The sequence below is a fragment of the Burkholderia sp. 22PA0106 genome (assembly GCF_047497155.1).
In the GTDB taxonomy this organism is placed as follows: Bacteria; Pseudomonadota; Gammaproteobacteria; order Burkholderiales; family Burkholderiaceae; genus Burkholderia.
On sequence record NZ_CP163163.1, the window covers coordinates 2,859,648 to 2,971,905 of the forward strand.

At 65.2% G+C, this 112,258-nt stretch carries 109 protein-coding genes, 3 tRNA genes, 3 rRNA genes and 2 pseudogenes (2 of these 117 only partly in view); 46 read left to right on the forward strand and 71 right to left on the reverse strand.

Features of this window, described 5'->3' with window-relative positions:
* From AB4850_RS27545 to AB4850_RS27555, 3 genes are all read left to right on the forward strand, one after another.
* Positions 1 to 362, forward strand: partial view of an amino acid aminotransferase gene (locus AB4850_RS27545; protein WP_414442612.1) — the final stretch only. It extends 838 nt beyond the left edge of the window; only the last 362 of its 1,200 coding nucleotides appear in the window; the start codon falls outside the window, past its left edge; it ends in the stop codon at positions 360 to 362.
* Between the two features lie 332 nt (positions 363 to 694).
* The gene (locus tag AB4850_RS27550) at positions 695 to 1,666 is read left to right on the forward strand and encodes a potassium channel beta subunit family protein (protein ID WP_414445625.1); all 972 of its coding nucleotides are present in this window, start codon (positions 695 to 697) and stop codon (positions 1,664 to 1,666) included.
* 110 nt (positions 1,667 to 1,776) lie between these two features.
* Positions 1,777 to 2,622, forward strand: coding sequence for a 23S rRNA (adenine(2030)-N(6))-methyltransferase RlmJ (locus tag AB4850_RS27555; RefSeq protein WP_414445626.1), 846 nt, complete (start codon positions 1,777 to 1,779; stop codon positions 2,620 to 2,622).
* Between the two features lie 21 nt (positions 2,623 to 2,643).
* On the opposite strand, the gene AB4850_RS27560 is transcribed toward AB4850_RS27555, so the two are convergent.
* The 9 genes from AB4850_RS27560 to AB4850_RS27600 all read right to left on the reverse strand — a co-directional run bounded on the left by AB4850_RS27560 (position 2,644) and on the right by AB4850_RS27600 (position 9,632).
* Complete coding sequence (locus AB4850_RS27560) at positions 2,644 to 2,970, reverse strand: hypothetical protein (RefSeq protein ID WP_414442613.1); 327 nt, start codon at positions 2,968 to 2,970, stop codon at positions 2,644 to 2,646.
* Positions 2,971 to 3,126: 156 nt separating this feature from the next.
* A complete protein-coding gene (locus AB4850_RS27565) occupies positions 3,127 to 3,273 on the reverse strand; it encodes a DUF3563 family protein (RefSeq protein ID WP_206128603.1) in 147 nt (48 codons plus the stop codon).
* Positions 3,274 to 3,498: 225 nt separating this feature from the next.
* The gene (gene cueR / locus AB4850_RS27570; RefSeq protein ID WP_414442614.1) at positions 3,499 to 3,897 is read right to left on the reverse strand and encodes a Cu(I)-responsive transcriptional regulator; all 399 of its coding nucleotides are present in this window, start codon (positions 3,895 to 3,897) and stop codon (positions 3,499 to 3,501) included.
* A gap of 157 nt (positions 3,898 to 4,054) precedes the next feature.
* Positions 4,055 to 4,168, reverse strand: a 5S ribosomal RNA gene (gene rrf, locus AB4850_RS27575).
* Positions 4,169 to 4,360: 192 nt separating this feature from the next.
* Positions 4,361 to 7,240 (reverse strand): 23S ribosomal RNA (locus AB4850_RS27580).
* Positions 7,241 to 7,548: 308 nt separating this feature from the next.
* Positions 7,549 to 7,624: transfer RNA gene (locus AB4850_RS27585), tRNA-Ala, on the reverse strand.
* 36 nt (positions 7,625 to 7,660) lie between these two features.
* A tRNA-Ile gene (locus AB4850_RS27590) sits at positions 7,661 to 7,737 on the reverse strand.
* A 64-nt stretch (positions 7,738 to 7,801) separates the two neighbouring features.
* Positions 7,802 to 9,332 (reverse strand): 16S ribosomal RNA (locus AB4850_RS27595).
* Together the 16S, 23S and 5S rRNA genes with 2 tRNA genes alongside form the textbook arrangement of a ribosomal RNA operon.
* 147 nt (positions 9,333 to 9,479) lie before the next feature.
* Positions 9,480 to 9,632 (reverse strand): hypothetical protein, encoded by a 153-nt coding sequence (locus AB4850_RS27600; protein WP_414442615.1) that lies wholly within the window; start codon positions 9,630 to 9,632, stop codon positions 9,480 to 9,482.
* 309 nt (positions 9,633 to 9,941) lie between these two features.
* Here AB4850_RS27600 and AB4850_RS27605 point away from each other — a divergent pair, with 309 nt between their 5' ends.
* The 4 genes from AB4850_RS27605 (at position 9,942) to AB4850_RS27620 (ending at position 13,680) form a co-directional block, all read left to right on the forward strand.
* Positions 9,942 to 11,159 carry a DUF2863 family protein gene (locus AB4850_RS27605; RefSeq protein WP_414442616.1) on the forward strand — a complete coding sequence of 406 codons (1,218 nt, stop codon included), beginning with the start codon at positions 9,942 to 9,944 and terminating at the stop codon, positions 11,157 to 11,159.
* 180 nt (positions 11,160 to 11,339) lie between these two features.
* Positions 11,340 to 12,164, forward strand: a complete 825-nt coding sequence (locus tag AB4850_RS27610) for a LuxR C-terminal-related transcriptional regulator (protein ID WP_414442617.1) — start codon at positions 11,340 to 11,342, stop codon at positions 12,162 to 12,164.
* Positions 12,165 to 12,224: 60 nt separating this feature from the next.
* Entirely contained in the window at positions 12,225 to 12,899 is a 675-nt protein-coding gene (locus tag AB4850_RS27615) for an energy-coupling factor ABC transporter permease (RefSeq protein WP_414442618.1), read from the forward strand.
* 160 nt (positions 12,900 to 13,059) lie between these two features.
* Positions 13,060 to 13,680, forward strand: a complete 621-nt coding sequence (locus tag AB4850_RS27620) for a BspC domain-containing protein (protein WP_414442619.1) — start codon at positions 13,060 to 13,062, stop codon at positions 13,678 to 13,680.
* A gap of 97 nt (positions 13,681 to 13,777) precedes the next feature.
* Here AB4850_RS27620 and AB4850_RS27625 read toward each other — a convergent pair whose 3' ends face one another.
* Positions 13,778 to 14,929: a M14-type cytosolic carboxypeptidase gene (locus tag AB4850_RS27625; RefSeq protein WP_414442620.1), complete on the reverse strand. Its 1,152-nt coding sequence runs from the start codon at positions 14,927 to 14,929 to the stop codon at positions 13,778 to 13,780.
* 69 nt (positions 14,930 to 14,998) lie between these two features.
* The gene (yaaA, locus tag AB4850_RS27630; protein ID WP_414442621.1) at positions 14,999 to 15,781 is read right to left on the reverse strand and encodes a peroxide stress protein YaaA; all 783 of its coding nucleotides are present in this window, start codon (positions 15,779 to 15,781) and stop codon (positions 14,999 to 15,001) included.
* Positions 15,782 to 15,838: 57 nt separating this feature from the next.
* Between yaaA and AB4850_RS27635 the strand changes: the two genes are divergently transcribed.
* Positions 15,839 to 16,330, forward strand: coding sequence for a putative toxin-antitoxin system toxin component, PIN family (locus AB4850_RS27635; protein ID WP_414442622.1), 492 nt, complete (start codon positions 15,839 to 15,841; stop codon positions 16,328 to 16,330).
* 69 nt (positions 16,331 to 16,399) lie between these two features.
* Complete coding sequence (locus AB4850_RS27640) at positions 16,400 to 17,572, forward strand: pyridoxal phosphate-dependent aminotransferase (RefSeq protein ID WP_414442623.1); 1,173 nt, start codon at positions 16,400 to 16,402, stop codon at positions 17,570 to 17,572.
* A 9-nt stretch (positions 17,573 to 17,581) separates the two neighbouring features.
* Here AB4850_RS27640 and AB4850_RS27645 read toward each other — a convergent pair whose 3' ends face one another.
* Positions 17,582 to 18,235, reverse strand: a complete 654-nt coding sequence (locus AB4850_RS27645; RefSeq protein ID WP_414442624.1) for a glutathione S-transferase family protein — start codon at positions 18,233 to 18,235, stop codon at positions 17,582 to 17,584.
* A 183-nt stretch (positions 18,236 to 18,418) separates the two neighbouring features.
* Here AB4850_RS27645 and AB4850_RS27650 point away from each other — a divergent pair, with 183 nt between their 5' ends.
* The 4 genes from AB4850_RS27650 to AB4850_RS27665 all read left to right on the forward strand — a co-directional run bounded on the left by AB4850_RS27650 (position 18,419) and on the right by AB4850_RS27665 (position 22,387).
* A complete protein-coding gene (locus AB4850_RS27650) occupies positions 18,419 to 19,210 on the forward strand; it encodes an oxepin-CoA hydrolase, alternative type (RefSeq protein ID WP_414442625.1) in 792 nt (263 codons plus the stop codon).
* A 7-nt stretch (positions 19,211 to 19,217) separates the two neighbouring features.
* Complete coding sequence (locus tag AB4850_RS27655; RefSeq protein ID WP_414442626.1) at positions 19,218 to 19,937, forward strand: histidine phosphatase family protein; 720 nt, start codon at positions 19,218 to 19,220, stop codon at positions 19,935 to 19,937.
* 25 nt (positions 19,938 to 19,962) lie between these two features.
* A complete protein-coding gene (locus AB4850_RS27660; RefSeq protein ID WP_414442627.1) occupies positions 19,963 to 21,075 on the forward strand; it encodes a phosphotransferase in 1,113 nt (370 codons plus the stop codon).
* Positions 21,076 to 21,166: 91 nt separating this feature from the next.
* Positions 21,167 to 22,387 carry an acyl-CoA dehydrogenase family protein gene (locus AB4850_RS27665; protein ID WP_414442628.1) on the forward strand — a complete coding sequence of 407 codons (1,221 nt, stop codon included), beginning with the start codon at positions 21,167 to 21,169 and terminating at the stop codon, positions 22,385 to 22,387.
* A 63-nt stretch (positions 22,388 to 22,450) separates the two neighbouring features.
* Here AB4850_RS27665 and AB4850_RS27670 read toward each other — a convergent pair whose 3' ends face one another.
* The 25 genes from AB4850_RS27670 to rpsO form a co-directional block, all read right to left on the reverse strand.
* Positions 22,451 to 22,966: a MaoC family dehydratase gene (locus tag AB4850_RS27670; protein WP_414442629.1), complete on the reverse strand. Its 516-nt coding sequence runs from the start codon at positions 22,964 to 22,966 to the stop codon at positions 22,451 to 22,453.
* Complete coding sequence (locus tag AB4850_RS27675; protein WP_414442630.1) at positions 22,963 to 23,421, reverse strand: MaoC family dehydratase; 459 nt, start codon at positions 23,419 to 23,421, stop codon at positions 22,963 to 22,965. Before AB4850_RS27675 ends, AB4850_RS27670 begins: the two co-directional genes overlap by 4 nt.
* 269 nt (positions 23,422 to 23,690) lie before the next feature.
* Positions 23,691 to 24,119 (reverse strand): DUF1178 family protein, encoded by a 429-nt coding sequence (locus AB4850_RS27680; protein WP_414442631.1) that lies wholly within the window; start codon positions 24,117 to 24,119, stop codon positions 23,691 to 23,693.
* Positions 24,120 to 24,379: 260 nt separating this feature from the next.
* Positions 24,380 to 24,970, reverse strand: a complete 591-nt coding sequence (locus AB4850_RS27685) for an NUDIX domain-containing protein (protein ID WP_414442632.1) — start codon at positions 24,968 to 24,970, stop codon at positions 24,380 to 24,382.
* 36 nt (positions 24,971 to 25,006) lie between these two features.
* Positions 25,007 to 25,306 (reverse strand): DUF2818 family protein, encoded by a 300-nt coding sequence (locus AB4850_RS27690; RefSeq protein WP_414442633.1) that lies wholly within the window; start codon positions 25,304 to 25,306, stop codon positions 25,007 to 25,009.
* On the reverse strand, positions 25,307 to 26,779 hold the full coding sequence (gene nuoN, locus AB4850_RS27695; RefSeq protein ID WP_414442634.1) for an NADH-quinone oxidoreductase subunit NuoN: 1,473 nt from the start codon (positions 26,777 to 26,779) through the stop codon (positions 25,307 to 25,309).
* A gap of 24 nt (positions 26,780 to 26,803) precedes the next feature.
* Positions 26,804 to 28,297 carry an NADH-quinone oxidoreductase subunit M gene (locus tag AB4850_RS27700; RefSeq protein ID WP_414442635.1) on the reverse strand — a complete coding sequence of 498 codons (1,494 nt, stop codon included), beginning with the start codon at positions 28,295 to 28,297 and terminating at the stop codon, positions 26,804 to 26,806.
* Positions 28,298 to 28,318: 21 nt separating this feature from the next.
* Positions 28,319 to 30,361, reverse strand: a complete 2,043-nt coding sequence (gene nuoL / locus AB4850_RS27705) for an NADH-quinone oxidoreductase subunit L (RefSeq protein ID WP_414442636.1) — start codon at positions 30,359 to 30,361, stop codon at positions 28,319 to 28,321.
* Positions 30,362 to 30,378: 17 nt separating this feature from the next.
* Positions 30,379 to 30,690: an NADH-quinone oxidoreductase subunit NuoK gene (gene nuoK / locus AB4850_RS27710; RefSeq protein ID WP_206126132.1), complete on the reverse strand. Its 312-nt coding sequence runs from the start codon at positions 30,688 to 30,690 to the stop codon at positions 30,379 to 30,381.
* Positions 30,691 to 30,708: 18 nt separating this feature from the next.
* Positions 30,709 to 31,374: an NADH-quinone oxidoreductase subunit J gene (locus tag AB4850_RS27715; RefSeq protein WP_414442637.1), complete on the reverse strand. Its 666-nt coding sequence runs from the start codon at positions 31,372 to 31,374 to the stop codon at positions 30,709 to 30,711.
* Positions 31,375 to 31,487: 113 nt separating this feature from the next.
* The gene (gene nuoI, locus AB4850_RS27720; protein ID WP_414442638.1) at positions 31,488 to 31,976 is read right to left on the reverse strand and encodes an NADH-quinone oxidoreductase subunit NuoI; all 489 of its coding nucleotides are present in this window, start codon (positions 31,974 to 31,976) and stop codon (positions 31,488 to 31,490) included.
* A 16-nt stretch (positions 31,977 to 31,992) separates the two neighbouring features.
* A complete protein-coding gene (nuoH, locus tag AB4850_RS27725; protein WP_414442639.1) occupies positions 31,993 to 33,057 on the reverse strand; it encodes an NADH-quinone oxidoreductase subunit NuoH in 1,065 nt (354 codons plus the stop codon).
* Complete coding sequence (gene nuoG / locus AB4850_RS27730; RefSeq protein ID WP_414442640.1) at positions 33,057 to 35,387, reverse strand: NADH-quinone oxidoreductase subunit NuoG; 2,331 nt, start codon at positions 35,385 to 35,387, stop codon at positions 33,057 to 33,059. The genes nuoH and nuoG overlap by 1 nt, the downstream gene beginning before the upstream one ends.
* An 82-nt stretch (positions 35,388 to 35,469) precedes the next feature.
* Positions 35,470 to 36,789, reverse strand: coding sequence for an NADH-quinone oxidoreductase subunit NuoF (gene nuoF, locus AB4850_RS27735; RefSeq protein ID WP_414442641.1), 1,320 nt, complete (start codon positions 36,787 to 36,789; stop codon positions 35,470 to 35,472).
* Positions 36,786 to 37,271 carry an NADH-quinone oxidoreductase subunit NuoE gene (nuoE, locus tag AB4850_RS27740; protein ID WP_414445627.1) on the reverse strand — a complete coding sequence of 162 codons (486 nt, stop codon included), beginning with the start codon at positions 37,269 to 37,271 and terminating at the stop codon, positions 36,786 to 36,788. Before nuoE ends, nuoF begins: the two co-directional genes overlap by 4 nt.
* 165 nt (positions 37,272 to 37,436) lie before the next feature.
* Positions 37,437 to 38,690, reverse strand: a complete 1,254-nt coding sequence (locus tag AB4850_RS27745) for an NADH-quinone oxidoreductase subunit D (protein WP_206126139.1) — start codon at positions 38,688 to 38,690, stop codon at positions 37,437 to 37,439.
* Between the two features lie 9 nt (positions 38,691 to 38,699).
* Positions 38,700 to 39,302 (reverse strand): NADH-quinone oxidoreductase subunit C, encoded by a 603-nt coding sequence (locus tag AB4850_RS27750; protein WP_414442642.1) that lies wholly within the window; start codon positions 39,300 to 39,302, stop codon positions 38,700 to 38,702.
* Between the two features lie 19 nt (positions 39,303 to 39,321).
* Positions 39,322 to 39,801: a NuoB/complex I 20 kDa subunit family protein gene (locus tag AB4850_RS27755; RefSeq protein ID WP_004186402.1), complete on the reverse strand. Its 480-nt coding sequence runs from the start codon at positions 39,799 to 39,801 to the stop codon at positions 39,322 to 39,324.
* Between the two features lie 66 nt (positions 39,802 to 39,867).
* Positions 39,868 to 40,227 (reverse strand): NADH-quinone oxidoreductase subunit A, encoded by a 360-nt coding sequence (locus AB4850_RS27760; RefSeq protein WP_414445628.1) that lies wholly within the window; start codon positions 40,225 to 40,227, stop codon positions 39,868 to 39,870.
* Between the two features lie 154 nt (positions 40,228 to 40,381).
* Positions 40,382 to 40,466: transfer RNA gene (locus AB4850_RS27765), tRNA-Leu, on the reverse strand.
* 110 nt (positions 40,467 to 40,576) lie between these two features.
* A complete protein-coding gene (gene secG / locus AB4850_RS27770) occupies positions 40,577 to 40,975 on the reverse strand; it encodes a preprotein translocase subunit SecG (protein WP_414442643.1) in 399 nt (132 codons plus the stop codon).
* Between the two features lie 84 nt (positions 40,976 to 41,059).
* On the reverse strand, positions 41,060 to 41,815 hold the full coding sequence (gene tpiA / locus AB4850_RS27775; protein WP_414442644.1) for a triose-phosphate isomerase: 756 nt from the start codon (positions 41,813 to 41,815) through the stop codon (positions 41,060 to 41,062).
* A gap of 136 nt (positions 41,816 to 41,951) precedes the next feature.
* Positions 41,952 to 42,971 carry an NAD(P)H-quinone oxidoreductase gene (locus AB4850_RS27780; RefSeq protein WP_414442645.1) on the reverse strand — a complete coding sequence of 340 codons (1,020 nt, stop codon included), beginning with the start codon at positions 42,969 to 42,971 and terminating at the stop codon, positions 41,952 to 41,954.
* A 110-nt stretch (positions 42,972 to 43,081) separates the two neighbouring features.
* Complete coding sequence (gene pnp / locus AB4850_RS27785; protein ID WP_414442646.1) at positions 43,082 to 45,220, reverse strand: polyribonucleotide nucleotidyltransferase; 2,139 nt, start codon at positions 45,218 to 45,220, stop codon at positions 43,082 to 43,084.
* A gap of 320 nt (positions 45,221 to 45,540) precedes the next feature.
* The gene (rpsO, locus tag AB4850_RS27790; protein WP_414442647.1) at positions 45,541 to 45,810 is read right to left on the reverse strand and encodes a 30S ribosomal protein S15; all 270 of its coding nucleotides are present in this window, start codon (positions 45,808 to 45,810) and stop codon (positions 45,541 to 45,543) included.
* A gap of 214 nt (positions 45,811 to 46,024) precedes the next feature.
* Between rpsO and AB4850_RS27795 the strand changes: the two genes are divergently transcribed.
* The 4 genes from AB4850_RS27795 (at position 46,025) to AB4850_RS27810 (ending at position 49,473) form a co-directional block, all read left to right on the forward strand.
* On the forward strand, positions 46,025 to 46,273 hold the full coding sequence (locus tag AB4850_RS27795; protein WP_414442648.1) for a hypothetical protein: 249 nt from the start codon (positions 46,025 to 46,027) through the stop codon (positions 46,271 to 46,273).
* Between the two features lie 33 nt (positions 46,274 to 46,306).
* Complete coding sequence (locus AB4850_RS27800) at positions 46,307 to 46,807, forward strand: hypothetical protein (protein WP_414442649.1); 501 nt, start codon at positions 46,307 to 46,309, stop codon at positions 46,805 to 46,807.
* A gap of 403 nt (positions 46,808 to 47,210) precedes the next feature.
* Positions 47,211 to 47,870, forward strand: coding sequence for a carbonic anhydrase (locus tag AB4850_RS27805; protein WP_414442650.1), 660 nt, complete (start codon positions 47,211 to 47,213; stop codon positions 47,868 to 47,870).
* Positions 47,871 to 47,937: 67 nt separating this feature from the next.
* Entirely contained in the window at positions 47,938 to 49,473 is a 1,536-nt protein-coding gene (locus tag AB4850_RS27810) for a SulP family inorganic anion transporter (RefSeq protein WP_414445629.1), read from the forward strand.
* 123 nt (positions 49,474 to 49,596) lie between these two features.
* On the opposite strand, the gene AB4850_RS27815 is transcribed toward AB4850_RS27810, so the two are convergent.
* The 6 genes from AB4850_RS27815 to AB4850_RS27840 all read right to left on the reverse strand — a co-directional run bounded on the left by AB4850_RS27815 (position 49,597) and on the right by AB4850_RS27840 (position 56,589).
* Complete coding sequence (locus AB4850_RS27815; protein WP_414442651.1) at positions 49,597 to 51,138, reverse strand: 2-isopropylmalate synthase; 1,542 nt, start codon at positions 51,136 to 51,138, stop codon at positions 49,597 to 49,599.
* Positions 51,139 to 51,463: 325 nt separating this feature from the next.
* Positions 51,464 to 52,330, reverse strand: a complete 867-nt coding sequence (gene pssA, locus AB4850_RS27820; protein ID WP_414442652.1) for a CDP-diacylglycerol--serine O-phosphatidyltransferase — start codon at positions 52,328 to 52,330, stop codon at positions 51,464 to 51,466.
* 15 nt (positions 52,331 to 52,345) lie between these two features.
* Positions 52,346 to 52,990, reverse strand: coding sequence for a phosphatidylserine decarboxylase (locus AB4850_RS27825; RefSeq protein ID WP_414442653.1), 645 nt, complete (start codon positions 52,988 to 52,990; stop codon positions 52,346 to 52,348).
* 118 nt (positions 52,991 to 53,108) lie between these two features.
* Positions 53,109 to 54,125: a ketol-acid reductoisomerase gene (gene ilvC, locus AB4850_RS27830; protein ID WP_414442654.1), complete on the reverse strand. Its 1,017-nt coding sequence runs from the start codon at positions 54,123 to 54,125 to the stop codon at positions 53,109 to 53,111.
* A 90-nt stretch (positions 54,126 to 54,215) separates the two neighbouring features.
* A complete protein-coding gene (gene ilvN / locus AB4850_RS27835) occupies positions 54,216 to 54,707 on the reverse strand; it encodes an acetolactate synthase small subunit (RefSeq protein ID WP_013698880.1) in 492 nt (163 codons plus the stop codon).
* A 118-nt stretch (positions 54,708 to 54,825) separates the two neighbouring features.
* The gene (locus AB4850_RS27840) at positions 54,826 to 56,589 is read right to left on the reverse strand and encodes an acetolactate synthase 3 catalytic subunit (protein ID WP_414442655.1); all 1,764 of its coding nucleotides are present in this window, start codon (positions 56,587 to 56,589) and stop codon (positions 54,826 to 54,828) included.
* Between the two features lie 345 nt (positions 56,590 to 56,934).
* Between AB4850_RS27840 and AB4850_RS27845 the strand changes: the two genes are divergently transcribed.
* The 12 genes and pseudogenes from AB4850_RS27845 (at position 56,935) to AB4850_RS27900 (ending at position 66,717) form a co-directional block, all read left to right on the forward strand.
* Complete coding sequence (locus tag AB4850_RS27845; protein WP_414442656.1) at positions 56,935 to 57,498, forward strand: RNA polymerase sigma factor; 564 nt, start codon at positions 56,935 to 56,937, stop codon at positions 57,496 to 57,498.
* On the forward strand, positions 57,495 to 57,923 hold the full coding sequence (locus AB4850_RS27850; protein WP_414442657.1) for a DUF3619 family protein: 429 nt from the start codon (positions 57,495 to 57,497) through the stop codon (positions 57,921 to 57,923). The genes AB4850_RS27845 and AB4850_RS27850 overlap by 4 nt, the downstream gene beginning before the upstream one ends.
* Positions 57,924 to 57,952: 29 nt before the next feature.
* Positions 57,953 to 58,732, forward strand: coding sequence for a DUF3106 domain-containing protein (locus AB4850_RS27855; RefSeq protein WP_414442658.1), 780 nt, complete (start codon positions 57,953 to 57,955; stop codon positions 58,730 to 58,732).
* A gap of 23 nt (positions 58,733 to 58,755) precedes the next feature.
* Entirely contained in the window at positions 58,756 to 59,244 is a 489-nt protein-coding gene (locus AB4850_RS27860) for an RDD family protein (protein WP_414442659.1), read from the forward strand.
* A gap of 250 nt (positions 59,245 to 59,494) precedes the next feature.
* Positions 59,495 to 59,642, forward strand: a pseudogene (locus AB4850_RS27865) (UDP-2,3-diacylglucosamine diphosphatase); the annotation flags it as partial.
* Between the two features lie 62 nt (positions 59,643 to 59,704).
* Positions 59,705 to 60,481, forward strand: a pseudogene (locus tag AB4850_RS27870) (UDP-2,3-diacylglucosamine diphosphatase); the annotation flags it as partial.
* Between the two features lie 43 nt (positions 60,482 to 60,524).
* Complete coding sequence (locus AB4850_RS27875) at positions 60,525 to 61,559, forward strand: glycosyltransferase family 4 protein (RefSeq protein ID WP_414442660.1); 1,035 nt, start codon at positions 60,525 to 60,527, stop codon at positions 61,557 to 61,559.
* An 8-nt stretch (positions 61,560 to 61,567) separates the two neighbouring features.
* The gene (locus AB4850_RS27880; RefSeq protein ID WP_414442661.1) at positions 61,568 to 62,125 is read left to right on the forward strand and encodes a diacylglycerol kinase; all 558 of its coding nucleotides are present in this window, start codon (positions 61,568 to 61,570) and stop codon (positions 62,123 to 62,125) included.
* Positions 62,126 to 62,340: 215 nt separating this feature from the next.
* The gene (locus AB4850_RS27885; protein ID WP_414442662.1) at positions 62,341 to 63,054 is read left to right on the forward strand and encodes a TetR/AcrR family transcriptional regulator; all 714 of its coding nucleotides are present in this window, start codon (positions 62,341 to 62,343) and stop codon (positions 63,052 to 63,054) included.
* A complete protein-coding gene (locus tag AB4850_RS27890; RefSeq protein WP_414442663.1) occupies positions 63,051 to 63,635 on the forward strand; it encodes a TIGR00730 family Rossman fold protein in 585 nt (194 codons plus the stop codon). The genes AB4850_RS27885 and AB4850_RS27890 overlap by 4 nt, the downstream gene beginning before the upstream one ends.
* A gap of 142 nt (positions 63,636 to 63,777) precedes the next feature.
* On the forward strand, positions 63,778 to 64,536 hold the full coding sequence (locus tag AB4850_RS27895) for an SDR family oxidoreductase (protein WP_414442664.1): 759 nt from the start codon (positions 63,778 to 63,780) through the stop codon (positions 64,534 to 64,536).
* A 321-nt stretch (positions 64,537 to 64,857) separates the two neighbouring features.
* The gene (locus tag AB4850_RS27900; RefSeq protein ID WP_414442665.1) at positions 64,858 to 66,717 is read left to right on the forward strand and encodes an ArnT family glycosyltransferase; all 1,860 of its coding nucleotides are present in this window, start codon (positions 64,858 to 64,860) and stop codon (positions 66,715 to 66,717) included.
* An 84-nt stretch (positions 66,718 to 66,801) separates the two neighbouring features.
* On the opposite strand, the gene AB4850_RS27905 is transcribed toward AB4850_RS27900, so the two are convergent.
* The 11 genes from AB4850_RS27905 to AB4850_RS27955 form a co-directional block, all read right to left on the reverse strand.
* Positions 66,802 to 67,218 carry a group II truncated hemoglobin gene (locus AB4850_RS27905; protein ID WP_414442666.1) on the reverse strand — a complete coding sequence of 139 codons (417 nt, stop codon included), beginning with the start codon at positions 67,216 to 67,218 and terminating at the stop codon, positions 66,802 to 66,804.
* Between the two features lie 43 nt (positions 67,219 to 67,261).
* A complete protein-coding gene (locus AB4850_RS27910) occupies positions 67,262 to 69,787 on the reverse strand; it encodes an ABC transporter permease (protein WP_414445630.1) in 2,526 nt (841 codons plus the stop codon).
* Between the two features lie 41 nt (positions 69,788 to 69,828).
* On the reverse strand, positions 69,829 to 70,446 hold the full coding sequence (locus AB4850_RS27915) for a DUF4126 domain-containing protein (protein WP_414442667.1): 618 nt from the start codon (positions 70,444 to 70,446) through the stop codon (positions 69,829 to 69,831).
* 356 nt (positions 70,447 to 70,802) lie between these two features.
* Positions 70,803 to 71,123 (reverse strand): quaternary ammonium compound efflux SMR transporter SugE, encoded by a 321-nt coding sequence (gene sugE, locus AB4850_RS27920; protein WP_414442668.1) that lies wholly within the window; start codon positions 71,121 to 71,123, stop codon positions 70,803 to 70,805.
* A gap of 235 nt (positions 71,124 to 71,358) precedes the next feature.
* Complete coding sequence (gene kdpE / locus AB4850_RS27925; protein ID WP_206131301.1) at positions 71,359 to 72,057, reverse strand: two-component system response regulator KdpE; 699 nt, start codon at positions 72,055 to 72,057, stop codon at positions 71,359 to 71,361.
* Positions 72,050 to 74,983 (reverse strand): DUF4118 domain-containing protein, encoded by a 2,934-nt coding sequence (locus tag AB4850_RS27930; RefSeq protein WP_414442669.1) that lies wholly within the window; start codon positions 74,981 to 74,983, stop codon positions 72,050 to 72,052. The genes kdpE and AB4850_RS27930 overlap by 8 nt, the downstream gene beginning before the upstream one ends.
* Before the next feature lie 119 nt (positions 74,984 to 75,102).
* Entirely contained in the window at positions 75,103 to 75,684 is a 582-nt protein-coding gene (gene kdpC / locus AB4850_RS27935; RefSeq protein WP_414442670.1) for a potassium-transporting ATPase subunit KdpC, read from the reverse strand.
* A gap of 12 nt (positions 75,685 to 75,696) precedes the next feature.
* Positions 75,697 to 77,784, reverse strand: a complete 2,088-nt coding sequence (gene kdpB / locus AB4850_RS27940) for a potassium-transporting ATPase subunit KdpB (RefSeq protein ID WP_414442671.1) — start codon at positions 77,782 to 77,784, stop codon at positions 75,697 to 75,699.
* 123 nt (positions 77,785 to 77,907) lie between these two features.
* Positions 77,908 to 79,716, reverse strand: coding sequence for a potassium-transporting ATPase subunit KdpA (gene kdpA / locus AB4850_RS27945; protein ID WP_414442672.1), 1,809 nt, complete (start codon positions 79,714 to 79,716; stop codon positions 77,908 to 77,910).
* On the reverse strand, positions 79,713 to 79,805 hold the full coding sequence (gene kdpF / locus AB4850_RS27950; protein WP_206130663.1) for a K(+)-transporting ATPase subunit F: 93 nt from the start codon (positions 79,803 to 79,805) through the stop codon (positions 79,713 to 79,715). Before kdpF ends, kdpA begins: the two co-directional genes overlap by 4 nt.
* Positions 79,806 to 80,097: 292 nt before the next feature.
* The gene (locus tag AB4850_RS27955; RefSeq protein ID WP_414442673.1) at positions 80,098 to 81,075 is read right to left on the reverse strand and encodes a quinone oxidoreductase family protein; all 978 of its coding nucleotides are present in this window, start codon (positions 81,073 to 81,075) and stop codon (positions 80,098 to 80,100) included.
* Positions 81,076 to 81,337: 262 nt separating this feature from the next.
* Here AB4850_RS27955 and AB4850_RS27960 point away from each other — a divergent pair, with 262 nt between their 5' ends.
* Positions 81,338 to 81,739, forward strand: a complete 402-nt coding sequence (locus tag AB4850_RS27960) for a hypothetical protein (protein ID WP_414442674.1) — start codon at positions 81,338 to 81,340, stop codon at positions 81,737 to 81,739.
* 42 nt (positions 81,740 to 81,781) lie between these two features.
* On the opposite strand, the gene AB4850_RS27965 is transcribed toward AB4850_RS27960, so the two are convergent.
* Both AB4850_RS27965 and AB4850_RS27970 read right to left on the reverse strand, forming a co-directional pair.
* Positions 81,782 to 82,165, reverse strand: a complete 384-nt coding sequence (locus AB4850_RS27965) for a methylglyoxal synthase (RefSeq protein ID WP_414442675.1) — start codon at positions 82,163 to 82,165, stop codon at positions 81,782 to 81,784.
* Positions 82,166 to 82,216: 51 nt separating this feature from the next.
* A complete protein-coding gene (locus tag AB4850_RS27970) occupies positions 82,217 to 82,996 on the reverse strand; it encodes an SDR family oxidoreductase (protein ID WP_414442676.1) in 780 nt (259 codons plus the stop codon).
* Between the two features lie 242 nt (positions 82,997 to 83,238).
* On the opposite strand from AB4850_RS27970, the gene upp reads away from it, so the two are divergent.
* The 9 genes from upp to rng all read left to right on the forward strand — a co-directional run bounded on the left by upp (position 83,239) and on the right by rng (position 91,322).
* The gene (gene upp / locus AB4850_RS27975) at positions 83,239 to 83,889 is read left to right on the forward strand and encodes a uracil phosphoribosyltransferase (protein WP_414442677.1); all 651 of its coding nucleotides are present in this window, start codon (positions 83,239 to 83,241) and stop codon (positions 83,887 to 83,889) included.
* A gap of 362 nt (positions 83,890 to 84,251) precedes the next feature.
* The gene (locus AB4850_RS27980; protein ID WP_414442678.1) at positions 84,252 to 84,980 is read left to right on the forward strand and encodes a YebC/PmpR family DNA-binding transcriptional regulator; all 729 of its coding nucleotides are present in this window, start codon (positions 84,252 to 84,254) and stop codon (positions 84,978 to 84,980) included.
* Positions 84,981 to 85,087: 107 nt separating this feature from the next.
* Positions 85,088 to 86,365, forward strand: a complete 1,278-nt coding sequence (purD, locus tag AB4850_RS27985) for a phosphoribosylamine--glycine ligase (protein ID WP_414442679.1) — start codon at positions 85,088 to 85,090, stop codon at positions 86,363 to 86,365.
* A 149-nt stretch (positions 86,366 to 86,514) separates the two neighbouring features.
* On the forward strand, positions 86,515 to 87,441 hold the full coding sequence (gene hemF / locus AB4850_RS27990) for an oxygen-dependent coproporphyrinogen oxidase (protein ID WP_414442680.1): 927 nt from the start codon (positions 86,515 to 86,517) through the stop codon (positions 87,439 to 87,441).
* Between the two features lie 28 nt (positions 87,442 to 87,469).
* Entirely contained in the window at positions 87,470 to 88,195 is a 726-nt protein-coding gene (locus AB4850_RS27995) for a nicotinate-nucleotide adenylyltransferase (protein ID WP_414445631.1), read from the forward strand.
* A gap of 1 nt (position 88,196) precedes the next feature.
* A complete protein-coding gene (gene rsfS / locus AB4850_RS28000) occupies positions 88,197 to 88,646 on the forward strand; it encodes a ribosome silencing factor (RefSeq protein WP_414442681.1) in 450 nt (149 codons plus the stop codon).
* Positions 88,647 to 88,687: 41 nt separating this feature from the next.
* Positions 88,688 to 89,158, forward strand: a complete 471-nt coding sequence (rlmH, locus tag AB4850_RS28005) for a 23S rRNA (pseudouridine(1915)-N(3))-methyltransferase RlmH (protein WP_414442682.1) — start codon at positions 88,688 to 88,690, stop codon at positions 89,156 to 89,158.
* Between the two features lie 42 nt (positions 89,159 to 89,200).
* The gene (locus AB4850_RS28010) at positions 89,201 to 89,845 is read left to right on the forward strand and encodes a Maf family protein (RefSeq protein ID WP_414442683.1); all 645 of its coding nucleotides are present in this window, start codon (positions 89,201 to 89,203) and stop codon (positions 89,843 to 89,845) included.
* A gap of 7 nt (positions 89,846 to 89,852) precedes the next feature.
* Positions 89,853 to 91,322 (forward strand): ribonuclease G, encoded by a 1,470-nt coding sequence (gene rng, locus AB4850_RS28015; RefSeq protein ID WP_414442684.1) that lies wholly within the window; start codon positions 89,853 to 89,855, stop codon positions 91,320 to 91,322.
* 21 nt (positions 91,323 to 91,343) lie between these two features.
* Here the strand turns inward: rng and AB4850_RS28020 are convergent, their stop codons facing one another.
* From AB4850_RS28020 to AB4850_RS28075, 12 genes are all read right to left on the reverse strand, one after another.
* Entirely contained in the window at positions 91,344 to 91,703 is a 360-nt protein-coding gene (locus AB4850_RS28020; RefSeq protein WP_414442685.1) for a RidA family protein, read from the reverse strand.
* Positions 91,700 to 93,112: an FAD-dependent oxidoreductase gene (locus AB4850_RS28025; RefSeq protein ID WP_414442686.1), complete on the reverse strand. Its 1,413-nt coding sequence runs from the start codon at positions 93,110 to 93,112 to the stop codon at positions 91,700 to 91,702. The genes AB4850_RS28020 and AB4850_RS28025 overlap by 4 nt, the downstream gene beginning before the upstream one ends.
* Positions 93,102 to 93,413, reverse strand: coding sequence for a (2Fe-2S)-binding protein (locus AB4850_RS28030; protein ID WP_414442687.1), 312 nt, complete (start codon positions 93,411 to 93,413; stop codon positions 93,102 to 93,104). The genes AB4850_RS28025 and AB4850_RS28030 overlap by 11 nt, the downstream gene beginning before the upstream one ends.
* Positions 93,391 to 94,515: an NAD(P)/FAD-dependent oxidoreductase gene (locus tag AB4850_RS28035; protein WP_414442688.1), complete on the reverse strand. Its 1,125-nt coding sequence runs from the start codon at positions 94,513 to 94,515 to the stop codon at positions 93,391 to 93,393. Before AB4850_RS28035 ends, AB4850_RS28030 begins: the two co-directional genes overlap by 23 nt.
* Positions 94,512 to 95,306, reverse strand: coding sequence for an ABC transporter permease (locus AB4850_RS28040; RefSeq protein WP_414442689.1), 795 nt, complete (start codon positions 95,304 to 95,306; stop codon positions 94,512 to 94,514). Before AB4850_RS28040 ends, AB4850_RS28035 begins: the two co-directional genes overlap by 4 nt.
* Complete coding sequence (locus tag AB4850_RS28045) at positions 95,306 to 96,106, reverse strand: ABC transporter permease (protein ID WP_414442690.1); 801 nt, start codon at positions 96,104 to 96,106, stop codon at positions 95,306 to 95,308. Before AB4850_RS28045 ends, AB4850_RS28040 begins: the two co-directional genes overlap by 1 nt.
* Positions 96,107 to 96,162: 56 nt before the next feature.
* Complete coding sequence (locus AB4850_RS28050; protein ID WP_414445632.1) at positions 96,163 to 97,200, reverse strand: ABC transporter ATP-binding protein; 1,038 nt, start codon at positions 97,198 to 97,200, stop codon at positions 96,163 to 96,165.
* A gap of 251 nt (positions 97,201 to 97,451) precedes the next feature.
* Positions 97,452 to 98,852 (reverse strand): amidase, encoded by a 1,401-nt coding sequence (locus tag AB4850_RS28055; protein ID WP_414442691.1) that lies wholly within the window; start codon positions 98,850 to 98,852, stop codon positions 97,452 to 97,454.
* A complete protein-coding gene (locus AB4850_RS28060) occupies positions 98,849 to 99,067 on the reverse strand; it encodes a hypothetical protein (protein WP_414442692.1) in 219 nt (72 codons plus the stop codon). Before AB4850_RS28060 ends, AB4850_RS28055 begins: the two co-directional genes overlap by 4 nt.
* The gene (locus AB4850_RS28065) at positions 99,064 to 100,482 is read right to left on the reverse strand and encodes an MmgE/PrpD family protein (RefSeq protein ID WP_414442693.1); all 1,419 of its coding nucleotides are present in this window, start codon (positions 100,480 to 100,482) and stop codon (positions 99,064 to 99,066) included. The genes AB4850_RS28060 and AB4850_RS28065 overlap by 4 nt, the downstream gene beginning before the upstream one ends.
* Positions 100,479 to 101,507, reverse strand: a complete 1,029-nt coding sequence (locus AB4850_RS28070; RefSeq protein WP_414442694.1) for an ABC transporter substrate-binding protein — start codon at positions 101,505 to 101,507, stop codon at positions 100,479 to 100,481. The genes AB4850_RS28065 and AB4850_RS28070 overlap by 4 nt, the downstream gene beginning before the upstream one ends.
* Before the next feature lie 171 nt (positions 101,508 to 101,678).
* Positions 101,679 to 102,572, reverse strand: a complete 894-nt coding sequence (locus tag AB4850_RS28075; RefSeq protein WP_414442695.1) for a LysR substrate-binding domain-containing protein — start codon at positions 102,570 to 102,572, stop codon at positions 101,679 to 101,681.
* 354 nt (positions 102,573 to 102,926) lie between these two features.
* Here AB4850_RS28075 and AB4850_RS28080 point away from each other — a divergent pair, with 354 nt between their 5' ends.
* Positions 102,927 to 103,229: a hypothetical protein gene (locus tag AB4850_RS28080; RefSeq protein ID WP_414442696.1), complete on the forward strand. Its 303-nt coding sequence runs from the start codon at positions 102,927 to 102,929 to the stop codon at positions 103,227 to 103,229.
* A gap of 81 nt (positions 103,230 to 103,310) precedes the next feature.
* Here AB4850_RS28080 and AB4850_RS28085 read toward each other — a convergent pair whose 3' ends face one another.
* A complete protein-coding gene (locus AB4850_RS28085) occupies positions 103,311 to 104,540 on the reverse strand; it encodes an MFS transporter (RefSeq protein ID WP_414442697.1) in 1,230 nt (409 codons plus the stop codon).
* 98 nt (positions 104,541 to 104,638) lie between these two features.
* Between AB4850_RS28085 and AB4850_RS28090 the strand changes: the two genes are divergently transcribed.
* The 5 genes from AB4850_RS28090 to AB4850_RS28110 all read left to right on the forward strand — a co-directional run bounded on the left by AB4850_RS28090 (position 104,639) and on the right by AB4850_RS28110 (position 109,222).
* On the forward strand, positions 104,639 to 105,646 hold the full coding sequence (locus AB4850_RS28090) for a LysR family transcriptional regulator (RefSeq protein ID WP_414442698.1): 1,008 nt from the start codon (positions 104,639 to 104,641) through the stop codon (positions 105,644 to 105,646).
* Entirely contained in the window at positions 105,643 to 105,972 is a 330-nt protein-coding gene (locus AB4850_RS28095; protein WP_206128165.1) for a TfoX/Sxy family protein, read from the forward strand. Before AB4850_RS28090 ends, AB4850_RS28095 begins: the two co-directional genes overlap by 4 nt.
* A 316-nt stretch (positions 105,973 to 106,288) precedes the next feature.
* Positions 106,289 to 107,272, forward strand: coding sequence for a PRC-barrel domain-containing protein (locus AB4850_RS28100; RefSeq protein WP_414442699.1), 984 nt, complete (start codon positions 106,289 to 106,291; stop codon positions 107,270 to 107,272).
* Entirely contained in the window at positions 107,269 to 108,561 is a 1,293-nt protein-coding gene (locus tag AB4850_RS28105; RefSeq protein WP_414442700.1) for an MFS transporter, read from the forward strand. Before AB4850_RS28100 ends, AB4850_RS28105 begins: the two co-directional genes overlap by 4 nt.
* Positions 108,562 to 108,583: 22 nt before the next feature.
* Complete coding sequence (locus AB4850_RS28110) at positions 108,584 to 109,222, forward strand: FUSC family protein (protein ID WP_414442701.1); 639 nt, start codon at positions 108,584 to 108,586, stop codon at positions 109,220 to 109,222.
* A 90-nt stretch (positions 109,223 to 109,312) separates the two neighbouring features.
* On the opposite strand, the gene AB4850_RS28115 is transcribed toward AB4850_RS28110, so the two are convergent.
* On the reverse strand, positions 109,313 to 109,771 hold the full coding sequence (locus tag AB4850_RS28115) for an RcnB family protein (protein WP_414442702.1): 459 nt from the start codon (positions 109,769 to 109,771) through the stop codon (positions 109,313 to 109,315).
* Between the two features lie 92 nt (positions 109,772 to 109,863).
* Complete coding sequence (gene msbA, locus AB4850_RS28120; protein ID WP_414442703.1) at positions 109,864 to 111,648, reverse strand: lipid A export permease/ATP-binding protein MsbA; 1,785 nt, start codon at positions 111,646 to 111,648, stop codon at positions 109,864 to 109,866.
* Positions 111,649 to 111,835: 187 nt separating this feature from the next.
* On the opposite strand from msbA, the gene AB4850_RS28125 reads away from it, so the two are divergent.
* A protein-coding gene (locus AB4850_RS28125) for a glycosyltransferase family 2 protein (RefSeq protein ID WP_414442704.1) crosses the window boundary here: on the forward strand, positions 111,836 to 112,258 show its 5' portion. Its footprint extends 357 nt past the window's final position; 423 of the gene's 780 nt are visible here — the first part of the coding sequence; its start codon is at positions 111,836 to 111,838; its stop codon lies off the right edge, out of view.

The window sequence follows — 112,258 nt, forward strand, 5'->3', positions numbered from 1 at the left end:
TGATCCGCACGAACTACTCCAACCCGCCGACCCACGGCGGCGCACTGGTTGCGGCCGTGCTGAGCTCGCCGGACCTGTACGCTTCGTGGGTGCAGGAACTCGGCGAAATGCGCGACCGTATCCGCGCAATGCGCAATGGCCTGGTCGACCGCCTGAAGGCGAGCGGCGTGAACCGCGACTTCAGCTTTATCAATGCCCAGCGCGGCATGTTCTCTTACTCGGGCCTGACGTCGGCGCAAGTCGACCGTCTGCGTGAAGAGTTCGGCATCTACGCGGTGGGCACCGGCCGGATCTGCGTGGCTGCGCTCAACACGCGCAACATCGATGCCGTCGCCAACGCGATTGCAGCGGTGCTGAAGTAAGTCAGGCGACTGGCGCGAACGATTCGCGCCATATCGCTCTGCCGGAAACGCGCTCCACGGAGCGCGTTTTTTATTGGCGACGGAAAACGGTGGCAATAGCGCCGCGCAGCCTGTGAACACCACGGCAACGTTGCCGCACAGTTTCGAAGCCATGCCGACGTCTCATCAATCCAGTAGGTTCCAATGAAATCATGGTCGGGCATGGCAAAACAAGCTGGCCATTCGGATAGTTGTCGGCGCGCGTCCGGCGCCGCTATCGTGCACGAAGCGTCCTGCATGCCGTCCGCAAACGGGCTAAGCTAGCCGCTGTTCCGAACAGGAGGAAAGCCATGATGAATTACCGACGCCTGGGCCGATCCGGGCTGCAAGTCAGCGAATTGTCGATCGGTTCGTGGGTCACGTACGGCAATCAAGTCGATCAACGTGCCGCGCGCGAATCGCTGGCCGCGGCGCGCGATGCCGGCATCAATTTCTTCGACAACGCCGAGGTGTACGCGCGCGGGCAATCCGAGGAAATCATGGGCGAAGCGTTGAAGTCGCTCGGCTGGTCGCGCATCAGCTATGTGGTGTCGACGAAGTTTTTCTGGGGCCTGGCCGAAGCACCGAATCAATACCACACGCTGAACCGCAAGTATCTGATGGACGCGATCGACGGCTCCTTGCGCCGGCTGAAGCTCGACTACGTCGACCTCGTGTTCTGTCACCGCCCCGATCCGAATACGCCGATCGAGGAGACGGTCTGGGCGATGAGCGACATGATCGCGCGCGGCAAGGCGCTTTACTGGGGCACGTCGGAGTGGAGTGCGGATGAAATTCGCGCCGCTTACGACATCGCCGAGCGCCATCACCTGCACAAGCCGGTCATGGAACAGCCGCAGTACAACCTGCTGCACCGCCGCCGCGTCGAGCAGGAATACCATCGGCTCTACGAAGACATCGGCCTGGGCCTCACTACATGGAGCCCGCTCGCATCGGGCCTGCTGACCGGCAAGTATCGCGATGGGGTACCGGCCGACAGCCGAGCCGCCATTCAGGGCTACGACTGGCTGCGCGAACAATTGACGGATCCGGCGAAGAATCAGGCAGTCTCGAAGCTGGCCGGCGTCGCCGACGAGCTCGGCTGCACGCTGGCGCAGTTGGCCATCGCGTGGATTCTGAAGAACCCGAACGTCAGCACGGTCATCACCGGGGCCTCGCGCGTCGAACAGATCGGCGAAAACATGAAGGCGATCGAGGTGGCGGCCCGCTTGACGCCGGAGTTGAAGCAGCATATCGAGGAGATCGTCGGCGATCAGGCGCAGTAAGCGCTCTCGCGTACAATAGTCGGCCGCGCGAATTGCGAATGCAGGTGCCTGAGTGGCGCCTGCAAAGCGTTCGAGCGGCCGTTTTTGACTCTACTCGCCTCATCCCCGCCATGTTCAGTTACCGCCACGCGTTCCATGCCGGCAACCACGCCGATGTGCTCAAGCACGCCGTCGTCGTCCAGTTGCTTCACTACCTGAACAAGAAAGACAAATCGTATTGGTATATCGACACGCACGCGGGGGCGGGCGTGTATGCGCTGGACGAAGGCTTCGCGGCGAAGACGGCCGAATACGAAACCGGCATTGCCAAGCTGTGGAATGCCGACGACCTGCCCGCGGCACTCTCGGACTACGTCGACGAAATCCGCTCCTGCAACGAGTCTGCCGATCTACGCTACTACCCGGGCTCGCCATACCTCGCGTGGCGCATGCTGCGTGAGCAGGACCGCATCCGGCTGTTCGAGATGCACAGCACCGAAATCGATATCCTGCGTCACAACTTCCGCGACGCAGGCCGGCGCGCGATGATTTACGCAACAGATGGTTTCGAAGGGCTCAAGGCCCTGCTGCCGCCACCTCCGCGTCGCGCCCTGGTACTCATTGATCCTTCGTATGAAGACAAGCGCGATTACGCGCGCACGCTGGCTTGTGTCGAGGAAGGGTTGAAGCGCTTCGCGACCGGTTGCTATGCCGTGTGGTATCCGCAGGTCAAGCGCCCTGAATCGGAGCGCTTCCCCGACCAACTGAAGCGGCTGCAGACGACGAACTGGCTGCATCTCACGCTGACGGTCAGTCATGCTCCGGCAGATGGATTCGGGCTTTACGGGAGCGGCATGTTCATTCTGAACCCGCCCTATACGCTGGCTGAATCGATGCGGGAAGCCCTGCCCTATCTCGTAGAAACACTCGGCCAGGATGGCGGCGCCAAGTTCGGCCTCGAACTGCGCAGCGCCTGAGCAAGCAGCCGAGGCAGTTCGCTATTGCCGATAGCCCGGCGTAGCAGGCACGCGGATATACGGTGCGACGACAACAGGCACCTGGTTGCTTTGCTGCAATTCAGCGGGCTGCCGGATCTGCGCAGGCTCGACAATCGGCGCCGGATTCAACGGTGCAGTTTGCAGCACCGTACCGGAGCGCCCATCGTGGATACCGGTTTGCGTTTCGAGCACTACCGGCGGCCGCTCTTCTTGTCTGGCGGGCTGCTTTGCGTTCGCATTCGAGCCCCAACTGGCGATTGCTATCAGCAGCACCGCCCACCATTGACGCTTGCCCGAATCACGGTACATCGAAGACATCTTGTTCATCCCGCCCGTCCGTTGGATTGATCCCGTTTTCAAGACGATACCGCTGGATGCCTACCTCGTGCGACATTGATCGGATCAAAAAAGCAAAAGCCCCGACAAGTTCGGGGCTTTTTACATTTTTGCATGCAAACCGCATGCAGCCGAAACGGGTTCAGCTTACAGCGAGTAGCCGTTCGTTTCGAGCGAGCGAATGCGGTGCTCGAGTTGAACGATGTCGCTCGACGATGCCAGATAGGCTTCGCGACGCTCACGTTCAGCAGATTCAAACCAGTAGCTCAACTTTTCAACGATGTACGCAACCATGATGCTCTCCAAGGAAGTTTGAGATCCCCCGGCTGACACTGAATCAGGGATATCCCGTATAGGGTTGACCCGAATTATAGCGAGAACGCACCATCTTGCTAATGAAATGCACGAATAGTTTGCATTCCAAAACAGAATGCATCTCAGAAAATACACTCAACCCATTGATTTACTTAGGAATCATGTGCAAATGGAGAATTTTTCGAAGAATTTATATGCACAATATTAGTGCATTTCGGTATCGGCGAGTTGTTCAAGGATCGGGCAGTCCGGGCGATCGTCGCCATGGCAGTGTGCCGCGAGCTTGGCCAAGGTATTTCGCATGTCCGTGAGCTCGGCAATTCTCTGGTCGAGTTCGGATACATGTTCGAGGGCAATCGCCTTGACCTCCGCGCTGGCACGGAAGCGGTCTTGCCAAAGCGCCAGCAGCTTTCGGACATCGTCGACGAGAAAACCCAGCCTGCGCGCTTGCCGGATGAACTTCAGCAGATGAACTTCGCTATCACCGTACGTGCGGTAGCCGGCATCGGTTCGCTGCGCTGGCTCGATCAGGCCGACGCTTTCGTAGTAGCGAATCATTTTCGCGCTGACGCCCGAGGCGCGTGCGGCTTCACCGATATTCACGTGATTCCTCCGTCGATAACGGCCGATCGTAGCGCGATATTGAAAATGGTGCTGACTATGTACCCGTTGCGAGGGCGTCCCGTTGCGAAGGAATGTTTTCCTCAGCTCCAAAGACAAAACCCCCACTGCATACGCAGCGGGGGTTCTGAAGAGGGAAGCCTGACGATTACCTACTTTCACACGGGCAATCCGCACTATCATCGGCGTAGAGTCGTTTCACGGTCCTGTTCGGGATGGGAAGGGGTGGTACCGACTCGCTATGGTCATCAGGCTAAAGGGGTTGATGCGTCGCTGTTGAGCGCCACATCCAATCTGGAAGAAGTAGTAATGAGTTGTGTGTATCGGCACACGAGGACTCAATTCTGTATAACTTATCGCGCTGTTTAAGATCCTGAACCTGTGGTTCAGGACGGGATATCTGTAAGTGCTGAAGCACTCACAGCTATCGACGCAGACTTGTTATAGGATCAAGCCTTACGGGCAATTAGTATCAGTTAGCTGAACGCATTACTGCGCTTACACACCTGACCTATCAACGTCCTGGTCTCGAACGACCCTTCAAGGAGGTCAAGCCTCCAGGGATATCTCATCTTAAGGCGAGTTTCCCGCTTAGATGCTTTCAGCGGTTATCTCTTCCGAACATAGCTACCCGGCGATGCCACTGGCGTGACAACCGGTACACCAGAGGTTCGTCCACTCCGGTCCTCTCGTACTAGGAGCAGCCCCCTTCAAATATCCAACGCCCACGGCAGATAGGGACCAAACTGTCTCACGACGTTTTAAACCCAGCTCACGTACCTCTTTAAATGGCGAACAGCCATACCCTTGGGACCGGCTACAGCCCCAGGATGAGATGAGCCGACATCGAGGTGCCAAACACCGCCGTCGATATGAACTCTTGGGCGGTATCAGCCTGTTATCCCCAGAGTACCTTTTATCCGTTGAGCGATGGCCCTTCCATACAGAACCACCGGATCACTATGACCTGCTTTCGCACCTGCTCGACTTGTCGGTCTCGCAGTTAAGCACGCTTATGCCATTGCACTATCAGCACGATTTCCGACCGTACCTAGCGTACCTTCGTACTCCTCCGTTACACTTTGGGAGGAGACCGCCCCAGTCAAACTGCCTACCATGCACTGTCCCCGACCCGGATCACGGGCCAAGGTTAGAACCTCAAACAAACCAGGGTGGTATTTCAAGGACGGCTCCACCGAAACTAGCGTTCCGGTTTCATAGCCTCCCACCTATCCTACACAGATCGGTTCAAAGTCCAATGCAAAGCTACAGTAAAGGTTCATGGGGTCTTTCCGTCTAGCCGCGGGGAGATTGCATCATCACAAACACTTCAACTTCGCTGAGTCTCGGGAGGAGACAGTGTGGCCATCGTTACGCCATTCGTGCAGGTCGGAACTTACCCGACAAGGAATTTCGCTACCTTAGGACCGTTATAGTTACGGCCGCCGTTTACCGGGACTTCAATCAAGAGCTTGCACCCCATCATTTAATCTTCCGGCACCGGGCAGGCGTCACACCCTATACGTCCACTTTCGTGTTTGCAGAGTGCTGTGTTTTTATTAAACAGTCGCAGCCACCAGTTTATTGCAACCCTTTCACCCTTCTGGCGCAGGCCAGTCAAGCTACAAGGGCGTACCTTATCCCGAAGTTACGGTACCAATTTGCCGAGTTCCTTCTCCCGAGTTCTCTCAAGCGCCTTAGAATACTCATCTCGCCCACCTGTGTCGGTTTGCGGTACGGTCACTGTTAAACTGAAGCTTAGAGGCTTTTCTTGGAACCACTTCCAATTGCTTCGCTTCCTAAGAAGCTCGCGCCACACCCTTGAATTCTGTGCCCGGATTTGCCTAAGCACCTTCTCCAATGCAGCGACCGGGACTTCCAACACCCGGACAACCTTCCGCGATCCGTCCCCCCATCGCATTTAACAATGGTGCAGGAATATTGACCTGCTTCCCATCAGCTACGCATTTCTGCCTCGCCTTAGGGGCCGACTCACCCTACGCCGATGAACGTTGCGTAGGAAACCTTGGGCTTACGGCGAGGGGGCCTTTCACCCCCTTTATCGCTACTCATGTCAGCATTCGCACTTCCGATACCTCCAGCACACTTTACAGTGCACCTTCGCAGGCTTACGGAACGCTCTCCTACCATGCACATAAATGTGCATCCGCAGCTTCGGTATATAGCTTAGCCCCGTTACATCTTCCGCGCAGGACGACTCGATCAGTGAGCTATTACGCTTTCTTTAAAGGATGGCTGCTTCTAAGCCAACCTCCTGACTGTTTTAGCCTTCCCACTTCGTTTCCCACTTAGCTATATTTGGGGACCTTAGCTGGCGGTCTGGGTTGTTTCCCTCTTGACACCGGACGTTAGCACCCGATGTCTGTCTCCCGCGATTGCACTCTTCGGTATTCGGAGTTTGCTATGGCGAGGTAATCCGCAATGGACCCCTCAACCATGACAGTGCTCTACCCCCGAAGGTGAGACGCGAGGCACTACCTAAATAGTTTTCGGAGAGAACCAGCTATTTCCAAGTTTGTTTAGCCTTTCACCCCTATCCACAGCTCATCCCCTAACTTTTCAACGTTAGTGGGTTCGGACCTCCAGTACGTGTTACCGCACCTTCATCCTGGCCATGGATAGATCACTTGGTTTCGGGTCTACGCCCAGCAACTGAACGCCCTATTCGGACTCGCTTTCGCTACGCCTGCCCTATTCGGTTAAGCTTGCTACTGAACGTAAGTCGCTGACCCATTATACAAAAGGTACGCCGTCACCCCTTACGAGGCTCCGACTGTTTGTATGCATGCGGTTTCAGGATCTATTTCACTCCCCTCCCGGGGTTCTTTTCGCCTTTCCCTCACGGTACTGGTTCACTATCGGTCGATCACGAGTATTTAGCCTTGGAGGATGGTCCCCCCATCTTCAGACAGGATTTCACGTGTCCCGCCCTACTTGTCGTACACCTAGTTCTTTCATACTGTTTTCGTCTACAGGGCTATCACCTGCTATGGCCGCACTTTCCAGAGCGTTCGACTAACAATACAAATAAAGAGTACAGGCTCTTCCCATTTCGCTCGCCACTACTTTGGGAATCTCGGTTGATTTCTTTTCCTGCGGTTACTTAGATGTTTCAGTTCACCGCGTTCGCTTCACATAGCCTATGTATTCAGCTATGGATACTCCAAAAGGAGTGGGTTTCCCCATTCGGACATCTACGGATCAAAGCTTGTTTGCCAGCTCCCCGTAGCTTTTCGCAGGCTACCGCGTCCTTCATCGCCTGTGATCGCCAAGGCATCCACCACATGCACTTGTTCGCTTGACCCTATAACGAGTCTGTCTCGCTTGCGCTGGACAGTCGCTACAGGTTGAGTTCTCGCATTTGTGCCGTATTCCAATTTGAGCCGAACAATTAAGTTCGAATCTTCTTGAGATACATCGATACAATCACAACCCGAATAACTTTCACGCCCATCTCAAATAGACGTTTCCGTTATTCAAATTACTACTTCTTCTAGATTGTTAAAGAACGACAGCCGATAAGTACACATGGTGTACAGATCGCTCTGACTGGCTCAATCGCCAATGACAAATCCTCAGGTCACACTGACCTGAACGCTTGTCATTGAAGATTGGTGGAGGCAGACGGGATCGAACCGACGACCCCCTGCTTGCAAAGCAGGTGCTCTCCCAGCTGAGCTATGCCCCCATACAGAGACTTCTCAAGGATACTGTCCAGACTAAGTGGTGGGTCTGGTTGGATTCGAACCAACGACCCCCGCCTTATCAAGACGGTGCTCTAACCAACTGAGCTACAGACCCCTGAGTCTGTCTTGATTTACAGCCGATAAGCGTGAACGCTCAACTTTCGCGGTATTAGCTCGAGAAAGGAGGTGATCCAGCCGCACCTTCCGATACGGCTACCTTGTTACGACTTCACCCCAGTCATGAATCCTACCGTGGTGACCGTCCTCCTTGCGGTTAGACTAGCCACTTCTGGTAAAACCCACTCCCATGGTGTGACGGGCGGTGTGTACAAGACCCGGGAACGTATTCACCGCGGCATGCTGATCCGCGATTACTAGCGATTCCAGCTTCACGCACTCGAGTTGCAGAGTGCGATCCGGACTACGATCGGTTTTCTGGGATTAGCTCCCCCTCGCGGGTTGGCGACCCTCTGTTCCGACCATTGTATGACGTGTGAAGCCCTACCCATAAGGGCCATGAGGACTTGACGTCATCCCCACCTTCCTCCGGTTTGTCACCGGCAGTCTCCTTAGAGTGCTCTTGCGTAGCAACTAAGGACAAGGGTTGCGCTCGTTGCGGGACTTAACCCAACATCTCACGACACGAGCTGACGACAGCCATGCAGCACCTGTGTATCGGTTCTCTTTCGAGCACTCCCGGATCTCTCCAGGATTCCGACCATGTCAAGGGTAGGTAAGGTTTTTCGCGTTGCATCGAATTAATCCACATCATCCACCGCTTGTGCGGGTCCCCGTCAATTCCTTTGAGTTTTAATCTTGCGACCGTACTCCCCAGGCGGTCAACTTCACGCGTTAGCTTCGTTACTAAGGAAATGAATCCCCAACAACTAGTTGACATCGTTTAGGGCGTGGACTACCAGGGTATCTAATCCTGTTTGCTCCCCACGCTTTCGTGCATGAGCGTCAGTATTGGCCCAGGGGGCTGCCTTCGCCATCGGTATTCCTCCACATCTCTACGCATTTCACTGCTACACGTGGAATTCTACCCCCCTCTGCCATACTCTAGCTTGCCAGTCACCAATGCAGTTCCCAGGTTGAGCCCGGGGATTTCACATCGGTCTTAACAAACCGCCTGCGCACGCTTTACGCCCAGTAATTCCGATTAACGCTTGCACCCTACGTATTACCGCGGCTGCTGGCACGTAGTTAGCCGGTGCTTATTCTTCCGGTACCGTCATCCCTCGGCTTTATTAGAGTCAAGGATTTCTTTCCGGACAAAAGTGCTTTACAACCCGAAGGCCTTCTTCACACACGCGGCATTGCTGGATCAGGCTTTCGCCCATTGTCCAAAATTCCCCACTGCTGCCTCCCGTAGGAGTCTGGGCCGTGTCTCAGTCCCAGTGTGGCTGGTCGTCCTCTCAGACCAGCTACTGATCGTCGCCTTGGTGGGCCTTTACCCCACCAACTAGCTAATCAGCCATCGGCCAACCCTATAGCGCGAGGCCCGAAGGTCCCCCGCTTTCATCCGTAGATCGTATGCGGTATTAATCCGGCTTTCGCCGGGCTATCCCCCACTACAGGACATGTTCCGATGTATTACTCACCCGTTCGCCACTCGCCACCAGACCGAAGTCCGTGCTGCCGTTCGACTTGCATGTGTAAGGCATGCCGCCAGCGTTCAATCTGAGCCAGGATCAAACTCTTCAGTTCAATACCTGTTACTGTTTTTCGGTTCTTTCGAACCGGTCGCTCACTCAAAGCTGACAGGATTACGAATTACTTCATAAACCTGACTTACTTTTGTGTGAGACTCTTGATACTTTTGCTGACCTGATCCTAAGATCAGGACCGCTTCCATCAAGCGTCCACACTTATCGGCTGTAGATTGTTAAAGAGCGTTTCCGAGAGAAGCTTGGCTTCGTTTCGGCGCTGCGTTTTCAGCAGCAGAGAAGCGAGATTATGAAGAACATTTTGAAGCGCGTCAACTAATTTTTTCAGCGCTTCGATCAACAAACCGCATCGATCGAGTTCCTCACCAGTTCAAAGAAGCGGCCCAAATTCCGGCGCTCTCCTTGTCCTGCCTGGCTCCTCCTCTCGTTCTGCGTTTCCGTCATCGCGAGAGAGGCCGAATTCTAAGCAAGCTTTCCCGATCGTGCAAGAGGGTTCGAGCATTTTTTTTCGCATACCGCCACCCTCCAGTCGCCGAGATCGATCTCGCTTGCGCCAGGACGCGCGCTCGTTGGTGTGAACCGCAGCATCCGCCAGGAACGGACTAAAATGGCAGGTTCATCGCACCCACTCTAATATTGATCGAGATCTATGCGCCAGCGAACCGCCAAACGCCTTCCCCCCGATGCCGACAAACTAGTCGGCTTGTCGCTCGCGCTGTTCGCGTCCGGCAGTCGCGTCGAAGATCGGTTCTGGGAAGCGAAGCTCGACGCGCTGCTCACGAAGGTGATCCGCAACGGCAATCAGACGACCCTCGACGCCGCGCTCGACCATCTGCAACAGAATCATGCAGACGCCTACGGCGCCCTCGCCGACATGGCCGAGACGCATAGCGAATCGCTGCTGCTCGAGCACGAAGGACAAACGCACGAAGCCCTGCTCGTCGCGATACCGATTCTCGCCTGGACGCGCTACATGATTCCGTCCGGCCCGCTCAAGACGGAAATCGCCGATGTGCTGCACACGCATCTGCAAGCACATGTACTGGCCGAACAGACGCACGTGGCGCTCGCGCCGTTCCTCTACAGCATCGACCAGTTGCCGCGCCATCACGTCGAGGCCTACCGCCTCACGCAGCAGCTGGCGCAAGCCGCATTGGGCGGCCAAACGCCGCGCATCAACTTTGGCGACCTGCCCGAGACATCCCCGATCCTCGCCGATCCGCGCTTCCTGCTCGCCGTCGTGGCCGCGCCGGCCGGTTCGGCCATGTTCCGCTGGCAGGAAGAAGATCAGGGCGCGCGTATCGAGCGCGGCCAGTGTCTCGAACAATGGACGGGCCAGGGCGGCGCCAATCTGTCCGTCGCGCTGCCGGGCTGCGAATTCGAGTGCCTGCTGCCGGATGCCTATTACTCGGCCTGCCGCGACGCCGACGAACGCGTTCGACCACACACCATGCGCACGGCGACCCGCTATCTGTTCGATACGATCGGTGCGGCACCGCAAGAGCTGCGCGCAGTGGTTGCAGGGTTCGGCGAGCGACGCATTGACGAATATCGAATCGGCTTCACCCGCCGCGGCAGCAACGACGTGATCTACGGCGTCGTGTGGCCGCTCTACGGACGCGAGAACGGTGATGTCGCGGCCGAAGACACGATGATCGACGCGGACACGCCAATCGACGGCCCGCTCGAGGAAATCGTCTCGCTGCTCAAGGAAACGGGCGTGACCGACATCCGCCGCCATGCCGGCCGCTTCGAACCGGAATACTGCGACGACTGCGGCGTTCCGCTCTATGCCGACCCGCTTGGCGAAATTGTCCACGCAGAAATGCCGGAAGATGCGTCGCCGGCACAGCCGCACTTCCACTGAGCCGACAACCCTCGGCCGTACTTCGCCGTGACAAAGAGCCGCCAACTAGGCGGCTCTTTTTTTCACATACTTGCGATTCTTCCTATGACTTTCAGCTAGGCCGACACGACCCAGGCGTTTTGTCATCATGGCCGGGACGCTACATCGTCATCCATCAATAACGCGAACAAGGAGGCAAAGATGAGATTCATGGTGTTGAGTCCGGATGCGGAACGCCGCGATGGCTTGAAGGCATTGTTACGTCAGATCGATCGGCGCAGCGGTTACAGTGATGCAAGGGATTGGCGGCAAGCGATGCGCCTAGCCAAGCAGGGCAGCTTCGACCTGATCGTCGTGGATGCGCCGAAGGGCCTGCGACTCGACGATCTTCGCGCGCTCTGCGACGCCTGCGCACCCACACCGGTGGCCGTACTGATCGATGCCACCTCGCGCGAAGAAGCGCGGCAGCAATTCGCCACGGGCGCACAAGGCATCGTGCCGCGCAACATGGGTTCGCATCTCGTGATACGTGCGTTTGAAATGGTGCTGCTCGGCGGTTACTACGTCCCGCCCGGCGCGCTTGATCTGATCGAAACGCAGGTCGACGGCGCCCGCACCGCACACATCGTCAACCGCATCCCGCTACGTCGCAGGCCAACGGTCGGCACGCTGTCTCCGCGACAAGCGCAGATCATGCGCTTCGTCCATATGGGCAATACCAACAAAATGATTGCACGCACGCTCGGCATCAGCGAAGGCACGGTCAAGATTCACCTGGCCAGTATTTTCCAACAGCTCGGTGCGGCGAACCGCGCCGCTGCCGTCGCCATCTACAATGGCTGGCTACCACCCCATCTCGAAGTGCTGACCACCCAGCCACAAGGCTTTCCGCGGCCGGTGCTCGGCGCACCAGGGGTCATTCCGTTGCGTGGCAAAAAGTATCCGATGAGCGCCTGCGACGGCCCGCATGCACCGATGCCAATGGCGGCCGAATCCGCACCGACGACGCTGAAACGCAACACCTGACGGCCTGACGGACGTCGAATCGGTTCCCATTTTTTAGCTTCCACGAGTAATATTAAAACCATGGGTTTCCTGTACACGCCGCTTCCGCTCTGGGTCGCTGCCGGTGGCTGGATCGCTGCCGGGGTGCTGCTCGCGCTCGCGTTGTGGAAACGTCCGTTCCATCGGCTTAAGGATCCAACGCTGCAACACGTCTGGTGCGCCTTGATCGCCACCATTACCGTGTTGTGGGCATCAAATGCATGGCTCGACGACGGTCTGGTCATGCATCTGCTTGGCGCGACGTTGATCGCCACGCTGTTTGACTGGACACTCGCGCTGGTCGCCATGAGCGCGGTCACCGGCATCGCCGCCGTCGTCTTCGATGCAACCTGGCAAGGCATCGGCCTCACTTACCTGGTCTATGGCGCACTTCCGGTTGCCGTGTCCACGCTGATGCAGCGTGCAACGACGGCCTGGTTGCCGCACAACCTGCTCACCTTCATCGTCGGGCAGGGCTTCGTCGCACCGGCCGTGACGATCATTGCCGTGGCGGCAACCGCAGCCGGTGTGCAGATCGGGATGGCTGATGGATCGACACTCGTGATGCCGGCAGGCTATGGCCTGAACACCGTGCTGCTTGCACTCGGCGAAGCCTGGTTCACCGGCATGGCGACTGCCCTGATCGCGATCTACAAGCCCGAATGGGTCACCACGTTCGATGTGCGCCGTTACCGGCTCGGCGGCCCGCGAGCCTGACGTCTGCCCACCGCATCGCCACATTTCCGCTTCATGACATTTCGCCTTCACCCTCGAATGGATCGCGGCATGTCAAAAAAATTGCGCTAAGATTGAACTCTTGTTCTTCGCCGGGCATCTTACGTGCCCGGTGTCTTCACTCCGCACTCTCAAATTCCTGATGGACAGCTTCCCCGCCCAGCGTCTTTTTGGCGTGTTCGGCAAGCTGGCAGCCTGTGTCGCAGGCCTGTCGCTTGCGCTTTCCGCCCCCGCCTTTGCCGATCTGCTCGATCAGCGCACCGAACTGATCAACAAGTACATCACCGAGATGCACGCCGATCCGCTCGTCGCCGATTGCGCCGCGCACGGCAACTTCATCGCCAGCACCTCGTCGGCATTCGACCACGTCGAATTTCCGCCCAGCGCCTTCGACAGCAACAACGCTACCGTTACGCCGTGGAACGATTCGTTCGACGAAGGCAAGCAACGTGTGAAGGTCGACAATATCGTGACCATCGAAGGGCTCGGCATTCCGCAGAACGGCGGCGATCCCTCCACGCTGAAGTTCCGCTGCGGCTATGTGGGCAGCCAGATGCTTGCATTCGGCTGGAACGATCCGGTTCCGCCCGCCAGGCCGCGCGTCGAGCGCACGAGTTCGTCGAAGCGCGTCGTCCACGGCCGGCACGTCAAGTCGAAGACGAAAGCCAAGGCCGGCAGCAAATCCACGCACAAGGGCGGCACGGTCAAGAAGTCGACAAGCTCGAAGAAGGTCGTGAAGAAGAAGCCCGCGTCGAAAAAGTAAGCCGGTGCGCGCCGCAGCGGCGCAGGCCCCGTTCAGCAAACGAAAAGGCCGGAATGTTTTGACATTCCGGCCTTTTGCTTTCAACTCGCCCGATCGATCAAGCGAAACGCTGCACGTGATTGAGAATCGGCAGCAGCATGGCGGCACCCAGCGAGGCACTTCGTTCACCATTCCAACCCACGCGCTCGTCGGGCAGATTGGCGTTGTCCTTGAACGGCATTTCGAGCGTCAGTGACAGGCAGCCGAATGCGTGGCCGATATACTTCGACGCCAGCTTCAACGCATCCTCGCGATACTTGCCGGCCGGATAGCCATATTCATCTTGAAAATCCGGGCTCGCCTGCTTGAATGCGGCGATGAACGCGTCCTGCTCCTCGCGCTGGCGATCGGTGAAGCCCGGCAGCATCTCCGAACCGGCCACGAACACGTAGGGCAGATCCTCGTCGCCGTGGATATCGAAGAACATGTCGCAGCCGATCGCGTGGATCGCATCGCGCACCACCAGCACCTCGGGGCTGCGCGCCGCATCGGGCTCCATCCACTCGCGATTCAGGTTGGCGCCAACGGCATTGGTGCGCAGGTTGCCATGCACGCTGCCGTCCGGGTTCATGTTCGAGACGATGTAGAACGTCGCGTGATCGTAGAGCTTGCGCGCCACCGCGTCGCCGGCCCAGTCGCCCCAGCCGGCCAGGCGCTTGACGAGCCCCTCGACGAACCACTCGGCCATCGATTCGCCCGGATGCTGGCGCGCGATGATCCAGACTTTTTTCTTGGCGCCCGTTTCGTCGGGCGTGCCCAGCACCAGCAGCGACATCGGCCGGCCTTCCACGGTGCGACCGAGATCGACAACGTTGGCCTGCGGCATCTGCTGCACCGCGCCGAGGAACTCGGCATGGCGCTCCTCGCCGTAAGGCTCGAAGTACGCGTAGTAGATGCTGTCGAAATCGGGGGTGTGATCGATCGTCATCACGGTGCCGTCGAACTCGGTCGGCACACGGAACCAGTTCACGCGGTCATAGCTCGCGACCGCGCGATAGCCGCGCCAGCCGGCCGGGTAGGCGCTCTCGTGGGCGTTCTCGAAACGCATCACGCAACGCTCGCCGCGCGCGCCCGACAGGCGGAAGTAGAACCATTGCGCGAACGTCGACTGATTGTCGCTGCGAATGCGCAGGCGGATTGCGTCGGGGCTGTCGCACGACACGACATCGATCGCGCCGGCGTCGAACTGGGTGGAAATCGAGAGCGTCATCTTGTCTCCTGGAAGCGGCGCCCTCGTGAGGCCCCGTGAAAATTCAATCCGCGACGGCCGCCGCGTGGATCACGCGTCGAGCCGGCGACGGAACACATAAGTGGAATCGTTCGACGCGGACGCTTCGAACGCATAGCCTTCCTCTGCGAAATCGCGCAGCCGCTCGGCCGAGGCGATCCGGTTCGTGACCGCGTAACGCGCCATCAGGCCGCGCGCCCGCTTGGCATGGAAGCTGATGATCTTGTACCGGCCACCCTTCCAATCTTCGAACACGGGCGTGATGATCGGCGCATCGAGCAGCTTCGGCTTGACCGACTTGAAGTACTCGGTCGAGGCGCAGTTCACGAGCACGCGCGAATCGGCGGTGCGCGTGGCGAGCTGGGTGTTCAGCGCGCGCGTGATGCGCTCGCCCCAGAACGCGTAGAGATCCTTGCCGTGCGGGTTCTCGAAACGCGTGCCCATTTCGAGCCGGTACGGCTGCAGCAGATCGAGCGGACGCAGCAGGCCGTACAGCCCGGACAGCACGCGCACGTGCTGCTGCGCGTAATCCAGATCGGCGGCCGACAGCGAGCGCGCGTTGAACCCCTCGTACACGTCGCCGTTGAACGCGAGCACCGCCTGCTTGGCGTTGTCGGTCGTGAACTGGCGAGACCAATCGGCGTAACGCTGGAAATTGAGGTGAGCGAGCGGGTCCGAAATGTCCATCAGCGAGGCAATCTGCTGAGGCGACAATTTTCGCAATCCATCGATCAACTGGGCCGCCTCGTCGACGAAATCGGGCAGCGTATGCGTCGGGATATGGGGCGGGGTCTCGTAATCGAGCGATTTCGCGGGGGAGAGAACGATTATCATGGAGGCTCGCCGGCACGCGCTAAGGTGCCGTCAGACAAAAATCACCGATTGTAACGAATGCCCAGCCCCAACGCTCCGCGAGACGGGCGCCGCGTCGTGCTCGACTCGAATGTCTGGATCGATATCCTCGTGTTCGACGACCCGGCCACGCGCCCTATCCGCACTGCCCTCGAAAACGGCACGCTGGTCGCGCTGATCGATGCGCGCTGCCTGAGGGAACTCGAACGCGTGCTCGATTATCCACAGTTCGCGCCACGCCAGATCGACAAGCCCGTCGCCCTGGCCGCCGTCGTGCGGCTCACGCAGCAGGTCGACACCTCGGCGCCCCTGCCCGACGACGCGTTGCCGTTGCCGAAATGCCGCGATCGCGACGATCAGAAATTTCTCGATCTCGCGCGCGCCGTCGAAGCCGACTGGCTCGTCTCCAAGGATCGCGACTTGCTGAAGCTGTCGCGCCGCACCGAACGCGATTTCGGGTTCCGGATTCTGCAGCCGGCACCGTTCGTCGTCGCGTGCGGGCTGACGCCAACCGAACCGGCGCCCGCCTGACGGCGCGCCGCCGCCCCGGAGCACGAGCCGCCGCCCTTTCAACGAATCGAACCGAACGCCCGACACACGATGAACGCACCGTCCGCCACGCCCGTCACGCCTGCCGTCGTTTCCCGCCTGCCGCAGGTCGGCACCACGATCTTCACCGTCATGAGTGCGCTTGCCACGGAAAAAGGCGCGGTGAATCTCGGCCAGGGCTTTCCCGATTTCGACTGCGACCCGAAAATCGTCGACGCGGTGGCCAATGCCATGCGCGACGGCCACAACCAATACCCGCCGATGACGGGCGTGGCCCCGCTGCGCGAAGCGATCGCCGACAAGATCGAGCAGATCTACGGCCGGCGCTACGACCCGGCCACCGAAATCACCGTGACGGCCGGCGCGACCCAGGCGCTGCTCACCGCGATCGTCTGCGCCGTGCACCCGGGCGACGAGGTGATCGTGGTCGAGCCGACCTACGACAGCTACCTGCCTTCGATCGAGCTGGCGGGCGGCAAGCCGGTGTTCGTCACGCTCGACGCGCCCGACTACGCGATCCCGTTCGACAAGCTGGCCGCGGCCGTCACGCCGAAAACGCGCCTGATCCTGATCAACACGCCGCACAACCCGACCGGCACGGTCTGGCGCGAATCGGACATGCGCCAGCTCGAAGCCATCGTGCGCGGCACCGAGGTGCTGATCGTGTCCGACGAGGTGTACGAGCACATGGTGTACGACGGCGCGCGGCACGAAAGCGTTGCGCGCTATCCGGAGCTGGCCGCGCGCAGCTTCATCGTGTCGAGCTTCGGCAAGACCTATCACGTCACGGGCTGGAAAGTCGGCTACGTGGCCGCGCCGGCGCCGCTGATGGCCGAATTCCGCAAGGTCCATCAGTTCAACGTGTTCACGGTCAATACGCCGATGCAGGTCGGCCTGGCGGCCTATTTGCGCGACCCGACGCCGTACCTCACGTTGCCGGCGTTCTACCAGAAGAAGCGCGACCTGTTCCGCGCCGGGCTGGCATCGACGCGCTTCAAGCTGCTGCCGTGCACGGGCACCTACTTCCAGTGCGTCGACTACTCGGCGATCAGCGATCTGCCCGAAGCCGAATTCGCCCAATGGCTGACGACGGAGATCGGCGTCGCGGCGATCCCCGTGTCGGCGTTCTATCACGAGCCGCACGAATCGGGCGTGGTGCGCTTCTGCTTCGCCAAGCGCGAAGACACGCTCGCCACCGCACTCGAGCGCCTGTCCAGGCTCTGATCCCGAACCTCAACGCTTGACGGCCGCCGCCTCCAGGTAGGCCTTGCGGTCCGCGCTCACGCGCCGGGCCGCGGGCCGCTCGCCAATCAGCTTCGTGTACGCCTTCCAGTCGATGCCCGCCTCGACGACGAAATCGCGCCCGTACACGGCCTTGGTCGCCAGCCCGACCAGCGGCAGGTGAATATAGGCGGCCACGTCGGCCATCCCGTACGTTTCGCCGAACACGTAGGGCGCGAACTGCGTCATCTGCCGCAGCACCGCCAGCGCGCGACTCAGGCGCGCCTCGGCCTGATGAAGGAGGTCGTCGTTGACGACACGGCCGTAGAACGCCTGCGGATACAGATCGCGCACCACCCATTCGAGATACAGCTCGATGAAGATCGTCAGCTCGCGTACCTTCGCAGCCTCGAACGGATCGGCCGGGTAAAGTCCTTTGTCGGGAAAGCGCGCCGCCAGATAATCGACGATCGCCTGCGATTCCGACAACGCGCCCTGCTCGGTGCGCAGAAACGGCACCTTGCCGAACGGCGACGCGGCCAGTGCATCGGCATCGCGCAGCGGCAAGGAAAAAAGCTGCTCGTCGAACGGGATCTCGTGATCGAGCATCACGAGCTTCACCTTGTTGTAGTAATTCGATACCGGCAAACCACACAACTGCAGCATCGTCGTTCTCCTGTCCTGGCTGGGTCGAAACGCGGGCCGGCTCGCGATGCCGGGAGCCCGTCATGCCGTGCCGAATAGCACGTGCGTGCTAGTCTAAAGCACTTCGCAGAACCCACGACCGGGCGCACGACGCCGATCCGCCGCCGCGCCGGCCACGAGACAGCCTTCCAGGAGACACCCCGCATGAGCGCCGAACTGCTCGCATCCCGCCCCGTCGAAAGCGAATCGACACTCGTCCTCACGCTCTCCAACCCCGGTGCGCGCAACGCCCTGCATCCCGACATGTACGCGGCCGGCCTCGAAGCGATGAATACCGCCGAGCGCGATCCGTCGATCCGCGCCGTTGTGCTGACCGGCGCGGACCACTTCTTCTGTGCGGGCGGCAACCTGAATCGATTGCTCGAAAACCGCGCGAAGGACCCGGCCGTACAAGCCGACAGCATCGATCTGCTCGGCGAATGGATCACCGCGATCCAGACGGCAACCAAGCCCGTCATCGCGGCCGTGGAAGGCGCAGCGGCCGGCGCCGGTTTTTCGTTGACGCTGGCCTGCGACCTGATCGTGGCCGCCGACGACGCGAAGTTCGTCATGTCGTACGCCCGCGTGGGCCTGACGCCGGACGGCGGCGGCTCGTGGTTCCTGGCGCGCGCCTTGCCGCGCCCGCTGGCCACGGAAATCCTGATCGAGGGCAAGCCCGTCGCAGCGAAACGACTGCATGATCTCGGCGTCGTCAACCGCATCGCGCGCGCCGGTTCGGCGCTCGGCGACGCCATCGCCTGGGCCGACGAACTCGGCCGCGTTTCGCCGAACGCCGTGACACGCGTCAAGGCGCTGCTGGCCGATGCGCCCGAGCACACGCTGGCCGCGCATCTGGTGGCCGAGCGTGATCAGTTCGTCGCGTCGCTGCGCCACGCGGATGCGCTTGAAGGCATCACGGCCTTTCTCGAGAAACGGCCGCCCGTCTATCACCGCTGATTCCACCATGACCCAATACATCCTGCCGAAACGCCGCCGTATCTATCTGATGCGTCATGGCGACGTGACCTATTTCGATAGCACGCAACAACCGATCGATCCCGATACCGTCCCGCTCAACGACCACGGCCGCACGCAGGCGCGCGCGGCGGGGCGGGCGTTCGCCGCACAATCGATCCGCTTCGATCGCGTCATCACGAGCGGCCTGAAGCGCACTGTCGAAACGGCATCGCGGGTGCTGGAAGAAACGGGGCAAGCCATCGAGATCGAGATCCAACCGGCCTGGCGCGAGATTCGCGGCGGCCATCTGGCCGACGTGCCCGCCGAACAGGTGCAAGCCGCCTTCATCGACGCGCTCGACGGCGTCGTGCCCGAGCACATCGCGTTTCTCGGCGGCGAAACGATCGGGGAATTGCTCGACCGCGTGTTGCCGGCGCTGGCCGCGCTGCGCGCCGACCCGGGCTGGGACACGGCCTTGCTGGTGCTGCATGGCGGTGTCAATTGCGCCCTGCTCTCGCATGCGATGCTGCCCGAGCAGCGGCTCTTCATCGGCCGCTTCGCGCAGTCCACCGCCTGCATCAACGTGCTCGACGTCGGCGAGCACGCGCACGACTGGGTGATCCGCCAGATCAACTACACGCCGCCCGACGCCCTGCATCGCGACGCCCGCAATACCACGATGGAAGTGCTATACCACCAGTTCACCCTGGCGAACGCGGCCCACTGAGCCCGCCCGCGCCCCGGAGGAAAGGATGACGCAAGCGCAGCAACCGGAAGCGAATCCGGACCCGAACGACTATTCCGCCTTCGAGGGCACGATGCCCGTCGGCGCGGCGCATCGCATCGATCTCGCCACGCTCGACGCCTGGCTCGCCGGCCATCTCGACGGCTACGCCGGCCCGCTGACGATCGAGCAGTTCCGCGGCGGCCAGTCGAACCCCACGTATCGGATCGTGACGCCGGCACGGCGCTACGTGTTGCGCGCGAAACCGGCGCCGGCCGCCAGGCTGCTGCCGTCCGCACATGCGATCGACCGCGAATACCGCGTGATGGCGGCCCTCGCCAATACCGACGTGCCGGTGCCGCAGATGCTCGCACTCTGCGAGGACGAATCGGTCATCGGCCGTGCGTTCTACGTGATGAGTTGCGTCGAAGGCCGCGTGCTGTGGAATCCGTCGCTGCCCGGCATGACGCAGGCCGACCGCGCGGCCCACTACGACGAGATGAACCGGGTGATCGCCACGCTGCACGCGCTCGATCCGCAAGCGCTCGGCCTCGGCGATTACGGCAAGCCCGGCAACTATTTCGCACGGCAGATTGCGCGCTGGAGCAAGCAGTACGCCGCCACCGAGACCGAGCCGATCGAGGCGATGCATCGCCTGATCGACTGGCTGCCGCAACATATCCCGGCCACCGATGCCGGGCAGGAGCGCAGCGCGATCGTCCACGGCGATTTCCGGCTCGACAACCTGATCTTCGCGCCCGACGCGCCGCGCGTGCTCGCCGTGCTCGATTGGGAACTGTCGACGCTCGGCAATCCGCTTGCCGATTTCGCCTATCACTGCATGACGTGGCACAACGAGCCGGGCCGCTTCCGCGGAATCGCCGGGCTCGACTGGGCGGCGCTCGGCATTCCCGACGAACGGCACACGATCGCACGCTACGTCGAACGCACCGGCTTCGCGATCGATGGCGACTGGCACTTCTACCTGGCCTACAACATGTTCCGGATCGCCGCGATCCTGCAGGGGATCATGAAGCGCATAGCCGACGGCACCGCGTCGAGCGCACGCGCCCTCGATGCCGGCCGGCAGGCCCGGCCGATGGCAGAACTGGCCTGGCGCTACGCGCAGCGTGTGCACTGAGCCGTGCTCTCTCCTGACGCATCACCCCGTTTCGCCCGTTGCCGATTGCCCGCTCCGATGCAGATGAACGTCCCACTCCAGCGAGGTTGCGATGGATTTCGATGACTCCCCGACGGTCGACGTACTGCGCGAGCGGTTGCTCGCCTTCTTCGATAGCCATATCTACCCGAACGAACGCGCCTTCCAGGACGAGATCGCGCAAAACCGACGCGACGGCAATGCCTGGCGGCCGGTCGGCCTGCTCGACACGCTGAAGGACGAAGCGCGAGCGGCCGGCCTCTGGAACCTGTTCCTGTCGGCCTCCGACCGCGGCGCGGGCCTGTCGAATCTCGACTACGCGCCGCTGTGCGAAATCATGGGCCGCGTGCCATGGTCGCCCGAGGTGTTCAACTGCAACGCGCCCGACACCGGCAACATGGAAACCCTCGAGCGCTACGCCACCGACGAGCAGAAACGGATGTGGCTGGACCCGCTGCTCGACGGCACGATCCGTTCGGCGTTCCTGATGACCGAGCCGGAAGTGGCGTCGTCGGACGCGACCAATATCCGCACGCGTATCGAACGCGACGGCGACGCGTACATCATCAACGGCCACAAATGGTGGTCGTCGGGCGCGGGCGATCCGCGCTGCAAGCTCTACATCGTGATGGGCAAGACCGATCCCGATGCGCCTCGCCATGCGCAGCAGTCAATGATCCTCGTGCCGTCGGACGCGCCCGGCGTGACCGTGCATCGGCCGCTGACCGTGTTCGGCTACGACGACGCACCGCACGGCCATATGGAAATCACGCTCGACAACGTGCGCGTACCGGCCGCCAACCTGCTGCTCGGCGAGGGCCGCGGCTTCGAGATCGCGCAGGGCCGCCTCGGGCCGGGCCGAATCCACCATTGCATGCGCCTGATCGGCCTGGCCGAACGCGCGCTCGAACTGATGTGCCGGCGCGTGCTGGCGCGCGTGGCGTTCGGCAAGCCGGTCGCCGAGCAGACGGTCACGCAGGAGCGCATTGCCGAGGCGCGCTGCCTGATCGATCAGGCGCGGCTGCTGACCTTGAATGCCGCCTGGAAGATGGACCGCGCCGGCAACAAGGCCGCGCGCCGCGAGATCGCGATGATCAAGGTGGTAGCGCCGAACATGGCGTGTCAGGTCATCGACTGGGCGATTCAAGCCCATGGCGGCGGCGGCGTCAGCGACGATTTTCCGCTCGCCTATGCCTATGCGTCGGCACGCACGCTGCGCTTCGCCGACGGCCCGGACGAAGTGCATCGCAACGCCATCGCGAAGCTCGAACTGGCGCGCTACACAACGGCGTAGGCAGGAAAGTCGACATCTCACGAACGCGCGCCGGCCCAGCGCGCGTTGCCATTCATTCCGCCATCAGAACAGATGCAGGGTGATGAATTCGGCCGCGCAGGCCAGCGCCGGCTCGCCGGTCGAATCCACCTGCACCGCCACCGACCACGCGCATTGCAGGCCGCCCTGCTTGCTGTCGGTTGCCGTCTTGACCGAAAACAAGCCGCGCACTTTCGCGCCCACCGGCACCGGCCGCAGGAAACGCACGCGGTTCAGCCCGTAGTTCACGCCCATGCGCTGCTCGAATTCGATTGCGTCGGTCATCAGCGACGGAATCAACGACAGCGTCAGGAAGCCATGCGCGATCGGCGCACCGAACGGCGATTCGCGCGAGGCCCGCTCGGGGTCGACGTGGATCCATTGATGATCGTCGGTCGCGTCGGCGAAACGGTTCACGCGCTCCTGATCAACGGTGATCCAGCGGCTCGCGAAGCCATCCGCGCCGACCAGTGCGCGCAGCGCCTCGATCGACGCAATGCGCGGCCGCTCGGGATTCAATTCGGGCTTCGCTTCGGGCTTTATTTCGGGCGCGCCGCTCATACCGCCGCCTGCGGGTTGCGCAGCCCGAAAATGATCTTCGAGCGCACCGTGATCACGGTTTCGCCTTGCTCATCGGTACCGATCCATTCGGTCGTCGCGATGCCGCGATCCGGACGGCTCGCCGACAGCCGCTTGTCGAGAACGCGCTGCTGCATCGTGATCGTCGCACCGGCCCGCACCGGCTTGATCCAGCGAATCTCCTCGATGCCGGGCGATCCCATGCTGGTCGAATCATGCAGCACGTTGCGCACCAGCATGCCCATGAACACCGAGCAGGTGTGCCAACCACTCGCCACCAAACCGCCGAACGGCGAGGCCTTGCCTGCCGCCTCATCGAGATGGAACGGCTGCGGATCGAAACGCTGCGCGAAATCGATGATTTCTTCCGGTGTGAACGTGTGTTTGCCTATCTCGGTCAACGTGCCGACTTCCAGGTCTTCATAACCGAACGTCATGCTGATATCTCCTGTCGGGTTGCGCGGCTTCGGGCCGCATCGTCGTATCGAATTCCAAGCCGTGCGGCAACGCCGTGCATCGTCGGCTCGGGTCGTGAAAGTGCGGAGGGAAAGCGCGTGAGGCGACGCGCTCGGCCGATGGGCCTCACGCTGCATTGCGGCGGCAACGCAGGACGTGCCGCCGACAGAACATCATCCGGATCCATATCGTGTCTCCTGGCCGCTGGCCTTGGGCTGGGCCCGAAAGGCACGTGCTGATCAGGATCGGATCATTGCAATGGCTCTTTCAGGGCGGCCGGCACCGGCAGCGACATCACCTCGATGCCTTCTTCGACGAGTGCGCGGGCATCCTCGGGCGAGGTCACACCGCGGATGTTGCGCGCGGGGGCTTCGTTGTAATGGATGCGCCGCGCTTCCTCGGCGAAGCGCTCGCCCACGTTCTCGGTCTTCTCCAGCACCTCGCGCAGCGTGCGCATCAACTGCGCCTGCATCTGCTGCGGATCGGCCGCCTGCGATTTGCCTTGCGTCGCGCCGGACAAATTCAAACGCGGCGCCGACGGCATCCGGTTGATCTCGGTCGCCCCACACACCGGGCATTCGACCAGCTTGCGGGACAGTTGAGATTCGAAATCGTCGGCGGACGCAAACCAGCCTTCGAAACGATGGCCGTGCGTGCACTGTAAATCGAGGACCTTCATGCTGAATCGGGGCGTTTCGCGAGTGTACGCGCAATCTGGAAGGAAAGAACGATCGTGCTAAATCACGGTCGGGGCTACCGGGGAAGATCCGGCGTGGCTGGATTGTAGCCCGCGACGAAATTCGCCGCCGAGGCCGGCGCGAAAAATGGCGAGACAGGGATGGAGGCCGCGGCGGCCTATCGATGCATTTGCCGCCGGGCAAGCTGGCACGGCCATCTTCCTTGTCGCTCGGGCTCGGAAGACGGCGCGAACAGCGTGGGTCAGCCCTGCTCGGGCGTGCCGAGCGGCCAGGCGCCGGACAGCGCCTTTTCGAGCCACATCGTGCCGATGATCGTCTTCACGTCACTGATCTTGCCCGTGCGGATCCACTCGAGCAGTTCAGGCACCGTGGCCGTGAAGGTTTCGAGAAATTCGCCTTCGTCGAGCTGGCGCTCGCCGGCCGTCAGGCCCTTGGCGAGGTAGATGTCGATGAACTCGGTGGAATAGGAAATGATCGGGTGAATACGTGTCAGATAAACGTATTCGCGCGCGGAATAGCCGGTTTCCTCACGCAGCTCGCGGATCGCGCAAGCCAATGGCCCTTCTTGCGGATCGAGCTTGCCGGCAGGAAATTCGGCCATGACCTTGCCGATCGGATAGCGGAACTGGCTTTCCATCAACACGCGGCCGTCGTCGAACAGCGGGATCACCATCACCGCGCCCGGATGGCGGATGTACTCGCGCACCGCGTGCTTGCCGTCAGGCAGCCGCACGGTATCGCGTTTCACCTTCAGGAAATGGCCGTCGAGAATGGATTCACTGTCGATGCAAACTTCGATCAGTTTGTCATCGTGATTCGGTAATTCGGCCATCGTCGGCTCCAGGGTTGGACGCAACGGCCGCAACCGTCAGCGTCGTTTGACGAGATATTGGAACGTGAAGCCGGGGAACGCGAACACCACGAACAGGCTGAACGTGATGGCGTAGAACTGCCAGCCCTGTTCGAAGCGGTTGCCGGCTCGCGATTCAAGCCAGAAACCGAGCAGGCCGACCGCGAAATACAGCACGATCAACTCGGCGATTCGCAGCCAACCGTTTTTGCGCGGCGCACCGCCGGCCGGAATGAACGCGAACACCCGTTGATTCACGAACGGCAGGTTGGCGCCCGCGAGCGCCAACAGTACGATGAACCAGCCTGCTGCCGACATTTACAGGGGCAGCGTATGGCTGATGGCTTGCAGGCAGACTTCCATCAGCCGGCCCGGCACAAGACCGAGCACGACCACGGCAACGCCATTGAACAGCAGCACGGCGCGATTCGTCGCATCGCTCATGATCGGGTTCGTGTCCTGCGGCGCATCGAAGTACATCAGCTTCACGATACGCAGATAGTAGAACGCGCCGAACAACGAACTGATGACACCGAGGATCGCAAGCCAGGTCAGGCCGGCATTGATCGTCGCTTCGAGCACGGCCAGCTTGGCGTAGAAGCCCACCGTCGGCGGAATGCCGGCCAGCGAGAACATCATGACCATCATCACGAACGCGAACACCGGGCTGCGCTTGTTCAAGCCCTTGAAATCGTCAAGCGTTTCGGCCTCGAAATCGCGGCGGGCCAGCAGCATGACGATACCGAACGCGCCGAGCGTCGTGATCAGATACACGATCGAGTAGAACATCGCCGAGCTGTAGGCCGTGGCCGTGAAGGCAGGGCTGCCCTTCACGACGCCCGAGAGCAGGCCGAGCAGCACGAAGCCCATGTTCGAGATCGCCGAATACGCCAGCATGCGCTTGACGTTGCGCTGAACGATACCCGTGATGTTGCCGACGATCAGCGACAGCGCGGCAAGAATCACCAGCATCTGCTGCCAATCGGCGGCCAGCGGCAGCAGGCCCATCACGAGCAGGCGCAGGCCCCAGGCGAACGCCGCCACCTTCGGGCCGCCGCCGGTCAGCAGCGACATGGCCGTCGGCGCACCGTGGTACACGTCGGGCACCCACATATGGAACGGCACCGCGCCCAGCTTGAACGCCACGCCGGCCACGATGAAGACCACACCGAACAGCAACACGATGTCGTTGATGCGGCCCGACGCCACGGCGTTCAGCACGTCATGCAACTCGAGCGAGCCGGTCGCGCCGTACACCATCGAGATGCCGTACAGCACGAAACCCGAGGCCAGCGCGCCGAGCACGTAGTACTTCATGGCAGCTTCGCTCGACTGCTCGCCATCGCGGCGCAGCGCGATCATCGCGTAGAGCGAGAGCGACATCAGTTCCAGGCCGAGATACAGCGTGAGGAAGTTGTTGCCCGAGATCATCACGAGCTGGCCGAGCAGCGAGAACATGCCCAGCAGGAACACGTCGCCGCGGAACAGGTCGCGATCGGCCAGATAGCGGCGCGAGTAGATCATCGAGGCAGCGTAGCCGAACGACACGGCCGACTTCATCACGCTGGCGAACGAATCCACCACGATCATTCGGGAGAAAAAGTAGTACTGGTGCGGATCGAGGGCCTGGACAGCAAACCACACACCGGCGACAACGGACGAGACGACCGCGATCAGATACGTGAGACGGCGGCCGGGCTCGCCGGAGATGGTGTCGTTCAGCCACGCCACGATGATGGCGAACATCACGAGCGCGTCGGGCAACAGGACATTCATAGGTGCGTTTTGCATGGTCTTGGGTTCCTCCGCCCACACTTACTGCTGGGCCAGCGGCAGCTTGGATTGCGCAACGTGAGAGAGGAGATTTTCTACGGAAACGTGCATCACGTCGGTGAAGGGCTTCGGATACAGACCCATCAACAGCGTGAACGCGGCCAGCACGGCGAGCATCGAGAATTCACGCGCGCCGATATCCTTCAGCGTCGTTACCTTCTCGTTGACCACCTTGCCGAAATAGACGCGTTTATACATCCACAGCGTGTAGCCCGCGCCGAGAATCAGCGTGAAGCCCGCGCCGAACGCGATCCAGAAATTGAACTTCACCGAAGCGAGTATCACCATGAACTCGCCGACGAAGCCCGAGGTACCCGGCAGCCCGCAATTCGCCATGGCGAACAGCAGCGCGAAGGTCGCGAACTTGGGCATGACGTTCACGACACCGCCGTAATCCGCGATATTGCGCGTATGCAGGCGATCGTACAACACGCCGATGCAAAGGAACATCGCGCCGGACACGAAACCGTGCGAGATCATCTGCACGATCGCGCCCTCGATGCCGAGCTGGCTGAAGATGAAGAAACCGAGCGTGACGAAGCCCATGTGCGCAATCGACGAATACGCGACGAGCTTCTTCATGTCGGTCTGCACCATCGCGACCAGCCCGATATAGATCACCGCGACGAGCGACAGCGCGATCACGACCGGAGCCAGATAGTGCGCCGCGTCGGGCGTGACCGGCAACGAAAAACGCAGGAAGCCGTAGGCGCCGAGCTTCAGCATGATCGCCGCCAGCACCACCGAACCGCCCGTGGGCGCCTCGACGTGCGCATCGGGCAGCCAGGTGTGAACGGGCCACATCGGCACCTTCACGGCGAACGCCAGGAAGAACGCGGCGAACAATAACAACTGCGGCGTCATCGCAAGCTTCGCGCTTTGCCAGGCCGCGAGATCGAAGGTATGCGTCTCGCGGTACAGGTAGATCAGCGCAACCAGCATCAGCAGAGAACCGGCCAGCGTATACAGGAAGAACTTGAAGGCCGCATAGACGCGGTTCGGGCCGCCCCAGACGCCGATGATGATGTACATCGGAATCAGCGTGGCCTCGAAGAACACGTAGAACAGCAGGCCGTCAGCCGCCGTGAACACGCCGATCATGATGCCGGACAGCATCAGGAACGAGGCGAGATACTGCGAGACGTTCTCGGTGATGACTTCCCAACCGGCGACGACGACGATGACGGTAATCAGCGCCGTCAGTACGACGAACCACATCGAAATGCCGTCGACGCCGAGGTGATAAGAAACATTGAAACGTTCTATCCAGACCGCGTTCTCCTCGAACTGGAGTGCAGCGGTACTGGGATCGAAACCGGTGACGAGCGGAATCGTGACAGCAAACCCGAGCAGCGAACCGATCAGCGCGACCCAACGGGCCACGCCAGGCTTCCGGTCCGTGCCCACGGCCAGAATAAGCAGGCCAAACACGATCGGAAGCCAAATGGCGGTACTGAGAATCGGAAATGCGGGCATGAGTGGGTTCCTCTCCTTTTCTTATTTGCCGCCGAGCGTAACAAACAGGGTAAGGAGACCCAACATGCCGATGATCATCGCAAACGCGTAGTGATAGATGTAGCCGGACTGCAGGAAGCGAATGACGCCCGCGAACCAATTCACGAAGCGCGCGCTCCCGTTGACGACTCCATCGATCACAACGACATCGCCCTCTTTCCACAAGCCCCGACCAACCGCGACCGAGCCCCGGGCGAACACGATCTCGTTGATCTTGTCCATGTAGTATTTGTTATCAAGCAGCGTATAGATCGGACCGGCCGCACGGCGGATCGCCGCAGAAAGGTCCGGGCGCTTCACATACAGGAACCAGGCAACGACGACGCCGGCCAGTGCGAGCCAAACCGGCAGGCCCGACACCGAATGCAGGCTCATTGCGGCCCAGCCCTGGAATTCACCGGCCATCTCGGCAAGCGCCGGGTGGTTTTGACCGATGTAAATCACCTTGTCATACGCAACGCCGTGCTGGAAGAAATCGCCGAACAGCATCGGGCCGACAGCGAATGCACCGATCACGACCGACGGAATGGCGAGCAGCACCAGCGGCACCCAAACGACCCACGAGCTTTCGCGCGGTTCGTGCGCATGATCGTCGTGACCGTGCGCGTCATGCCCATGCGCGGCGGCCTGGCCCATTGGCGAATCGGGATGCTTCGGCTTGCGGAAGCGCTCTTCGCCGTGGAACACGAGGAAATACATGCGGAACGAATACAGCGCGGTCACGAACACGCTGGCGATCACGGCGAAGTAGGCAAAGCCCGAACCCGGCAGGTTGGAGAGCTTCACCGCGTCGATGATCGAATCCTTCGAATAGAAACCCGAGAAGAACGGCGTGCCGATCAGCGCGAGCGAACCCACCAGCGAAGTGATCCAGGTGATCGGCATGTACTTGCGCAGGCCGCCCATGTTGCGGATGTCCTGATCGTGATGCATGCCGAGGATGACCGAGCCGGCTGCAAGGAACAGCAGCGCCTTGAAGAACGCGTGCGTCATCAGGTGGAACACTGCGACCGGATAGGCCGACACGCCGAGCGCGACGGTCATGTAGCCGAGCTGCGAGAGCGTCGAATAGGCCACGACACGCTTGATGTCGTTCTGGATCACGCCGAGGAAACCCATGAACAGCGCAGTGATCGCGCCGATCACCGTGATGAACGACAGCGCCGCATCGGACAGTTCGAACAGCGGCGACATGCGCGTGACCATGAACACGCCGGCCGTCACCATGGTGGCCGCGTGGATCAGCGCGGAGATCGGCGTCGGACCTTCCATCGAATCCGGCAGCCAGACGTGCAGCGGGAACTGCGCCGACTTGCCCATCGCGCCGATGAACAGGCAGATACAGGCCACCGTCAGCAAGCCCCAATCGGTGCCCGGGAAATGCATCGCCGCGAGCGCGTTGCTCTTCGCGAACACTTCGCCGTAGTTCATCGAACCGCCATACGCGAGCAGCAGGCCGATGCCGAGCAGGAACCCGAAGTCGCCCACGCGATTGACGATGAACGCCTTCATGTTGGCGTAGATCGCGCTTTCACGCGTGAAGTAGAACCCGATCAGCAGGTAGGACACGAGGCCGACCGCTTCCCAGCCGAAGAACAGCTGCAGGAAGTTGTTGCTCATCACGAGCATCAGCATCGAGAACGTGAATAACGAGATATACGAGAAGAAGCGCTGGTAGCCGTCTTCTTCCTGCATGTAGCCAATCGTGTAGATGTGCACCATCAGCGACACGAAGGTCACGACGATCATCATCATCGCGGTCAGCGAATCGACGAGGAAGCCGACTTCGAGCTTGAGCGGGCCGACCCGCATCCATTCGTAGACGGTGGAGTTGAAGCTCGCACCGCCGAGCACCTGCTGGAACACCAGGGCCGAGAGGATGAACGAGATCAGGACGCCGAGGATCGCCACGCGATGCGCGCCCTTGCGTCCGACGATATTGCCGAACAGGCCGGCGATGATCGAGCCGGCAAGCGGCGCCAGCGGAATCGCCAGCAGCGTGGTTTCATTGAGTGTGGTCGACATAGCAGACTCGCCTGGAATTAGCCCTTGAGCTGGTCGAGATCCTCGACATTGATGGTGTCGAGTTTGCGGAACAGCGTCACTAGAATCGCGAGGCCGATTGCCGCTTCCGCTGCTGCAACCGTAAGCACGAAGAACACGAAGATCTGTCCGTGCACGTCACCCAGATAATGCGAGAACGCGACGAAGTTCGTATTGACGGCGAGCAGCATCAGTTCGATCGCCATCAGGATCACGATGATGTTGCGGCGATTCAGGAAGATGCCGACGATGCTCATCGCGAACAGGATCGCGCCGAGCACCAGGTAATGGGCAAGAGTCAGGTTCAACATGATTCGGTTCTCCTCCGCTCAGCTCTTGGGCGCCGCGGCGGAATCGGCGTCGGCGGTTGCCGGTTCCGGCGGCGGCGGCGGAACTTCGGCCGCCATCTTCACGATGCGCACGCGATCCTCGCGGCGCACGCGCACTTGATCGGACACGCGCTGGCGCTTGCGTTCCTTGCCGCGGCTGGCCGTCAGCGACACCGCGGCGATGATCGCCACCAGCAGCACGAGGCCGGCGATTTCGAACGCGAAGATGTAATCGGTGTAGATCACCTTGCCGATCAGGCGCGTGTTCGACATGTTGGCGAGCGCACCCGAGGCGACGTCGCGCACCGGCTGCGACGTCGCGCCGTAACCGCGCCAGAGAATCAGCGCCGTCTCGACGACGATGATCGCCCCCACCACCGAAGCCATCGGCACGAAGCGGCGGAAGTCGCGGCGCAGCACGTCGGTGTTGATGTCGAGCATCATCACCACGAACAGGAACAGCACCATCACCGCGCCGACATAGACGAGCACCAGCAGGATCGCGAGGAATTCGGCCTCGAGCAACATCCAGATCGCTGCCGCGTTGAAGAACGCGAGAACGAGGAAGAGCGCGGAAGCCACCGGATTGCGCGCAGTGATCACCTTCAGCCCCGAGATCACCAGCAGCAGCGAGAAGATGTAGAAAAGTACGGTCGTGAAGTCCATGGTTACCGGTTCATCGTTTAGGCCTTGGTCAGGCACGGTTCTCGGGCACAGCGACGTGCCGCGCACCGTTGCCGCGGCGCTCGGGCCGGCCCACACGGGCCGGCCATCCTTCATCATCGATACGGCGCGTCGGCGGCCTTCGCGGCCGCGATGTCCTTTTCGTAGCGATCGCCGACCGCGAGCAGCATTTCTTTCGTGAAATACAGGTCGCCGCGCTTCTCGCCGTGATATTCGAGGATCTGCGTTTCGACGATCGAATCGACCGGGCAGCTTTCCTCGCAAAAACCGCAGAAAATGCACTTGGTCAGGTCGATGTCGTAGCGCGTGGTACGGCGCGTGTTGTCGGCGCGCACCTGCGACTCGATCGTGATCGCCATTGCCGGGCACACCGCCTCGCACAGCTTGCAGGCGATGCAGCGCTCTTCGCCGTTTTCATAACGGCGCAGCGCATGCAGCCCGCGAAAACGCGGCGAGATCGGGGTTTTTTCTTCCGGGAACTGCACCGTTATCTTGCGCTTGAAGGTGTAGCGGCCCGTCATCGCGAGCCCTTTCAGCAACTCGGTCAGGAAGAAGGTTTTAAAAAAATGTTGGATTGCCGTCATGATGGGATCCGCCCTCTCAATTCCAGATATTCAGCGGCGACATCATCCAGAAGCCGACCACGATCACCCAGATCACGCAGATCGGCAGGAAGATCTTCCAGCCCAGGCGCATGATCTGGTCGTAACGGAAACGCGGGAACGTCGCGCGAACCCAGATGAAGACCGACAGCAGCATGAAGATCTTCAGCACGAGCCACACCACGCCCGGGATGAAGTGCAGGAAGCTGAACGGTGCGTCCCAGCCACCAAGGAACAGCGTGGCAGCAAGCGCCGAGATCACGATCATGTTGATGTACTCGGCGAGGAAGAACAGCGCGAAGCCCATCCCCGAGTAGTCCACCATGTGACCCGCCACGATTTCCGATTCGCCTTCCACCACGTCGAACGGATGGCGGTTCGTTTCCGCGATGCCCGAGATGAAGTAGATGACGAACACCGGCAGCAGCGGCAGCCAGTTCCAGGACATGAAATTGATGCCGTGGTGCGCGAAATAGCCTTGCTGTTGCGAAATCACGATATCCGAGAAATTCAGGCTGCCGGCCGTCATCAGCACCAGCACGAGCGCGAAGCCCATCGAGATTTCATAGGACACCATCTGCGCTGCCGCGCGCATCGCACCGAGGAACGCATACTTCGAGTTCGACGCCCAACCAGCCAGAATCACCGCGTAGACACCAACCGACGAGATTGCCATCGCATACAGCAGCCCGGCGTTGATGTTGGCCAGCACGGCGCCAGCCTGGAACGGAATCACCGCCCACACCGCGAACGCCGGCACCACCGTCATGATCGGCGCGATCACGTAGAGCCAACGGCTGGCCGCCGACGGCTGAATCACTTCCTTGAGCAGCAGCTTCAGCACGTCGGCGATCGGCTGCAACAGCCCGCCCGGGCCGACACGGTTCGGGCCGAGACGCACGTGCATCCAGCCGATCAGCTTGCGCTCCCAGAGAATCAGGTACGCGACGCTCAGCAGGATCACCACACAGACGACGAGGATCCGCACGAGCGCCCATACGGTCGGCCATGCCGCGCCGAGCAGCTCGGTACCGCCCGAATTGATCGTATCGAACAAGCTCATTACGCCTTCTCCACCACGAGTTCACCGGACTGGCCGCCGAGCACTGCACCGGCGGAGGTGGCCGCCGACACGCGCACCACCGTTGCGGCCAGGTTCGCGTCGAGCACGGCAGGAAGTTCGACCGAGCGGCCTCCCTGGCTGATGCGCACCGCGTCACCGTTCTGAAGGCCGAGGCGCTCGAACAGCGCGGCCGGCAACCCGGCCGAATGCGCGGCTTTCGCCGCGACCGTCAGATGCAGCGCGCCGGCACGGCGCGTCAGCGGATCGGCGTGATAGATCGGCACGTCGGCCAGGCGTTCGAGCGCACCGCTTGCCGCTTGCGCGGCCGCGCGGGCCGGTGCCACGCCGGTGGCGTTCGACAGACGCGACGACAGATCGCCTTCGCCGAGCGCGGCGAGCCGCACTTCGTCGGACGTCTCGTATTCGAAGTTCGGCAGGCCGAGCAGGCTGCCGAGCACGCGCAGCACCTTCCAGCCCGGGCGCGTGTCGCCCAGCGGACGCACCACACCGTTGAACGACTGCGCGCGACCTTCGGCATTGACGAAGGTGCCCGCCGTTTCGGTGAACGGCGCGATCGGCAGCAGCACGTCGGCGTAATCGGCGCCGAACTTGAACGGCGACATCACGACGACCATTTCCGCCTGGTCGAGCGCCGCACGCGCGGCAACCGGATCGGCCGTATCGAATTCAGGCTCGACGTTGAGCAGCACGTAGCCCTTGCGCGGCTGGGCGAACACCTCGCGCGCATTCAAGCCGCCCTCGCCCGGCAGCACGCCGACGAGGTGGGCGCCCACCGTGTTGGCCGCTTCGGTCAGGAAACCGAGCGTGGCGCCGCTGTGTTCGGCAATCCACTGCGCAACCGCATGGATCTGGGCGAATTGCGGATGACGCACCACGGCGTTGCCGAGCAGCACGATGCGGCGTTCGCCGAATGCGAGCGACTTGGCAACCGCCTGCGCTTCGGCCGAGGCTTCGACGCCGGCCAGCGATTCGGGCAGTGCCGCGCCGCTTGCCTGCGCGACGGCGGCGGCGATGCCGGCCAGCGTATCGAGCCATGCCGACGGCGCGGCGACGATGCGCTTCGACGTCGGAATCAGCGCGTCATCACTGGTGGCGTGCAACATGTGAACCTGCGTGCCGGTTTTCGCGGCCTGACGCAGACGCGCGGCGAACAGCGGGTGATCGCGGCGCAGCGTCGAACCGACCACGAACGCCGAATCGATATTCGACAGATCGGCGATCGGCATGCCGAGCCATGGCGTACCCGAAACCGGCGCCGAGAAATCGGTCTGACGCAGACGAAAATCGACGTTCGGCACCTTGAGCTCGCGAGCAAGCTGCGCGACGAGGAACAGTTCCTCGACCGTGCTGTGCGGGCTGGCGAGCGCGGCCAACGCATTCGCGCCGTGATCGGCGGCGATGCCCTTCAAGCCCTTCGCGACATATTCGAGCGCGGTCTGCCAGTCGGTTTCGACCCATTGACCGCCCTGCTTCAGCATCGGCTTGGTCAGGCGCTCTTCGCTGTTGAGGCCTTCGTACGAGAAGCGATCCTTGTCCGAGATCCAGCACTCGTTGACGGCTTCGTTCTCGAGCGGCAGCACGCGCATCACGCGGTTGTTCTTGACCTGCACGACCAGGTTCGCGCCGACGGAATCGTGCGGGCTCACCGACTTGCGGCGCGACAATTCCCAGGTACGGGCGCTGAAACGGAACGGCTTGCTCGTCAGTGCGCCGACCGGGCACAGATCGATCATATTGCCGGACAGTTCGGAATCGACGGTCTTGCCGACGAACGTCGTGATTTCCGAGTGCTCGCCGCGGCCGAGCATGCCGAACTCCATCACACCGGCGACTTCCTCGCCGAAACGCACGCAACGCGTGCAGTGGATGCAGCGCGACATCTCTTCCATCGAGATCAGCGGGCCGACGTTCTTGTGGAACACGACGCGCTTTTCCTCACGGTAGCGCGACGCCGACTTGCCGTAGCCGACCGCCAGATCCTGCAACTGACATTCGCCGCCCTGATCGCAGATCGGGCAATCGAGCGGATGGTTGATCAGCAGGAATTCCATCACGGCCTGCTGCGCCTTGACGGCCTTGTCCGAGTGCGTGCGCACGATCATCCCGGCCGATACCGGGGTGGCGCAGGCCGGCACGGCCTTCGGCATCTTCTCGACATCCACGAGACACATGCGGCAGTTGGCCGCAACAGACAGCTTTTTGTGGTAGCAGAAGTGAGGAATATACTTATCGGCCTTATGCGCAGCCTGGATCACCATGCTGCCTTCGGGCACCTCGACCTTCTTCCCGTCTATCTCAAGTTCAACCATGATGATGTATGGTCCTTAACCTTTAGCGCTCGGTCGCGCTCTCGCCCATCGGGGCGCTGATGTTTCGCAATCGGGTTTCGCTTCAGGCCGCCACGGCGGACGGCGCATGCGAATGACTGCCGACCATGCAATGCTTGTGCTCGACGTGATACGCGAATTCGTCCCAGTAGTGCTTCAGCATGCCGCGCACCGGCATGGCCGCAGCGTCGCCCAGCGCACAGATGGTCCGGCCCATGATGTTTTCGGCCACCGAGTTCAGCAGTTCGAGATCTTCCTTGCGGCCTTCGCCGTTCTCGATCCGCTTCACGACCCGATACAACCAGCCGGTGCCTTCACGGCACGGCGTGCACTGGCCACATGATTCTTCATGGTAGAAATACGACAGACGCAACAGCGCGCGCACCATGCAGCGGGTTTCGTCCATCACGATCACCGCGCCGGAGCCGAGCATCGAGCCGGCCTTCGCGATCGAGTCGTAATCCATGTCCGTTTGCATCATCTGCTCGCCCGGAATGACCGGCGCCGACGAACCGCCCGGAATCACGGCCTTCAGCTTGCGGCCACCGCGCATCCCGCCGGCCAGTTCGAGCAACGCCGAGAACGGCGTGCCGAGCGGCACCTCGTAGTTGCCCGGACGCTCGACGTCGCCCGACACCGAGAAGATCTTGGTGCCGCCGTTGTTCGGCTTGCCGATCTCGAGGTAGGTCTGCGGGCCGACCGTCAGCAGGAACGGCACGGCCGCGAAGGTTTCCGCGTTGTTGATGGTGGTGGGTTTGCCATACACGCCGAAGCTCGCCGGGAACGGCGGCTTGAAGCGCGGCTGGCCTTTCTTGCCTTCGAGCGATTCGAGCAGCGCCGTTTCCTCGCCGCAAACATACGCGCCATAGCCATGGTGTGCGTGCAGCTGGAACGAGAAATTCGAACCGAGAATGTTGTCGCCAAGCAGGCCGGCGGCACGCGCTTCTTCGAGCGCTGCCTCGAAACGGCGGTAGACCTCGAAGATCTCGCCGTGAATATAGTTGTAGCCGACCGTAATGCCCATCGCGTAGGCGCCGATGGCCATGCCCTCGATCACCGAGTGCGGATTCCAGCGCAGGATGTCGCGATCCTTGAACGTGCCCGGCTCGCCTTCGTCCGAGTTGCAGACGAGGTACTTCTGGCCCGGGAACTGACGCGGCATGAAGCTCCACTTCAGGCCGGTTGGGAAACCCGCGCCGCCGCGGCCACGCAGGCCCGACGCCTTGACGTCGGCAATCACCTGCTCGGGCGGAATTTTTTCTTCGACGATGCGGCGCAGCTGGGCATAGCCGCCGCGCGCGACGTAATCTTCGAGACCCCAGTTCTCGCCGTTCAGGTTGGCGAGGATCAGCGGTTTGATGTGACGATCGTGGAGAGACGTCATTTCGAGAGCTCCTCAAGCAGCTGGTCGATCTTGTCGCGGCTCATGAAGCTGCACATCTTGTGATTATTGAGCAGCAGGACGGGCGCATCGCCGCACGCGCCGAAACATTCGCCTTCCTTCAATGAAAACTTGCCGTCGGGCGTGGTTTCACCGAACTCGATACCGAGCTTCTGCTTCAAATATTCGGCCGTGGCCTCGGCGCCGCCATGCGGACCGAGCTGACACGGGAGATTCGTACAGAGCGTGAGCTTGTGCTTCCCAACCGGCTTGAGCTCGTACATCGTGTAGAACGTCGCGACCTCCTGCACGGCGACGGCCGGCATGCCGAGATAGTCCGCGACGAACTGCATCAGTTCGGGCGCGAGCCAGCCATGCTCTTCCTGAGCAACGGCCAGCGCCGACATTACGGCGGACTGTTTCTGATCGGCGGGATACTTCGCGATCACGCGATCGATTTCTTTCAGGCCTTCAGCTGAGATCATTTTCAGACACGACTCTTTCAATTCCTACCGAACGAACAACCTGCCGCGGGAACGAGACGGCAGACCTGGCGCTCACTGTTGACTGCCTGCGAACGCGCACCGGGACGGAGCGCACGTTGCAAGGCCTTGCTGCTTGCCACCCACGCAACGCGGGCGGCATGACGATCAACGGTCGATTTCGCCGAACACGATGTCCTGCGTACCGATGATCGTGACCGCATCGGCAATCATGTGGCCGCGCGCCATTTCGTTGAGCGCGGAGAGATGAGCGTAACCGGGGGCGCGAATCTTCAGCCGGTACGGCTTGTTCGCGCCGTCGGACACGAGATAGATACCGAACTCACCCTTCGGATGTTCGACCGCTGCGTAGGCTTCGCCTTCCGGCACGTGGAAGCCCTCGGTGAACAGCTTGAAGTGGTGAATCAGGTCTTCCATGTTCGACTTCATGTCGACACGTTTGGGCGGCGTAACCTTGTGATTGTCGGTCATCACCGGCCCCGGATTCTTCCGCAGCCACTCAATACACTGTTTCGCGATGCGGCAAGACTGGCGCATTTCTTCGACACGCACAAGATAGCGGTCGTAGCAGTCGCCGTTCACGCCCACCGGGATATCGAAATCGAGCTTGTCGTACACCTCGTACGGCTGCTTCTTGCGCAGATCCCACTCGATGCCCGAACCGCGCAGCATCGCACCCGTCAGGCCGAGCTGCAGTGCGCGCTCCGGGCTGACGACGCCGATCCCGACCAGACGCTGTTTCCAGATCCGGTTGTCGGTCAGCAGCGTTTCGTACTCGTCGATGCACTTCGGGAAACGCGTGAAGAAATCGTCGATGAAGTCGAGCACCGAGCCCTGGCGCGCTTCGTTCATCTTCGACAACGCTTTCTCGTTGCGGATTTTCGATGCCTTGTATTGCGGCATTGCGTCCGGCAGATCCCGATAGACGCCGCCCGGCCGATAGTAGGCAGCGTGCATGCGCGCGCCCGACACGGCTTCGTAGACGTCCATCAGATCCTCGCGCTCGCGGAACGCGTAGAGGAACACCGCCATCGCGCCGACGTCGAGCCCGTGCGAGCCGATCCACATCAGGTGGTTCAGCACGCGCGTGATTTCGTCGAACAGCACGCGGATATACTGCGCGCGCTCGGGCACATCGATGCCGAGCAGCTTTTCGATCGCCAGCACGTAACCGTGCTCGTTGACCATCATCGACACGTAATCGAGACGATCCATGTACGGCACGGACTGGATGAAGGTCTTGTTTTCGGCGAGCTTTTCAGTGCCGCGATGGAGCAGGCCGATGTGCGGATCGGCGCGCTGGATCACTTCGCCGTCGAGTTCGAGCACGAGGCGCAGCACACCGTGCGCTGCCGGGTGCTGCGGACCGAAGTTGAGCGTGTAGTTCTTGATGTCAGCCATACCGCCCTCTTAATGTTTCAGGCCGCCGTAGCGATCTTCGCGGATCACACGCGGCGTGATTTCCCGCGGCTCGATCGTCACCGGCTGGTAGACGACACGCTTCTCTTCCGGGTCGTAACGCATTTCGACGTAGCCCGACAGCGGGAAGTCCTTGCGGAACGGATGGCCGATGAAGCCGTAGTCGGTCAGGATGCGGCGCAGGTCGGGGTGGCCTTCGAAGACGATACCGAACAGATCGAACGCTTCGCGCTCGTACCAGTTCGCCGAATTCCAGATGTCGACCACCGACGGCACGATCGGCAGATCGTCGTCGGGCGCGAACACGCGCAAGCGCAGGCGCCAGTTGTTCGTGATGGAGAGCAGTTGCAGGACCGCGGCGAAACGCGGGCCGTCGTAGGCACCGTCGCCGTAGGTTTGATAGTCGATACCGCAGAGGTCGACCAGTTGCTCGAAGCCGAGCTTCCGGTCGTCGCGCAGCAGCGTAGCGACTTCGAGATAGTCGCGCGCACGCACGACCAGCGTCAGTTCACCAATGGCCTCGGTCAGGCTGACCACGCGCTCACCGAGCGCGGTCTCGAGGTTGGCTTTGAGGATCTCGATTTTGCTTGCCATATTGTGGGTGCTCGGGGCTTTATTGACGGGCGATGGTGCTGGTCCGGCGGATCTTGGCTTGTAGCTGGATCACGCCATAGACGAGCGCCTCGGCTGTCGGCGGACACCCTGGCACGTAGACGTCGACGGGCACGATACGATCGCAACCACGCACGACGGAATAGGAATAGTGATAGTAGCCGCCGCCGTTGGCGCACGACCCCATCGAAATCACCCAACGCGGCTCGGCCATCTGATCGTAGACGCGACGCAGCGCCGGCGCCATTTTGTTGCACAGCGTGCCGGCGACGATCATCACGTCGGACTGGCGCGGGCTCGGGCGAAACACGACGCCGAAACGATCGAGATCGTAGCGGGCCGCGCCCGCATGCATCATCTCGACCGCGCAGCACGCCAGACCGAACGTCATTGGCCACAGGGACCCAGTGCGCGTCCAGTTGATCAGTTTGTCGGCCGTGGTGGTGACAAACCCTTCCTTCAAGACCCCTTCGATACTCATTGCTTTCCACTCCTGACAGGCGGCGGAGAGTGGCCGCCTCACGCAAACCGGTGATTGACCCGCCCTTTATTCCCAGTCGAGGCCGCCCTTTCTCCAGATGTAGGCGAAACCCAGCAGGAACTCGAGCAGGAAGATCATCATGGCCATGAAACCGGGCCAGCCGATGTCGCGAAGGGCGACACCCCAAGGAAACAGGAAAGCGGTTTCGAGATCGAAAATGATGAACAGGATAGCGACGAGGTAATAGCGCACGTCGAACTTCATGCGCGCATCCTCGAATGCCTCGAAACCGCACTCGTACGGTGAGTTCTTTTCGCTGTTGGGCTTGTTGGGACCGAGGACCTTGCCGATGCCAATCAGTGCCACGCCCAACCCAAGGCCTACGAGAAGGAACAGCAAGACGGGGTAATAGGCAGCGAGGTTCAAGGCCATCCTCTATCGGTTAGTTCTGATCGGAGCGAAGCATATCACCTTCCGAGCAAAGGGTCATTTCGGACCGCACGCTATTGCGAGGCAACGCAAAATGGGATCCTGAAATGAAAAATGCCAGCCGCTGAAGCAGGCTGGCATTACAAAACTTTGGTGCCGACGGCGAGACTCGAACTCGCACAGCTTTCGCCACTACCCCCTCAAGATAGCGTGTCTACCAATTTCACCACGTCGGCACTGCGGCGATTGCCTGGGAAATTCGCTTCCAGTCAATCGCGACAAGAATTAAATTATAGCCCGACTTTTTTGGGCCGATCAACCACTATTTTCTCTTTTTCGGCCTTTTTTACTTCGGAACGTCCTGGCTGGACGTGGATGCAGCAGCCGGTGCCGATGCGCCGGACGTAGCGGCCGGAATCGATGCGCCGGAGGCCGTTGCGGGCTGGGAAGCCGCGGCCACCGAGGGCGCAGCCTGCCCGCCGAGCAGACCGATCGACGGCGACGACTTGTACGAGCCGAGATAAGTCAGCGCGAGCGTCGAAATGAAAAACACAGTTGCCAGGATTGCCGTAGTGCGCGACAAGAAATTCGCCGAACCGGTCGCGCCGAACAAGCTGCCCGACGCACCGCTGCCGAATGCGGCACCCATATCGGCACCCTTGCCATGCTGAAGCAGTACCAGACCAATCACGCCAAGCGCGGACAGGACCTGCACCACGATAATCAAGACTTTCAGAAAAGACATCTCATTCACCCGAATTGTGGGATTGCTGCGCACACTCCGTACGCGACCCCGGATTCACAAACATTGGGCGGTTTGCCGCGTCGCTTATTGCGCCGCGCGGCAAATCGCCAGGAAATCATTGCTTTTCAGCGACGCGCCGCCGATCAGGCCACCGTCGATATCCGGCTGGCCGAACAGCTCGGCCGCATTCTCCGGCTTCACGCTGCCACCGTAAAGCACCGACACGTGACCCACGCCCTTCGCCACCAGCCGCGAGCGCAGGAACGCGTGTACCTGCTGCGCCTGATCCGACGTGGCGCTCTTGCCCGTGCCGATCGCCCAGACGGGCTCGTAGGCCACCACGATGCGCGCGGCTTCGTCGGCCGACAGCAACGCCAGCACCGCGTCGAGCTGCGCGCCGACCACTTGCTCGGTCGCTTCCGATTCGCGCTCGGCCAGCGTTTCGCCGACGCAGACGATCGGCGTCAGGCCGGCCGTCAGCGCACGCTGCGCCTTCACGGCAACCAGATCGCTCGATTCGCCGTGGTACGTCCGGCGCTCCGAATGCCCGACCAGCGCGTACTTCGCACCGAATTCGGCGATCATGGCTGCCGCCACTTCGCCCGTGTAGGCACCCTGCTCATGCGCCGACACGTCCTGCGAGCCCACGGCTACGCGGCCGCCCGCCAGCAATTCGCCTGCCTGCGCCAGATACGGAAACGGCACGCAAACACCGATCTCGACGCCGGCCGGCACATCCTTGGCACCCGCGAGCACGTCGTTCAGCAGCGCGCGATTGCCATCGAGACGGCCGTGCATTTTCCAGTTACCGACTACCCGCTTCACTCGTTCTGTGGACATCGTTTCTCGTATCTCGAACTGAATCTTCGTCGTAACGCCCGCCGATCCGGCGAGCTCGCAAAAATGGCGCAACCGGTCGGACGAAGCAAACCGGCGATTTTACTTCGACGAGCAAGAACCGGTCAAACCGGAAATGTCAAGCGCTGGCACCCCAATCGAGCACGATCTTGCCGATGTGCTCGCTGCTTTCCATCAACGCATGCGCCTGCGCGGCCTCCACGGCCGGCAGCACGCGATAGACCACGGGCTTCACCGTGCCGCTTTCGATCAGCGGCCACACGGTTTCCTTCAACTGCGCCGCAATCTTCGCCTTGAACTCGACGGCGCGCGGGCGCAGCGTCGAGCCGGTGATCGTCAGGCGTCGGCGCAGGACCTCGCCCAGGCTGACTTCGGCCTTCGCGCCGCCAAGCAGCGCGATCACCACCAGCCGACCACCGTCGGCCAGCGCGCTCAGCTCACGTGGCACGTAAGACCCCGCCACCATGTCGAGGATCACGTCCGCGCCACGGTCGTTGGTCAGCGATTTGACGACGTCGACGAAATCTTCCGTCTTGTAGTTGATGGCGCGTTCGGCGCCGAGCGCCTCGCAAGCCTGGCACTTCTCGTCGGTGCCGGCCGTCGCGAATACCCGATAGCCGAGCGCATGCGCAATCTGGATCGCCGTCACGCCAATCCCGCTCGAGCCGCCCTGCACCAGCAGGGTTTCCTGCTCACCACCCTCGCCGCGGCCGAGCAGCCCGCGATCGAACACGTTGCTCCAGACCGTGAAGAAGGTTTCGGGCAAGGACGCGGCTTCGATGTCGGTCAGACCGGCCGGCACGGGCAAGCACTGCGCCAGCGGCGCCGCGACGTACTCGGCATAACCGCCGCCCGCCAGCAACGCGCAAACGCGATCGCCGAGCTTGAGCCCGAACGGGTTCGCCGCGCCCTCGCCGAACTCCCCACCGACGATCTCGCCCGCCACCTCCAGGCCCGGCAGATCGGACGCACCGGGCGGCGGCGCATAGGCGCCCTTGCGCTGCAGGACATCCGGCCGGTTGATGCCGGATGCCGCCACCTTGATCAGCACCTCGCCGCGTTTCGGGTCGGGCCGGGGCCGCTCGACGAGCTTGAGCACGTCGGGCGCGCCGAATTCGGTGATTTCGATCGCCTTCATTTGGGTCGCTCCAAGATAGGGACGGGCCTGCGCCGATTCACGACGCAGGCCCGTCCATCCTGCAGGAAAAACGGCCGGCCCGCTGATGCGGGCGGCCGCTTTCGTTACGCTTACTGCTGCGGTGCGTCGCCCGGTTGCCCTGCTTCGTTCAGCAGTGCCTTGGCCGACAGGCGCACACGGCCCTTCTCGTCCACCTGGATGACCTTGACCTTCACGACCTGGCCTTCCTTCAGGTAGTCGTTGATGTCCTTCACACGCTCGTTGACGATTTCCGAGATGTGCAGCAGGCCATCCTTGCCCGGCAGCAGGTTCACGATCGCGCCGAAATCGAGGAGCTTGAGCACCGCGCCTTCGTAGACCTGACCGATTTCGATTTCAGCCGTGATCTGCTCGATGCGCTTCTTCGCCTCGGCCATGCCTTCGCTGCTCGTGCTCGCGATGGTCACGACACCGTCGTCGGAGATGTCGATCGTCGTGCCCGTTTCTTCGGTCAGCGCGCGGATCACCGAACCGCCCTTGCCGATCACGTCGCGGATCTTTTCCGGGTTGATCTTGACGGTGATCATGCGCGGTGCGAACTCGGACAGCTGCGTGTTCACGCCCGACACGGCTTCCTTCATCTTGCCGAGGATGTGCAGACGGCCTTCCTTGGCCTGGGCCAGTGCGACCTGCATGATTTCCTTCGTGATGCCCTGGATCTTGATGTCCATCTGCAGGGCCGTCACGCCAGCTTCCGTGCCCGCCACCTTGAAGTCCATGTCGCCGAGGTGATCTTCATCGCCGAGGATGTCGGTCAGCACCGCGAACTTGTTGTCTTCGAGGATCAGGCCCATGGCGATGCCGGCGACGTGCGCCTTCATCGGCACGCCGGCGTCCATCAGCGCCAGGCAGCCGCCGCAGACCGAAGCCATCGACGACGAGCCGTTCGATTCGGTGATTTCCGACACGACGCGGATCGAGTAGCCGAATTCCTCGGCGCTCGGCAGGCAGGCGACCAGCGCGCGCTTCGCGAGGCGGCCGTGGCCGATTTCACGACGCTTCGGCGAGCCGACGCGGCCCGTTTCGCCGGTGGCGAACGGGGGCATGTTGTAGTGAAGCATGAAGCGCTCGCGGTATTCGCCTTCGAGCGCGTCGATGATCTGCTCGTCGCCCTTGGTGCCGAGCGTGGCCACCACCAGCGCCTGCGTTTCGCCGCGCGTGAACAGCGCCGAACCGTGGGTGCGCGGCAGCACGCCGCTGCGGATTTCGATCGGACGGACCGTGCGCGTGTCGCGGCCGTCGATACGCGGCTCGCCGTTCAGGATCTGCGAACGGACGATCTTCGCTTCGATGTCGAACAGCACGTTGCCGACCGTGGCCTTGTCGGCCGCCGTCGTGCCGGCTGCGGCCGCTTCGGCTTCGAGCTTGGCCGAGGTGGCGGCGTAGACTTCCTTCAGCTTGGCCGAACGGGCCTGCTTGTCGCGGATCTGGTAGGCGGCCAGCAGGTCGCCTTGTGCCGCTGCCGTGACGGAGGCGATCAGTGCCTCGTCCTTCGGCGCCGGCTGCCAGTTCCACTCGGGCTTGCCGCCTTCGCGCACCAGTTCGTGGATCGCATCGATCGCCGTTTGCATCTGTTCGTGACCGAACACCACGGCGCCGAGCATCACGTCTTCCGGCAGTTGATCGGCTTCCGATTCGACCATCAGCACGGCACGTTCCGTACCGGCGACGACCAGATCCAGGTTCGACGCCTTCAGTTGCTCGCGCGTCGGGTTCAGGACGTACTGCTCATTGATGTAGGCCACGCGCGCGGCGCCGACCGGGCCATTGAACGGCAGGCCCGACACGGCCAGCGCAGCCGACGCGCCGATCAGCGCGGGGATGTCGGCCGGCACTTCCGGGTTGATCGACAGAACGTGGATCACGACCTGGACTTCGTTGTAGAAGCCTTCCGGGAACAGCGGGCGCAGCGGGCGGTCGATCAGGCGCGAGGTCAGCGTCTCGTGCTCCGACGGACGGCCTTCACGGCGGAAGAAGCCGCCCGGGATCTTGCCGGCGGAATAGGTTTTTTCGAGGTAGTCGACGGTCAGCGGGAAGAAATCCTGGCCCGGCTTGGCCGACTTGGCGCCCACGACGGTCGCCAGCACCACAGTGTCTTCGACGTCGACGATCACGGCGCCGCTCGCCTGACGGGCGACTTCGCCCGTTTCAAGACGAACCTTGTGCTGGCCCCACTGGAATTCCTTCACGACTTTGTTGAACAGAGACATGGTCGATCCTTGATTTGTTCATTGATGGCATGCGCCGCGCGAGATTGCGAACCGCGTGCGCGGCGGCGGTGCGGCCCGGCATGACGGGACGGAGGTGTGTTTTTTATGCCATTCCAGTGCGCGACTGGCGCGTGACGGCAACCGCCGCACTGGAATGACACAAAGCTCCACCCGGCGACCAGGCCGGCGGGCGGCGCGTCCGGATTCCGGACGGGCGCCCTCGGTACAGACAACGGCGAATCGTGACGTACCGCTGAAAAACAAAATGCCTGTATCAGCGGACTGACACAGGCATTTGCGAGAGGCGAACGTCGCCCCGCTTACTTACGCAGACCCAGCTTCTCGATCAGCGCGCGATAGCGGTCGGCATCCTTGCCCTTCAGGTAGTCGAGCAGCTTGCGGCGGCGGCTCACCATGCGCAGCAGGCCGCGGCGGCTGTGGTGATCCTTGGCGTGCGACTTGAAGTGACCCGTCAGCTCGATGATGCGCGCGGTCAGCAGCGCAACCTGAACTTCGGGCGAACCCGTGTCGTTGGCGCCACGCGCGAAATTAGCAACAACTTCCGACTTCTTGATATCTGCAACCGACATGTGATTTCCTTTCTAGCGAACAGGCGGACACGGAAGAATGGCCGTGCCGTGACGGCTGTCATAATTGACAACCGGCGGGCATTGTAGCACAAGTCATTTGCCCGCCTAAGCTGCCTGCCAGAAGGCGCCGTTCGGCATGCCGCCGAGGCAGTTCGATGAGCGTCACCGGCAGCGCCAGCACGGGTCGGAACCAGGGCCGGCATGGTCGAAGCGCATGATCGCGGTGCCCGGCATCGCCAACGGGCCGAACCTGCGCTCGATCAATCAGCGCGATGCGCACCGGCTCGGCAACACGATCCTGCCCGCCCAGGGTGGCCGGCATGAACGCCATGCAGGCGGCAGCGAGGCGTTTCCAGCGGAACCGGCATGGCGTTCCTTACAGGCAGAATTCAGAACCCGAATCATACCGGAGCCGCACGCCAGGCTCCCGCGCGCGACGCGTGACTTGATACCCGAGCGGTGATACAACAGCGCATCGCATCCGACGGAGATCCGCATGTTTCGACGACTTCCCGTAGTGCTTGCCGTGGCGGCCACCCTGCTGGCTGGCTGCGCGCAACCGTGGCAGCGCTATCAGGCGGGAGAAGATCAGTCGGCGCTGATCGCCCGGCTCGGTCCGCCGGGCGAGATCTACGACCTGCCCGACGGCGGCAAGCGCCTGATGTGGCCGACCCAGCCGATGGGCGAGACCACCACCGCCGCCGACGTCGACGCGGCCGGCAAGGTGCGCAGCATGCGCCAGGTGCTGCAACCGAACGAGTTCTATCGCGCCGAGATCGGCAAGTGGAAGAAGGCCGACGTGCTGGTCAATTTCGGCCGCCCCGAGGAAACCGCGTACTTCCCGCTGATGAAGCGCGAAGTGTGGACGTACCGCTATCTCGAGGACAACGTCTGGTACATGTTGTACAGCTTCTATTTCGACGACCAGGGCATCCTGCGCCTCACGCAGAAGACGCCCGACCCGCTGCACGATCCCGATCGTCGCGTGGCGTTCTGAGCGGCACCCGAAAACTTTCAAAATACTGTCATTGTCGACAGGATCGATTCAGGCCATTTCAGCCAACCGGCGAAATGGCCTTTTTTATTGATTCCTTCATATCGCAATGAAATCGGAAAAATAATCTTTAAGTTATCAAACCAATTCGTAGCTTTTTCCGCTCATATCCCTTGATGGGCGGCACTTTCATCGATATGCCCTGCACCATCCATCAGCCATTTCTTTTCCAAAATGGTGCAAAGCGTATTCTCATTTCCGTAATTTGAAACAGAATGTTTCAGCCCCGCCTCGCATCCAGATAAACCCCTAATATTCCTTCCAACTAGCTTTCAATCCGGAAAGCGCGGCCGAACGTGTTGCCTCCCGCACCGTTCATATCTTGCCTATTTGAATAGGATTCCTGATGAATCACGCCAAAAGCCTGCTCGCCGCCAACGTCGCCTGGGCGCGGGAAACCGCCGAGCGCGTACCCGGCTTCTTCGATGCGTTGTCGCAGGGACAAAACCCCCGCGTGCTGTGGCTCGGCTGCTCCGACAGCCGCGTGCCCGCCGAATCGATCACGCACAGTGCGCCGGGCGAGTTGTTCGTCCACCGCAACATCGCCAACCTGTTCCACCCCGACGACGACAACAGCGTCAGCGTGCTCGAATACGCGGTGCGCGTGCTGAAGGTGGATCACGTGATCGTTTGCGGCCACTACGGCTGCGGCGGTGTGCGCGCCTCGCTGCTGCCGCCGCCGGCCGATCTGCCGCACGTCGCGCGCCGCATCGCGCCGCTCTGCGCGTTGGCGGCACGGCACCGCAGTTCGCTCGATGCGCTGCCGGCCGATACGGCCGCGAACCGGCTCGCCGAACTGAACGTGCTGGAGCAGGTGCAACGCCTGCGCGAACACCCGATCGTGCGCGACAGCACGTCCGCACCGCTCGTGCACGGCTGGATCTTCTCGTTGTCGGACGGCCTGCTGAACGTGTTGTCGTCGGGCTACGAGCCGTCGGACACCACGTCGGCCCAAGCAATCGAACCCACCGAATTCGCCAATCCCGGCTCGCTGAAGGCCGCCTGAATCCGGCGCGGGCCGGGTTCTCGCCCCGGCCCGCGCGCCCGCCCTCTCGCTCTCCCATCCGATCCCCATCATGAATCTACGCAACGTCTTCTCCACGTTCCCGCGCGACTTCGTCGCCGGCACCGTCGTGTTTCTCGTCGCGTTGCCGCTGTGTCTCGGCATTGCCAACGCGTCGGGCGTCGAACCGTTCGCGGGCCTGATTTCGGGCATCGTCGGCGGCCTGGTGGTCGCGTTCCTGAGCGGCTCGCCGCTGTCCGTCAGCGGGCCGGCAGCCGGCCTGGTGGTGATCGTCATCGACGGCATCGCCCAGCTCGGCAGCTTTCCGGCCTTCCTGCTCGCCGTGGTGCTGTCGGGCCTGTTGCAGCTCGGCCTCGGCATGCTGCGCGCGGGCCAGTTGGCGGCCTACGTGCCCTCGCCCGTCATCAAGGGCATGCTGGCCGCGATCGGCCTGCTGCTGATCGTCAAGCAGGTGCCGTTCGCGCTCGGCCTGCGCGGCGGTACGGCCGCGTTCAGCGCCCATGCGATCGGCGCGGCCGTCATCGCGGTCGCCTCGCTGGCACTGCTGATCGCCTGGGATCTGCCCGCACTGCGCCGCTTCGCGCTGGTGCGCAACGTGCCGGCGCCGCTCGTGGTGGTGGCGATCGGCATCGCCGCGACGCTCGCGCTCAATACGCTGCTGCCCGGTTTCGCGCCGCCTGCCGAGCACCGCGTCGCCCTGCCCGCGCTCGATTCGCTGGCCTCGCTCGGGGGCGCCCTGCAGGCCGCGGAATTCGGCCCGCACTTCGCGCAGCTGTGGAACCCGGACGTCTGGCGCGTGGCGATCACGCTCGCGATCGTCGCCAGCCTCGAAACGCTGCTGTCGCTCGAAGCGGTCGAACAGATCGATCCGAAACGCCGCCCGCCGCTGCCGAATCGCGAGCTGAAGGCGCAGGGCGTGGGCAACCTGGTGGCCGGCGCGTTCGGCGGCCTGCCGATCACCTCGGTGATCGTGCGCAGCTCGGTGAACGTGCATGCGGGCGCACAAAGCCGGATCTCGGCCGTGGTGCATGGCGTGCTGCTGCTCGTCAGCGTGTTCCTGCTGACCGAGCTGATCAACCTGATCCCGCTGGCCACGCTCGCCGCGATCCTGATCCACACCGGCTTCAAGCTCGCCAAGCCGAAGCTGTTCCAGGCCGTCGCGAAGCAGGGGCCGGCCGCCTTCATTCCGTTCGTCGCGACGATCGCCGGCGTGCTCGCGGTGGACCTGCTGTTCGGCATCGCGCTCGGCATCGTGATCAGCGTGCTGGCGGTGGCGCTGGCGAACCTGCGCAGCCCGGCCACGCTTGCGCAGCACGACGATCACTACCTGCTGACGTTCCGCAAGGACGTGTCGTTTCTCGGCAAGGTGCAGGTCAAGCATTACCTGCGTCAGATTCCGGACCGCGCCATCGTGATCATCGACGCCACGCGCGCCGACACGATCGACCATGACGTACGCGACCTGATCGATGCATTCATCGCCGATGCGCCAGCGCGCGAGATCCTGGTCGACTACCGGCAGCCGATGCGCGCCAACGCCAACCGTTGGTCGTTCTCGACGCTGCGCAATCCGGGCAGCATGTAATCGATCGCAGCCCCGGCGCAATCGGCCGTCGCAATGAAAAACGCCCCGCGAGCCATCAGGCCTCGCGGGGCGTTTTTCATGCATAGTCCAGGCTTGCGCCAGCCTCGCGGGCCGGCCCCGGGATCACGAACGTTGCGGATTGAGCTTGTCGACGTCCGAATACAGCTTGTTCAGCGCCGACAGATAGGCCTTGGCCGAGGCCGCGACGATATCGGGATCGGTGCCGACGCCGTTGACGATCCGGCCGCTCTTCGACAGCCGCACCGTGACTTCGCCCTGCGCCTGCGTGCCGGTGGTGATCGCGTTGACCGAGTACAGCAGCAGCTCGGAGCCGCTGCCGACTTCGGTTTCGATGGCGTTGAGCACCGCGTCCACCGGCCCGTTGCCATGCGCCTCGCCCGTCACTTCGCCGCCGGCCACCGAGAACACGACCTTCGCGTGCGGCTGCTCGCCCGTTTCCGAGCGCTGCGACAGCGACACGAACTTGTAGTGCTCGCGCTCGACCACGGCGGCTTCTTCCGAGACGATCGCGATGATGTCCTCGTCGAAAATCTCCGCCTTGCGGTCGGCCAGATCCTTGAAGCGCGTGAACGCGGCGTTCAGTTCGGTTTCGCTGTCGAGCGCGACGCCCAGCTCCTGCAGGCGCTGCTTGAAGGCGTTGCGGCCCGAGAGCTTGCCGAGCACGATCTTGTTCGCGCTCCAGCCCACGTCTTCCGCGCGCATGATTTCATAGGTGTCGCGCGCCTTCAGCACGCCGTCCTGGTGAATGCCCGAGGCGTGCGCAAACGCGTTGGCGCCGACCACGGCCTTGTTCGGCTGCACCACGAACCCGGTGATCTGCGAGACGAGCTTCGACGCCGGCACGATCTGCGTGGTGTCGAGGCCGACGTCGAGGCCGAAGTAATCCTTGCGCGTCTTCAGGGCCATGACGATTTCCTCGAGCGAGGTATTGCCCGCCCGCTCGCCGAGACCATTGATCGTGCACTCGACCTGGCGCGCGCCGCCGATCTGCACGCCGGCCAGCGAGTTCGCCACGGCCATGCCCAGATCGTTGTGGCAATGGACCGAGAACACCGCCTTGTCCGAATTCGGGATGCGCTCGCGCAACGTCTTGACCAGGTTGCCGTACAGCTCCGGCACGCCGTAGCCGACCGTGTCGGCGATGTTGATGGTGGTCGCGCCTTCGGCGATCACGGCTTCCAGCACGCGGCACAGGAAATCCATGTCCGAGCGGCTGCCGTCTTCGGGCGAGAACTCGACGTTGTCGGTGAACTTGCGCGCGAAACGCACGGCCAGGCGCGCCTGCTCGAACACCTGATCCGGCGTCATCCGGAGCTTCTTCTCCATGTGCAGCGGCGAGGTGGCGATGAAGGTGTGGATCCGGAAGCTGTTGGCCGGCTTCAGTGCATCGGCGGCACGCTGGATGTCCTTGTCGTTGGCACGCGCCAGCGAGCAGATCGTGCTGTCCTTCACGAGCCCCGCGATCGTGTGGATCGCATCGAAATCGCCGTTCGAGCTGGCCGCGAAGCCGGCTTCGATCACGTCGACCTTCATCCGTTCGAGTTGCTTGGCGATACGGATTTTTTCTTCCTTCGTCATCGACGCACCGGGCGATTGTTCGCCGTCACGCAAGGTCGTGTCGAAAATGATCAGCTTGTCTGTCATGGGGAGGCTCCAGGGGAATTTTGTAGGTGAACCAGAAAACGATGGAGTTCGCGCCACCGCTGGCGACGCTCTACAACAGACGAGGCTTGACGGAGGGCGAAACCGATCAGCGCGGCAGGCGCGCTAGCGCTAGTGCGCGTAGGGGCGCACCGGCTTGAAGGCGGGAGAGGCGGGAAAATGCGGTCATGGCGGTGAATATAGCGGCATTCGGGCAGGCGTGCAATCGGGCCGCGCACCGGGCCGGCCGGGCCATAAAAAACGGCGACCGATGAAGGTCGCCGTTTTTGCGGTGCGTGGCTACGAGTACAAAGCCGAGAAATCGGCCTCAGTGCTCGCGCTGCGACGATCTGGCCGGATTGGCCCGGCCGCGGATCGCCATATAGCCCCAGAACACATAACCGGACAGCCCGTAGAGCACGAACAGCCCGAACAGCATCAGCGGTGGATCGGACGACACCAGCACGAAGGCCACCACCACCAGCAGGATCGCCGCGAACGGCACGCGGTGCCGCACGTCGAGCGCCTTGCCGCTGTAGAACGGCGCGTTCGACACCATCGTCACGCCCGCGTAGATCGTCAGCACGAACGCCACCCACGGCAGCCAGCCGAGCTTGAGCGGCACGCGGTTGTCGGTCGCCAGCCAGACGAAGCCGGCGATCAGCGCCGCGGCAGCCGGGCTCGGCAGCCCCTGGAAGAAGCGCTTGTCGACCGAACCGATGTTGGTGTTGAAGCGCGCGAGCCGCAGCGCCGCGCCCGAACAGTAGACGAACGCGGCGAGCCAGCCCCAACGGCCGAGATCCTTGAGCACCCACTCGTACATCACGAGCGCCGGCGCGACGCCGAACGAAACCATGTCGGACAGGCTGTCGAACTGCTCGCCGAACGCGCTTTGGGTATGCGTCATGCGGGCGACGCGGCCGTCCATGCCGTCGAGCACCATCGCCACGAAGATCGCGATCGCGGCGATCTCGAAGCGCACGTTCATCGCCTGCACGACAGCGAAGAAACCGCAGAACAGCGCGGCCGTGGTGAACGCGTTCGGCAGCAGGTAGATGCCGCGCGTGCGCAGGAACTGCTGACGCGCGGCGCGACGCGGTTCGGCGCCGGCATCGGTGCCGATCACCTTGTTGTGCCGGAACGAGCGCGGCAGGGATTTGCCGTTGCGCGGCCGGCGGGGTTTGAATGCTGCCATCGAGCCTCCTGCCGCTTACTGCGGCAATTCAGCAAGAATCGTCGACGATGCGGAGACCTTTTCACCGATCGTCACGCGCGCGCGGCTGCCGACCGGCAGATACACGTCCACACGCGAACCGAAGCGGATGAAGCCGTAGCGCTGGCCGCGCGTGAGCGGCTCGCCGCTGCGCACGTAGCAAAGAATGCGCCGCGCCACGAGGCCGGCGATCTGCACCGAGGTGACGATATGGTTGCTGCCGGTATGGATCACGACCGCATTGCGCTCGTTCTCGGTGGACGCCTTGTCGATCGCCGCGTTCAGAAACGCGCCGGGGAAATACTCGACCTTGGTGATCGCGCCATCCACGGGCGAGCGCTGCGAGTGCACGTTGAACACGTTCATGAACACGCTGATCTTCAGCGCTTCGCGGTTCGCGTACGGGTCGTGCGCGGTTTCCACCGCAACGATGCGACCGTCGGCGGGGCACAGCACGGCGTTGGCCTGGGTGGGAATGGGGCGCGCCGGGTCGCGGAAGAACTGCACCACGAAGGCGAGCAGCAGCCAGAACGGCCAGGCAAGGCCAAACCCGGCGACTGCATGGATCAGCAGCGCGACGACGGCAGCGATTGCGATGAACGGCCAGCCTTCGCGCGCAATGATCGGATGAGGGTAGTTCATGGTGACGTTCGGTGAATAGCAAAGCCCGTAGCATAACAAAAGCCGCCCTCGGCACTGCGGCCTTCGGGCGGCTTTTCGGAGCGGACCCCGAAAACCGGGGCCGTCATTCGGCGAACGCTTAGTTCTTCGACTGGTCGACCAGCTTGTTCTTCGCGATCCACGGCATCATCGCGCGCAGCTTCGAGCCGACTTGCTCGATCTGGTGCTCGGCCGTCAGGCGGCGGCGCGATTGCAGCGTCGGTGCGCCTGCCTTGTTTTCGAGGATGAAGCTCTTGGCGTACTCGCCCGTCTGGATGTCCGTCAGGACAGCCTTCATCGCCTTCTTGGTTTCTTCCGTGACGATGCGCGGGCCCGTCACGTATTCACCGTACTCGGCGTTGTTCGAGATCGAGTAGTTCATGTTCGCGATGCCGCCTTCGTAGATCAGGTCGACGATCAGCTTCAGTTCGTGCAGGCACTCGAAGTAGGCCATTTCCGGCGCGTAACCGGCTTCGACCAGCGTTTCGAAACCGGCCTTGATCAGGTCGACCGTACCGCCGCACAGCACGGCTTGTTCGCCGAACAGATCGGTTTCGGTTTCTTCGCGGAAGTTCGTTTCGATGATGCCGGCACGGCCGCCGCCGTTCGCTGCCGCGTACGACAGCGCGACGTCGCGCGCTGCGCCCGACTTGTCCTGGTGAACGGCGATCAGGTGCGGCACGCCGCCACCTTGCGAGTACGTGCCGCGAACCGTGTGGCCCGGTGCCTTCGGCGCGATCATGATCACGTCGAGGTCGGCGCGCGGGATCACCTGGCCGTAGTGGACGTTGAAGCCGTGTGCGAAGGCCAGTGCGGCGCCTTGCTTGGCGTTGGCGTGCACTTCGTTCGCGTACACCTCGGCGATCTGCTCGTCCGGCAGCAGCATCATGACGACGTCGGCGCCCTTCACCGCTTCGGCGACTTCCTTGACCGTCAGGCCGGCGTTCTCGGCCTTGCTCCACGACGCGCCATTCTTGCGCAGGCCGACCGTCACGTTCACGCCGCTTTCCTTCAGGTTCAGCGCGTGAGCATGGCCTTGCGAGCCATAACCGATGATCGTGACTTGCTTGCCCTTGATGAGGGAGAGGTCAGCGTCCTTGTCGTAGAAAACTTTCATGATCATTCCTTCGCAAATTCAGTGAGTTCGTTCAATGGGTACTGCTACCGGGGCATGACGGCGCACCCGGCTCCGTTCGATACGGCGGCGTCAAACCTTCAGGATGCGCTCGCCGCGACCGATGCCCGAGCTGCCGGTCCGCACGGTTTCGAGAATCGCGCCGGCGTCCAGCCCCTGGATGAATGCGTCGAGCTTGTCGCTCGCGCCCGTCAATTCAATGGTGTAGGTCTTTTCGGTCACGTCAATGATGCGACCGCGGAAAATATCCGCCATCCGCTTCATTTCTTCGCGTTCCTTGCCTACTGCCCGCACCTTGATCAGCATCAACTCGCGCTCGATATGCGCGCCGTCGGTCAGGTCCACGACCTTCACCACCTCGATCAGGCGGTTCAGATGCTTCGTGATCTGTTCGATCACGTCGTCGGAGCCGATGGATACGATGGTCAGACGCGACAGCGAATTGTCTTCGGTCGGCGCCACCGTCAAGGTTTCAATGTTGTAGCCACGTGCCGAGAACAGGCCGACCACGCGCGAAAGCGCGCCCGGTTCGTTTTCCAGCAGCACGGAAATGATGTGTCGCATGTTCGCTTCTTCCCGATGAGATCTCGACTAATCCAGTTCGAATGCACGTTGTGCGCCGCCCGGCGCCGCCCGCTCTTCATGGAAGCGGGGGCACGGGGCGCGACGCACCAACGCGCCGTTACAGATCTTCCGATCCGAGCAGCATCTCGGTGATGCCCTTGCCGGCCTGAACCATCGGCCAGACGTTCTCGGTCGGATCGGTCTGGAAGTCGAGAAACACGGTGCGATCCTTCAGACGCAGCGCTTCCTTCAGCGCCGGCTCCACATCGGACGATTTTTCGATCCGCATCCCGACGTGGCCGAACGCTTCGGCGAGCTTCACGAAATCGGGCAGCGCATCCATATAGGAATGGGAATAGCGCTTGCTGTATTCGATCTGCTGCCACTGGCGAACCATGCCGAGGTAGCGGTTGTTGAGCGAGATGATCTTGACGGGCGTGTCGTACTGCTTGCAGGTCGACAGCTCCTGGATGCACATCTGGATCGATCCTTCGCCCGTGATGCACACCACGTCGTCGTCGGGGTGGGCCATCTTGACGCCCATCGCGGCCGGCAGGCCGAAGCCCATCGTGCCGAGACCGCCCGAGTTGATCCAGCGACGCGGCTTGTCGAAGCGGTAGAACTGCGCGGCCCACATCTGATGCTGGCCGACGTCCGAGCACACGAACGCTTCGCCCTTGGTCAGCTTCCACAGCGTCTCGACCACATGCTGCGGCTTGATGATTTCGCTTTCACGGTCGAACTTCAGGCAATCCTTCGAGCGCCAGCCCTCGATGTCCTTCCACCATTGCGCGAGCGCTTCGGTGTCCGGGCCATGCTCGGCCGTCTGCAATTGCTCGATCAGTTCCTTCAGCACTTCCTTGACGTCGCCGACGATCGGGATGTCGACCTTGACGCGCTTGCTGATCGACGACGGATCGATGTCGATGTGGACGATCTTGCGCGGGCGCGACGCGAAGTGCGCCGGATCGCCGATCACGCGGTCGTCGAAACGCGCGCCGATCGCGATCAGCACGTCGCAGTGCTGCATCGCCATGTTCGCTTCGTAGGTGCCGTGCATGCCGAGCATGCCGAGGAACTTCGAATCGGAGGCGCGATAACCGCCCAGGCCCATCAGCGTATTCGTGACCGGGTAGCCGAGCAGGTCGGCGAACTGGTTCAGCTCGCGCGCCGCATCGGCCAGGATGATGCCGCCGCCCGTATAGATATACGGACGCTTGGCCGACAGCAGCAGCGAGACGGCCTTGCGGATCTGGCCCGAATGGCCCTTGGTGACCGGGTTGTACGAGCGCAGCGACACGCTCTTGACCGGCACGTACTCGCACGGCGTTTTCGACACGTCCTTCGGAATGTCGATCAACACCGGGCCGGGCCGGCCGGTACGTGCGATGAAGAACGCCTTCTTGACCGTTTCGGCCAGGTCGCGCACGTCCTTCACGAGGAAATTGTGTTTGACGCAGGGGCGCGTGATACCGACCGTGTCGCATTCCTGGAACGCGTCCAGGCCGATTGCGCCGGTGGGCACCTGCCCGCTGATCACCACGAGCGGGATCGAATCCATGTAGGCGGTGGCGATGCCGGTGACGGCATTCGTGACGCCCGGGCCGGACGTGACGAGACACACGCCGACGTTGCCCGTCGAACGCGCATACGCATCCGCCGCGTGCACTGCCGCCTGTTCGTGGCGCACGAGCACGTGCTGGATCGTTTCCTGCTTGTAGAGTTCGTCGTAGATGTAGAGAACCGAGCCGCCGGGGTAGCCCCAGATGAATTCGACGTTCTCGTCGGCCAGTGCCTGCATGAGCACGGTGGCGCCGATCGAGTCGCTCGACGGGGCTGGAATGGGTTCCGACGTGGAGAATTCCGCGCTGGGCATGTTCATATCGACCTTTCGAATTTTCGGAAAAAAATTGATCGGGTGCTCTCTGCCGAACTTGTGATCCGGGTTCAAGCGGCGCGTCCAGTTGACAAGCTGGCTTCTTGGGCCAACTTCAATTGAGACCATCACTTATATTGCGAACCAGCGACGATATAGTGTCGGCGTCAAGCGGTCAAGAAAAAAATCCCCGGTGTGGCGAGCGGCCCGGCGAGCACCGCCGTGCAGGCACCCTCGCCTGCTGCTGCGACGCCACGCGAGGTGCCGGCCGGCACGAAAATTTGTTAGCATCCGCCCCGTTTACGAAATTTTTCGTCCTACCGCCCCTTCGAGCGCAGACCTTTTCCCGGAATGGCATCAGACAAGGAACTCGCCGATTTTCTGACGAGCGTCGAACGGCGCGCGTTCAAGCAGGCCGCCTACGCCGTGCGCGACGACGACGCATCGCTCGACATCGTGCAGGATGCGATGATCCGGCTTGCGGAGAAGTACGGCGACCGGCCCCCGGCCGAACTGCCCCTGCTGTTTCAGCGGATCCTGCAGAACGCGATCCACGATTACTTCCGCCGCCAAAAGGTCCGCAACACCTGGGTCAGCCTCTTCTCGTCGCTCGGCAGCGGCGACGACGAGGATTTCGACCCGCTCGAAACGCTCGACACGGCCGACAATGGCAACGGTATCGAAAGCAGCGAAACCCGCCTCGAACGGGAGCAGGTGCTCACGCTGATCGACGCCGAAATCCGCAAGCTTCCGGCACGTCAACGGGAAGCCTTCCTGATGCGTTATTGGGAGGATATGGATGTCGCCGAAACAGCCGCCGCCATGGGTTGTTCCGAAGGCAGCGTCAAGACGCACTGCTCACGGGCCACGCACGCATTGGCACAAGCGCTCAAGGCCAAAGGAATCACGCTATGAGCTTCGCTCCCGAACAGAAAGAATTCGAATTTGCCCTGAAGATCCGCCGCGCACTGGACGAGCGCGCAGCGGATCTGCCCCCGTCCGCCACCGACCGCCTGGCCGTGGCGCGGCGAGCCGCGCTCGCGCGCAAGAAACCCGACCCCGGCCTCGTGCTGGTGCCGGCGCTCGCGGGCAACATGGCAGGCGGCGTCGGCCTGCTGCCCGGCCCGGCCGCCCGGCCGCCGGCCTCGCTCGCACGGCGGCTGGTGCGCGCCGTGCCGCTGCTGGTGCTGCTGGCCGGCATCGTCGGCATCGCGTACTGGGAAAATCTGGAGCATACGGCGGAGCTGGCCGACATCGACGCGGCCATGCTGAACGATGACCTGCCGCTCAATGCGTACCTCGACCACGGGTTCAACGCCTATTTGTCGCACACGCGCTGAGCGCAACCAGATACAGAAGGACGCACGGGGTGATTCACAAACGCGGACTGGCGATATTTTTCGGGAGCGCGATCGCGCTCGTGGTTGCTTACGCGGCCACCTACACGCGTTTCGATGATCAACCGGCCGCAGCCGCCGGCCCCACGGCCGCCGCGGCCGCAACCGCCACCAGTGCTCCGGCGGCGACCCAGCCGGTCGTCAGCCTGTCGCTGCCGAATGCTTTCCCCACGCTGGCCCCCGCCGCGAATCCGCTGTCGTGGGCGCGGCTGTCGCCGCAGCAGCATGAGGCGCTGGCTCCGGTCGGTCGCCTGTGGGACAGCTTCAGCGACGCACGCAAGCGCCGTTGGCTCAAAATCGCCGCGCGTTACCCGAAAATGTCGGCCGAAGAGCAAAAACGCCTGCATGAACGGATGGCCCAATGGGCCAACCTCACGCAGGAAGAGCGGCGCGTCGCGCGGGAAAACTATCAGGTGTCGAAGGATCTCTCCGCGCAAGCGCGCGAGCGCGCCTGGAGGGATTACCAGAAGCTGACGCCCGAGCAGAAGGCCCGGCTGGCCGCGGCGGAGCGCCATCGCCGCACCGTGGTCAGCGCACCGCCGTCGGGCAAGAGCGACCGCGACATCAACCGCCTCGTCAACGCACACGATCATCCGGCCAACGCGCCGCTGACGCCGATCGCTCCGGCCGCCGAGCCGGGTGCGACGGCCAGCGCCGCCATGCCGACCGCAGCCGCCTCGGGCACCCAGCAGCCGCCCGCGCCGCTGCCCGTCTCGCCGGCCGACGCGCCGTCGATCTTCAAGGGATCGTGAGCGCCGCGCCGGCCGCACCCGCCATGGATGCAGCCGGCGCCCGTCCGAGCGTGGGCCGCCGTCTCGCCGCGCTCGTCTACGAAGGCGTGCTGCTGTTCGGCATCGTGTTTTTCGCCGCGCTCGCCTTCGCGCTCGTGCTCCAGCAGCGCAACGGCCTCGTCCATCACCAACTGCTCGCCATGTGGATCGCCGTCGTGGTCGGCGCGTATTTCGTCTGGTTCTGGACTCACGGCGGCCAGACCTTGCCGATGAAGACCTGGCGGCTGCGTCTGGTCACCGCGCACGGCACGCCGCTGACGGTGCCGCGCGCCGTGTTCCGCTACCTGCTCGGCTGGCTCTGGTTCCTGCCGCCGCTCGCGCTCCATCCGCTGGCGGGCTTCGCCGTGCCCGTCACGCTGGCCATCACGGCCGCCTGGATCGTGCTGTGGGCGCTTACCGCGCGCCTCGATCCGGCGCGGCAGTTCCCGCACGACCGGCTGGCGGGCACCCGCATCGTGTTCGTGCCGCGCTGATTCCGGCGCCGACTTCGCGCATCGCCCACCTCCCCGCCGCTCCCAACCCTTACCGGCTTCAATCGTCCGATCAATCGGCCTTGGCGCGCACGACTGTCGCAAAGATGCATCACGCACCCGACGGCCTTTTTCGCCGGCCGCCCGCCTCGCGGCCACGCTCGCCCCACGCGCCGCGCGGGCCGCGCCGAGGCGAGGTTTGCACCGCCGACCGACCGTAATAAGAACATCCCGTGACTGTCACGGCGAAGTCATCGACGCATGGCGCAATGCCGGTTATCCAACACGGCGCGAGTCATGCATGGGCCTCAAAACGTCCGCGACTACCTTCTTCCAAGATCCGGCCGGCGCACGCGCGACGGCCGCGGCCTTCCTCTCCGGCGCGGCCGACGACGACACCCCGGTCGAATCGCCGCCATGGTCGGCCGCCTCCGGCCACCAAGAAGACGCCGATGGCCCGGCGAACCGCTACCGCACGATCTGGATCTCGGACATCCACCTGGGCACGAGCGGCTGCCAGGCGAACTACCTGCTCGATTTCCTGCGGCACAACGATTCCGAATACCTGTACCTGGTCGGCGACATCATCGACGGCTGGCAACTGAAGAAGGGCTGGTACTGGCCGCAGGCGCACAACGACGTGGTGCAGAAGATCATGCGCAAGGCGCGCAAGGGCACCCAGGTCGTGTATATCCCCGGCAATCACGACGAAGCGGCGCGCCAGTTCTGCGACCTCGCGTTCGGCGAGATCCAGGTGCGCGGCGAGGCGTTCCACACCACGCTGGCCGGCAAGCGCCTGTGGATCGTCCACGGCGACCTGTTCGACGGCGTGATCCAGCACGCCAAATGGCTCGCCTATCTCGGCGACAGCGCCTACACGCTGATCCTGCTGCTGAACCGCTGGTTCAACCGCGTGCGCAGCCGGCTCGGCTTCCAGTACTGGTCGCTGTCGCAATACCTGAAGCACCAGGTCAAGAACGCCGTGAACTTCATCTCGTCGTTCGAGAACGCGATGACCGACGAAGCGCGCCGCCGCGGCTGCGACGGCGTGGTCTGCGGGCACATCCACAAGGCCGAGATCCGCGACATCGACGGCGTGCTGTATTGCAACGACGGCGACTGGGTCGAAAGCCTGTCCGCGCTCGTCGAAACGATGGAAGGCGAGTTGAAGATCGTCTACTGGACGGTGATGCAATCGCCGCCCGTCACCACCTCGCGCAAGGCCAAGGCCACCGCGTGAGCCCCCTGCCTCGCCGCATCCCGCACCCTACAGGACTGCCAGCATGAAGATCATGATCGTCACCGATGCATGGGAACCGCAAGTCAACGGCGTCGTGCGCACCTTGAAGAGCACCTCGCGCGAACTGACGGCGCTCGGCCACCAGGTCGCATTGCTGACGCCGCTCGAGTTCCGCACCATCCCGTGTCCGACGTATCCCGAGATCCGCCTGTCGCTGTTCCCGTACGGCAAGCTGCGCGCGCGCGTCGACGCGTTCGCCCCGGACGCGCTGCACATCGCCACCGAAGGCCCGCTCGGCATGGCCGCGCGCCGCTATGCGCGCGCCCACAAGCTGCCGTTCACGACCGCCTATCACACGCGCTTTCCGGAATACGTGCAGGCGCGCTTCGGCTTTCCGCTGTCGGCCACCTACCGCTTCCTGCGCTGGTTCCACGGCGCGTCGCTCGCCGTGATGGCGCCGACGCCGGTGGTCAAGCAGGATCTCGAAGCGTTCGGCTTTACCAACGTGGTGCTGTGGACGCGCGGCGTCGATCTCGACATCTTCGAGCCGAAGGAATCGAAGGTGCTGAACACGGCGCGCCCGATCTTCCTGTACGTGGGGCGCGTGGCGATCGAGAAGAACGTCGAGGCGTTCCTGAAGCTCGACCTGCCCGGCTCGAAATGGGTGGCGGGCGAAGGCCCCGCGCTTGCCGAACTGAAATCACGCTATCCTGAGGCGAATTATCTTGGCGTGCTGTCGCAGGCGGAGCTCGCCAAGGTTTATGCGGCGGCCGATGTGTTCGTGTTCCCGAGCAAGACCGATACGTTCGGGCTGGTGCTGCTCGAAGCGCTGGCCTGCGGCACGCCGGTGGCCGCGTATCCGGTCACGGGCCCGGTCGACGTGCTCGGCGGCGGCGCTGCCGGTGCGATGAACGAGGATCTGCGCGAGGCCTGCCTCGATGCGCTGAAGATCGATCGCGAAACCGCGCGCGCCTGGGCCGAGCGCTTCTCGTGGCGCGCCGCGTCCGAACAGTTCGCCTCGCACCTGAAGCCGCTGCAAAAACCCGCCAGCCCCCAACCTGAAGGCGCCGCCGTTTGAAACCTGCCATGCGCGCGAAAGCGCCCGCTCCGTCACCGTCGCCACTGCGGCGGCCCGCGTTGAACGCGGCCGCCGCGGCACGCGATCCGCATGCCGATAACGATTCCCACGATGCGCATGACGGCCGCGACGCGCACGAGCCGCTCGGCACCGACGACCCGCTCGCGCCGCTGCCGCCGAACCCGTACAAGGGCAATCGCGGGCTGACGCGCGCCTGGTACGCGCTCAAGCATTCGGTCAACGGCTTCCAGGTGGCGATCCGCGAGGAGAGCGCGTTTCGTCAGGAATTGACGCTCGCGGCGATCCTCGTGCCGCTCGGCCTGTTCATGCCGGTGGATGCGGTATCGCACGCGCTGCTGATCGGTTCGGTGCTGCTGGTGCTGATCGTCGAACTGCTGAACTCCAGCGTGGAAGCGGCGATCGACCGGATTTCGCTGGAGCGCCACGAGCTGTCGAAGCGCGCCAAGGATCTCGGCAGCGCGGCCGTGACGGTCGCGCTGGTGGCCTGCCTCGCGACCTGGGGCTTCATCCTTTGGCCGCTCATGAAGCGCTGGACCGGCCACTGATACCGGCGTTCGCGCCCTGCCAACCGCGCCGATCGACCAACGATCGGCGCGGAAATTTGCCATTGTTCCAGCGTTGCGACGAAATGCGCCGGAAAAGCGAACGACCGTTTATAATCGTCCGATAGTCTCGAAAGACAAGCTAACCCGAGCCGGACGAAGCCGCCGCATCCTCATGCCGCGCCCGCTCGTCCGGCACATTCAGGGCCGGACGACACATGGAAGCGAAACCTCCCCGCCGCACGCGTGAACGGATCCTCGAGCTGTCGTTGAAGCTGTTCAACGAAATCGGCGAACCGAACGTCACCACCACCACGATCGCCGAGGAAATGGAAATCAGTCCAGGCAACCTGTACTACCATTTCCGCAACAAGGACGACATCATCAACAGCATCTTCGCCCAGTTCGAGCAGCAGATCGAACGGCGACTGCGCTTTCCCGAAGATCACCGTCCGACCATCGACGAAACCTGGTCGTATCTGCAATACATGGCCGATTTCATGTGGACCTACCGGTTCCTGTATCGCGACCTGAACGACCTGCTCGCCCGCAACCGCACGCTCGAAACCCACTTCAAGCAGATCATCAGCCACAAGGTGCGCTTCGCGCACGACATGTGCGATCTGCTGGTGTCCGACGACGAACTGGTGGCCACGCCGGCCGAGATCGACGTGATCGCTACCAACATGGGCGTGATCTCCACCTACTGGCTCTCGTACCAGTACGTCATGCATCCGCGCAAATACAACGACCAGGATGCGATCCGCGACGAACTCCATCAGGTCAGCATGCACGTGATCTCGGTGATGGCGCCGTATCTGCGCGGCCGCTCACGGCAGATCTTCGATGATCTGGTGTCGGGCAAGCTGCCCAAGCGCGAATTCCACGATTTCCTGCCGCCGCGCGGCGCACCGAAGGAAGTGAAATCATGAAATCGGTGTGCGTGTATTGCGGTTCGTCGCCGGGCGTGCGCCCGGTATATGCCGAGGCGGCGCGCGGGTTCGGCCGTGCGCTGGCCGACGCCGATCTGACGCTCGTGTACGGCGGCGGCCGGGTCGGCCTGATGGGGATCGTCGCCGATGCGGTGCTGGCCGCCGGCGGCCGTGCGGTCGGCGTGATCCCGAAGCTGCTGCTCGACAAGGAAGTCGGCCACGTCGGCCTGACCGAATTGCACGTGGTGCCCGACATGCATCATCGCAAGAAGATGATGGCCGACCTCAGCGATGCGTTCGTCGCGATGCCGGGCGGCGCGGGCACGCTCGAGGAATTCTTCGAGGTCTATACCTGGGCGCAGCTCGGCTATCACCGCAAGCCGGTGGCGCTGCTGAACGTCGAGGGCTTCTACGATCCGCTGGTCGCGATGCTGCGCCATACGGTGGACGAGGGTTTCATGGCCAATACCTACGTCGAATCGCTGTGCGTCGACGCCACGGCCGACGGCATGCTCGATCAGTTGCGCCGCTACGTGCCGCCGCTGCGCGACAAGTGGACGCCGGTGGCCGACGCGCCCTGAGCCGGCTTCGATCCGATCCCGCGAGGCCGGCGCCGCACCGCGCCGGCCTCGTTCGCTTTATCCTCCTGCTTTCCTGTCGCCCCCCCTGCGGTTCGCCGCCGTGACGTCGCGCGCCGATCCGCCCATCACGGAGCCGCCTGTCATGTCCGATTCGAAACATCCTGTCGTCCTCATCACCGGCGCGAGCCGCGGCATCGGCGCGGCCACGGCGCGGCTCGCCGCCGCACGCGGCTGGGCCGTCGGCATCAATTACGCACGCGATGCGGCGGCGGCCGACGCGCTCGCGGGCGAGATCCGCGGCCAAGGCGGCCACGCCGTGACGATACAAGGCGACGTGGCCGCCGAAGCGGACGTGATCGCGATGTTCGACACCGTCGAGCGCGAGCTCGGCCCGCTCGACGCGCTCGTCAACAACGCCGGCATCGTCGCGCCGCCGCTGCCGCTGGCCGACATGGACCTGGCGCGGCTCACCCGCCTGTTCGACGTCAACGTGCTGGGCGCCTACCTGTGCGCGCGGGAAGCGGCGCGGCGCCTGCCGACCAACCGGGGCGGGCGCGGCGGCGCGATCGTCAACGTGTCGTCGCTGGCGGCGCGGCTCGGCTCGCCGAACGAATACGTCGATTACGCCGGCTCGAAGGGCGCGATCGACACGCTCACGCTCGGCCTGGCGAAGGAACTGGCGCCGCACGGGGTGCGCGTCAACGCGGTGCGGCCCGGCCTGATCGATACCGAGATCCATGCCAGCGGCGGACAACCCGATCGCGCCGAGCGGCTCGGCGCGCAGACGCCGATCGGCCGCCCGGGGCGCGCCGACGAGGTGGCCGAAGCCATCGTCTGGCTGCTCGGCAGCGCCGCCTCTTATGTGACCGGCACGCTGGTCGACGTCGGCGGCGGACGCTAACCCACATACCGGGCCGGCGCCCGCCGAAAGCGGGTTCCGCAGCCCAATCATCAGACCTCGCCCGCTCCCCGCCCTTCCGGGCCGGCGTTTTTTGCCACGCTTGTGTCGCAAAAGCTACACCCGCAAACGTACAAATCACAAAACGACACACACGCCAAAAAAACTCACAGAACGGCCATAGTTTTCGTAACAGGCCGTAATAAAAACGTGCTTAACTAGCGTCCATCGCGGTCCTTCACTGCGGCAATCGCCCCCCCACGGCAGCGTTAATCATCCGGCCGAAGCAGCCGGCCGACCCACCGACTTTTGAGACGTTTTTCGATGCAGGGACCTACTGCTCCCGGCGGCCCGCGCTCGTCCGCACGTGCCCCGATCCGTCATGTCGCGCTCCATCAGGGGGCGTCGCAAGCCGCCAATGCCGCCGCGCTGGGCGGCAGCCTGCCGTTGCCGGGCGACGCCGCGCATGCCGGCGCCTGGCCGAGCGGGTTCGCGCGCGCGAACTGGCGCGTCTGGCTGCTGGTGATCGCGATCGCCTGTGCCTATCTGCTGCCGGGCGTGGTCGGTCACGACCCGTGGAAGCAGGACGAAACCTATACGTTCGGCATCATCCAGCACATGCTGGACACCGGCGACCTGGTGGTGCCCACCAATGCCGGCCAGCCGTTCCTCGAAAAACCGCCAATCTACGACTGGACGGCCGCCGCCTTCGCCTGGCTGTTCGGCCGCTACCTTCCGCTGCATGATGCGGCGCGTCTCGCGAGCGCCCTGTTCGCCGCGCTCGCGTTCGGCTTCACCGCGCGCGCCGCCCGCATCGCCACGCGCGCGCCGCGCTGGCTCGACCTGCGCGTGATCGGCCCGGTCGCGTTGTGCGCGGGCACGCTGGTGGTGGTCAAGCATGTCCACGACATGATGACCGACGTGGCGCTGATGGCCGGCGCGGCGATCGCCTTCTCGTCGCTGCTCGAACTCGTGACCGAGCGCGTCGCGGGCCGGCCCGCCAGCCGCTTCGCCGCGCCGGGCTTCGGCGCGGGCGTGGGCATCGCGCTGCTGGCCAAGGGGTTGTTCGTGCCGCTCGTGTTCGGCGCGACGCTCACGCTCGTGCTCGCGCTGTATCCGGCCTGCCGCAGCCGCGCGTTCTTCCGCTCGCTCGGCGTGGCCGCGCTGGTGCTGGCGCCGTTCGCGCTGATCTGGCCGACCGCGCTGTTCCTGCGCTCCGAAACGCTGTTCATGACCTGGTTCTGGGACAACAACGTCGGCCGCTTCTTCGGCTTTTCGGTGCCCAACCTCGGCGCCGAAAACGACAAGCCGCTGTTCATCTGGCGAGCGCTGCTGACGGTCGGCTTCCCGGTCGGCCCGCTGGCCGCCTATGCGCTGCTCGCGGGCCGCTGGCGCGCGTGGCGCGACCCGGCGGTGACGCTGCCCGCGCTGTTCGGCGGCATCGGCATGATGGTGTTGCAGATGTCGGCCACCTCGCGCGAGCTGTACATCCTGCCGTTCATCGCCCCGCTGGCCCTGCTCGCGGCCGCCGCGCCCGAGCGCATGCCGCTGCGCGCCGCGATGCTGTGGGATTACGCGAGCCGGCTGCTGTTCGGCTGTGTCGGCATCTATGCCTGGTATGTCTGGTCGATCATGACGTCGGCGCATGCCTCGCGCGCGTCGATCCACTGGCTCGGCCGCTGGTTGCCGCTCGACTGGACCGCGCCGCTGGACCTCGGGTTCGCCGCGGCCGGGCTGGTGCTGACGATCGGCTGGCTGTGGGTGCTGCCGTGGCTGCGCACCACCGGCAGGTGGCGCGGCGCGCTGTCGTGGGCGGCCGGCGTGGTGCTGGTCTGGGGGCTGATCTTCACGCTGCTGCTGCCGTGGCTCGACGTGGCCAAGAGTTACCGCTCGGTGTTTCTCGATCTCGACGCGCATCTGGCCGAGCAATGGAACGAAGGCGACTGCATGGCCAGCCTCGGGCTCGGCGAATCGGAAGCGCCGATGCTGCAATACTTCACCGGCATCGAACATCGCCCGACCGCCAATCCGGCCAGCACGAAGTGCACGTGGATGATCGTGCAGGGCCTGCGCGCCGTGACGCCGAAGATCGACGACGAGTGGGACCTGTACTGGACAGGCGCTCGGCCCGGCGACAACGAAGAACTGCTGCGCGTATACGTTCGCACGCCGGACGACAACTGACACCAGGTTCGCGCAAGCGAGAAAAAGGGCGCCGGGCTGCTTGCCTGGCGCCCTTTTTCGTTGAGCGATGCCGTGCCTTCGGTATCAACCGGGCCGGTTGCGCATCCAGTCGGCCGTATCGTAGAACGACACCATGAGCCGCTCGCGCAGCGCCGCGTCGAGGCCGATGTCCTCCATCGCCCAGGCCATGCAGCGCAGCCATTGATCGCGCTCCGGGCTGCCGATCGGGAACGGCAGGTGCCGCGCGCGCAGCCGCGGATGCCCGAAGCGGCTCACGTAGTGATCGGGGCCGCCGAGCCAGCCGCACAGGAACCAGAAGGTCTTGTCGCGCGAGCCGTCGAGCGAATCGGGGTGCAGCGCGCGAATGCCCGCGAACTCCGGTTCGAGATCCATCAGGTCGTAGAAGCGGTCGATCAGCTCGCGCACGCGCGCCTCGCCGCCCACCAGCTCGAATGCGCTCGGCTTGGCCTGCGCGCCGTCATCGGTTACATCGTCGGTCATACGGAAATCCGGCAAAAAGCGCAACGATACCGCAGCCGCGCGCTCAGGCGTCGCGCAAGGTATGCAGCGCCGGGCGCGACAGCACGTTGCGCAGGCTCCACCAACCGGCCGCCGCCGCGCAGACGACGCCCGCCACGATGCCGGCCGGCACCACCCACGGGTTGATCGCCATCTCGAACGAAAACACCTGGGTGGCCAGCACCCAGCCGATCGCCAGCGACCCCACCGCGGCGCAAGCGCCCGCGATCGTACCGACGATCACGAACTCCGCGCGCTGCACCGCGCCCACCTGCCTGCGCGACGCGCCGAGCGCGCGCAGCAGCGCCGCCTCGCGCATCCGCTCGTCGCGGCTGCCGGCCAGCGCCGTGTACAGCACCAGGATGCCGGCCGCCAGCGTGAAGCCGAACAGCATCTGCACCGCCCCCACCACCTGCAGCAGCACGCGCTGCAATTGCGCGAGGATCGGTGCCACGTCGATCGCGGTGATGCCCGGCTGCTGCGCGATCAGCCCGTCGATCACGCCCGAACGGCCGGGCGGCAGATGGAAGCTCGTGATGTACATCGCCGGAAAATCGCTCAGCGCGGCCGGCGGCATCAGCACGAAGAAGTTGACGCGGAACGTGCCCCAGTCGAGCTTGCGGATGCTGGTGACGGGCGCCTCGATGGTCAGCCCGGTCACGTCGAAGCGCAGCGTGTCGCCGAGCTTCACCTTCAAGGTCTTGGCGAGCCCGGCCTCGATCGAGATCTGCGGCTTCGGCGCGGCGCCGAACCAATGGCCCTCGACCACGCGGTTGTCATCGGGCAGTTGCGTGGTGTACGACAGGTTGAACTCGCGATCGACCAGCCGGCGGGCGTTCGCGTCGGGGAAGCTGTCCGGGTTGACGGTCTTGCCGTCGATCGCGATCAACCGGCCGCGCACCATCGGTTCGAGCGGTGCATCGTCGATGCCGTGCGAGGCCAGGTAGCGAACCACGCCGGGCCGCTGATCGGGCTGGATATCGATCAGGAACTGATTCGGCGCGTCGGGCGGCGTGGATTTGCGCCAGCCGGCCACCAGGTCGTCACGTGTGATCGAGATCAGCAGCAGGCACATGAGGCCCAGCGCCAGCGCCGTGATCTGCAGCGCGCTGGCGGTGCCGCGCCGGTGCAGCGAGGCGATCGCGTAACGCCAGCCGAGCCCCGCGCCGACGCGCGCGTCGCGCACCGCGCGGGCTGCCACGAACAGCGTCGCGCGCGCCACCGCCGCGAACAGCACCAGCCCGCCCGCGAAACCGCCCGCCACGATCAAGCCGAGCCGCAGGTTGCCGGCCGCGACGATCAGCAGCGCCGCGAACAGCACCACGCCGAGGCCGTAGCCGAGCCACGCGGTACGCCCCGCCTCGCCCCATTCACGGCGCAGCACGCGCACCGGCGGCACACGCGTCAGCGGCCACAGCGGCGGCAACGCAAAGCCGAGCAGCAGCACCAGCCCCGCGCCGACACCGACCAGCGCCGGTGCGATGCCCGGCTGCGGCAGCACCACGTCGATCAGGTTGCCGAGCGCGGACAACAGCGCCAGGTGGCCGAGATAGCCGAGCGCCGCGCCGAGCACGCCCGACACGATGCCGATCGCGACGAATTCCAGCGTAAACAGCCCGGCCAGCGTGCGCTGGCTGGTGCCAAGGCAACGCATCGCCGCGCAGCCGTCGAGATGCCGGCGCATGTAGCGCTGCGCGGCCATCGCGATGGCGACGGCCGACAGCAGCGCCGTCAGCAGCGACACGAGCGTCAGGAAATGGCGCGCACGGTCGAGCGTCTCGCGCACCTGCGGCTGCCCTTCCTGCAGCGATTCGAGCGCGACGCCGCGCAGCTTGCCGCCGTCCACGCGCTGGTGCGCGAGCGCCGCGAAGCGCGCGACGGCCGGATCGGGGCCGGCCACCAGCAGGCGATAGGTGACGCGGCTGCCGTAACCGATCAGCCCCGTCGACGCCAGTTCGTCCTGACGCAGCATCAGGCGCGGCGAAAAACTGACGAACGAGAAACCGCGGTCGAGTTCACGGGTGATCGCCGCCGACACGCGGAAGTCGCGCAGGCCGACACGCACCACATCGCCAATCTTCAGGTGCAGCGCGTCGAGCAGGGCCGGATCGGCCCACACCGTGCCGGGCGCCGGAATCGTGGCGGTGGCGCGGCCCGGCGCGTTCGGCGCGGCCGCGATCTCGACCCGGCCACGCAATGGATAACCGTCCGACACGGCCTTGACGGCTGCCAGCCGCGACGGCGCATTCGCGCCGGTGCCGCCCACCATGCTCGGGAAAATCGCCGTGGAAGCGGTGGAAAGGCCGTCCGCGCGCGCGGCAGCCGCGAAGGCCGGATCGACCGGATGATCGGCGCGCACCACGAAATCGGCGCCGAGCATCTGGCGCGCGTCGCGTTCCAGGCCGTGACGCAGCCGGTCGGACAGGAAACCCACGCTGGTCAGCGCCGCGACGGCCAGCACCAGCGCCAGCACCAGCAGCGTCAGCTCGCCCGAGCGCCAGTCGCGCATCGTCATCCGGATCGATTGCCGTACCAGCTCGCCCGGCGTCAGACGTGCGCCGCGCGCGGCGCGCCCTGCTTCATGCTGCGTGGTCAATCCTGCTTGCCTCCGAGTGAATTGAAGCGCGACACCATGTGATGCGCCATGCCGCGAAACCCGCCCGACACGCCGCGCCAGAGCCTCGGCAGCAGCCAGGCCATGAACGCCACGAAGCCGATCATCAGCAGCAGGAACAGCACCGGCACGAAGAAGGCCAGCGCCAGGCCGGCGAACACCATGCCGTCCTCGGTCGCCGAGGCGATCCAGTTCGACACCGGCTCCGGCGACAGGTTGATCAGCGCGCGCGTGCCGGCCTTGGCCACGTGGGCCGAGCCGGCCAGCGTGCCGCCCGCAAGCCCCGCAACGGCCAGCACCGTGGGATCGGCATGGCCGAGCGCGCCGGCCGCGAGCACCGCGCCGGCCGGAATCCGGATGAACGTGTGGATCGCGTCCCAGAGCGAATCGAACGCGGGAATCTTGTCGGCGAGGAATTCGGCGACAGCCAGCACGGCGGCCGCGCCGATCACCCACGGCGAGGTCAGCGCGGCCAGCGTGTCGGGAAGATGCACGAGGCCGGTGCGCGCCAGCACGCCGGCGATCAGAACCGTCAGATAGAGGCGCAGCCCGCTAGCCCACGCGAGCCCCGCGCCGAGCGAAATGGCCTCGACCATGTGTGGTCTCCTTGCGCGTCGAACGCGCACGCCGGCCGGGCGGCCGGCATAACGGAACCGCCGCCGATGCCCGGGCGGGCAACCGGCGGCGTAATTCCGAGACAATGATTTTGCATTATAGACGCGCCGCAACATGGGCTGCAGGGGATTGCCCCGCAGGCGGGGGCGAGCGTGCCCAATCTGCAACGCCAGAGGGAGGTTGCGGTTGCCGCGCGGGGCGTCGGAGCGGCTTCACCGCGACCTCGGCCGAGTGTCGGAGCGGCGTCGGGCGGACTTCGGGCCGGTTTTGGATCGGCTTTGGACCGGTTTCAAGCCGGTTTCATTCAAGCCCGCTTCAGGCCGGCTTCAAACCGGCTTCAAACCGGCGACGACAGCTTCAACCCGATCAACCCCAGCACGATCAGCGCCGCGCTCGCCACGCGGGCGACGGTCACGGCCTCACCCATCAACACGATGCCGAAGATGAATGCGCCAACCGCGCCGATGCCGGTCCAGACCGCATACGCGGTGCCGAGCGGCAACTGGCGCATCGCCATCGCGAGCAGCACGAAGCTGCCGAGCGCGGTCACGACCGTAAACACCGACGGCCAGAGCCGCGTAAAACCTTCGGACGACTTGAGACCCGCCGCCCAGGCCACTTCGAGCAGGCCGGCGATGAAAAGCAGGATCCAGGACATGAGACGACTCCACCGGGAAGGACGGGGCCGTCCCCGCGGATTGATTGACGCGCCGGGGTCGTCCCCGAGCAGGGGGCGAGTATAACAAAGCGCTTACAAACCGGCAGGGCGTGCGGGATCGACCCCATGCGCATCAGGGCAATGCGCGGCTTCGGTATCGTCGGTGCGCCCTTCGCCACGGCGCATCGCGTCGGCAAGCCTGCCAACAGGCCGGCGACCCGCGCGGCTCATCCCCTCAAGCCGCGCCCACCAGCCGATACCCCACCCCCGTCTCCGTCACGATGTGCTCCGGCTGCGCCGGATCGGCCTCGAGCTTTTGCCGCAGATGCGCCATGTAGATGCGCAGGTAATGATGGCTCTCCACGTGCGACGGCCCCCACACGTCGCGCAGCAGTTGCCGGTGCGTCAGCACGCGGCCCGCATGGCGCACCAGCGTCGCGAGCAGCCGGTATTCGAGCGGCGTCAGGTGCACCGGCGCGCCGCCGCGCGTCACCACGCGCAACGCCAGATCCACCGTGACCTCGCCGAACCGGACGCTCGGCGTATCGTTCGCGCCGCCCAGATTGCGCCGGCGCAGGTGCGCGCGGATGCGCGCGAGCAGCTCGGACACGCCGAACGGCTTGGTCAGGTAATCGTCCGCGCCGGCGTCGAGCGCGGCCACCTTCTCGTCCTCGCGCGTGCGCGCCGACAGCACGATCACCGGCAGCTCGGACCAGCCGCGCAGCTCGCGGATCACGTCGAGCCCGTCGGTATCGGGCAGGCCCAGATCGACGATCACCAGGTCGGGCTTGCGCGTGGCCGTCTCGATCAGCCCCTGCTTGCCGGTCTCCGCATCGAACACGGCGATGCCCTCCGCCTCCAGCGCGGTGCGCACGAAGCGGCGGATCTGTTTTTCGTCTTCGATCAGGACAACGGTCAGCGTCGGTTCACTCATGGTCGGGCGGCAAGGAAGAAGACAAGGGCGGCGCGGCAGCGGGCGGCACGACCCGCGCGTCGAGTGCGTCGAGTGCATCGAGTGCATCGAGGGCATCGAGTTCGGCCAGATCGGCCGCTGCGTCGTCGAGCACGGGCGGCGGGGCATCCACCGGCAGCGTGAACCAGAAGCTGGCGCCGGCAATCGAGCCGTCCGGCGCGAGCCGGTTCCGGGCGCCGATCTTACCGCCGTGCGCATCGACGATCGCGCGGCAGATCGCCAGCCCCAGCCCGATCCCGGGCGTGGCCGATTCCTTCTCGCCGCGCGTGAACTTGTCGAAGATGCGCGCCTCCATGCCGGCGCGCAGGCCCGGGCCGTGATCGTCGACACTCACGCGCACGAACGGCTGGCCGCCCTCCTCGATGCGTTGCGCGCCGATCGTCAGCGCGCTGCCGGCCGGCGTGTACTTGGCCGCGTTCTCGAACAGGTTCGCGAACAGGCGCTCCATCAGCACGGCGTCGGTCTGCAGCAGCGGCAAATCGGCCGGCAGCCGCACCTGCACCGGGTGCCGCGCCAACACGCGCTTGCAGGCGGCCAGCGCCGCGCCGACGGTTTCCTCCAGCAACGACCACTGCCGCTTCAGTTGCAGGCTGCCGGCCTGCAGCCGCGCCATGTCGAGCAGATTGGTGACGATGCCGGTCATGCGCAGCGCCTCGTCGTGGATCGCCTCGACCAGCGCGTGCTGCCGGCTTGCCATCTCGGGCAACGCGGGCAGGCCGGGCGATGCCTCCGGCGCCTGATCCGGCTTGGCGCCCTGCATCCCCGCCAGCATCGACGAGAACCCGACGATGGTCGTCAACGGCGTACGCAGATCGTGCGAAATCGCCGACAGCAGCGAATTGCGCAAGCGCTCGGACTCCATGCTGACCAGCGCATCGCGCGCGATCTCGACGTAATGCACGCGCTCCAGCGCCAGCGCGATCTGCGCGGCGAACGTGTCGAGCATGCGCTGCTGCTCGGGCGCATCGAGCTCGCGCGGGTCCTGCGCGAGCACCGCCAGCACGCCGCGCGTGCGCATCGGCGCCTTCAGCGGCAGGTACAGCGCTCGCGCCGCGGGCAGCGTATCGGTGCCGTGCCCGGCCGGCTTCTGCTGGTCGTACACCCACTGGCCGACATCGGTATCGAGCGCGGCGCCCGTCAGCGTGACAGCCTCGTCGGGGTTCTCGATCTGCTGGCGAACCTGCTCGGCGCCATCGGCGTTGTCGGGCAGCAGCATCGCCACGCGCGCGCGGAACACCTCGGCCACGTGCCGGCTGCCGATCTCGACGATCTGCTCGGCCGTCAGCGCGGCGGCCAGTTCGCGCGCCATCGCGTACATCGCGCCGGTGCGCCGCTCGCGCCGCTCGGCCAAGCCGGCCGACCGGCTCAGGCTCGATGTCAGATGGCTGATCACCAGCGAGGTCAGCAGCATGCCGAAGAAGGTCAGCAGATATTGCGTGTCGGTGACCGACAGCGACATGCGCGGCGGCACGAAGAAGAAATCGAACGCGGCCACCGACAGGAACGACTGCATGACGCCCGGCCCGCGCCCGAGCCGGACCGCGCTGAACACCACGCCGAGCAGGTAGAGCATGACCAGGTTGGTCAGGTCGAGGCGCGCCTGCGCGAGCGCGGCCACGCCAGTGAGCGCCGCGCAGATCAGCGCGGCCGCCACGTAATGGCGCGGCGGCGAGCGCTCGCCGGCCAACTGCACGAACGCATCGCGCCAGGCGCGCGCGCCGGCGTCGGCGGCGCCACGGCGCGGGTCGTCCTGCGCCGAGGTGCGCAGCAGCATCAGATCGAGATCGCCGGCGCGCTCGGCCAGCCGCTCGCCGAACGGCCGCGCGAGCCGCCGCCACAGGCCGGCGCGCGGCGAACCGCCGGCCACCAGCTTCGACACGTTACGCACCTGCGCATAGCCGATCAGCGCGGCCACCGGGTCGCCGCCCGCCAGCGTGACGGTTTCGGCGCCCAATTCGGCAGCCAGCTTCAGCGCGTCGAGCGGCGGCCGCCGCCGCGCGTCGTCGAGCCGCTGCGATTTCGGCGTTTCGACATAAACGGCGATCCAGTCGGCCTTGAGCCCGGCCGCCAGACGCGCGGCGGCACGCACCAGCGTGGGCGCCTCCGGCCCCGGCCCGACGCACACCAGCAGCCGCTCGCGCGCCTGCCAGATGCGCGCGATCGAGCGATCGGCGCGGTACTCGCGCATCTGCGCGTCGACGCGGTCGGCGGTGCGCCGCAGCGCCAGCTCGCGCAGCGCGATCAGGTTGCCCTTGCGGAAGAAGTTGCGCACCGCGCGCTCGGCCTGCTGCGGCAGATACACCTTGCCGTCGCGCATCCGTTCGAGCAGCTCGTCGGCGGGCAGGTCGACCAGCGTGACCTCGTCGGCCGCATCGAACACGTGGTCGGGCACCGTTTCCCAGACACGGATGCCGGTGATCGCGCCCACCACGTCGTTGAGGCTGTCGAGATGCTGGACGTTGACGGTGGTGTAGACGTCGATGCCCGCGTCGAGCAGCTCGTGCACGTCCTGCCAGCGCTTCAGGTGGCGCGCGCCGGTCACGTTCGAATGGGCCAGTTCGTCGACCAGCACGAGTTGCGGCCGGCGCGCGAGCGCGGCGTCGAGATCGAATTCGGCCAGCTGCCGGCCGCGATGCTCGAGCGCGAGCGGCGGCAGCAAGTCGAGCCCGTCGAGCAGCGCGGCCGTCTCACGGCGGCCGTGGGTTTCGACGATGCCGACCAGCACGTCCACGCCCTCGTCGGCGCGCACGCGCGCGGCCTGCAACATCGCGTAGGTCTTGCCGACGCCGGCCGACGCGCCGAAGAAGATCTTCAGCCGGCCGCGCTGCTGCTTCTCTTCCTCGCGCTGAAGCTTGTCGAGAAGCTGGTCGGGATCGGGGCGATTCATGCGGAGGGCGGTGCGCCGGCGGCGCGAGTCACGGTCGTGGCAAGCATTGTGGTGCCAAATCCCGAAAAAAGAAAAGGCGGCGCGGCCCAGGCCGCGCCGCAAAAGAAGTCCGCTGCCGATCAGTGCGCGGACTTGGCCGAGTCGAGCGCCAGGTTCAGCGCCAGCACGTTCACGCGCTGCTCGCCGAACAGGCCGAACTGGCGGCCCTGGGTGTGGGCGTCCACCAGTTGCCGCACGGCGTCGGCCGACATGCCGCGCGCGTGGGCGACGCGCGCCACCTGATACAGCGCGGCAGCCGGGCTGATTTCCGGATCGAGGCCGCTGCCCGAGGCGGTGACCAGGTCCACCGGCACCGGCTGGCTCAGGTCGGTGCCCGCCGCCTTCAGCGCGTCGAGGCGGCCCTTGACCTGATCGGTCAGCGCCGGGTTGGTCGGGCCGAGGTTCGAGGCGCTCGAACCCTGCGCGTTGTACGGCATCGGCGAGGTGGCCGACAGCCGGCCCCAGAAGTATTGCGGCGCGTCGAACGGCTGGCCGATCAGCGTGGAGCCGACCACCTTGCCGTTCAGCTCGATCAGGCTGCCGGACGATTGCGACGGGAACACCGCCGCGCCGAAGGCCGTCATCACGGCCGGATACGCGAGGCCCGTCACGGCGGTCAGCACCGCGAACAGGACGACGAGCGGACGAATCATGGTTTTCATGGCGTAACTTCCTTATACCCAGCCGAGCGTGGCGAGCACGATGTCGATCAGCTTGATGCCGACGAACGGCACCAGGATCCCGCCGAGTCCGTAGATCAGCAGGTTGCGGCGCAGCAGCGTGGCGGCGCCGAGCGCGCGATAGCGCACGCCCTTCAACGCCAGCGGAATCAGCAGCACGATGATCAGCGCATTGAAGATCACCGCGGACATGATGGCCGAGGCCGGCGTGGCCAGATGCATCACGTTCAGCGCGTTCAGTTGCGGATAGGTGGTGGCGAACGCGGCCGGGATGATCGCGAAATACTTGGCGATGTCGTTGGCGATCGAGAAGGTCGTCAGCGAGCCGCGCGTCATCAGCATCTGCTTGCCGATCTCGACGATCTCGATCAGCTTGGTCGGGTTCGAATCGAGGTCGACCATGTTGCCGGCCTCTTTCGCGGCCTGCGTGCCGGTGTTCATTGCCACCGCGACGTCGGCCTGGGCGAGCGCCGGCGCGTCGTTGGTGCCGTCGCCCGTCATCGCCACGAGGCGTCCGGCCGACTGATGCTCGCGGATCGTCGCGAGCTTGGTTTCGGGCGTGGCTTCGGCGAGGAAATCGTCCACCCCGGCCTCGGCCGCGATGGCCGCGGCGGTCAGGCGGTTGTCGCCCGTCACCATGATGGTCTTGATGCCCATCTTGCGCAGTTCGGCGAAACGCTCCTTGATGCCGCCCTTGACGATGTCCTTCAGCTCGATCACGCCGAGCACGCGCGCACCCTGCTCGCCCAGGCGTTCGGCCACTACCAGCGGCGTGCTGCCCTTGCGCGCGACGTCGTCCACCGCGCGGCGCACGTCCTCCGGAAAGCGTCCGCCATGTGCTTCGACATACTGACGAATCGCATCGGCCGCGCCCTTGCGGATCTCGCGCTCGGGCAGATCCACGCCGCTCATGCGGGTGGTGGCCGAGAAGCCGATGAAGGTGGCCTGCAACGCCGCCATGTCGCGCTGGCGCAGGTTGAAGCGGGTCTTGGCCAGCACCACGATGCTGCGACCTTCCGGCGTTTCGTCGGCCAGCGACGACAGTTGCGCCGCATCGGCCAGCGCTTCCTCGGGCACGCCCGCGGCCGGCACGAATTCGGATGCCTGACGATTGCCGAGCGTGATGGTGCCGGTCTTGTCGAGCAGCAGCACGTCCACGTCGCCGGCGGCCTCGACCGCGCGGCCCGAGGTGGCGATCACGTTGGCCTGCATCATGCGGCTCATGCCGGCCACGCCGATCGACGACAGCAGCCCGCCGATGGTGGTCGGGATCAGGCACACCAGCAGCGCCACCAGCGCGGTGATCGTCACCACGTGGCCGGCGTTCATCGCCTGCACCGAGAAGATCGAGAACGGCAGCAGCGTGGCGGTGGCCAGCAGCATGACGATCGTCAGCGCAACCAGCAGGATGGTCAGCGCGATCTCGTTCGGGGTCTTCTTGCGCTTGGCGCCTTCGACCATCGCGATCATGCGGTCGAGGAACGCCTCGCCCGGGTTCGCCGTGACCTTCACGACGATCCAGTCCGACAGCACGCGCGTGCCGCCCGTCACCGACGAAAAATCGCCGCCCGACTCGCGGATCACCGGCGCCGATTCGCCCGTGATGGCCGATTCGTCGACCGAGGCCACGCCGTCGATCACCTCGCCGTCGGCGGGGATCACGTCGCCGGTTTCGACCAGCACCACGTCGCCTCGGCGCAGGTCGCTGGCGGTCGTGATGCGCACCGGCGATTTCGGATGCGGCTCGTTGAGCTTCTTGGCCATCACGTCTTTCTTGGCGCTGCGCAGCGACGCGGCCTGCGCCTTCGAGCGGCCCTCGGCCAGCGCCTCGGCGAAGTTCGCGAACAGCACCGTGAACCAGAGCCACAGCGTGACGGCCAGGATGAAGCCGGCCGGTGCCTCGGCCTGGCCGGCAAGCGCCGCGATCCAGAGGATGGTGGTCAGCACGCTGCCGACGTAGACGCAGAACATCACCGGATTGCGGAACTGCGTGCGCGGCGTGAGTTTCTTGAACGAATCGACGATCGCCGGGCGCAGCAGCGCCGGGTCGAACATCGATCGTGTAGCGGAATGTTGATTCATTGTGATCCTCGATGGCATCGCGAACGATGCGCGGATTCCGACTTCCCGTTTCCTGTTGGCGGGCGGCGGGCCGGCGGCGCTTGCCGCGCGGCCCGTCCTGCCCGATGCACGCTCAGCGCGTGCTCAATGCGAGTTGACGAACAGCATCAGGTGCTCGACACCCGGGCCGAGCGCGAGCGCCGGCACATAGGTCAGCGCGCCCACCAGCAGCACCGAACCGAGCAGCAGCACCACGAACAGCGGGCCGTGCGTCGGCAGCGTGCCGCTGGTCGCGGCGATGCGCTTCTTGGCCGCCAGCGAGCCGGCGATCGCCAGCACCGGCACGATCGTGCCGAAGCGCCCGAACCACATCGCGATCGCCGTCAGCCAGTTGTAGAACGGCGTGCTGACCGTCAGGCCCGCGAACGCGCTGCCGTTGTTGTTGGCGGCCGAGCTGAACGCGTAGAGGATCTCCGAGAAGCCGTGCGGCCCCGGATTGGCGATCCCCGCGCGGCCGGCCTCGGACAGCACCGCGAGCGACGTGCCCACCAGCACCAGCAGCGGCGTGAGCAGCACCACGATCGACACCATCTTCATCTCGAACGATTCGATCTTCTTGCCGACGTATTCGGGCGTGCGGCCGATCATCAGGCCCGCCACGAACACCGCCAGCAGCGCGAACACGAGCATCCCGTAGAGGCCGGAGCCCACCCCGCCGAAGATCACCTCGCCGAGCTGAATCAGCAGCATCGGCACCAGCCCGCCGACCGGCGTCAGCGAATCGTGCGCGCCGTCCACCGCGCCGCACGAGGCGGCCGTGGTGGTCACCACGAAGATGCTGGTCTGGGCGATGCCGAAGCGGGTTTCCTTGCCTTCCATGTTGCCGCCCGCCTGCAGGCCGCTCGCGCCCTGGTCGACGTGCAGCGCCGTGAACTGCGGGTTGCCGCGCTGCTCGGAGGCCGCCTCGACACCCACCGCCGCCGCGAACGCCACCGTCATCGCCGCGAGTACCGCGACGCCCTGCCGGCGGTCGCCGATCATGCGGCCGAACACCAGACACAGCGCGGCCGGCAGGATCAGGATCGACAGCATCTCGATCATGTTCGAGACCGGCGTGGGGTTTTCGTACGGATGCGCCGAGTTGCCGTTGAAGAAGCCGCCGCCGTTGGTGCCGAGCATCTTGATGGCTTCCTGCGTGGCCACCGGGCCCAAGGCCAGCGTCTGCGTCTTGAGCGGCGTGGCGACCGTCACCGGGTTGCCCTTGTCGTCCTTGACCGGGTTGCCCTGCGCGTCGAGCTTCGGCGCCTGGTACGTGCTGGCCTGCAGCGTCGGCACGTCGGTGTAGGCGCGGAAGTTCTGGATCACGCCCTGGCTCATCAGCAGCGCCGCGACCACCGCCGACATCGGCACCAGCACGTACAGCGTCACGCGCGTCAGGTCGACCCAGAAGTTGCCGATGGTCTTCGCGGTATGACGCGCGAAGCCGCGGATCAGCGCGATCACCACCACGATGCCGGTGGCCGCCGACAGGAAGTTCTGCACCGTCAGGCCGAGCATCTGCGTGAGGTAGCTGACCGTCTGCTCGGGCGAATAGTCCTGCCAGTTGGTGTTGGTGACGAAGCTGACGGCCGTGTTGAACGCGCCGTCCACCGTCATCGGCGGAAACTGCTGCGGGTTGCCGGGCAGCCATTGCTGGAGACGCAGCAGCGCGTAGAGCAAGAACATGCCGAGCACGTTGAACGCGATCGTCGCGAACGCGTACTGCTTCCACGACATCTCCGCGCCCGGATCGACGCCCGCGATGCGGTACAGCACGCGTTCGAGCGGCCCGAACACGCGCACGATGCGCGACGAGCCGTCCATCACGCGGGTCAGATAGCCGGCGACGGGCACCGCCAGCGCCAGCAGCACGACGAGGAAGATCCCCGCCTGCATCAGATCGTTCGCGCTCATTCGATGTCCTCCGCGCGCAGCAGCGCGTAGATCAGATAGGCGAACAACAGCGCGGTCGACAGCCCCGCGAGCCATAGCATCCAGTTCATTGACGCCCCCCGCGACCATATTGCGAGAGCTTGTCGCACCCCGCGACGAGCGCAGCGATCAGCACTGAAAACAGTGCGAGACCACCGATATACAGCGCATCCATTGTTGTGTTCTCCGTGTTCCTGTTCGAACGGATGCAACGTTATGGGAATGCGCGTAAAGGGCAGGTCAAAGGTGGGCGGGCGGGTGTAAAAAACGCGTAAACGCGGCAGGCGCCGGGGGACGGCCGGAAAAGCGCGCGGCCGCCCTGGAGGCGGCCGCGGCGTGAAGCGGGGGAATGAAGCGGAGCGGTTACGGCAGCAGGATCGTCGAGCCGGTGGTGCGGCGCGCTTCGAGATCGCGATGGGCCTCGGCCACGTTCGCCAGCTGATAGCGCTGGCGCACGTTGGTCTTGACCTTGCCCGAGATCACCACGTCGAACAGCTCGGCCGCGCCGCGTTCGAGATCGGCGCGCTTGGCGATGTAGGTAAACAGCGACGGGCGCGTGAAGAACAGCGAGCCGCGCGAGGCGAACTCCTTCGAGTCGATCGCGGGCAGCGGGCCGGACGCGTTGCCGAAGCTGACGAACAGGCCGAGCGGCGCGAGGCTGTCGAGCGACGAAACGTAGGTGTCCTTGCCGATCGAGTCGTACACCACGGGCACGCCCGCGCCGTTCGTGATCTCCTTCACGCGCTTGGCGAACTCGGGCTCGCGCGTGTAGACGATCGCGTGGTCGCAGCCGTGCGCCTTGGCCAGATCGGCCTTTTCGTCGGAACCGACCGTGCCGATCACCGTCGCGCCGAGCGCCTTGGCCCACTGGCAGACGATCAGCCCGACGCCGCCGGCCGCCGCGTGAATCAGAATCGTGTCGCCCGCCTTGACCGGATAGGTGCGGCGCAGCAGGTATTGCGCGGTCAGGCCTTGCAGCATCAGCGAGGCGGCGTCCTCGTAGCCGATCGCATCGGGCAGCTTGACGAGCTTCTCGGCCGGCAGCACGCGCTCCTCGGCATACGAGCCGGGCGGCACGCCGGTGTAGGCGACGCGGTCGCCCACCTTAAGCGCGCCGACACCCTCGCCCACCGCCACCACCTCGCCCGCGCCTTCCTGGCCGAGCCCGCCCGGCAGCGGTTGCGGATAAAGGCCGGTGCGGAAATAGACGTCGATGTAGTTGAGGCCCACCGCGTGGTGCTTCACGCGCACCTCGCCGGCCTTCGGTTCGCCGACCTCGACGTCGACCCACTTCATCACTTCCGGGCCGCCCGGTTGGTCGTAACGGATTGCTTTCGGCATGCGTCGTGCTCCTGAGTTGGATGTTCGGGGGATTCGGCCGTCTCGCGACGGGATGAGGGATTTTCGCGCGGCGGGGGAAATCGTGCTGGCAGCCGCTACGCCGGGAAGCGGCACCGGGAAGCCGCGTCATGTAAAGAAATGAATTCTTCAGACAAAACCATCAAGGCCTGCCTGCTCATGCCGTTAAGCACGGGTCGGCGCGCTCGTGCCGACGCGATGTGCAAACGTGCAGTCCACATAACTTGAAGAAAGGATCCGAGTCATGCGCATTTCCGTTGTCGCAACCCTTCTGCTCGCGCTGGCATCCACCGCACAAGCCGCGACTTCCATCACGGTCGACGGGCGGCAGAACTGCATCCAGAGCGCGCTCTCGCCAGGCGCCGCGCCCTATGGCACCGCTGCGACGTTCCAACTCTCGCCGGGCCGGTACGTGATGTCGCTGTCGGCGAACACCATGTCCTGCTCGTCCGGCGACTGCCCGATCAACACCGTGATCGTGCAGGGCGGCGTCCTCAATGCGAAATGGGGCGTGCCGGTGACCACCCAGCCGATCGTCGTGGATGTGGGCGGCAACGGCGCATCGACCCTGTACGGCTACACCTCCGACGATGTCTGCTCGGACAACACCGGCCAGGCCACGCTGCTGATCCAGCAGGCCTACTGACCGGCATCGGCATGCGCCGGGCTCGATGCCCGGCGCGTCACCTCACCCCAGCCGCCGCACCAGATCATCCAGCAGCACCCGCGCCGTCGCCACGTTGGTGGCCACCGGCACGTTGTGCACGTCGCACACGCGCACCAGCGCGTTGATGTCGGGATCGTGCGGCTGCGCGGTCATCGGGTCGCGCAGGAACACCACCATCTGCACGAGGCCCGAGGCCAGTTCCGCGCCGATCTGCTGATCGCCGCCGAGCGGGCCGGACAGCTTGCGCTCGACCTCCAGCCCATGCGCGCTCGCGATCCGGCCGCCGGTCGTGCCGGTGGCCAGCAGCGTGCAGCGCGCCAGCGTGTCGCGATAGGCGCCCGTGAGCGCGACGATCTCGTCCTTCTTGGCGTCGTGCGCGATCAGCGCAATGCGGGGTGCATCCATGCGGGTCAATCCTCGTGGGTCGAAAGGGGGCAACGGGCGGGCGCGGCGCGCTCAGAACGTGCCGGGATAGGCGCCGCCGTCCAGCAGCCAGTTCTGGCCGGTGATGTAGCCGGCATGCGCGCTGCACAGGAACGCGCAGGCCGCGCCGAACTCGTCGGGCTGCCCGAGCCGGCGCGCCGGGATCTCCTGGGTGCGGCGCGCGCGCATCTCGTCGACGCTCTTGCCGGCCGCCTGCGCCGACGCCGTCAGCGTGGTCTTGATGCGGTCGGTGTCGAACAGGCCCGGCAGCAGGTTGTTGATCGTCACGTTGTGCTCGGCCACCTTGCGCGACAGCCCCGCCACGAAGCCCGTCAACCCCGAGCGCGCGCCGTTGGACAGCGCCAGCACATCGATCGGCGCCTTCACCGCCGAGCTGGTGACATTGACGATGCGCCCGAAACGGCGCGCGATCATGCCGTCGACGGTGGCGCGGATCAGTTCGATCGGCGTCAGCATGTTGGCGTCGACGGCGCGGATCCAGTCGTCGCGCGAGAAATCGCGAAAATCGCCCGGCGGCGGTCCGCCCGCGTTGGTCACGAGAATGTCGGGCTGCGGGCAGGCCGCCAGCGCCAGCTCGCGGCCTTGCGGCGTGGTGATGTCGCAGGCGACGGCCGTGACGTCCGCGCCGGTGGTACGGCGGATGTGTTCGGCGGTCGCGTCGAGCGTTTCCTGGGTGCGCGCCACGATCACGAGCTTCACGCCTTCGGCGGCCAGCGCCTGCGCGCAGCCGCGTCCGAGCCCCTTGCTGGCCGCGCATACGAGCGCGGTGCGTCCTGCGATTCCGAGATCCATTCGAGCCGGTTCCTTGCTGTCAGTGAGCGGCGTGAGCCGCACCGATGCGGCGGCCCGGCCGGCGCGGGCGGCCACCGCCGGCGAAACCGCGCCGCAGCCGCCCCGCGCCGCCGGCCGGGCCGCCGCGCGAGAGAGGTCGATAATATCCGGATCGCGCCGGCCATCTTCGGTAAACTTGCGTCACCGCGCCGCGCGACACGCGCCGCTTCCCGATCTCCACGCACCGTTTTCCGCCGCCCGTCATGACCCAGGACAGCCGCTTTCCGAACCTCTTCATCCTCGATCACCCGCTGATCCAGCACAAACTCACCCACATGCGCGACAAGGACACGTCCACGCGCACGTTCCGCGAGTTGCTGCGCGAGATCACGATGCTGATGGGCTATGAAATCACCCGCAACCTGCCGATCACCACGAAACGGGTCGAAACCCCGCTGGTCGAGATCGACGCGCCCGTGATCGCCGGCAAGAAGCTGGCCATCGTGCCGGTGCTGCGCGCCGGCATCGGCATGTCGGACGGCCTGCTCGACCTGGTGCCGTCGGCACGTGTCGGCCACATCGGCGTATTCCGCGCCGACGACCACCGCCCGGTCGAATACCTGGTGCGGCTGCCCGACCTGGAAGACCGCAACTTCATTTTGTGCGACCCGATGATCGCCACCGGCTACTCGGCCGTGCACGCCGTCGACGTGCTCAAGCGCCGCAACGTGCCCGGCGAGCGGATCGCGTTCCTCGCGCTGGTCGCCGCGCCCGAGGGCATCCAGGTGTTCCAGGACGCGCATCCGGACGTCAAGGTCTATGTGGCCTCGCTCGATTCGCACCTGAACGAACACGCCTACATCATCCCGGGCCTCGGCGACGCCGGCGACCGCCTGTTCGGCACCAAGAACTGAGCCGCCGACGGCGGGCACGCGCGCGGGCAAGGTGCGCAGGCGAAGCTGCGCCGCCGACCGCTCGCGCCCCGCGCGACATCCCGGCCGGGCCGCCGCACGCCCTTCGTTTCGATCCTGCCCCGATTCCCCGCGCTCCGACACCCCGCCCTTTGCACGCAGACGCACCGGTACGGGTTGCGTCGCATGGTAAAATCGCGTGCTTCGCGTCCGGAGCCCGTCACGGGCGGCCCGGGCCTGCCGCCGGCATCGCGCGCGCAGGCGCAATCGCGAACCTACGACATCTCGCGGCTTCGCCACACGGCGCACCGCAACACATCGCTTAAGACACGCCCGCCGGATCGCGCGGGCGACGGAGAACGGGTATGGCTGGTCATTCCAAATGGGCCAACATCAAGCATAAGAAGGCAGCGGCCGACGCCAAGCGTGGCAAGGTCTGGACGCGCCTGATCAAGGAAATCCAGGTGGCGGCGCGCCTGGGCGGCGGCGACGCGGCCTCGAACCCGCGCCTGCGTCTGGCGGTCGACAAGGCAGCCGACGCGAACATGCCGAAGGACAACGTCAAGCGCGCGATCGATCGCGGCATGGGCGGCGCGGACGGCGCGAACTACGAGGAAATCCGCTACGAAGGCTACGGCATCGGCGGCGCGGCGATCATCGTCGACACCATGACCGACAACCGCGTGCGCACCGTCGCGGAAGTCCGTCACGCGTTCTCGAAGTACGGCGGCAACATGGGCACCGACGGTTCGGTCGCGTTCATGTTCGATCACGTCGGCCAGTTCCTGTTCGCCCCCGGCACCTCCGAAGACGCGCTGATGGAAGCCGCGCTCGAGGCCGGCGCGGAAGACGTCAACACCAACGAAGACGGCAGCATCGAAGTGCTGTGCGACTGGCAGGCGTTCTCCACGGTGAAGGACGCGCTGGAAGCGGCCGGCTTCAAGGCCGAGCTGGCCGAAGTCACGATGAAGCCGCAGAACGAAGTCGAATTCAGCGGTGACGACGCCGTCAAGATGCAGAAGCTGCTCGACGTGCTGGAAGATCTCGACGACGTGCAAGAGGTCTACACGAACGCGGTCATCGGCGACGAATGAACGCGAACCGGCCCGTCTTTCGGGTGAAAGGCGGCCACCGCCCGGTACCGCGGCCGGCCCGCTCGATGCGCGCCGGCCGCCCCATTTTCTAGTCTGCGGGGATTCCCATGAAATTACTCGTCGTCGGTTCCGGCGGCCGCGAACATGCGCTCGCCTGGAAACTCGCCCAGTCGCCGCGCGTTCAGACCGTCTACGTCGCGCCCGGCAACGGCGGCACCGCGCAGGACGCGCGCCTGAAGAACATCGATCTGACCTCGCTCGACGATCTGGCCGACTTCGCCGAAGCCGAGCAGGTCGCGTTCACGCTGGTCGGCCCGGAAGCGCCGCTCGCGGCCGGCATCGTCAACCACTTCCGTCAGCGCGGCCTCAAGGTGTTCGGCCCGACCCGCGAAGCTGCCCAGCTCGAAAGCTCGAAGGATTTCGCCAAGGCGTTCATGAAGCGCCACGGCATCCCCACGGCCGAGTACGAAACCTTCACCGAAGCGGCTCCCGCGCACGCCTATATCGACGCCAAGGGCGCGCCGATCGTCATCAAGGCCGACGGCCTGGCCGCCGGCAAGGGCGTGGTGGTGGCGATGTCGCTGGAAGAAGCGCATGAAGCCGTCGACATGATGCTGTCGGGCAACAAGCTCGGCGACGCCGGCGCGCGCGTGGTGATCGAGGAATTCCTCGACGGCGAGGAAGCCAGCTTCATCGTCATGGTGGACGGCAAGCATGCGCTGGCGCTGGCTTCGAGCCAAGACCACAAGCGCCTGCTCGACGGCGACCGCGGCCCCAATACGGGCGGCATGGGCGCCTATTCGCCCGCGCCGATCGTCACGCCGCAGATGCACGCCCGCGTGATGCGCGAAATCATCATGCCGACGGTGCGCGGCATGGAAAACGACGGCATCCGCTTCACGGGCTTCCTGTATGCGGGCCTGATGATCGACAAGGACGGCAATCCGCGCACGCTCGAATTCAACTGCCGCATGGGCGACCCCGAAACCCAGCCGATCATGGCGCGCCTGAAGAGCGATTTCTCGAAGGTCGTCGAACAGGCGATCGCGGGCACGCTCGACACGGTCGAGCTCGAATGGGACCGTCGCACCGCGCTCGGCGTGGTGCTGGCTGCCCACGGCTACCCGGATTCGCCGCGCAAGGGCGATCGCATCAACGGCATCCCCGATGAAAACGGCCATGCGGTCACGTTCCACGCCGGCACGACCTACGATGGCGACAAGCTCGTCACGTCGGGCGGCCGCGTGCTGTGCGTGGTCGGGTTGTCGGATTCGGTGCGCGGCGCGCAGCAGGCCGCCTACGACGCGATCAACCAGATCAACTTCGAAGGCATGCAATACCGCCGCGACATCGGCCATCGCGCGCTGAACCGCAAGCAGGGCTGAACCCGCTTGGCCGCCGCCCGGTGCGCATGCGCCGGGCGGCGTTTTTCATGGTGCGCCGCCCGGCGCCGGGGCACCGAGGCCGGAAGGTCTACAATCCCGGCAATCGGCGCCCGAGCGAAATGCGCGAGCCGCGCCCTCTTTCCCGAGTCATGACCACCGAATCGAATTTCGACGCGAACCGCGTACGTGCCTATCTCGAAGGCCTGCAAGCCCGCATCGCCGACGCGCTCGGCGCGTTCGACGGCGCCCCGCTCGCGACGCACACGTGGCGGCGCGGCCCGGAAGAGCGCCTGCGCGGCGGCGGCTGCACGCGCATTCTCGAAGGCGGCCGGTTCTTCGAGCGCGCCGGCATCGGCTTCTCGGATGTTTCCGGCGACGCGTTGCCGCCGTCGGCCAGCGCGGCGCGCCCGCAACTGGCCGGGCGCGGCTTCGAAGCGCTCGGCGTGTCGCTCGTGCTGCATCCGCGCAACCCGCATTGCCCGACCGTGCACCTGAACGTGCGCATGTTCGTGGCGACCAAGGCCGGCGAGGCGCCGATCTTCTGGTTCGGCGGCGGCATGGACCTGACGCCCGTGTACGGCTATGAGGATGACGCGCGCCATTTCCACGCGGCCTGCCGCGATGCGCTGGCGCCGTTCGGCGATACGTATTACCCGAGCTTCAAGCGCTGGTGCGACGAGTATTTCTTCCTCAAGCACCGCAACGAAACGCGCGGCATCGGCGGGATCTTCTTCGACGATCTCGCGGAGCCGGGCTTCGAGCAGTCGTTCGAGATCATGCAGGCGGTGGGCGATGCGTTCCTCGGCGCCTACCTGCCGATCTGCGAGCGCCGCCGCGACACGCCTTACGGCGAGCACGAGCGCGAGTTTCAGGCTTACCGGCGCGGTCGCTACGTCGAGTTCAACCTGGTGTTCGACCGCGGCACGCTGTTCGGCCTGCAAAGCGGCGGCCGCACCGAGTCGATCCTGATGTCGATGCCGCCCGCCGCCCATTGGCGCTACGACTGGCAGCCCGAACCGGGCACGCCGGAAGCACGTCTTTACAGCGATTTCCTGGTGCCGCGCGACTGGCTGTAAGCCGCGCGCCCATCACGAACCCGAAGCCCTGACCGCAAGCAAAGGACGCGTCCTGGACACTCAAGCCCGACCGAACCCGCTGCCGCACCGGGTCGCCATCCTCGGCGGCACGTTCGACCCGATCCACGACGGCCACCTCGCGCTGGCGCGGCGGTTCGCCGACGTGCTGGCGCTGACCGAACTGGTGCTGATGCCGGCCGGCCAGCCTTACCAGAAGCGCGACGTGTCGGCGGCCGAGCACCGGCTCGCCATGACGCGCGCCGCCGCGCCGTCGCTGGCGCGTCCCGGCGTGACCATCACCGTCGCGCCGGACGAGATCGAGCACACCGGCGCGACCTACACGGCGGAAACGCTGGCGCGCTGGCGCGAGCGCGTCGGTCCGCACGCCTCGCTGTCGTTCGTGATCGGCGCCGATCAACTGGTGCGGCTCGACACCTGGCGCGACTGGAAATTGCTGTTCGAACTGGCGCACGTGTGCGTCGCCACGCGCCCGGGCTTCGACCTGAGCGCCGCGCCGCCCGTGGTGGCCACCCAGATCGCGTCACGCCGCGCCGACGCGGCGGCATTGCAGTCCAGCCCGGCCGGCCGCGTGCTGGTCGATACCACGCTCGCATTCGATATCGCCGCCACCGATATCCGTACTCACCTGCGCGAGTGCATCGCGCGCCGCGCGCAAGTCCCCGACGCGGAGGCCGAGCACGTCCCGGCCGCCGTCTGGGCCTATATTCTTCAACATCGTCTCTACCATTCCTGACATGGATATTCGCAAACTGCAGCGCGTGATCGTCGACGCCCTCGAAGACGTCAAAGCGCAAGACATCAAGGTGTTCAACACCAGCCACCTCACCGATCTGTTCGACCGCGTGATCATCGCGAGCGGCACCTCGAACCGCCAGACCAAGGCGCTCGCCAACAGCGTGCGCGAATCGGTCAAGGAAGCCGGCGGCGAGATCATCAGCTCGGAAGGCGAGGACACCGGCGAATGGGTGCTGGTCGACTGCGGCGACGCCGTGGTCCACGTCCTCCAGCCGGCACTGCGCCAGTACTACCGCCTCGAGGAAATCTGGGGCGAGAAGCCGGTGCGCATGAAGCTTGCCGACAGCGGCCCGGCGGGCGCGTCGGTCTCCGTCGATGAAGACGAGGACGGCGAGGACGATCCGACCGCCAAGCCGGCTCGCAAGGGCGGCCACCTGCGCCGCAGCTGAGGCGTGGGCGTACGTGAAGCGTTGGAAGTGAGTTCGCACCCATGAAGCTGCATATCGTCGCCGTCGGCCACAAGATGCCCGGCTGGGTGTCGGACGGGTTCGACGAATACGCGAAGCGCATGCCGCCCGAGTTGCGTATCGAGCTGCGCGAGATCAAGCCCGAGTTGCGTTCAGGCGGCCGCAGCGCCGAAAGCGTGATGGCTGCCGAGAAGACCCGGATCGAAGCGGCGCTGCCGAAGAGCGCGCGCATCGTCGCGCTCGACGAGCGCGGCCGCGACTGGACCTCGATGCAGCTTGCGCAGGCGCTGCCGGGCTGGCAGCAGGACGGGCGCGACGTCGCGTTCGTGATCGGCGGCGCGGACGGGCTCGACCCCGAGTTCAAGGCGCGCGCCGACATGCTGCTGCGGATCTCCAGCCTCACGCTGCCGCACGGCATGGTGCGCGTGTTGCTCGCCGAGCAGCTTTACCGAGCGTGGAGCATCACGCAGAATCACCCCTACCACCGCGCATGACGCGCCGCGTTCGCGCGCCGTCATGTGCCCACCACGAGAACCATGACGATGTCCGATCGCCGCCTCCTGCCCGACACGACCTACCCGTTCGTCTATCTCGCCTCGCAAAGCCCGCGCCGGCAGGAATTGCTGAGCCAGCTCGGCATCCGCTTCGAATTGCTGCTGCCGCGTCCCGACGAGGATGCCGAGTCGCTCGAGGCCGAGCTGCCCGGCGAATCGGCGGCCGACTACGTGGTGCGCGTATGCGCCGCGAAGGCCGATGCGGCGCGCGCCCGGCTCGTCACCAGCGCCCTGCCCGCCGCGCCCGTGCTGGTGGCGGACACCACCGTGACGATCGACGGCAGCATCCTCGGCAAGCCCGCCAGCGCCGACGATGCACTGTCGATGCTCGCGCGCCTGGCCGGCCGCACCCACGAAGTGCTGACCGCGCTGGCCGTGGTCGACGCCGACGGCACCCCGCTGATGCCGGCGCTGTCGCGCTCGACCGTGCAGTTCGGGCCGGTCGGCGCCGAGGCGCTGGCGCGCTACGTGGCCAGCGGCGAGCCGTTCGGCAAGGCCGGCGCGTATGCGATCCAGGGCCGCGCGGCGGAGTTTGTCGAGCGAATCGACGGATCGCATTCCGGTATCATGGGTCTGCCCCTATTTGAAACCGCCGCGCTGCTGCGCGCGGCGCGTGTCGTTTTCTGAGCCCGCCATGAACGAAGAAATCCTGATCAATCTCACCCCGCAGGAAACGCGGGTCGCGCTCGTGCAGCAAGGCGCGGTGCAGGAGCTTCATGTGGAGCGCACGCTGTCGCGCGGCCGCGTCGGGAACATCTATCTCGGCAAGGTCGTGCGGGTGCTGCCCGGCATGCAATCGGCATTCATCGACATCGGCCTGGAGCGCGCCGCGTTCCTGCACGTGGCCGACATCTGGCAACCGCGCCCGCCCGGCGATCCGCACGGCAGCGTGCCGCATCCGCCGATCGAGAAGATCGTGTTCGAAGGCCAGACGCTGATGGTGCAGGTGATCAAGGATCCGATCGGCACCAAGGGCGCGCGGCTATCCACCCAGGTCAGCATCGCCGGGCGCACGCTGGTCTACCTGCCGCAGGAGCCGCATATCGGCATCTCGCAGAAGATCGAGAGCGAGGCCGAGCGCGAGGCCGTGCGGGCGCGGCTGACCGCCGTGATCCCGCCCGAGGAGAAAGGCGGCTACATCGTGCGGACCATCGCCGAGGATGCCAGCGGCGAGGAGCTGGGCGCCGACGTGACCTACCTGCGCAAGACCTGGGCGACCATCGTCGCGCAGGCGCAGCGGCTGCCGGCCACCAGCCTGCTTTACCAGGATCTCGACCTCGCGCAGCGCGTGCTGCGCGATTTCGCGAACGACGACACCTCGAAAATCCAGATCGATTCGCGCGAAACCTTCGCGCGGCTGTCGACGTTCGCGGGCGAATTCACGCCGGCCGTCAGTGCGCGCCTGCATCACTACACCGGCGAGCGGCCGCTGTTCGATCTCTACAACATCGAGACCGAGATTCAGCGGGCGCTGTCGCGGCGTGTCGATCTGAAGTCGGGCGGCTACCTGATGATCGACCAGACCGAGGCGATGACGACGATCGACGTCAACACCGGCGGCTACGTCGGCGCGCGCAACTTCGACGACACTATCTTCAAGACCAATCTCGAAGCCGCGCATACGATCGCGCGGCAATTGCGGCTGCGCAATCTGGGCGGGATCATCATCATCGACTTCATCGACATGGAGAACGCCGAGCATCGCGACGCCGTGCTCGGCGAGTTGAAGAAGGCGCTGTCGCGCGACCGCACGCGCGTGACGGTGAACGGCTTCTCGCAGCTGGGGCTGGTGGAGATGACGCGCAAGCGCACCCGCGAATCGCTGGCGCACGTGCTGTGCGAACCCTGCCCGACCTGCCAGGGCAAGGGGCAGGTGAAGACGCCGCGCACGGTGTGCTACGACGTGCTGCGCGAGATCCTGCGCGAATCGCGGCAGTTCAACCCGCGCGAGTTCCGCGTGATCGGGTCGCAGCAGGTGATCGACCTGTTCCTCGACGAGGAATCGCAGCATCTGGCGATGCTGATCGATTTCATCGGCAAGCCGGTGTCGCTGCAGGTGGAGTCGAATTTGAGCCAGGAGCAGTACGACATCGTGCTGATGTGATGAAGACGCTCCGCGGCGTCTTCAATCGACGGACGCCGTCACCGTGATTTCGAACAGTAGGTGGGGCGACGCCAGGCTCGCCTGCACCGTGGTACGTGCCGGCGCGGCGCAAGGCGGCAGCCAGGATTCCCAGACTGCGTTCATCGCGGCGAAGTCCGCCATGTCCTTCAGGTGGATCAGGGCGGACAGGATTCGCGCACGGCCGCTCCCGGCCTCGGCGAGCAAGGCATCGACACGCGACAGCGCTTCCCGGGTCTGGGACGCGATGTCCGGCGCGTCGACGCCGGACGCGGTTTGCCCGCACAGATAGGCCACCCCGGCATGCTTCACGAGCTTGCTCATGCGTGCCGTGGTCCCGAATCGCTCGATCGTCGGATTCATTCTGAAAACTCCCCATGGTTGGACATCTTTCGTGATTCGCGATCCATTCCGGCGAGGGAATGCAGCGGAATCGGCTTGATCGGCGCTCTCACTCGATACGCGCCGACCCCATCCGGGCTCGTCCCGTGCGCTTCCGCCAGGATTTGCGTCACCGTGAGCCCGCATAGCCGCCCCTGACAAGGCCCCATGCCGCAACGGCTGAAAAACTTCGTCTGATTGGGCCCGACGCAGCCCAGGCGCGCCATCTCGCGAATCCGGCCCGCGCTCACCTCTTCGCAGCGGCATGCGAGCACCGCGTCCGGGGGCGAGCCGATCCAGCGAGGCGGCCGGTAGAGCGCATCGAGAAACGGCCGTACTGCCCGTTCGCGCTCGAGTTGCCGCTGCCACCGTCGCGCCAGCCGATCCCGCTCGTCGGCGCCGATCCGGCCAAGGGCACCGGCGACGCCCAGCGCGGCAAGCGCTCCGCTCGCCTCGGCGGCGCGTGCACCGTCGATACCGGCGCCGTCTCCTGCGATCCAGATCCCGTCGAGCGAGGTCGCCCCCCATCCATCGCGGATCGGATGCCACGCCAGTTGCGCGTCGCTCCAGGTGTGCTCCAGCCTCAGCAATCGGGTCAGTTGCGTGTTCGGCACCACTCCGTGATGGAGCAGCACCATGTCGGCGGGCAATGCGTGCCGCTCGCCGCGATGCGAGAACGTCACCCCGCGCACGCCCGCGTCACCCTCGATGGCGAGCGCCGAAGCGTGCCGGTACCACGCAACGCCCGAGGCTCGCAGCCTGGCGAGCAGGCGCAGGCCTTTCCAGAGCGGCGCGGGAGCCCGCAGCGCACCCGGCAGCCGGCGCAGCGCCAGCATCAGGTTGTCGTGCGGCCCGGTTTCGATCAATGCCGTCACCCGCGTGCCCGCCGCCAGCAGTTGACAGGCGACCAGCAACAGAAGCGGCCCGGTGCCGGCCAGCACGACGCGCCCGGCCGGCACCGAGGGGCCCGATTTCAGCGCGATCTGCGCCGCACCGGCGTTCATCACCCCCGGCAGGGTCCACCCCGGCACCGGCGACGGCCGCTCCATCGCGCCCGTTGCAACCAGCACGTGACGTGCGCGCACCTGCTCCGAACGCCCCGCCGACAGCAGGCTCACCGTGCGGTCGGTCGCGACGTCCCAGACCAGGGCGCCGCTGCGCAGTTCGACGCCCGTCTGCCGCAGACGGTGCACGAGCCCGCGCCCGGCGGCGTAATCCGGCCCGAGCAGGGCCTTGACCGCTTCCGAGGCGACATCGACGTTGCGATAGATCTGACCGCCCTCGCGAGCCTGCTCGTCCAGTACGACCACCTCGAGGCCGAGCGCGCCAGCGACGGACGCCGCCGACATGCCGGCCGGTCCCGCGCCGATTACCGCGAGGTCATATGACATCGATCTCTCCCGCAATGCGCGCGCCGTGCTGCCGGCGCACGCGCATGCCGTCGCGAACCTCGAGCATGCAGGCTTGTACATTGGGCTGCCCGTCGACGTTCACCAGGCATTCGAAGCAGACCCCCATCAGACACAAGGGCGCGCGCGGCGCGCCTGAAACCGGGGTGGTGCGGGTATGGTCCAGGCCGGCCGCGAGCAGTGCCAGGGCGACGCTCTCGCCCTCGCGGGCCTGGATGACGCGGCCTTCCACCGTCAGGTTGACGATGCGGCGCGACGCCTCAGCGTGAAGCGGTTTGAACATGGAATCGGTCTGCCTTGAAAGTCAGGATGGCGGGCGGCGTGTCGGCACCGCGGATCCAGTCCGCGATGACGCCGGCGTGATTCGCGGCGAGCGTGATGCCGCTGTGGCACGTCACCAGGAACGCCCCGGGGCACGCCTGCGAGGCCTGATAGATCGGGTAGCCGTCGGGCGTCATGACCCGCAGCGCGCCCCACGCGCGCATCACATTGACGCCGTCGAGCAGCGGAAACTGGCGCGCCGCGTTTCGCGCGATGCGGCCGAGCTCGCTCGTCGTGGTGCCGTCGTCGTAGCCGGTCGCCTCCTTCGAATCGCCGAGTTGAACCACGCCCTCGCCGGTTTGCCGGACATGGCTCGTCGGATAGCGAAGAAACGGCGTCACACGCTCGGTCACGATGATCTGTCCGCGCTCGGGATGAACCGGCGCGGCCAGGCCGACATGCGGGGCCAACGCCTTGTTGCCGAGTCCGGCCGCCAGCACGATTCGCCCGGCCACATGGCAGCCCGTGCGCGTGCGCACCTGGAACTCGCCGCCTCGATGCTCGATGGCCTCGGCGCCCTCTCCGGTCCTGACGACGCCCGCCAGGGCCTTGAAGGCCACCAAGAGCGAGCGCAGCAACCGCAGCGGGCTGACGTGGCCGTCCATCGACGAATACAGCGCCCCCACCACGTCGGGACCGACGTGCGGCAGCCGTTCCCGCAGCGCAGCGCGGTCGAGCCGCTCGAACGGATAAGGCATGCCGATCGTGTCGCGAATGCGTCCCATGTCGTCGACGCTGCGCGCCAGCGCTTCCTCCGTCAGCGCCAGCCGCAAGCCGCCGATCTGCGACAGCTCGAGGTCGATCCCGGTCCGCTCGACGAGCTCCGTGGCAAAGGCGGCCCAGCGCTGCGCCGAGGCGAGGCTCCAGCGGGCGTATTCGAGGTGGTTCAGCCCCTTGCCCTGAACCCAAACCAGTCCGAAATTGCCGCGCGCGGCGCGAAACACGTCATCGCCCTGATCCAGCACCGTCACGCGCTGCCCCGCGCGGGCCAGACCGTAGGCGACCGACATGCCGATGATCCCGCCACCCACGACGATCGTGTCGATTGATGTTGTCTGTTTCATGCTTTTCCGGAAAGAACGCGGTCGAGACCGAACATCCGGTCCAGCAACACCATCAGCAGCAACGTGATCAGGATCAGCACGCTCGACACGGAAGCGAGCAGCGGGTCGATGGTATTGGCGATGTAGTTGTACATCCGCACGGGCAGCGTCTCGGTGGCCGCGGAGGAGACGAAGATCGACATGGTCAGCTCGTCGAAGCTGCTGATGAACGCGATCAACCAGCCGCCGGCCACACCCGAGGCCACGAGCGGCAGCTCGACGCGCCGAAAAGTCGTCCAGCCGGAGGCGCCGAGCGTGTGCGCGGCATGGCTCACCGAACGATCGAACCCCGCGGCCGACGCAACGACAAGCCGCAGCGCATACGGCAGCACGACCAGGGTGTGCGCGAGCACGAGCGTCCACATCGAGCCCGACACGTTCGCCTGCGTGAAGAACCGCAGCAAGGCGATGCCCAGCACGACGTTGGGAATCATCAGCGGCGACAGCAGCAGGCTCATCAGGGCCTCTCGACCGCGAAACCGGAACCATGCGATGGCCAGGCCGGCGGGCACCGCCAGCATCGTCGCGAAGCTCGCCGCACTCGTCGCGAGGCCGACGCTTCGCCAGAAGGCGTCGATGAAGTCGGGCGCGTCGAGGATCGCCCGATACCAGCGCAGCGACGCCCCGTGGAACGGCATCGCCACGTAGCCCTTGTCGGTGAACGATACGAGCACGACGGCCACGAGCGGCGCCAGCATGAAGGCGGCGAACACGAGGTGGAAAATCAGGAGGAGCGGAGGAGTGCGTTTCATCAGAATACCTGTCTGTAGCGTCGCTCGACGTAGCGGCCGACGACGATCGAGATGAACAGGACGGCCACCATCAGCACCGCCGCCAGCGCGGTGCCGAGCGGCCAGTTCAGATTGCCGAGGATTTCGTCATACACCGTGGTGGGCACGACCTTGAGGCGACGCCCGCCGATGATCGCCGGCGTGGCAAACGCGCTGGCCGTCAGTGCGAACACGATCAGGCCACCCGACAGCACCCCGGGAATCACCTGCGGAAACACGATGCGCCACAGGATGGTGGTGGCCGACGCGCCGAGCGTCTCGGCGGCCTGTTCGGTGGACGCGTCGATTTTCTGCAGCGAGGTCCACACGGCGAGCACCATGAACGGCACCTGTACGTGGACGAGGGCGATGACGATGCCCGTGAACGTGAACATCAGCCGCACCGGCTCGTCGACGATGCCAAGCCCCACCAGCAGCGAATTGACGATTCCATCCCGGTCGAACAACACCGCCCATCCCAGCGTGCGGACCACCACGGACATCAGCAGTGGCCCCAGCACCACGAACATGGACACCGCACGCCATCGCGACGAGAGCCGGTTGAGCAGGTACGCCTCCGGCACACCGATCACGACGCAGATGAATGTGACCGTGACCGACAGCGCGAAGGTTCGGCAATAGATGCCCCGATAGTAGGCGTCGCCGAAAATTTCGCGATACTGAGCCAGGGAGAGGGAAAGGCCGCGCGCGCCCTCGGCGTCCGGCGCATGAAAGCTCTGCGACAGCGTGAGCAGCAGCGGTATCGCGACGAAGGCCAGCATGACGATGGCCGCCGGAGCGGACAGGCCATACGGCAACGGAATCCGCGTCGATGGCTTCATCGCGCACCTCCGGGCACCACCACCGCATGTTCGCCGTGCCATGCGAGCCCCACCTCGTCGCGCTCGGCCGCGGGCAGCGAGCCGCCGTTGAGCTGCGCGTAGTGCACGATGCCAAGCGGCGTCTCGACCGCGATCAGCCAGTGATTGCCGAGGAAGACGCGGCTGCCTACCCGCCCCCTGACCAATGCGTCCGAGCCCGCCTCTCGAATCTTCTCCGGCCGGATGATGTATTCCACCTCCCCGTCCGGCACCGCGCCGGCGCAAGGCAGCAGGTGGCCGTCGACCTGCACCGTGCCCCCGCGATGGATGCCGTTGAATACGTTTGCCCGGCCGAGAAACGTCGAAACGAAGCGATCGCTCGGCGTCTCGTACATGTCGAACGGGCTCGCGACCTGCTGCACCGCCCCCTGCTTCATGAGCACGACGCGGTCCGCCAGCGTCATCGCCTCGGCCTGATCGTGCGTCACCATCAGCGTGGTGATGCCGAGCCGCTGCTGGAGCGCGCGCAGTTCGATCTGCATGTCCTCGCGCAGCTTCGCGTCGAGCGCGCCCATCGGCTCGTCGAGCAGCAGCACCCTGGGCTCGATCACGAGCGCGCGCGCCATCGCGACGCGCTGGCGCTGGCCGCCGGACAGCGCCTTCGGATAGCGATCGCCGAGGCCCGTCAGATGAACCAGTTCCAGGGTCTCGGCCACGCGACGCCTGCGCTCCGCCGACGAGACACGTCGCATCTCGAGCCCGAAGCTCACGTTCTGATGCACGGTCATGTGCGGAAACAGTGCGTAGCTTTGGAATACGATGCCGAGACCGCGCGCGCTCGGCTTCAGGCGCGTGATGTCCTCGCCGTCCAGCACGATGCTCCCGGACGTCGGCTCCACGAGGCCGGCAAGCATTTGCAGGGTCGTGGTCTTGCCGCAGCCGGACGGGCCGAGCAGGCAAACGAATTCGCCACGTTCGATCGACAGCGTGCAGTCCTTGACCGCCGTGAAGGTATCGTATTGCTTCACGAGTCCGTTCAGTTTCAGATAGCTCATTGCGGACTCGGCGTTCAACGGATCGAGTCCACCGCGGCGCCCGATCGCAGCACCCGGCATCGATGACCGGATGATGCGCCCCCATCGGCGGCCGCTCGGTCTTTTTTCTGCATGTTCATGGCTTCGTCTCTCTCCTGCGTCCTTGTGCCTGCATCGGCAAAAACACCCCGACTTCGAGTGCGAAAAAAATCCCGAGACATCGAAATTTCACTGCATGCGTCCTGATGGACGCATCGACCCGCGCATGATGATCAGGACACCACACGATCCGCCCCGGAGGGACGCGTTCCCGACCCGATCGCCCTATCGATCACGTTCGCCACCCGCAGCAACAGCGCCTCGTTGAACGGCTTCGCGGCGATCTGAACGGCGACGGGCAGGCCATCGGTCCCGTCGCCGGAGCGCACGCACATGGCGGGCCAGCCCGTCACGTTGAACGGCGCGTTGAATCCCGGCGCCCGCAGATCGCCCCACTCCGGCACCTGATCGATGCGCGGCGCCTCGCCCGGCGCGCCCGCCGTGACCAGCACGTCGACGTGCTGCGCGGCATGCGCCGTCCGCGCGCAAAGCTGCGCGCGCAGACGCACCGCGGCAAGGTAGTCGGAAGCCGACATCAGCGCGCCGAGCGCCAGCCGATTGCGCAGCCGCTCGCCGAATTCGTCGAAGCGCTCACGCAACCAGGGCTCGTGCACGGCGGCCGCTTCGCTGACCATGATGACGAAGTTCGCCGCGTGGTATTCGAACAATGACGGCATGTCGAGCGCCACGATCTCCGCGCCCTCGTGCCGCCAGATCGCCAGCGCATCGGCGAGGCCGCGTTGCGTCGCGTTGCTCGCGCACTGGTCTTGCTCGTGCCAGCGCGACACCACACCGATGCGCACGCCCGCGATGCCGCGGCGCAGGCCCGACACGAAATCGGGCACCGCCAGCTCGACCGAGGCCGGATCGCGCGGATCGTGGCTGGCCATCGTCTGCAGCAGAATCGCGCAATCCTCCACGGTTGCCGCCATCGGGCCGATGCTGTCGAGCGAATAAGCCAACGGCAAGACGCCGTGGCGGCTGCATCGTCCATAGGTCGGCTTGATCCCGACGATGCCGCACATGGCGGCAGGGCTGCGAATCGAGCCCGCGGTGTCAGTCCCGGTGCCGCCGAGCATCAAGCCTCCCGCGATGGCCGCCGCCGTTCCGCTCGACGAACCGGACGTGAAGTAATCCGTGTTTCGGGGATTGCGCGCGGGTGGCCACGGCAGATCGAACGCCGGTCCGCCGAGCGCGAACTCGTGGGTGGTCAGCTTGCCGAGCAGAGCGGTGCCGGCTTGCGCGAGACGCGCCACGACGAAGGCGTCCTCGTCGGGAACCCAATCGTGCAGCAGTCGCGACTGCGCCATGGTGGCGATGCCGCGAGTGGCGAACACGTCCTTGTGAGCGATCGGAATGCCGTCGAGTCTGCCGCGCAAGGCACCGGTCATCATCCGTTGCTCGGCGGCCCGCGCATCGGCCCGGGCTCGCTCGGGCGTCACCGTCACGAAGCTGTGGAGTTCGCCGTCGAGCGTCGCGATGCGCGCAAGGCAATGATCGACCAGTTCCACCGGCGACAGTTGCCGTGCAGCAATGAGCGTCGCGGCTTGCGCGATCGTGGAGGGGTAGCTCATGGCGCAATCGTCTCGCTCGGCGAGTCGGCCGGGTCGTGCACCCGGGCGTCAGCGCGGAAGAGATGGGCAGGCTCGGCCGCGCGATCGCGAGCCGGCTGGCGCACCCGTTCCAGCAAGGGCTGGACAAGCGCCCAGCCGCGCTCGATCGGCAGAGCCTGTTCACGACGCAGCCCCAGCCCCGCCAGGCGCAGTCGTTCGCTGAAATCGTCGCTCATGATCGCCGGTCCACCAGGTCGAGATGCGTCAAACTGCAGTCCAGCGCCGTGAAATCGCCGCCCCGCGCGTCGCGCAATGCGCCCAGCATCTGCTCGCGCTGGGCCTCGCTCGCGACTTCGCGTGTCGCATCGGCGAACTTCGCCTCAAGTTCCCGATCGGTCAACGGCATGTCGGCCTCGCCGCGCGGTGCGGTCACGTCCGACTCGTATCGCACGCCATGGCTGGTCACGGCCACGCGGGCCAGCGTCTGCGCGGGAAATCGCGCATCGAGCGACGGATCGAGTCGAACATGAACCCGCATGGCGAGCGCGGTCGCTGCGTCGTCGCCCAGCGCGCGCGCCGTCAGCGGCAACAACGCCCGTTCCCCGCGCAAGGCGACCAGCGCAAGGCAGTACGGGATGCTGTACTGCACGTCGGCGAGGTGTTCGGGTCGCACCTTGTTGGTGATGCGCAGCGCGCCGCCGTACGTCCACACCTCGATCGACTCGATGCTGGCGGGATCGATGCGATGACGCGTCATCAGCGCGATCAGTGCGTCCAGCGGTGCATGCACATGACGGCAACAGGCGTGGAGCTTGAAATACACGTGGTGGACGTGGCCTGCCGCGCCCGCGACGAAATCGTCCGGGAAGCCGTAATGGAGCGGGCTGTCGAGCCGGTTGCGCGGGCCTGTATACCCGGCCTCGGCAAGATCGAGCGCCGTCATGCCGGTCACGACCGACCACGCGATGCCCTCCTTGACGTCGCTGCCTTCCGGACGCACTGCCTGCGCCGGCGCACTCAGGAACAACTGGTTGGGTGCGCTTTCCTCCGCGATCGCAAGCGCGTGTGCAATCCGGTCGGCGGCGACCTCGCGCAACGCGGCGGCGGTGGCGACGACCGCGCACGCCGACCACGTACCGGTATTCCCGTAGCTCGTTCGCGCCGCCGCGATCGACACCCCCACCTCGTAGCCGATCGCGATCGCATTGACGAGTCGATCCGGTGACGCGCCCGTTGTCCGGGCGACGGCCAGCGCCACGGGAATCACGGCCGCGCCCGGATGGCCGCGCGCGATCCGGTGACCATCGTCGAGATCGAGGGCCGCCGCCGCTGCGCTGTTGGCCCAGGCCGCGCCGAGTGCGGACGACCGCTGGCCGGAAAACCAGATCGGCACGTCACCGTCGCGCATCGTATCCCGCGCTACCCGGCGAACGGCACGCACACCCGGTTCGCGGCAACCCGCCGCGGCCGCGGCAAGCAGATCGGTCAGGCACCGCAGCACGGCGTCCCGGGTCGAAGGATGGGGGCGCTGCGCCCGTGCGGTCTCGATGTAGGTGGCAAACGAGTGAATCACGCCGCGCGCACCTCGGTGCGGCACCCTTTCCGCCCCCCCTTCGGCCCCCTCGGCGCTACCGATCGTGACGGTGCTCATCGCTCGACCTCCCGGTTCCAGCGCGATGTCCACGTGCTGCGGTTGACGTTGATCGCGTCGATGTCCGCCTTGATCAGCTTCTGAACGCTTTCCGGCCCGTAGACGACCCCGGCAGCCACCGACGGCGACAGTTTCGTGTCCGGGTTGACCGGCCCGAGACCGGTCGCATCCGTGAACATCGCCTGAACTTCCGGACTCAGCAGGTACTGGATGAAGGCCTGCGCCTGGCGCGGCAACGGCGCGTCCTTGACGGGACACACCTCGCTGAGAATCATCGCCGCGCCTTCCTTCGGATAGACGAACTTGACCGGCGCGCCCTGCTGCACCATGGCCCGTACCCGGCCAGTGCCCCACACGCCGAGCGACGCCTCGCCGGTTTGCAGCAATTCGGCCATCTTGCCCGGCGACGCCTCCCAGTCGAGCACGCCCGGCGCGATCCGCTTCATCGCCACAAAACCCGGATCGATGTTCTTTTCACCGCCGCCGTTCAGCCGCGCCTGCATCACCAGCGCAAGCAGGCCGAAGCCGTTCGTGATCGGTGGAATCACGATGCGGCCCGCGTAACGCGGGTCACGCAGGTCGTTCCAGGAGGTAGGCGCCGGCCAGCCGTGCCTGGCGAAGACCTCCGTGTTGTAGACAAGCCCCGTCGCGCCGTAACCCAGGCCGATCGCCTCGCCATTCGCACGCCTGGCACTCGGATAGACGTTCCTCGAATTGGGGCCGTCCTCGATCTTTCCACACAGGCCGGCATTGATCGCCAGGCTCATCGGCGCGTCGTCGATGATCGCCACGGAGATTTCCTGGCGGCCCTTCTGCGCCTCGAGTTTGGCCAGCGTATCGGTGGAATTTCCGGCGACGTACACCACCTTGATGCCGCTCTTCGCCTCGAAGGGCGGAACGATCTTTTGTCGGAACGCCTTCTCGACGTCGCCGCCGAAGCCCGCAACATACATCGTGTCGGCGGCGCAGGCGCTGGTCGATACGATCGTCGAAAGGAGTGCGAGACAGCTGATATATGTTCGCATTGGCAGATCCCGTTTGGTCGGGTTGCTTGCCTCGCAACCCTCGAATTATCTGGCTAAAACACCAGAATTGACCAAATTGTAGGGACGCCAATTAGCGCGAGAAAGACTGATTTCGAAGGCTGTATATGCCTGAATCTTATATATGGACCAGTCGTCGCCGGCGCGACGACATTACCCCGACACTGCGGCTTGGACCTCGTTCGCGAATGCCCGGGCCAGCGGCGAAGTGGTGGTCGAATCGGGGAAAATCACCGCGTAGCGCGACATCGGGCAGCCTTCGAGCGGCCTGGCAACGACCTTGCTGGCGTCGAACGAGTCGAGGGTCACCGCTGAAAAAATGGAAATGCCGACACCAGCGGCCACCAGCCCCGCCGCGACGAGGGAGCTATGGGTTTCGACGACCACGTTCACCGATGCATTGGCTTGCGAGAACGCATCGTCGATCTGATACCGCACGTAGCTGTGCTGGGACAGCATCACCATGCGCTCTCCGTCGAGATCCGCGATTCGGAGATGCTCGACCGACGCCAGCCGATGGTCGGGCGGCATGATCACGGCCGAAGGCACGGGCGGCAGCGGCTCGATCGAGATCGCGGCACGCGAGATCGGCAGTTCGACCAGGCCCACGTCGAACTGCCCGGTCGACACGAGTTCGGCGATCTGACGGGACGGCAGGCTCTGAACCGTGGCCGTGATCGACGGCCGCGATGCCAGCAGCGCCTGTAGCGCGCGCGGCACGACCGACAGCGCAAATGCGGGCAGCGTGGCGATCCGGACGGCGCCGGCACGCTGGAACCGAATGTCCTGCGCCACCTGCCCGATCCGCTCGGCGCCGATATAGACCTTCTCGACCTCGCGATACAGGGTTTGCGCCTCGACCGTCGGCAACAGCCGCCGGCCGCGCCGCTCGAAAAGCTGGAAGCCGAGCTGCAGTTCGAGTAGGGCGATGGTGCGGCTCACCGCGGGCTGCGTCACGCTCATCAGGCTCGCGGCGCCGACCACGGTGCCGGTCAACATCACGGCGCGAAACGCCTCGATGTGTTTGAAACTCGGTGTATTCCTCATGGATCGACCCAACGCATATGCAAGGTTCTATCGTGCGATTCGATGCACGCGGGACCGGCCGGCATGCCTCGAATTTCCCGCGCAAACGGCACGAAAAATGCACATGCCCGCCGCGCTTTTGCACGAAAGCATAAGCGTGATTGATTTGACGAAGGAGATTTTCGCCGGACGGCGCCGGCCGCGGCGCCGCGGCCTTCGGCTGCCGGTGTTCGCGGATCGGCCAGGCCAGCGCCCCTTGTCGGGAATGCCGCAGCACGCCGCGACTTTCCTCACCTAGAATGAAAACCTGACGTCCACGACCGCGGACCCGGTGCCCGACACCCGTGCATCGTCCACGGCGACACGGAGGCCATCATGGCGGCAACTCCCGAGCGCGAGGCACGGATCGATCCGATCCCCTACGAAGGCTACGAAATCCACGTCACGGTGCACCCCGCCACGGCGGTCGCGAACCGTCACACCTACATCGGCTACGTCTGCCACCCCGGCGCGAATCCCGCGCTGCCCGGCCACACGGTGCCGTTCCATCCCAACGGCGAGGAAAGCTTCGCCAGCGTCGACGAGGCCGTGCGCGACGCCACGCGCGTCGGCCAGCTGATCGTCGACGGCTCGCATCCCGATCTCTCGGTGCTTTCGCTCGTCACGCACGGCTACTGAGCCTTCGGCATCCCCGCACGAAGCGGCGCGGCCGGCGTTCCTCATCGAACGCCGGCCGCGCCGCATTCTGTCCAGGCCCGTTCAGCACACCTCGCCACCACCCGCGCGCCATGCCTTTGCGCGCGCCGCATCGCGCGCCAGACACCGCTCCGACGCCAGCAACGCCCAGAACGCCGCCAGCGTCAACGCGGCCGACACGACCGCCAGCGCGCCCAGCCCGATGTGATCGGCCACCCGCCCGCCGATCCCCGCGCCCAGCGAAATGCCGAGAAAGATCCCCGACGAATTGAGCGCGATCACCATCCCCCGATAGTCCGGTTCCAGCGACACCACGCGGCGCAATTGCGACGGATAGAACAGATCCTGCATCAGCGCCCACACCACGAGCAGCGCCAGCAACACGGCCTGTCGCAAGCCGTCGGCCCAGGCCGCCGCGCCGAGCAGCGCGATCGCGGCGAACACGGGCGCCATCGTGCGCATCACGACCGTCAGCAGCCGTTCCGCCGAATGCCGCAGCGACAGGCGCTGCGCGACGAGATTGCCGACGATTCCCGTCACGCCGAACACCAGCAGCGCCACGCCGCCCTGCGCCGCGCTCGCGCCGAAACGCCCGGCCGCGAGCGGCAGGATCAGCGTGTAGGTGGCGAAGAACGCCGCCGTCTGCAGCACGATCACGGCCAGCCCGGCGGCGGTGGCCGGGCGCGCCAGCAGCCGCGCGAGCCCGGCCGGGCGCATCCGCTCGCCGTGCGAGGCGTCGCGCACGGTCGCGGCGATCCAGCCGGCGCTGGCCGCCCCGATCGCGGCCAGCGCGACGAACACGCCGCGCCAGCCGAACGCCTGCGAGATGGCTGCGGCCAGCGGTGCGGCAATCACGCTCGACAGCGTGACGCCGACGAACACCACGGCCAGCGCCTTGCCACGCCGCGCCACGGGCGTGATTTCGGCGCCGATCGCATTGGCCAGCGGGCTGACCGCCGCCGCCCCCAGCCCCGCCACGATCCGCGCCGCCAGCAGGCTGCCGAAACTGTTCGCGAACGCGCCAGCCAGCGTGGCCAGGATCAACACCGACAACCCGCCCAGCAGCAGGCTGCGCCGCCGCGCGTGCCCGGCCACGATCTGGATCAGCGGCGCACCCAGCGCGAACGCGATCGAAAACGCGCTCATCAGCAGTGCCGCGCGCCCCGGCGAGATCCGCCACGCACCGGCCAGCGCCGGCAGCGCGCCGACCACCCCGTACGACATCGCCCCCACGGCGAAATTGGCGCTCGCCAGCGCGCGCAGCGCATGGCGCTCCGGTTCTCCTGAAGTCATGGCCTGTCCACTCCCTTGTTCGACGAAACGATCACGGCGACAGCATGCGGGGGTGCTTGGTATATTTGAAATCGATTATTGATATGGGAGCCATCGACATGACGGATAGCCTTCCCGCGCTGCGCGGCGCGGATCTGGCCTTGCTCGGCTCGCTCGACATCCTGCTCGACGAGGCCAACGTGACGCGCGCGGCGGCGCGCCTGCATCTGAGCCAGCCGGCGTTGTCGGCGCAACTGGCGCGGCTGCGCGAGCTGACCGGCGATCCGCTGCTGGTGCCGGCCCGGCACGGCCGCGGCATGACGCCGACGGCGCGGGCCATGGCGATTCGCGAGCCGCTGCGCGCGGCCCTGCAAGGCCTGCAGGCGGCGCTCGCGCATGGCGTCGGATTCGATCCCGAGCACGACGCGCGAACGTTCCACGTGATCGCCAGCGACAACGGCTTCGTGATGGCCGGCGTCGATCTGGTCAAGCGGGTGTCGCAGCGCGCCCCGAACGTGCGGCTGGCATTCCGCTCGGTGCCGACCGATCAGGCCGGCGCGTGGCTCGAGAACGGCTCGGCGGACCTGCTGATCGCCGCCGATTTCGCGATTCCCGCCGGCATGACGACCCATGCGCTGCTGCGCGAGCGCTACGTGATGGCGCAACGCAAGGGTCATCCGCGCGGCCTAGCACCGCTCGACCTCGACGCCTACTGCGCCCTCGACCATGTGATCGTGTCGAGCGACGGCGGCGGCTTCCACGGCTTCATGGACGACGCGCTCGCGCGCCGTGGCCGCACGCGCCGCGTGACGATCTCGGTGCAGCAATACCATCTCGCACCGCTGGTGCTCGAGGCCACCGATTGCGTCTGCGCGCTGCCCGAGCGCTTCCTGCAACGCTTCGACGACCGGCTCGACCTGCTGCCGTTGCCGGTCGAGGTCGGCAGTTTCGGCCTGAACGCGGCTTGGCACCCACGCGACGAGGCGAACGCCGCGCATCGCTGGCTGCGCGAGCAACTGTTCTCCGCGCTGGCCACGGCCGACGGGCACGTCGATACGCAGCCGGACGCGGCTTCGTCTACCATCGTCGGCACGCCCGCCCCGCCCCCGCCAAGGAAGCCCGCATGACCCGCGATCTCGGTCTCGAAGAAGTCCTCAACGACGAACTGCGCGACGAAGCCTGGATCACGGGCCGCGCGATGTTCGGCGGCTGGGCCTGGATGGCCGACGGCAACCTGCTGTGCGCCGCGCGCCACGACGGCATGCTGGTGCGGCTCGGCAAGGGCAAGGAGGGCTGGGCGGTGGCGATGCAGGGCATCGAGCCGATGCGCAACGGCGACCGGCCAATGGCGGGCTGGGTGTGGGTTTCGCCCGAGCGCTGCGCGCAGGACGCGGTGCGGCGGCGCCTGCTCGACGCGGCGCTGGCGTTCGTCCGGACGCTGCCGCCGAAGTGAACGCGCACGGCGGGCCGTCGGCCCGAACCGTGCTCGGCCAGGCCGGCGCGCCCCCGACCGGCGTGGTGACCGGCCCGGAAGCGACCTCGTCGACAGGCTCGGAAGCACACGCCGCAGCCGGTGCCGAAGCGGGCTTCAAAGCGGGCTTCAAAACCGGCCGCCAGACCGCCCGCCACGCCCCGGCGCGACCCCGTTTTCGACGGCAGGCCGCGCGCACAGGTTAAACTCACGCCCTGCGCGGTGCCGCCACGGCATCGACCCTCAATCGCCGCAGCGCCGCCCATGCGGCCTGCCCCGGCCCTTGGAGTTCCCGTAGATGAGCGGCGGCCTTCCGCGTCTCGCAATCCGTTTTCCGAAATTCGCCGTGTCGCGCGCGCCCGTCGCCGCCGCGTTCGTCGCGATGCTGATGCTGTCCGGCTGCAGCCTGCTGCGCCCGCCGCAAGCGCCGGCGCCGATCGTCGACGCGGCGGTCGAAACGCTCGACGAGCAGGGCCTGCCGATCGCCACGCCCGAGCCGGCCTCCGAGGTCGAGCCGCCCGAAGACACCGACACGCAGAAGAAGCCGCACCGCGAGCCGCCGCGCCCGCGCGTCGTCAAGCGCCCGACGCCGCCGCAACCGGCGCCGCCGCCTCCGCCGCCCCCGCCGCCGCTGATCCAGACCCGCACCATCGAGCGCAACCAGCTCCATTCGCTGCTCGACAGCGAAGTGCGCCGCCGCGACGGCAAGGTGATCGGCCGCGCGGTGGACATGATCGCCGACGCCGCCGGCAAACCGAACCGCATGATCGTCAACCTGCAGGGCTTCATGGGCATCGGCGACCGCAAGGTCAGCTTCCCGTGGCGCCTGTTCCGCTTCACGCCGGGCGGCCGCAATCAGCCGATCCTGCTCGACGTGCCCGCAGGCGAGCTGCCGCCGGCCGACCGGCCCAAGGGCATCTCGCTGAGCGGCTCGTCGCACGGCGATGCCACGCCGAACACGCTGCCGGTGGTCGATGCCGACGTCGCGCGCTCGAACGGCGCGGAAATCGGCCGGATCGTCGACGTGCTGATCGACCGCGACGCCCAACCGCAGGCCATCGTGCTGGACCTCGGCGGCCTCGTGAATCCCGACCGGCGCACCATCGCCGCGAGTTGGTCGGCGCTGCATTTCGCCACCAAGGACAAGGCGCTGCGCGCGCTGCTCGACCTGTCCGACGCTCAGTTGAAGGCGTCGCCGCCCTACCAGGCCGACAAGCCGGTGATCGCCGTTTCACCGCCCGCCGAAGCACCGGCGGCCAGCACCACGGGTGCCAATCGATGACCGGCGGCAACGCGGTCACCCCGCGCAGCCTGCGCGCCCTCGATTGGGTCAACTTCTTCGTCGCGAACGTGCAGACGGGCTTCGGCCCGTTCATCGCGTCCTATCTCGCCTCCCACAAATGGACCCAGGGCGAGATCGGCCTGGTGCTGTCGATCGGCACGATCAGCGCGATGGTCAGCCAGGTGCCGGGCGGCGCGGCCGTCGATGCGCTGAAGAACAAGAAGGGCGCGGCGGCCTGGGCGATCGCGGCGATCATCCTGTCGGCGCTGCTGCTGGCCGTCAGCCCGACCATCGTGCCGGTGATCGCGGCCGAGGTGTTCCACGGCTTCGCGAGCTGCATGCTGACGCCGGCCATGGCGGCCATTTCGTTCGCGCTGGTGGGTCGCGCCAACCTCGGCAACCGGCTCGGCCGCAACGCGCGCTGGGCCTCGATCGGCAGCGCGGTGGCGGCGGGCCTGATGGGATTGACCGGCGAGTACATCTCGGCGCGCGCCGTGTTCTGGCTGACGGCCGGGCTGGCCATGCCGGCGCTGATCGCGCTGTCGATGATCCAGCCGACCAACACGGTCGCGCCGCCTCCGGCGCCGGGTCGCGGCAGCAACACGATGGCCGACGGGCCGCGCGAGACGATCTTCCATCTGCTGCGCGATCGCCGCATGCTGATCTTCGCGGCCTGCGTGGTGCTGTTCCACCTGTCGAACGCGGCGATGCTGAACCTCGCGGCCGGTGAAGTGACGGCCGGCATGGGCGACAACGTCCAGCTCGTGATCGCGGCGTGCATCATCGTGCCGCAAGCGATCGTCGCAATGCTGTCGCCGTGGGTGGGCCGTTCCGCGCAGCGCTGGGGCCGCCGGCCGATCCTGCTGCTCGGCTTCTCGGCGCTGCCGATACGCGCGCTGCTGTTCGCGGGCGTCAGCAGCCCGTACCTGCTGGTGCCGGTGCAGATGCTCGACGGTATCAGCGCGGCCGTGTTCGGCGTGATGCTGCCGCTGATCGCGGCCGACGTGGCCGGCGACAAGGGCCGCTACAACCTCTGCATCGGGCTGTTCGGGCTCGCGGCCGGGATTGGCGCGACGTTGAGCACGACGCTGGCCGGCTTCGCCGCCGACCACTTCGGCAACACCATGAGCTTCTTCGGGCTGGCCGCGGCCGGCGCGATCGCCGTGGCGCTGGTGGCCGCGGCCATGCCGGAGACGCGCGATGCCGGCATCGGCGACGACAAGCCGGACGAATCTGACAAATCGGACGGCTCGTCCGGTTCGTCGGGCACGCCGGCGGCAACCGCCTGACCCTCCAGCCCGCACCGGATTCATGGATACGATTCGCACGCTGCACGACACGCGCCGCCAGATCCAGCAGTCGATCGCCGCGCTGTTCAAGGGGATGTCGCTGCGCGAGCGCGCCAGACAAGGCACGGCGATGGCGCTGCAAGCGGTGTTCGGCGCCTGTCTCGCCTACGGCATCGGCCGCCTGCTGCACTCCGAGCAGGCCGTGTGGGCCGCCGTGACGGCCATCTCCGTCACCCAGCACCAGTATTCCGACACGATGAACCTGTCGCGCGACCAGTTCGTCGGCGCGATGGCGGGTGGCGTGCTCGGGTTCGCCGGCGCCGCGCTCGGCAGCGCGAACACCACCACGCATCTGCTCGCCTATGCGGTGGCGATCGCCGCGACCATCGTGATCTGCTGGTGTCTGAACGTCGGCAGCGCGGCGCGGCTGGGCGGCGTGACCGCCACCATCGTGCTGCTGTTTCCCGGCAACGGCCCGCTGTGGGACATCCCGCTGATCCGGCTCGGCATGGTGACGCTCGGCACCGTGTGTGCGCTGCTGGTGTGCCTCTTGCAGGCGCGAATCGAGCGCTGGTGGTGGCCGGCGCTCACGCCCTCCGCCGAATCGAACCCCGCCAACGCGCCGCCCGGCACGCCCGGCGAGCCCCCCTCGCCGCACTGATCTCCACCATGAAAAATGCCCGCAGACACCAGCGGGCATTTTTCATGAGCAAGCCGGATTCCCGGCTCGCGGCGTTCGAGCACGCCCGGCTTACTGGCCGATACGCAGCACGATGCCGTTGCTGATCTGCACGAGCAGGTAGTCGCCGCCGATGCCGACCCACTGATAGCCGCGTGGCGGCGGGGCCAGGTTGTACGAGCGCCAATCGTCCACCACGTACTGGCGGTCGCGATATTCCTGCGGCAGGCGATCGCCACGATGCCAGTCGCGATGGCCTTCGATGAAACCGCCCGGCTCGCCACCGCGCGGCGGCGGCGGATGACCACCGGGGCCGCCAGGGCCACCGTGGCCGGGATGGGGTTGCGGATGCGGCGCCGGACCACCATGGCCGCCGGGGCCGCCGGGACCACCGTGATGATCGCCCTGCGCGCCGGGGCCGCCCGGGCCGGGGCCGTGATCGCCGCCGTGCGGGGGTTGCTGCGCGTACGCGAGCGACGATCCGAGCGAACCGGCAAGCCACAGTGCAAGCAGCCAACGTGACGTCTTCATGTCGTTTCTCCCAGGTTGGCCGGCCGAATGGCCGGCCGGCGCGGCAAGCCTAACATGGGGACGGATGCGCGACATGACAGCGCGTTACACGCTCAGGCGGCCTGCTGCTGGAACTGGATTCGATGCAGGTGCGCGTAGAGGCCGTCGCGCTTGAGCAATTCGTCGTGGCTGCCCTGCTCGGCGATACGGCCGCCTTCGAGCACCAGAATGCGGTCGGCGCGCTCGATGGTCGACAGCCGGTGCGCGATCACCAGCGTGGTGCGGCCTTCCATCAGCCGTTCGAGCGCGGCCTGCACATGGCGCTCGGATTCGGAGTCGAGCGCCGAGGTGGCTTCGTCGAGGATCAGGATCGGCGCGTTCTTGTAGATCGCGCGCGCGATCGCGAGCCGCTGGCGCTGCCCGCCCGACAGACGCATGCCGTTGCCGCCGACCAGCGTGTCGAGCCCGTTCGGCATCGCGGCCACCATGTCGGCCAGGTTCGCGGCTTCCAGCGCCGCCTGCACGCGTTCGCGGTCGGGCGTCTCGCCGTAGGCGACGTTGGCGGCCACCGTGTCGTTGAACAGCACCACGTCCTGGCTCACCATCGCGATCTGGCTGCGCAGCGCATGGATGTCGTAGTCGGCCACCGGCACGCCGTCCACCAGGATCGCCCCGCCGGTCGGATCGAAGAAGCGCGGCAACAGGTTCACGAGCGTGGATTTGCCGCCGCCCGACGGGCCGGCCAGCGCCACCATCTCGCCCGGCGCCACCGTGAACGCGATGCGGTCGAGCGTGGGCCGCTCGCTCGCGCCGTAGTCGAACGACACGTCGCGGTATTCGATCTCGCCGCGCCCCTGCGTGAGCGGCAGGCCACCACCCTTCGGCTCGGCCGGTTCGTCGATCAGGCCGAAGATCAGCTCGGCCGCGGTCATGCCGCGCTGCAGCGGCTGATTCACGTCGATCAGATGCTTGAGCGGCGAGATCACCAGCAGCATCGACGTGACGAACGCCACGAAGCCGCCCACCGTGGTCTGGTCGTTGGCCGACTGCACCACCGCGATCGTGATCACCACGGCCAGCGCGATCGACGACAGGAACTGCGTGATCGGCTGCGCGAGGCCGCCCGAGACCGTCATGCGCATCGCGTAGCCGCGCAGGCGCTTGCTCATCTCGGTGAAGCGGTTGATTTCGTACTGCTCGCCGTTGTGGATCTTGACGACCTTGTAGCCGGCCACCGTCTCCTCGACGATGTACGACAGCTCGTTGGTCAGCGACTGATGCTCGCGGTTCAGGCGGCGCAGGCGGCGATTGATCTTGCTGACCAGCCAGCCGATGCCGGGCAGGATCACCGCGACGATCAGCGTGAGCCGCCAGTTCAGATAGAACAGGTAGCCGAGCAGGAAGAACACCGTCAGCGAGTCGCGCACCAGCGTGATCATCACGCCGGTCAGCACGCTGAGGATCTGGTTGACCTCGAACACCACGGCGTTGATGACCGTGCTGGCCGTCTCGCGCTGGAAGAACGAGGCGCCGGTGTGAATCATCCGCTCGAACATCTGGAGCCGCAGTTGCAGCAGGATCCGGTTCGAGACGTAGTTGAGCAGGTAGTTCGACGCGTACTGGGCCACCCCGCGCACCAGCGCCAGCCCGATGATCGCGGCCGGCACGAACCACTTGGCGCGCTCGCTGCTGTGCGCGCCGAAGCCGTGGTCGAGCAACGGCTTGAGCATCGCCGGGATGCCCGCCTCGCTGGCCGCCACCACGCCCATCGCCAGGATCGCCAGCACCAGCGTCAGCAGCACCGGCCGGATATACGGCCACAGGCGGCGCAACACCGCCCGCGGCGATGTGTGGGCGCCTGTTCCGATCGACTTGCGCAATGTGTTCTGGTTTTCCAAGGACTGTCCTTCGACAAAGCCGCGCGGTGCGCGGCGCGATGCCCGGCGGCCATACGCCGTACATCATAAAAATGGCGGCCATTATAGCCTTCCCGCCCGCCGCGAACCGGTGCCCCGGCCGCACGGCCAGGGCCGACAGGTATACTCGCGCACACCCGCTTCTCCCTTCCGATTGACGACCGACCGCATGGCCGAACCCACTCTCGGCGTCGCGCTGATCGCGCTGAACGCCGCCGCCCGCCTCCCCGACTGTCTCGCCGCGCTCGGCTTCGCCGACGAGGTCGTACTGATCGATGGCGGCAGCACCGACGCTACCGTCGAGATCGCCCGCGCCCACGGCGCGCGCGTGGTGGTCGAACGCGAATGGCCCGGCTTCGGCCCGCAGAAGAACCGCGCGCTGGCGCAACTGTCGACCGACTGGATCCTCTCGCTCGACACCGACGAGGTCGTCACGCCCGAGCTGGCCGTCGCGATTCGCGCGGCGATCCGCGCGCCCGGTGCCGAGATGTATGCCGTCGATCGTCTGTCGAGCTTCTGCGGCAGCTGGATTCATCACAGCGGCTGGTATCCGGACTGGATTCCGCGCCTGTTCCGGCGCGGCACCGCGCGC

What these genes read in the sequence shown, in the direction of transcription:
- AB4850_RS27550 (WP_414445625.1), top strand. Translation starts at nt 695, where the DNA reads ATGAATTACCGACGCCTGGGCCGATCCGGGCTGCAAGTCAGCGAATTG.
- AB4850_RS27555 (WP_414445626.1), top strand. Translation starts at nt 1,777, where the DNA reads ATGTTCAGTTACCGCCACGCGTTCCATGCCGGCAACCACGCCGATGTG.
- AB4850_RS27560 (WP_414442613.1), bottom strand. Translation starts at nt 2,970, where the DNA reads ATGAACAAGATGTCTTCGATGTACCGTGATTCGGGCAAGCGTCAATGG.
- AB4850_RS27565 (WP_206128603.1), bottom strand. Translation starts at nt 3,273, where the DNA reads ATGGTTGCGTACATCGTTGAAAAGTTGAGCTACTGGTTTGAATCTGCT.
- AB4850_RS27605 (WP_414442616.1), top strand. Translation starts at nt 9,942, where the DNA reads ATGCGCCAGCGAACCGCCAAACGCCTTCCCCCCGATGCCGACAAACTA.
- AB4850_RS27610 (WP_414442617.1), top strand. Translation starts at nt 11,340, where the DNA reads ATGAGATTCATGGTGTTGAGTCCGGATGCGGAACGCCGCGATGGCTTG.
- AB4850_RS27615 (WP_414442618.1), top strand. Translation starts at nt 12,225, where the DNA reads ATGGGTTTCCTGTACACGCCGCTTCCGCTCTGGGTCGCTGCCGGTGGC.
- AB4850_RS27620 (WP_414442619.1), top strand. Translation starts at nt 13,060, where the DNA reads ATGGACAGCTTCCCCGCCCAGCGTCTTTTTGGCGTGTTCGGCAAGCTG.
- AB4850_RS27625 (WP_414442620.1), bottom strand. Translation starts at nt 14,929, where the DNA reads ATGACGCTCTCGATTTCCACCCAGTTCGACGCCGGCGCGATCGATGTC.
- yaaA (WP_414442621.1), bottom strand. Translation starts at nt 15,781, where the DNA reads ATGATAATCGTTCTCTCCCCCGCGAAATCGCTCGATTACGAGACCCCG.
- AB4850_RS27635 (WP_414442622.1), top strand. Translation starts at nt 15,839, where the DNA reads ATGCCCAGCCCCAACGCTCCGCGAGACGGGCGCCGCGTCGTGCTCGAC.
- AB4850_RS27640 (WP_414442623.1), top strand. Translation starts at nt 16,400, where the DNA reads ATGAACGCACCGTCCGCCACGCCCGTCACGCCTGCCGTCGTTTCCCGC.
- AB4850_RS27645 (WP_414442624.1), bottom strand. Translation starts at nt 18,235, where the DNA reads ATGCTGCAGTTGTGTGGTTTGCCGGTATCGAATTACTACAACAAGGTG.
- AB4850_RS27650 (WP_414442625.1), top strand. Translation starts at nt 18,419, where the DNA reads ATGAGCGCCGAACTGCTCGCATCCCGCCCCGTCGAAAGCGAATCGACA.
- AB4850_RS27655 (WP_414442626.1), top strand. Translation starts at nt 19,218, where the DNA reads ATGACCCAATACATCCTGCCGAAACGCCGCCGTATCTATCTGATGCGT.
- AB4850_RS27660 (WP_414442627.1), top strand. Translation starts at nt 19,963, where the DNA reads ATGACGCAAGCGCAGCAACCGGAAGCGAATCCGGACCCGAACGACTAT.
- AB4850_RS27665 (WP_414442628.1), top strand. Translation starts at nt 21,167, where the DNA reads ATGGATTTCGATGACTCCCCGACGGTCGACGTACTGCGCGAGCGGTTG.
- AB4850_RS27670 (WP_414442629.1), bottom strand. Translation starts at nt 22,966, where the DNA reads ATGAGCGGCGCGCCCGAAATAAAGCCCGAAGCGAAGCCCGAATTGAAT.
- AB4850_RS27675 (WP_414442630.1), bottom strand. Translation starts at nt 23,421, where the DNA reads ATGACGTTCGGTTATGAAGACCTGGAAGTCGGCACGTTGACCGAGATA.
- AB4850_RS27680 (WP_414442631.1), bottom strand. Translation starts at nt 24,119, where the DNA reads ATGAAGGTCCTCGATTTACAGTGCACGCACGGCCATCGTTTCGAAGGC.
- AB4850_RS27685 (WP_414442632.1), bottom strand. Translation starts at nt 24,970, where the DNA reads ATGGCCGAATTACCGAATCACGATGACAAACTGATCGAAGTTTGCATC.
- AB4850_RS27690 (WP_414442633.1), bottom strand. Translation starts at nt 25,306, where the DNA reads ATGTCGGCAGCAGGCTGGTTCATCGTACTGTTGGCGCTCGCGGGCGCC.
- nuoN (WP_414442634.1), bottom strand. Translation starts at nt 26,779, where the DNA reads ATGCAAAACGCACCTATGAATGTCCTGTTGCCCGACGCGCTCGTGATG.
- AB4850_RS27700 (WP_414442635.1), bottom strand. Translation starts at nt 28,297, where the DNA reads ATGCCCGCATTTCCGATTCTCAGTACCGCCATTTGGCTTCCGATCGTG.
- nuoL (WP_414442636.1), bottom strand. Translation starts at nt 30,361, where the DNA reads ATGTCGACCACACTCAATGAAACCACGCTGCTGGCGATTCCGCTGGCG.
- nuoK (WP_206126132.1), bottom strand. Translation starts at nt 30,690, where the DNA reads ATGTTGAACCTGACTCTTGCCCATTACCTGGTGCTCGGCGCGATCCTG.
- AB4850_RS27715 (WP_414442637.1), bottom strand. Translation starts at nt 31,374, where the DNA reads ATGGACTTCACGACCGTACTTTTCTACATCTTCTCGCTGCTGCTGGTG.
- nuoI (WP_414442638.1), bottom strand. Translation starts at nt 31,976, where the DNA reads ATGACGGCAATCCAACATTTTTTTAAAACCTTCTTCCTGACCGAGTTG.
- nuoH (WP_414442639.1), bottom strand. Translation starts at nt 33,057, where the DNA reads ATGAGCTTGTTCGATACGATCAATTCGGGCGGTACCGAGCTGCTCGGC.
- nuoG (WP_414442640.1), bottom strand. Translation starts at nt 35,387, where the DNA reads ATGGTTGAACTTGAGATAGACGGGAAGAAGGTCGAGGTGCCCGAAGGC.
- nuoF (WP_414442641.1), bottom strand. Translation starts at nt 36,789, where the DNA reads ATGACGTCTCTCCACGATCGTCACATCAAACCGCTGATCCTCGCCAAC.
- nuoE (WP_414445627.1), bottom strand. Translation starts at nt 37,271, where the DNA reads ATGATCTCAGCTGAAGGCCTGAAAGAAATCGATCGCGTGATCGCGAAG.
- AB4850_RS27745 (WP_206126139.1), bottom strand. Translation starts at nt 38,690, where the DNA reads ATGGCTGACATCAAGAACTACACGCTCAACTTCGGTCCGCAGCACCCG.
- AB4850_RS27750 (WP_414442642.1), bottom strand. Translation starts at nt 39,302, where the DNA reads ATGGCAAGCAAAATCGAGATCCTCAAAGCCAACCTCGAGACCGCGCTC.
- AB4850_RS27755 (WP_004186402.1), bottom strand. Translation starts at nt 39,801, where the DNA reads ATGAGTATCGAAGGGGTCTTGAAGGAAGGGTTTGTCACCACCACGGCC.
- secG (WP_414442643.1), bottom strand. Translation starts at nt 40,975, where the DNA reads ATGTCTTTTCTGAAAGTCTTGATTATCGTGGTGCAGGTCCTGTCCGCG.
- tpiA (WP_414442644.1), bottom strand. Translation starts at nt 41,815, where the DNA reads ATGTCCACAGAACGAGTGAAGCGGGTAGTCGGTAACTGGAAAATGCAC.
- AB4850_RS27780 (WP_414442645.1), bottom strand. Translation starts at nt 42,971, where the DNA reads ATGAAGGCGATCGAAATCACCGAATTCGGCGCGCCCGACGTGCTCAAG.
- pnp (WP_414442646.1), bottom strand. Translation starts at nt 45,220, where the DNA reads ATGTCTCTGTTCAACAAAGTCGTGAAGGAATTCCAGTGGGGCCAGCAC.
- rpsO (WP_414442647.1), bottom strand. Translation starts at nt 45,810, where the DNA reads ATGTCGGTTGCAGATATCAAGAAGTCGGAAGTTGTTGCTAATTTCGCG.
- AB4850_RS27795 (WP_414442648.1), top strand. Translation starts at nt 46,025, where the DNA reads ATGATCGCGGTGCCCGGCATCGCCAACGGGCCGAACCTGCGCTCGATC.
- AB4850_RS27800 (WP_414442649.1), top strand. Translation starts at nt 46,307, where the DNA reads ATGTTTCGACGACTTCCCGTAGTGCTTGCCGTGGCGGCCACCCTGCTG.
- AB4850_RS27805 (WP_414442650.1), top strand. Translation starts at nt 47,211, where the DNA reads ATGAATCACGCCAAAAGCCTGCTCGCCGCCAACGTCGCCTGGGCGCGG.
- AB4850_RS27815 (WP_414442651.1), bottom strand. Translation starts at nt 51,138, where the DNA reads ATGACAGACAAGCTGATCATTTTCGACACGACCTTGCGTGACGGCGAA.
- pssA (WP_414442652.1), bottom strand. Translation starts at nt 52,330, where the DNA reads ATGGCAGCATTCAAACCCCGCCGGCCGCGCAACGGCAAATCCCTGCCG.
- AB4850_RS27825 (WP_414442653.1), bottom strand. Translation starts at nt 52,990, where the DNA reads ATGAACTACCCTCATCCGATCATTGCGCGCGAAGGCTGGCCGTTCATC.
- ilvC (WP_414442654.1), bottom strand. Translation starts at nt 54,125, where the DNA reads ATGAAAGTTTTCTACGACAAGGACGCTGACCTCTCCCTCATCAAGGGC.
- ilvN (WP_013698880.1), bottom strand. Translation starts at nt 54,707, where the DNA reads ATGCGACACATCATTTCCGTGCTGCTGGAAAACGAACCGGGCGCGCTT.
- AB4850_RS27840 (WP_414442655.1), bottom strand. Translation starts at nt 56,589, where the DNA reads ATGAACATGCCCAGCGCGGAATTCTCCACGTCGGAACCCATTCCAGCC.
- AB4850_RS27845 (WP_414442656.1), top strand. Translation starts at nt 56,935, where the DNA reads ATGGCATCAGACAAGGAACTCGCCGATTTTCTGACGAGCGTCGAACGG.
- AB4850_RS27850 (WP_414442657.1), top strand. Translation starts at nt 57,495, where the DNA reads ATGAGCTTCGCTCCCGAACAGAAAGAATTCGAATTTGCCCTGAAGATC.
- AB4850_RS27860 (WP_414442659.1), top strand. Translation starts at nt 58,756, where the DNA reads ATGGATGCAGCCGGCGCCCGTCCGAGCGTGGGCCGCCGTCTCGCCGCG.
- AB4850_RS27875 (WP_414442660.1), top strand. Translation starts at nt 60,525, where the DNA reads ATGAAGATCATGATCGTCACCGATGCATGGGAACCGCAAGTCAACGGC.
- AB4850_RS27880 (WP_414442661.1), top strand. Translation starts at nt 61,568, where the DNA reads ATGCGCGCGAAAGCGCCCGCTCCGTCACCGTCGCCACTGCGGCGGCCC.
- AB4850_RS27885 (WP_414442662.1), top strand. Translation starts at nt 62,341, where the DNA reads ATGGAAGCGAAACCTCCCCGCCGCACGCGTGAACGGATCCTCGAGCTG.
- AB4850_RS27890 (WP_414442663.1), top strand. Translation starts at nt 63,051, where the DNA reads ATGAAATCGGTGTGCGTGTATTGCGGTTCGTCGCCGGGCGTGCGCCCG.
- AB4850_RS27895 (WP_414442664.1), top strand. Translation starts at nt 63,778, where the DNA reads ATGTCCGATTCGAAACATCCTGTCGTCCTCATCACCGGCGCGAGCCGC.
- AB4850_RS27900 (WP_414442665.1), top strand. Translation starts at nt 64,858, where the DNA reads ATGCAGGGACCTACTGCTCCCGGCGGCCCGCGCTCGTCCGCACGTGCC.
- AB4850_RS27905 (WP_414442666.1), bottom strand. Translation starts at nt 67,218, where the DNA reads ATGACCGACGATGTAACCGATGACGGCGCGCAGGCCAAGCCGAGCGCA.
- AB4850_RS27915 (WP_414442667.1), bottom strand. Translation starts at nt 70,446, where the DNA reads ATGGTCGAGGCCATTTCGCTCGGCGCGGGGCTCGCGTGGGCTAGCGGG.
- sugE (WP_414442668.1), bottom strand. Translation starts at nt 71,123, where the DNA reads ATGTCCTGGATCCTGCTTTTCATCGCCGGCCTGCTCGAAGTGGCCTGG.
- kdpE (WP_206131301.1), bottom strand. Translation starts at nt 72,057, where the DNA reads ATGAGTGAACCGACGCTGACCGTTGTCCTGATCGAAGACGAAAAACAG.
- AB4850_RS27930 (WP_414442669.1), bottom strand. Translation starts at nt 74,983, where the DNA reads ATGAATCGCCCCGATCCCGACCAGCTTCTCGACAAGCTTCAGCGCGAG.
- kdpC (WP_414442670.1), bottom strand. Translation starts at nt 75,684, where the DNA reads ATGAAAACCATGATTCGTCCGCTCGTCGTCCTGTTCGCGGTGCTGACC.
- kdpB (WP_414442671.1), bottom strand. Translation starts at nt 77,784, where the DNA reads ATGAATCAACATTCCGCTACACGATCGATGTTCGACCCGGCGCTGCTG.
- kdpA (WP_414442672.1), bottom strand. Translation starts at nt 79,716, where the DNA reads ATGAGCGCGAACGATCTGATGCAGGCGGGGATCTTCCTCGTCGTGCTG.
- kdpF (WP_206130663.1), bottom strand. Translation starts at nt 79,805, where the DNA reads ATGAACTGGATGCTATGGCTCGCGGGGCTGTCGACCGCGCTGTTGTTC.
- AB4850_RS27955 (WP_414442673.1), bottom strand. Translation starts at nt 81,075, where the DNA reads ATGCCGAAAGCAATCCGTTACGACCAACCGGGCGGCCCGGAAGTGATG.
- AB4850_RS27960 (WP_414442674.1), top strand. Translation starts at nt 81,338, where the DNA reads ATGCGCATTTCCGTTGTCGCAACCCTTCTGCTCGCGCTGGCATCCACC.
- AB4850_RS27965 (WP_414442675.1), bottom strand. Translation starts at nt 82,165, where the DNA reads ATGGATGCACCCCGCATTGCGCTGATCGCGCACGACGCCAAGAAGGAC.
- AB4850_RS27970 (WP_414442676.1), bottom strand. Translation starts at nt 82,996, where the DNA reads ATGGATCTCGGAATCGCAGGACGCACCGCGCTCGTATGCGCGGCCAGC.
- upp (WP_414442677.1), top strand. Translation starts at nt 83,239, where the DNA reads ATGACCCAGGACAGCCGCTTTCCGAACCTCTTCATCCTCGATCACCCG.
- AB4850_RS27980 (WP_414442678.1), top strand. Translation starts at nt 84,252, where the DNA reads ATGGCTGGTCATTCCAAATGGGCCAACATCAAGCATAAGAAGGCAGCG.
- purD (WP_414442679.1), top strand. Translation starts at nt 85,088, where the DNA reads ATGAAATTACTCGTCGTCGGTTCCGGCGGCCGCGAACATGCGCTCGCC.
- hemF (WP_414442680.1), top strand. Translation starts at nt 86,515, where the DNA reads ATGACCACCGAATCGAATTTCGACGCGAACCGCGTACGTGCCTATCTC.
- rsfS (WP_414442681.1), top strand. Translation starts at nt 88,197, where the DNA reads ATGGATATTCGCAAACTGCAGCGCGTGATCGTCGACGCCCTCGAAGAC.
- rlmH (WP_414442682.1), top strand. Translation starts at nt 88,688, where the DNA reads ATGAAGCTGCATATCGTCGCCGTCGGCCACAAGATGCCCGGCTGGGTG.
- AB4850_RS28010 (WP_414442683.1), top strand. Translation starts at nt 89,201, where the DNA reads ATGACGATGTCCGATCGCCGCCTCCTGCCCGACACGACCTACCCGTTC.
- rng (WP_414442684.1), top strand. Translation starts at nt 89,853, where the DNA reads ATGAACGAAGAAATCCTGATCAATCTCACCCCGCAGGAAACGCGGGTC.
- AB4850_RS28020 (WP_414442685.1), bottom strand. Translation starts at nt 91,703, where the DNA reads ATGAATCCGACGATCGAGCGATTCGGGACCACGGCACGCATGAGCAAG.
- AB4850_RS28025 (WP_414442686.1), bottom strand. Translation starts at nt 93,112, where the DNA reads ATGTCATATGACCTCGCGGTAATCGGCGCGGGACCGGCCGGCATGTCG.
- AB4850_RS28030 (WP_414442687.1), bottom strand. Translation starts at nt 93,413, where the DNA reads ATGTTCAAACCGCTTCACGCTGAGGCGTCGCGCCGCATCGTCAACCTG.
- AB4850_RS28035 (WP_414442688.1), bottom strand. Translation starts at nt 94,515, where the DNA reads ATGAAACAGACAACATCAATCGACACGATCGTCGTGGGTGGCGGGATC.
- AB4850_RS28040 (WP_414442689.1), bottom strand. Translation starts at nt 95,306, where the DNA reads ATGAAACGCACTCCTCCGCTCCTCCTGATTTTCCACCTCGTGTTCGCC.
- AB4850_RS28045 (WP_414442690.1), bottom strand. Translation starts at nt 96,106, where the DNA reads ATGCTGGCCTTCGTCGCGATACCGCTGCTGCTCACGCTGTCGCAGAGC.
- AB4850_RS28050 (WP_414445632.1), bottom strand. Translation starts at nt 97,200, where the DNA reads ATGAGCTATCTGAAACTGAACGGACTCGTGAAGCAATACGATACCTTC.
- AB4850_RS28055 (WP_414442691.1), bottom strand. Translation starts at nt 98,852, where the DNA reads ATGAGCTACCCCTCCACGATCGCGCAAGCCGCGACGCTCATTGCTGCA.
- AB4850_RS28060 (WP_414442692.1), bottom strand. Translation starts at nt 99,067, where the DNA reads ATGAGCGACGATTTCAGCGAACGACTGCGCCTGGCGGGGCTGGGGCTG.
- AB4850_RS28065 (WP_414442693.1), bottom strand. Translation starts at nt 100,482, where the DNA reads ATGAGCACCGTCACGATCGGTAGCGCCGAGGGGGCCGAAGGGGGGGCG.
- AB4850_RS28070 (WP_414442694.1), bottom strand. Translation starts at nt 101,507, where the DNA reads ATGCGAACATATATCAGCTGTCTCGCACTCCTTTCGACGATCGTATCG.
- AB4850_RS28075 (WP_414442695.1), bottom strand. Translation starts at nt 102,572, where the DNA reads ATGAGGAATACACCGAGTTTCAAACACATCGAGGCGTTTCGCGCCGTG.
- AB4850_RS28080 (WP_414442696.1), top strand. Translation starts at nt 102,927, where the DNA reads ATGGCGGCAACTCCCGAGCGCGAGGCACGGATCGATCCGATCCCCTAC.
- AB4850_RS28085 (WP_414442697.1), bottom strand. Translation starts at nt 104,540, where the DNA reads ATGACTTCAGGAGAACCGGAGCGCCATGCGCTGCGCGCGCTGGCGAGC.
- AB4850_RS28090 (WP_414442698.1), top strand. Translation starts at nt 104,639, where the DNA reads ATGACGGATAGCCTTCCCGCGCTGCGCGGCGCGGATCTGGCCTTGCTC.
- AB4850_RS28095 (WP_206128165.1), top strand. Translation starts at nt 105,643, where the DNA reads ATGACCCGCGATCTCGGTCTCGAAGAAGTCCTCAACGACGAACTGCGC.
- AB4850_RS28100 (WP_414442699.1), top strand. Translation starts at nt 106,289, where the DNA reads ATGAGCGGCGGCCTTCCGCGTCTCGCAATCCGTTTTCCGAAATTCGCC.
- AB4850_RS28105 (WP_414442700.1), top strand. Translation starts at nt 107,269, where the DNA reads ATGACCGGCGGCAACGCGGTCACCCCGCGCAGCCTGCGCGCCCTCGAT.
- AB4850_RS28110 (WP_414442701.1), top strand. Translation starts at nt 108,584, where the DNA reads ATGGATACGATTCGCACGCTGCACGACACGCGCCGCCAGATCCAGCAG.
- AB4850_RS28115 (WP_414442702.1), bottom strand. Translation starts at nt 109,771, where the DNA reads ATGAAGACGTCACGTTGGCTGCTTGCACTGTGGCTTGCCGGTTCGCTC.